A 112169-nucleotide genomic window follows, 5' to 3' on the forward strand; every position below is an offset into this window, starting at 1 on the left:
CGGTAGGCAGCCGTCTTGCGGCCCGAAAATTCCCAGCTGTCCGGAAAGCCCTGAATCCGGGCGACCATCCGCACGGTGAGCCGGGGCATTCCCTCATGGTCCGGCGCAGGACACTCATCGGCAATCGTCCGCCCCTCGACCCCCAGCTCCGCCCAAGCCCGCCGGGCACGTGTCGGGCCAAGATCCGGCCCGCCGTGCTTCTTGGAACCGCCAACCACCGTCGGAGCAATGCGGCAGGCCTGCTCCTTCCAGGCCGCAGCCCCTGCCCAGCCGCCTGCGGCCATCAGGTCATGCAGCGCTTCGCCCACAGTGGCTGCCGGAACCTTTGTTTCGGGCCATGTAAAGTTGTCCGCAAACTCGCGCTGCAACGCCACCATCACCACACGGGGCCGGAGCTGCGGCACGCCGAAATCGGAGGCCTGCAGCAGCTTCCAGAACACCTTGAAGCCAATCTTGCGCAGACGCAGCTCGATGAACTCGCGGTAGGACTGGAACGAAGGGTCCAGCATGCCGCGCACATTCTCGAACATGATGGCACGCGGCTTAACCCGCTCTGCAATCTCCACGCCCCGCGTGAAGAGATTGCGCTCGTCCTTCTCGCCCAGCTGCTTGCCAGCCACTGAGAAGGGCGGACAGGGCAAGCCACCGGCCAGAAGATCCACGCCCTGATACTGTTCGAAATCGAAGTCCTGAAACAGGTCATGCTCATGAACCGTCCACTCCGGCCGGTTCAAACGCAGCGTCTGGCAGGCGTGCGGGTCATTCTCGAACAGAGCAGCATGATCAAAACCCGCCATCTCCAAGCCAAGTGCCTGCCCGCCGCCTCCGGCGCAGAGTTCCAGAGATGTCAGCTGATTCCTCATGCGGTATCCTCAAGACGGCGTGGCGCCGTGCGGGCGCAAGCATACATGGACCGTGAATATCAGAAAAAGAACAAAATACGAACAACTTTCTTTTCCCCAGCTCGGCCGCCAAATTCGGGTCACGCCCGATTACAGTCTGTATTTCCGGTCAGAACAAAGCCGCAACTCCCCCTTTCCCCGGCAGCGGTTTCGGCCCATATTGCACGGCATGAGCAAGAAGCCTGCCTCCCCCTCCACTCCGGCCCCCTCCAGCCAGCCGGAAGGCTTTGGCGAAGCGCTGCAGGCGGCGTTTGAGGGCGCGCCTCTGTCAACCGTCAGCCTGTCGGGATCGATTGCCGACTGGGCGGAAGAGATCGCGGGAGCGGCGGAGAAGCTTCCAGCTGAGCTACCCGCACCAGCGGCAGATGCGGCACCACGCAAGGCCGCACGCCGCGAGGGCAAGGCGGAGACCGGCAGCCGGTCCTCGCGTGGCACCTCCATCGGCAAGGCCGGGAGCGCGAGAGAGAGGGCGGCGGGCGGTCTCAATCCGGTGGCCGGGCTCGATATCTCGCTGGAAGAGGCCGAGAAGCTTGAACTGCATCTCAAGGAGAACAAAAAGAAGAAGGGCCGCAACGCCCTGCCGGAGCTCTCCGGCAATCAGGGCGCCACGGCCACAGTGCAGGCACTGTCGGCGCTGATCGAAAGCGGCAATCCGCTGCACAAGAATGGCGAACTGTGGGTGCCGCACCGGCCCGAAAGGCCGGAGAAATCCGAAGGCGGCGTACCGATCGTGCTGAAATCCGCCTATGAGCCGCGCGGTGACCAGCCCACGGCCATTGCGGAGCTGGTTTCCGGCCTTGAAAGCGGCGAGCAGACGCAGGTTCTGCTGGGCGTCACCGGCTCGGGCAAAACCTACACCATGGCGCAGGTCATCGCCCGCACCCAGCGCCCGGCGCTGATCCTGGCGCCGAACAAGACGCTTGCGGCGCAGCTTTACGGCGAGTTCAAGAGCTTCTTTCCGGACAATGCCGTCGAATATTTCGTCTCCTACTACGACTATTACCAGCCCGAGGCCTATGTGCCGCGGACGGACACCTATATCGAGAAGGAATCCTCGATCAACGAGCAGATCGACCGGATGCGCCACGCGGCCACCCGCGCCCTGATCGAGCGCGATGACGTGATCATCGTCGCCTCCGTCTCCTGCATCTATGGTATCGGTTCGGTCGAGACCTATACGGCCATGACCTTCGCGCTGGAAGTTGGCGAGCGCATCGACCAGCGCCAGCTGCTGGCCGATCTGGTGGCGCTGCAATACAAGCGCAACGACGCGGCCTTCCAGCGCGGCACCTTCCGGGTGCGCGGCGACACGGTGGAACTGTTCCCGGCCCACCTTGAGGACCGGGCATGGCGCATTACGCTGTTTGGCGACGAGGTGGAATCGATCACCGAATTCGACCCGCTCACCGGCAAGAAATCCGGCGAGATGAAGAGCGTCAAGATCTACGCCAATTCGCACTACGTGACGCCCAAGCCCACGCTGCAGCAGGCAATCCGTTCCATCAAGGCTGAGCTGAAGCAGCGGCTGGAAGAGCTGAACGCCCATGGCCGCCTGCTGGAAGCCCAGCGGCTGGAACAGCGCACCATGTATGATCTGGAGATGCTGGAGGCCACCGGCTCCTGCGCCGGCATCGAAAACTATTCGCGCTATCTGACCGGCCGCAAGCCGGGCGAGCCGCCCCCGACCCTGTTCGAATACCTGCCGGACAACGCGCTGGTATTCCTCGACGAAAGCCATGTCACCGTGCCGCAGATCGGCGCCATGTACCGGGGCGACTTCCGGCGCAAGGCGACGCTGGCGGAATACGGCTTCCGCCTGCCCTCCTGCATGGACAACCGGCCGCTGCGCTTCGAGGAATGGAACGCCATGCGGCCCCAGACCATCGCCGTGTCGGCCACGCCCGGCAAGTGGGAGCTGGACGAATCCGGCGGTGTCTTCGCCGAACAGGTGATCCGCCCCACCGGTCTCATCGACCCGCCGGTTCTGGTGCGCCCCGCCTCGTCACAGGTGGACGACCTGCTGGGCGAGGTGCGCGAGACATCTGCCAAGGGTTACCGCACGCTGGTCACCACCCTGACCAAGCGCATGGCCGAGGATCTGACCGAGTACCTGCACGAAAACGGCGTGCGGGTGCGCTATATGCATTCGGACATCGACACGCTGGAGCGCATCGAGATCATCCGTGACCTGCGCCTTGGCGCCTTTGACGTGCTGGTGGGCATCAACCTGCTGCGCGAAGGCCTCGACATTCCCGAATGCGCCCTGGTCGCCATTCTGGACGCGGACAAGGAAGGCTTCCTGCGCTCGGAAACCTCGCTGGTGCAGACCATCGGCCGTGCGGCGCGTAACGTGGATGGCAAGGTCATCCTCTATGCGGACACAATCACCGGCTCCATGGAGCGGGCGATGGCGGAAACCAACCGCCGCCGCGAGAAGCAGATTGCCTACAACACCGAGCATGGCATCACCCCGGAAAGCGTGAAGCGCTCCATCGGCGACATTCTGGAAAGCATCTACGAGCAGGACCACGTCACCGTGGATGCAGGCTTTGCCGAGGACGGCAATCTGGTCGGGCACAATTTCAAGGCCCATCTGGAAAGCCTCGAAAAGCAGATGCGCGAAGCCGCCGCAGATCTCGACTTCGAAACCGCCGCCCGGCTGCGCGATGAAATCCGCCGCCTGCAGGCAACCGAGCTTGCCCTCAGCAGCGATCCCTTGGCCCGCCAGTCCGAGGTGGAAGAGCAAGGCGGCAGTTATCGGGGCGAACGGCTCTATGGCGCAGGCGGCACCAAGGAAGGCGCCAGCGGCAAGAAGAAGGAAACGGCGGCCGACCGCGCCCGGGCGGCCAAGTCCTCAAGCATGCCAGCGCCGAGCTCAAAGGTGCGCAAGAACTCGCTGGACGAAATGACCGTCGGCCGCACCGAGGTGCCCGCCCATGCAGGCCCTCTGCCGAAGAAGCCCGTCATCCAGGCAGAGGACGCCCCGCATCTCACCCGGCGCGGCAAGACCGGCATCGGCTCCTACGAAGATCCGGCAGACGAAAAACGCCGCAAGGGGCGCTCCCGCAAGACAGGAAGGCCGGGAGAGTGAAATCATTCGTCTTCCTCCTCGCTGCGGCCCTCGCCCTGCCCTCTCTCATCCCTGCCCCGGTTCTGGCGGCAGGGGCAGAGCTGCCGGCATGTGCGGTGACGGGGGCACGGTCGGTGTTCATCAATGGGCGCCCGGCGCTGCGGCTTGCGGATGTGGCCGGATGCCCGGCGGGCATGTTCGAGACCGTGCCGGAGCTTTTCATCGAGGGACAGCCCGCTGTGCGGCTGTCGGCGCCAAAGGAAGGCTGTAGCGCCACCGGCTCATCCAACGTGATTGCTGGGGGCGGCATGGCACCAAGAGCGGGTGATGTGGCCTGCCCGCCTGCTCCCCAGCGCTAGTTGACTTAACTCCGTTTTTATTTGAGCCTTGAAGCTGCTGCAGGTGACGCTGATGCGTTCCATCAATCCCTGCATAAATTGTCAGCATCCAGGTATTCCGGTCTGCGCCTCAGCGTTCTGAGCACCTCGTCAAAATTACTGAATACCCTGATTTCATATCTTCGTGAATTCGCAGTCGATGCAGTTACTTGGAAAGACGCCCTGAGCGGAAATTCCGTAGATCCGGAGAAAGTAGATCGTCCGGTTACCGGGCCTTAATCGGAACAAAGCAAGCTGCACGAGCGATCTGGCACTGTGGGAGGGGACATGGTGGGGTGTCTGGCGGGCAAGGGACGGCGGTATTTCAGATACTCCGCCATCTTGACAGTGCTGATTGCACTGCTAGCCAAGGGCCAAGCCTGTGCAGAGGCGCAACCGGCCTTGCGGCTGACTACACTGGAATGGCCGCCTCATGTTTTCGCAGATGGTTCCGGTCCCGTGGCAGATGCGGTCAGGCAGGCCTTCAGCCGGACCGGGCAGGCTGTGATCATAGAGGTTCACCCGTGGCACCGGGCAGTTTCGCTTGTGGCTGAAAACCCGGCCTATGCGGGCGTCTTTCCCGCGTACTATTCCCTCAAGGCGGATGCAGAAGCGGACGGTCACCGTTGTCTTTTCTCGCAGCCTTTTGACAAAAGCCCACTGGGCTTGGCCGAGCACCGCAGCAAGCCCGTGACATGGGACAGAATCGGCGATCTCGCAGATCTGCGGATCGGCACGGTCCGCGGCTACAAAAATGAGGACATGTTTGATCTTCTGGTCGCAACGGGAAGAATTCACGCAGTTGAAGCCACCAGCGACGAGCAGAACCTGCGTAATCTCGTCGAGGGGAAAATTGCCGCTGCGGTGATCGATCTCAAGGTCTACGAACACCTGACCGCCAACACGCAGGACCTCAAGGACGCCGCTGGAAACTTGCAGTTCAACAGCCGGCTCCTGGGCACTCCGGACTTCCATATCTGCTTTCAGAACTCCCCCCAGGGCCGCCGCGCGCGCGAGATCTTCGAGAAGGGCCTCTGATCCCGGCTCCCAAAGAACTTGGCTCACCGGGAGTTGGCCAAGCCCATGCGGCGTCTATGTCTTTTCGAGCCGTCATGCCCCCCGGCAGAGCCGGCATCACGCTCCCGTGAAACTCCGCCTGCCCTCTTGTTCAAACAAGGAACAATCCGGCCCGCGCTGCATTGCGTAAAGGCCTGAAACGGAATGGCAGACAGGAGGATGAATTCATGACCATCACCCCGCCGCAAGATCAGCAGCGCGCCATCCGCGCCGCGCGTGCGCGCAGCATGTCCCACGCCATCGCAGGCGGCTTCACCGGCACCCAGTCGCGCCGTATCGTCATGGCCTTCGCCATGGGGCTGCTGCTGGCGCTGGCCGTCACGGCCATGCCCCGCACGGCAGCAGCCGACGCCGGTCCGGCCACCCGGCTTGTCCCGTCCGCCGAACTCGTCGGCCAGGGCCGCATGACCTATTTCGGCTTCCGCGTCTTTGACGCAGAACTCTACGCCCCCCAGGGCCGCTATTCGCCGTCGAAACCCTTCGCACTGAAACTGACTTACCTGCGCAATTTCAAGGGCGCGGACATTGCCAAGCGCTCCGTCGATGAAATGCGCCGTCAGGGCCTGCGGGACGAGGCCAAGCTGAAGCAATGGGGCGACCAGATGCGCGCCATCTTTCCGGATGTCTCGCAAGGCGCTTCCATTACCGGCGTCCGGGATGCCTCCGGCAAGGCAATCTTCTACAAGGATGGCCAGCAGATCGGCATGATCAATGATACCGAATTCTCCCGCCGCTTCTTTGCCATCTGGCTGGGCGACAACACGTCGAATCCCAGCCTGCAGGCCAGCCTGACCGGATCCGCCCGCTGATGAACAGTCCCTTGCCCGCAACCAATGCCGTTCCGGGCAAAGGGGCCCTTTTCACCTACGGCTTCATGGCGCTGCCGCTCGCCTTTGCCGGTCTGCCGGTCTATCTGCACGCGCCAGACTTCTATGCAGCAACACTTGGTGTCCCGCTCGCCAGCCTCGGCACCGTGCTTCTGTTGCTGCGGCTGGTAGACGCCGTCCAGGATCCACTGATCGGCAGCCTCAGCGACCGCTTTTCCCATCTGCGCTGGGTGGTGCTGATGATGGGCAGCCTGCTGCTGGGCGGCGGTTTCTTCATCGTGTTCACACCGCCTGCAGGAGGGGGAGCACTCGGCTGGTTCGCCCTGTCCATCCTGCTCTGCACCACCGGCTATTCCATTGTCGCCATCAACCTGCAGGCTCTCGGCGGGTTGTGGATCGCCACAGAACACGAGCGCACCCGTATCGCCGGATGGCGCGAGGCGCTGGGGCTGATCGGCCTGCTGCTGGCCTCCATTGCCCCAACGGTGCTGGATCAGGGCGCAGGCAAGGCAGCGGCATTCTCCCGGCTTGCCTGGCTCTATCTGCCGCTCCTGGCGCTTGCGCTGATACTGCTTCTGCGCTGGCTGCGCCATGCGCCGCTGGCCCAGGAGACCGCAGGCACCAGCCCTGCGTTCCGCTGGCAGGATGTGACGGGTGACCGGTGGCGGCGGAGCTTCTTCGCCATCTATCTGGCCAACACCTTCGCCAGCGCCATTCCGGCGGTGCTGGTCATCTTTTTCATCCGCGACCGGCTGGGCGCGGAAGATCTCACAGGCCTGTTCCTGCTGGCCTATTTCCTTTCCGGTGCCGCATCCATGCTGCTGTAGCAGGTTCTGTCCCGGCACATGGGCAAGCTGCAGGCCTGGGCCGCTTCCATGGGTCTGAGCGTGCTCACCTTCGTCTGGGCCATCTTCATCGTCGAGGGTGATATCGCAGCCTACACGGCCATCTGCCTGCTCTCGGGTCTTGCGCTGGGGGCGGATCTGGCTCTGCCGGCCTCGATCCTTGCCGACCACATTGCCCGCAGCCGCAGCGAAGGGGCCGCCAGCCGTCTTTATGCCGTGATGGCGCTGTTCACCAAGGGCGCCTTGGCGCTGGCAACAGGCATCACCCTGCCCGCGCTGGGCCTTGCAGGCTATCAGCCCGGTGAGCCGCTGACGGCGCAGACGGGGCTTGCGCTCAGCATTGCCTATGCCGCGGTTCCCTGCCTGCTGAAACTGGCTACAATGGCATGGCTCTGGCGCAAGTCGGTCCTGCTGGCCCACGGCGGAGCAACGGGCCACGCCCCCGCCCAGGCGCATAGAATGCCCCCACCGGGAGACAGGCCGCGATGAGCGTACGCCCGCCCAGCCAGTACAGGACGGAAGACAAGGACCCGCTCGCCGCCGCCCTTGCGCAAGAGGTGATGGCAGAGAAAGCGGGAACCCTCGCCCGCCTGACCCGCAAGCTGGATGAGGCTCTGGCCCGGCTTGAGGGCGCCGCCCGGCGTCTTGCTGAAGCCCCGGAGGACGCAAGGCTTCGATCACGTCATCAGGACCGGCTGGAGGAGGCTGCCGAAGCACTCTGGCATGTGGTGATCCAGCGCGAGCTCTGCGGCCTGCGTCTGCACCGGGAGTTTCTGGACCTGATGCAGGTACCGGCACCGGTGCGCCTGCGCATGGGACCAAGGCCGGCACGCCGCTGACGGCTGCTCCACCAAAGCCCCCACCTCCCGTCAAGGCCTTGCAGTGCCTCCGTTTTTCCCCTGACTGACGCAACGGCACACAAAGACGTGATATAAAACCGCAACACCTGCCAGAAACCTTGCCGCCAAAGCTCTGGATGATGCGGTATAAACGGCCGCAGACATTGATTCGGGCGCTGGCCTCGCGTATGGGTTCGCACGCCTGAGAGCACTGCATTGTGGACTGGAAACAACACATTTTCCGGTTCCACGGCTGCTCCGGTGAGTTTCCTTGTTTTGGACTTGTATCTTGCGGAGAGCCCCGTCTATTTCTGCCGGCGGGGGCCTGGAGTCAGGCATGAGCATGTTTAACGGATTGCGTCTGGCGGGACGCAGTGTGAAATTTGCCGCGCGTCAGCTTGCAGCGGCAGGACTTTCGGCTTCGGTTCTCCTTGGTGCATTTGCCGAGGCTTCTGCCGCTCCGCGCAGCGTGCCTCCCGGCAACCGCAATGCGGAGCAGCCCGCAATACCTTTCGCCTCGGCCCGCCGCACGGCAGCCATGCGCTCGACCTATGACGCAAAATTTGAGCGCGTTCTGGGCGTGCTGCGCCGTGACACGGCTCTGATCTCGGATATCAAGCGCGTTGCCGCCCGGTATGACATCGACCCGGTCCATATGATCGGTGCTATCGTTGGCGAACACACCTATAATTATGACAGCCTCGACAGCGCCCAGAGCTATTACGTCAAGGCCCTGTCCTATGCCGGAGTCAGCCTGAATTTCGCCCATGGCGGCGTTAATGTGACGGATTTCGTCCAGAAGCCGCAGTTCAGCGCCTGCAACACCGGCGCCATCCAGAACGACAGCAACAAGCTGTGGACCTGTTACGAACGGGTCTGGGACAGCGACTTCCGCGGCAAGAGCGTGGACGGCACGCGCTATCCCCGCACGAATTTCAACGAGACCTTTTTCCAGCCGCTCTTCTCGGGCCAGAGCTTCGGCCTCGGCCAGCTCAGCCCGCTCACAGTGCTGAAAATGACAGACCGGGTCGCCCGCCAGAGCCGGCTGCAGCGCCTGACCGCCGATAATGCCCGCGATGTCTATCAGGCAACGATGGATCCGAACATTTCGCTGCATTACATGGCCGCGATCATCCAGGATGCGATCGAGGCCTACCGGATCGTCGGCGATGTGGACATTTCCAACAATCCCGGGATCACGGCAACTCTTTATAATCTGGGCGACCCCTGGAACCGGGCAGCCCAGTTCCGCCGCAGCGGCAACACCTGGCCCCAGGAAAACTATTACGGCTGGCTCGTGAACGAGAAACTCGAGAAGCTGAGATCGCTTCTGTGAACATGACAAAGGGGCCTCGCGGCCCCTTCTTTCATATCTGGCTCATGTCAGCGCAGGAACGGATTGGTCAGGCGCTCGTGACCGAAGGTGGACGGGTCGCCGTGTCCGGGCAGGAACGTGACGTCATCGCCCAGCGGCAGCAGCTTTTCCCGGATCGAGCGGATCAGCGTGGCATGGTCGCCCCCCGGCAGATCGGTGCGGCCGACAGATCCGGCAAACAGCACATCCCCGGAAATGGCGAACTTCAGCTCCGCATTGAAGAACACCACATGACCGGGCGCATGGCCGGGGCAATGCAGCACCTGAAACACCAGCCCGCCGATATCCACCGTGTCCCCCTCGTCCAGCCAGCGGGCCGGTTCGATCTTCCGGAACGGCGGCATGTTGAACTGCTGCGCCTGACCTTCCGACCGGTCGATCAGCATCTGATCCGCCAGATGCGGCCCCTCGATCGGAACCTTGAGCGCATCGGCAAGATCCGCTGCACCGGCGATGTGATCGATGTGGCCATGCGTGATGAGGATGCGTTCAACCTCGACCTTGTAAGCTGCCACAGTCTCCAGAATGATCTCGACGTCGCCGCCCGGATCCACCACCACACCCTTCATGCTGCGCGGGTCCCAGATGAGGGAGCAATTCTGGCGGAAGGGCGTCACCGGGATCACGGCAATCTGCACGGGCGGCAGGCCATCCTGCATCGCATCACCGTCGGTTGAAGTCATTTCGGGCTCCTGAAAGCTGGCATCTGCAGTTTCAGTAACCTGCAGCCCCTCCCCCCGCAAGCCGCAGATCAGATGGCGAGCTGGACAGCAGATCTCCGGATTGGCGGAACACAGCTTGAAATGCCTGATTGGAAGGCAGAAGGCGGCAGCTCTCCCGTAAATTGGGCAGCAAGAGCGCAGGTGCCCAAATCACGTTGCGGCATTTGCGACCTTTAGACCATTGCCCGGTAAGGATTCGCTTGCCGGAAGCCGTTTTTCACAGCTATGATAATTCTGCGGCGGATTGGATCGGGTTGCGGCAGCGTTGTTTCTTCCCAATACCATGTTGTTGGCAGTGGCAAGTCCGTTGGCCTTGCGGGGTCAGCAGGCTGCATGGAACGTCCGCACTTCGGTGCGGGAGAGATAGGAATGGGTCGGAGCCGTGAAGACGGCACGCAAATAGGGTGTTTCAGCAATGCACGATGGCGATTCGGACCGGCGTTCGCGCGGACGGCGCGGCGGCAAGCGTGAGTTCGGCGGTCCGCAGGACTTCGGCAGCGATTTCGGCGGCGGCAGTGAATTCGGCGGTGGTGACTATAACGCCCCCCGCCGCAGTGGCGGATTTGGTGGCGGTTACGGCGGTGGCGAGGAATACGCTTCTGCCGGCGGCCGTGATGGCGGTGGCGGCTACGGCGGTGGACGCAGCGGCGGCGGTTACGGCGGTGGCCGTGAAGGCGGCGGCGGTTACGGCAGCGGCCGTGAAGGCGGTGGCGGTTACGGCAGCGGCCGTGATGGCGGCGGCGGCTACGGCGGTGGACGCAGCGGCGGCGGCGGTTACGGCGGTGGACGTGAAGGCGGCGGCTACGGCGGTGGACGCGGCGGCTACGGCGGCGGCCGTGATGGCGGCTACGGCGGAGGACGCGGCGGTTATGGCGGCGGCGGTGGCCGTGACGGAGATGGTGGCCCGCGCCGTCCGCGTCCCGAGTTCGACGGTCCGGTCGAGCGCGGCCCGCGCCAGATGGGTACTGTGAAGTTCTTCAAGGCCGACAAGGGCTTTGGCTTCATCACCCCGGACAATGGCGACGCCGATGTCTTCGTCCACATCTCGGCTGTGGAGCGTTCGGGCTTCCAGGCTCTGGACAGCGGTCAGCGCGTATCCTTCGAGACCGAGCCGGATCGCCGCGGCAAGGGCCCGAAGGCTGTGAACCTGCAGGCTCTGGAAGGTGAAGCCACCTCCAGCGAGCAGGACGACGACGCAGGCTACGACGGCTGATCTGGCCTGATGCCGGCCCCATGGTCCGGTGAGATTGCGGTGGCCTTCCCCGGAGGGCCACCGTTTTTCTTTTCAGCGGCAGCCCCCCTTGCTGTGCTGACAGCCGCTCCGGCACGGGCTGTTGAGACGAGCCGGAGACGCAAAGCGACAAGCAGCGCCCGGCCTTGTGCCCCTGTCCGGGGCCTGGGCCGCGAAGCTCCCCTTGCCAGACACGCCTCTTCCCCATAAAGCCCATCTGAGCACCGCATCTTTCGACACGAGGACCACCACATGAATTACCGGCACGCCTATCACGCCGGCAACATCGGCGATGTCCTCAAACATCTCGTTCTCGCCCGCTGCATTTCCTACATGCAGCGCAAGGACGCGGCGTTCCGCATCATCGACACCCATGCGGGCATCGGCGGTTATGATCTGCGCGCCGAAGAGACGCAGAAAACCGGCGAATGGCAGCAGGGCATCGCCAAGGTGCTGGCGGCGGATGTTCCGGCCAAGGCAGCGCCCGTGCTGGCAGACTGGCTCGATGTGGTGAAGGGCCTCAATCCAGGTGCCGAACTCACCCAGTACCCCGGCTCCCCTGCCCTTGCCCGTGCCCTTATGCGCCCGCAGGACCGGCTGACGCTGACAGAGCTTCATCCCGCCGATTTCGAGACGCTCGCCGCCCGGTTTGAAGGCGACTGGCAGGTAAAGACCATCCATCTGGACGGCTGGCTGGCGCTTGGCAGTTTCGTGCCGCCCAAGGAAAAGCGCGGCCTTGTGCTGATTGATCCGGCCTTCGAAGTCACCAACGAGTTCGAACTCATGGCGGACGGGATGATCAAGGCCTGGAAGCGCTGGCGCAGCGGCATGTATCTGGCCTGGTATCCGCTCAAGGACCGCAAGAGCGTGGAGCGCTTCCACCGGACGCTGGAAGAGGCGGAGTTGCGCGATGTGCTGGTCCTGGAGCTCAACGCCGGGTACAGCTCGCCCGACCGTCCGATGAAGGGGTCAGGCATGACCATCATCAATCCGCCCTTTACTCTGGCGGACGACATGCGCAACACCTTGCCCTGGCTGGCAGAGGTTCTGGCCCAAGGGCCGGGAGCATCGGCCCGGATCTTCCAGCTTCTGGACGAATGACAGCAGGACATTTCCAGCCGGCGCAGACTGCCTTGCACTTTCGCCGCACCGGCTTGAGCTGCCCTCGTGCGGCAGGTTCACCAAGAGCGGGGATGAGAAACACTGCTTGACGGGGACGCAGGCTTCCCGCAAGGTTTCGCGGATTTTCCAGGCATGTTTTGCAAGGGAAGGTTCCGCGAAATGCGCGCATTTCTGAAGTCAGGTTTCATCGTACTGGCAGCCGCAGGCTTTGTTGCAGTGCTGGGTGCTGCCCGCCCAGCGGCCGCATCTCCGGCACAGGACCGTCTTCCTGCCTGCGAGTCGCCGGCTGTCCTCCATGCCGCCATGGCCCATATTGCCGCCGCCGATGCTGACTACCGGGGCGGCATCACCATCCAGTCGATCAGCCGCATAGAGCAGACCGGTTATGGCGAACCGCTCGGCAGCCTGCTCGCCCAGCGCTATTGCTCGGGCCAGGCAACCTTGTCTGACGGCCGTTCGCACAACGTCTATTTCCGCATCGCTGAAGGCCGAGGCCTCCTTGGACTAACATGGGGTGTACAGGCCTGCCTGCCCGGTCTCGACAAGTGGTATGTCTATGATGGCCGCTGCGAGGCCATCAGGCCCTGACCCGGTGACCGGCAGCGCCGCCACGCAAGGGCCTGTTGTGCTGGCTCGGCGGGCTATCGCCCGCTTCGCGCTCCTGCCAGTTCTGCTGCTTCTGCCCATCACGGCAGATGCACAGGACAGCAACAGGCCCGGAGCCTTCGATTTCTATGTCCTCGCCCTGTCATGGTCGCCCGCCTATTGCGAACTGAACCGGCGGCGCGCGGACCCGCAGCAATGCGGCGATGGCAAAAATTACCGTTTCATCGTCCATGGCCTTTGGCCGCAGCGCGAGAGGGGATGGCCTGATTACTGTCCGCTGCCGCGTGACCTTCCGCCCTCTGCCGGTGACATCCGGTCCATGCTGGACATCATGCCGAGCCAGGGCCTCATCCAGCATCAGTGGCGCAAGCATGGCACCTGCTCCGGCCTGCCGCCGTCAGACTATTTTTCCAAGACCCGCCAGGCCTTCGAAAAGATCCGCATTCCCGAAACCTTCACCCGTATGACACGCCGCGGCAGGATCAGTCCCGAAGGCGCCGAGGCCGCCTTTGCTGCGGTGAATCCGGGCCTCACCCGGGAAGGTATGGCCGTCTCCTGCAACCGCGGTATCCTGACAGAGTTGCGCATCTGCCTGACGAAAGATCTCGAGTTCCGGGCCTGCCCCTCCGTTGACCGCAGCGGCTGCCGTGCCTCCAGCCTCGACGTTCCGCCCCCCTGACAGGGACGCCCGCTGCGGAGCGTGGCAAGCAGAAGGCATGCACAGTGGCCTTGCGCCTGCGCCAAGGGCATGCACAACTGACGTTCCCACAAAGGAGATTTCAGCCCGATGCTCATTCTGCGCTCCTCGCCTGCCTCCCCCTTTGGCCGCAAGTGCAAGATTGCCGCAAGCGTTCTCGGCATCTTCGACAAGATCGAGATACAAGCTACCGACACAACGAATCCGGCGGACACGATTCGCCTGCAGAACCCGCTCGGCAAGATCCCGGCACTGATCCTGGAAGACGGCACAGTGCTCTATGACAGCCGCGTGATCGTTGAATATCTGGACTTTTTCGCTGGTGGCGGCCGCATCATCCCGGCAGGCGAAGGCCGGTTCGAGGTTCTGCGCCTGCAGGCGCTGGCCGACGGCATGCAGGATGCCAGCATCCTGCAGGTTTATGAAACCCGCTTCCGCGCGGAGGAACAACGTTCGGCCGATTGGCTCAGCTATCAGGCGGAGAAAGTCTCCCGCGCCCTGTCCTCTCTGGAGGCTGCCCCTCCCGCTCCGGTCAAGGTGACCAACGGGGTGGATGCCGGTCAGATCGCCCTTGCCTGCGCGCTTGGCTATCTGGACCTTCGCTTCGAGGGCGCCTGGCGCCAGCAGGCACCGCATCTCGTCACCTGGCTGGATGGCTTCGAGGCGCATGTTCCGATGTTCGCAAAGACCCGGATTCTGCCTGCCTGACCTGTAAACAGCACCAGAAACAAAAGGCCCGGCGGAATGTCCGCCGGGCCTTTGTCTTGATCGTCCGGAATGGCCGGGATCAGAACTTGTAGCTCAGACCAACGCGGGTCACGTTGTCCTGCAGCTTCACGCGCTGGCTCACGCCGCCAACGTCGAAGTTGTCACGGCCGTAGTCGGAGTGCAGATACTCGACGCGGGCAGTGATGTTGTTGGTCAGAGCACCTTCAACACCGGCGCCGAGGACCCAACCGGTCTTCGTTTCATCGCGCTTGGTGCCGGCAACATTGGTTTCCATGTTGGCGATCGCCAGACCACCGGTGCTGTAGACCATCAGACGGTCGAACACGACACCGGCACGGGCGCGCAGCGAGCCGTTCCAGTTGGACGAATTCTTGATCGAAACGCCATTGCCGGAGCTGCGCTTGTCAAGATCACGGTACTGGAAGTCAGCTTCAGCACCCGCCAGGAAGTTCGGCGTGATCTGGTAGTTGTAACCACCATGGATACCGATGGTCGGGCCATTGGTGCTGCTCTTGACGTTGCCCGTCAGAGCGGACGAATTCTTGAACTCGCCCCAAGCCCAGCCTGCGTTCGCACCGAAGTAGAAGCCGGACCAGTCAAAGCGAGCGTCCGAAACCGGAGCCTGATCATACATCACCGGTGCGGCCGGCGCAGGGAGGTCGGCAGCGAATGCCGGAGCCGCTGCGGCGAGCGCAACCAGGGACACACCAGCAACTGCGAGACTCTTCATGTTTTTGCTCCACGCAATACAGGTTCAAAGTCGAGGATCATACCTCATGGGCAAGACAGCCGATTGTCGTGGCGGCTATCCCCATCCTCACCCACATCGAGGTATGCCCCCCGTTTGTGTCGGAAAATTTGGCAGAATATGGAAAAACCGTGGCAAGCCCGGGGTTCTTTCGGGATGGTAAGCATCGGGTAAAATCACCCGGCATAAGCTGCCCGCCGTTGCAAAATGCAAAAAACCGAAGGCAATCAGCGGTTAGGTAAACTTGATCCGCGTTGACCAATGCGCCGTATTCAAAGCACCTGATTGAACAAGAGACAAGCACGAATGACACAGGCGGCCGGAACGGCACTCATTACCGGCGCATCCAGCCGCATTGGCGGAGCGATCGCGCTCGATCTGGCGGCGCATGGCTGGACAGTGCTCCTCCATGCCCACCACGGGCTGGAGCGGGCAGATGCCCTGAAGCAGTCGATCCTGTCAGGCGGCGGCACCGCACATGTCTTCCAGGCGGACCTGACCCGGCCGGATGAACTGGCTGGCCTGATTCCTGCGGCCATAAAGGCTGCCGGTCAGCTGGACCTTCTTGTCAACAATGCCTCCATCTTCCAGCCCGACGAGGCTGGTGCTCTCGACCCGGCCCTTTTCGATGCGCATTTTGCCATTCACGTAAAAGCGCCGCTGTTCCTGACAGATGCCTTCGCCAGCGCCTTGCCTGCGCCGTCCGAGGGGCTGGTGGTCAACATCATCGACCAGCGCGTCTGGAAGACGACGCCGCGCTTTGTCAGCTACTCGCTCTCCAAGGCGGCCCTGTGGGAGCAGACCCGCATGATGGCGCAGGCCCTGGCCCCGCGCATCCGCGTCAATGCCATCGGCCCCGGCCCCAGTTTCCGGAACGAACGGCAGAGCGGCGAGGACTTCGCCCGTCAGCAGCAGGCTGTTCTGTTGCAGCGGGGCCCGGCCCCGGAGGAATTTGGCGCAACCGTCCGCCATTTCTGGGCCATGCGCTCCGTCACCGGCCAGATGCTGGCACTGGATGGCGGCCAGCACCTCGCCTGGGAAACGGCGGATGTGATTGGCGTCGGGGAGTAATTCACCCGCGTTTTCCCGGCGCCGGATGCACCCATATTAGCGTCACGGCACAAGCCATCTAGAATGGCGCCATGTTGGTGAAGATTCGCCGGGCCTTCGTGCCCGGCCGAGGTATAGTGAAGTCATGACATCCCGCCCGTCAGCCATGGACCGCCCGGAAGAGGCCGAGGAAACCGTTGAGGCCCCGGCTGCGCAGGAAGTTACCTTCATCCCTGCGCAGGACGAGAACACGAGCGGCAAGAAGGGCGTCGAAGTGATTGCCGATGTCGTGCGCCGCCTGCCCATGGGGCCCGGCGTCTACCGTATGCTGGATGAGAATGGCGACGTGCTCTATGTGGGCAAGGCCCGCAGCCTGAAGAAGCGCGTCACCAGCTACACCCGCCTGCAAGGGCAGTCGAACCGCATCATGCGGATGATCATGGCCACCGCCGCCATGGAATTCGTGCTCACCCGCACGGAAACCGAAGCCCTGCTGCTGGAAGCGAACCTGATCAAGCGCCTGCGGCCGCGCTTCAACGTGCTGCTGCGCGACGACAAGTCCTTCCCCTATATCCTGCTGACCGGCGACCATGCAGCGCCCGCCATCGTCAAGCACCGCGGTGCGCGGCGGCGCAAGGGCGATTATTTCGGCCCCTTTGCCTCAGCAGGCGCGGTCAACCGCACGATCAATGCGCTGCAGAAGGCCTTCCTCATCCGCAACTGCACGGACAGCTATTTCGAGAACCGCTCCCGGCCCTGCCTTCTGTTCCAGATCAAACGCTGCGCAGGCCCCTGCACGGGCGAGACCTCGAACGAGGATTACGCCCGGCTTGTAGCAGAGGCGCGTGGCTTTCTCTCCGGCCGCAGCCAGGCGGTGAAGAAGGAACTGGCCGCCCAGATGGAGGCCGCCTCACAGCGGCTCGACTTCGAGCATGCCGCCGTCTACCGCGACCGGCTGGCCGCCCTGTCGCATGTGCAGTCGCATCAGGGCATCAACCCGCAGACTGTCGATGAGGCCGATGTGGTCGCCATCCATCAGGAAGGCGGGCAGACCTGCGTGCAGGTGTTCTTCTTCCGCACCGGCCAGAACTGGGGCAACCGCGCCTATTTCCCAAAGGCCGACAAATCTTTTGAGGAGGCGGCCATCCTGGAAAGCTTCCTCGCCCAGTTCTATGACGACAAGCCCGCACCGCGTCTGATCTTGCTGTCGCATGAAATCGAGGAAATGGACCTGCTGTCGCAGGCCCTTTCCGAGAGGGCTGAACGAAAGGTGGCAATCGCCGTTCCCAAGCGTGGCGAGAAGAAGGAACTGGTGGACCACGCGCTCACCAACGCCCGCGAAGCGCTTGCCCGCCGGCTGGCGGAAACATCCAGCCAGGGCCGCCTGCTGCAGGGCGTTGCTGAAGTCTTCGGCCTGCCCGCTGCCCCGCGCCGTATCGAGGTCTACGACAACTCGCATATCATGGGCACCAATGCGGTCGGCGGCATGATCGTCGCCGGACCGGAGGGCTTCGCCAAGGGCCAGTACCGCAAGTTCAATATCAAGTCGCAGCACATCACCCCCGGCGATGACTACGGCATGATGCGCGAAGTGCTGACCCGCCGCTTCTCCCGCCTGTTGAAGGAGCATGCGCGCACGCCGCTGACCGCAGCCGATGATCCGGCACCGGAGAGCGCCGAAGAAACCGGCCTTGAGGATGATGAGGAGGAGGATGGCGTGCAGGCCGGCAACGCCGACATGCCCGCATGGCCGGATCTCGTCTTCATCGACGGCGGTCAGGGCCAGCTCAATGCGGCGCGGGAGATGCTGACGGAACTGGGCGTCACCGGTGTGCCGCTGGTCGGCATCGCCAAGGGACCGGACCGGGATGCGGGGCGCGAGAAGTTCTTCATGGAAGGCCGCCCATCCTTCATGCTGCCGGAGCGCGATCCCGTGCTCTATTTCATCCAGCGCCTGCGCGACGAGGCGCACCGTTTTGCCATCGGCACCCACCGGGCCAGGCGCAAGAAGGACATTGCCCGCAATCCGCTGGATGACATTTCCGGCGTCGGCCCGGCCCGCAAACGCGCCCTGCTGCGCCACTTCGGCACAGCAAAGGCCGTTTCAAAGGCGGGCATTGACGATCTGATGGCGGTGCCCGGTATTTCGGAATCAGTCGCAAAGCTGGTCTACGATCATTTCCACGAATAACCGTCTGTGCTAGGACGGGCCAGCCCACGCTGCAGTGCAACAGGAGACGGCAGGCGCGATGACAGATCAAACCGGCGGCAAGACCTCGATTTTCGTCCGGCTTCTGCGCCTTGCTTCCGTCATGAGCCTGCTGGTGGCCCTGCTGTTCGGCCTTCTATCCTTCGGGCCCTTCGTTGCGCCGGACGTCTGGGTTGCCGACAACATGAGCTTCTTCCTGCCGCAGCTGATCGGCGGCGGCTTTGTGGCCGTGTTTCTTGCGGCCATCTGCCGGCGCCTTGCCGGGCCGCCGCGCGCAGGCAAAGCCCTGCGGCGGCTGTTCCTGCTGACGGGCGTCACCCTGTCGCTGGCGCTGGGTGTCTCGCTCTACCAGACCTACAGGATCGTTGCTCCCGGCTTTGCCGAAGCCCGCATCCCCGGCACGAAAAACCTGCGCATCGTCTCGATCAATCTGGAAGTGCGCTATCTGGGTGATCCGGAATTCATGGCCTATCTGGAGAGTCTCCATCCCGACATTCTCGTGTTTCAGGAGGCCGAGTGGCATCATCAGATGCGCTACCGCAAGCGCCAGGGGGATGACACGCCCCTGATCGGCCTCGGCCCCTATTTCGAGAATTTCCTGATCGGCGATCTTGGCAGCATGATCGCCTTCTCCCGGTACCCGGTCAAATCCAGCAAAATCATACCGGTTGAGGGCGCCTGCAAGTCGCCACGGCGTTACGGCAACAGGGAAATCTTCTCGGCCATCATCGATGTGGACGGGTCCCCGCTCAACTTCATTGCGGTGCATCCGGACAGCCCGCGCTCGCCCTGCCGCTGGCAGTCCCGGCAGGATTATTTTGCAGCGCTTGCCGGTGTGATCGACGCATTGCCCGCCTCCGAACCGGCCATCATGATCGGCGACTGGAACACCTCCCCCCTTTCGAACCACTTCGAGAATCTGCTGGAGCAGGCCGGCATGCGTGTGCGCTTCCCGGCCGTGGTGCCCGTGATCACACGCTATTTCTACCACTACCGCTTCCGCTGGATCCTGGGCTCGGCGGTGGACCATGCCGCCGTCTCGGATGAAATCACGATCAGGAATGTTTCCATCGGCGGGGACGTGGGCTCGGACCATGTGCCGCTGATCGTGGACATCGCCATCCCCTGAGAAAGCCCGTCACTTTCTGCCTTCCACAGTTTATGCCCGCAGCCTGCCGCCTGCCGTTTGTGTCTGACCGGCTGGATGGCAAGAGTGTGACAGACAGCGGGACCGATTCCCGCTGATGCGAACAGACCGGCGCAGGACCGATGGCCAAGCTCTATTTCAACTACTCCTCCATGAATGCCGGCAAATCAACGGTGCTGCTGCAGGCCTCCTACAACTATGTGGAACGGGGCATGCGCACCCTGCTGCTGACGGCTGCGGTGGATGACCGGGCGGGCGTCGGCCGTATTTCCTCCCGCATCGGCCTTGTGGCAGAGGCAGATATTTTCCGCGCCGGCGACAACCTGCTCGACCATATCCGCAAGGCCCATGAAGCCGCCCCCATTGACGCGGTGTTTGTCGATGAGGCGCAGTTCCTCACCGAAGACCAGGTGTGGCAGCTGGCCCATGCCTCCGACCGGCTCGGCATGCCGGTCATGTGCTTCGGCCTGCGCACGGATTTTCAGGGCAAGCTCTTCCCGGGCAGCAAGGCCCTGCTGGCGCTGGCCGACAGCCTGAAGGAAATCAAGACCATCTGCTGGTGCGGCCGCAAGGCAACCATGGTCGCGCGGCTTGACGGCAGCGGACGGATCGTCGAGGAAGGCGAACAGGTGGTGATTGGCGGCGAAGAGTCCTATGTTTCCCTTTGCCGCCGCCACTGGGTCGACCGTGACCTCGGGCCGCGCTGCGACTGAGCAAGTTCAAGGCGTGATGCGTCAGCACCGAAAGCCTTGGTATAACGGGCGCAAATCACTTCAAACCGCAAGGACGGGACAGGCAGATGCTGGGAAAACTGTTCGGATCACTTTTCAAGGGCGGCTCTTCCGCTGAAGCCCCCCCTGCCCCCGTGGCCACCGAGGATTACAAGAACTGCCGCATCATTGCCGAGCCGCGCCAGGCCGGCAGCCAGTGGCAGATCGCCGGCCGTATCCTGAAGGAGATCGACGGCGAACCGCACGAACACACCTTCATCCGCGCCGACCAGTTGCCCACCCGCGATGAAGCCGCCGAATTCACCATCCGTAAGGCCAAGCTCATGATCGACCAGCAGGGTGATCTGATTTTCAAGAGCTGAAGGAGAGGGAAAGCTCGCTCAAGCGCAGCTTGTTTCTCAGCCCCTACCTCTCCATCGTCATCCCGGACGCGCATCGCGCGATCCGGGACCGGTGAGCCGAAGTGCCCATTGCTTCAAGAAGCTAGAGCCGAAAGACCGTGACTCACCGGTCCCGGATCTTCGCTTCGCTGCGTCCGGGATGACGCCCAAGGTTGGCAAGGCCTCAGCAAGAGCGCGCTTCTCGCCTACCCCCTCAGTCTCCCCGGCACTCCGCCAGACTGCGCTTCTGCCGGCCATCGGTGTCGAAATTATCCGGTGAAAGCCAGGCCTCGAAACCAGCCTTCAGCCGTGGCCATTCCTTGTCGAGAATGGAGAACCACGCCGTATCGCGGTTGCGGCCCTTGTAGACGGTCGCCTGCCGGAAAATCCCCTCGAAGGTGAAGCCGAGCCGTGCGGCAGCCGCGCGCGAAGGAGCGTTGAGATCGTCGCATTTCCATTCGTAGCGGCGGAAGCCCAACCCTTCGAAGGCATTGCGCATCATCAGATACATGGCCTCGGTTGCCAGCGGCGTGCGCTGCAGGGCGGGGGCGAAGTTCAGATGCCCCACCTCGATGCAGCCCGTTGCAGGCTCCACACGCAGATAACTGCCAACACCCATGGCCTTGCCGCTGGCCTGATCGATGATGGCGAACATCATCGGATCCGCCTTGCCTTCCATCGTCTTCAGAAAGGCGATGCACTCCGCCTCTTCGGCGAAAGGGCCATAGGCCAGATAGGTCCAGACCCGGTTCTCCCTGTCGGCGGACCATGCGGCATGAAGCTCCGCGCCGTGGCGCTCAGCGATCAGCGGCTCAAGCCGGCACCAGCGCCCCTGCATCACCTGAGCCACCGGCGCTGCCGCGCCCATCCATCCATTCACCGGCTCTCCAATCGGCTGTCCCAATTCGTTCAGGCGCATGCCCTCAGGTCTCCCACCATCAATTTGCTGTGACAGGCTTACCGTTCCATTCTTGCCGGCACCAGTTCAAAGACGTTTGCGCCCTCTCCGGCATTGTCAAAGTCACTCATCCGCCAGATGCGTTGACACCCGCGCGCCCTCATGCTTGTGTCCGGCTGACCCGCCGCCCGAGACGCGAAGCAGATACTTCACATGGCCAGACACGTCGCCCTGACCCTGCCTAACCTCTTGACCTATGCGCGCATCCTGGCGGTGCCTGCTGTGGTGGGATGCTTCTATTTCGATGGCCACACGGCGCGCTGGATTGCGCTGGCCATCTTCATCGCCGCCGCCGTGACCGATTTCTTCGACGGCTATCTGGCCCGCGCCTGGCAGCAGCAGTCCGCGCTCGGCCGGATGCTGGACCCGATTGCCGACAAGCTGCTTGTGTCCGTCTGCCTGCTGCTGCTGGTGGCCAAGGGGGATATTGGCGGCTGGTCGCTGATCGCCGCCATCATCATCCTGTGCCGCGAAATTCTGGTCTCCGGCCTGCGCGAGTTTCTGGCAGAGCTGCGCGTCAGCGTGCCGGTCACGAAACTGGCCAAATGGAAGACCACGGTGCAGCTTGTGGCCCTTGCCCTGCTGCTGGCTGGCCCCGCCGGGGAAGAGGTGCTGCCGGGAACCGAATTATCCGGCCTAGTCGCCCTCTGGATTGCGGCTGTCCTGACGCTCTACACCGGCTACGATTATTTCCGGGCTGGCATTGGCCATCTGATCGAGGAGTAGTCTCTCAAGGACTGCCGAAGAAGGAGAGGCGCATGATCATCCGTTACTTTGCCTGGGTGCGCGAGCGGACCGGCGTGGAACAGGAAGAGATCACACTTCCGGACAGCGTGACCACCGTGGGCGGCCTTATCAACTGGCTGCAGACCATCGACGACGCCCACGGGCATGCTTTTGCCGAGCCGGAACTGATCCGCGCCGCCATCGACCAGACCCATGCCGAACATGACGCTCCGATTGCGGGCGCGCGCGAGATTGCCTTTTTCCCGCCCATGACCGGGGGCTGAAGATGAGCCCGGTCCTGCGCGTCATCGTTCAGCCCGGCCCCTTCGATGCCGCGGCCGAATCCCGGCAGCTGTCCGAAGGCCGCGCCGATGTGGGCGCCATCGTCAGCTTCACGGGCCTGTGCCGTGACGAGGACGGGCGGCTGGAAGCGCTGGTGCTGGAGCACTTCCCCGGCATGGCGGAGAAGGAGCTGGAGCGCATCGCCCGCGAGGCACTGGAGCGCTGGCCCCTGACCGGCCTCACCGTCATTCACCGCTATGGCCGTATTCTGCCGGGCGAGCAGATTGTGCTCGTCACCGCCGCCTCGCGCCACCGCCGGGCAGCGTTCGAAGCCGCTGATTTCCTGATGGATTTCCTTAAATCCAGGGCCCCGTTCTGGAAGAAGGAAATCCTGCGTGAAGGCGGAACAGGCGGCTGGGTTGCAGCCAAGGCCGAGGATGAAACCGCGCTGGACCGCTGGAACGGCATTCAGCCAAAAGCGTGAAATTTCCCGAAGCCCCTGGGTTGACCGACCGGTCAATTTGGACCACTGATAGGCAACACTGATCTTTTTGCACGCCGGAACGCAGGCTGCGGGCCGCGTTTCAGACCGCTGTGCACCATACCTAAGGTTTGTTTATGTCCGATCTTGCCCGGAACACTGGCGCAAGCCAGACGCCCCATCCTGGGCTGCCCTTCGCCGAATTCGTCACCATGGTTGCCGCGCTGATGGCGCTGAATGCGCTGGCGATGGACATCATGCTGCCCGCCCTGCCCGACATCGGCAACGCGCTCGGCATTGCCAACGAGAATGACCGACAGCAGATCCTGATCTTCTATCTGATCGGCTTCGGCGGCGCGCAGCTCATCTTCGGGCCGCTGTCGGACTCCTTCGGCCGCAAGACCATTCTCGTCGGTGGCCTGGCGCTCTATGCCGCGGCCAGCGTCTTTGCCCTGTTCAGTACCAATCTCGACCAGTTGCTGATTGCCCGCGTGCTGCAGGGCATCGGCTGTGCCGGAACCCGCGTCATCGCGGTCTCTATTGTCCGCGACTGCTATTCCGGCCGCCGCATGGGGCAGGTCATGTCGCTGGTGATGATGATCTTCATGGCCGTGCCGATTGTTGCACCCTCCATCGGCCAGCTGATTCTTCTGGTGGCCGAATGGCACTGGATCTTCAGCACCCTCATGGGCGCAGGCGTTCTCATGCTGGTCTGGACCGCATTCCGCCTGCCGGAAACGCTGCCTGAGGACGCCCGTCAGTCCTTCTCGCCCGGCTCCATCTCCCTGGCCTATCTCAAGGTGGCGACGACCCGCATCAGCGTCGGCTACACCATGGCGACGACCTTCATCTTCGGCGGTCTGTTTGCCTTCATCTCCATGGCGCAGCAGATCTATGTCGATATCTTCGATCTCGGCGTGTGGTTCCCGGTCGTGTTCGCCGCTGTCGCCATTACCATGGCCGTGGCTTCGTTCCTGAATTCGCGGCTGGTCACCATCATCGGCATGCGGCGCCTGTCGCATGGTGCGGTGCTGGTCTTCACAGCCATGGGCCTGCTGCAGGTTGCCCTTGCGTTGGCGGGTGTTGAGAACCTTGCCATCTTCACGGTGTGCATGGCCATCAACATGGCCAGCTTCGGCTTCATGGGCGCGAATTTCAACGCAATGTCCATGGAGCCGCTGGGCGCCATCGCCGGAACCGCCTCCTCCGCCATTGGCTTCACCACAACGCTGGGCGGCGCCATTCTGGGCTTCATCATCGGCCAGAAATTCGATGGAACCCTGCTGCCGATGTCCCTGGCCTGCGCCGTCTATGGCCTTATTGCGACCGGCTGGGTGCTCTTGGCCGAGAAGGGCAAACTCTTCCACGCCCAGCATCCGTCAGGTGCAAAACCGCACTGAGGCGGTAAGCACAGGCGGTAGAGTCATAAAGGGCGGCTGCACCAGATGCAGCCGCCCTTTTCACTTACCAAACAGGTTGAGGCGTCACTCCGCCGCCTTGAGCCCTGCCGGGTCTGCGCGCACCAGCGCGTCATAGTCCAGCATCAGCGTCTTGGTGATCTCGCCAACGGTGAAGCTGTGCGGTCCGATCTCCGAGACCGGCGTAACTTCTGCGGCAGTGCCGGTGAGGAAGCACTGCTCGAAGCCGTCCAGTTCCTCCGGCATGATCACCCGCTCGATCACCTCGAAACCGCGCGCCTTGGCAAGGCCGATCACCGTGCGGCGGGTGATGCCATTGAGAAAGCAGTCCGGCTTCGGCGTGTGGATCTTGCCGTCCCTGACAAAGAAGACGTTGGCACCGGTCGCCTCGGCCACCTGACCGCGCCAGTCGAGCATCAGCGCATCGGCATAGCCCTTGCGCTCGGCTTCATGCTTGGACAGGGTGCAGATCATGTAAAGGCCGGCCGCCTTGGACTTGAACGGCGCGGTGGCCGGGTCCGGCCGGCGGTATTTTGCCATGTCGAGGCGGATGCCCTTCAGCCGCTCTTCCGGCTTGAAGTAGCTCGGCCATTCCCAGGCGGCGATGGCCAGGTGAATGGTGTTGTGCTGGGCCGACACGCCCATCATCTCGCTCCCGCGCCAGGCAATCGGGCGCAGATAGGCATCAACGAGGTTCATCCGCTTCAGCAGCTCTTCCTTGGCGGCATTGATGACCTCGGAAGAGAAGGGAATTTCGAAGCCTAGCACCTCAGCGGAGGCATGCAGGCGCTCGGTGTGCTCGGCGCTCTTGAAGATCCGGCCGTTATAGGCCCGCTCCCCTTCGAATACAGCGCTGGCATAGTGCAGGCCATGCGTCAGCACATGCACCTTGGCATCGGCCCAGGGAATGAACTTCCCGTCGAACCAGATTTCACCATCGCGTTGATCAAAGGGAATACCAGCCATTGTTCTTGTCTCCCGCGCCTTGTCGCCCGGCGCAATCTGCTTCTTGTATCCATTTTTCTGGATGCACACCCAGAACAGCCTTTGGCCTGATACTGGGGTTTTGCATGCACCCGTAACAAACAGTATCCTCATTTGAGGAGACTGCCAGCCCGGATTCTCTTAAGGGAATGAGGGCTATGCACGATCCGGACAAACACCCGGCACGGGGGGCGCATGCGACCGAACATTTCGTCAAGGTGCCGCTACAGGTAACAATCGATCAGAAATAAGTCAATATGGCTGACATAAATTTCAAGACAGCACCTGCAGCGCCCCAGATGGCCCAAGACAGCCCCCCCGTTTCAGGCAGCGGAAACGCCGGGTCTACGCCTTATGACCTGATAGAACTGCTGTTCTTCGCCTACCGGGATTTCACTGCAGACCCTGATCAGCTGCTCTCCGGGCTCGAATTTGGCCGTGCCCACCACCGGGTTCTGCACTTTGTCGACAGAAATCCGGGCATCCGCGTGTCGGATCTGCTCGCCATCCTGCGCATCACCAAGCAGAGTCTTGGGCGGGTGCTGAAGCAGCTGGTCGATGAAGGCTTCATCGACCAGCGCCCCGGCGAAACGGACCGCCGTCAGCGGCTGCTGCACACCACGGACAAGGGCCATAAACTGTCACGCAAGCTGGATGCGCTACAGGCGGTACGCATCAACGCAGCGGTGGATGCCCTGCCCGGACAGGATGCCGCCATCGTGCGCCAGTTCCTGTTCCAGATGATTGATCCGGAGCGGCGGCCCGAAGTGGCCCGCATGCTCTCCAACATTCCCCAGACCGGCAGCAGCGGCCCTGCGCCCAAACTTGCCGATACGGAGGCTTGACGCAATGACACGGGTGCCGGACGACAACGCCATCCACATCCTGCTGGTTGACGACGACAGCCGTATCCGCGATCTGCTGGGCCGGGTGCTGCAGGAAAACGGCTACCGGGTGACAACAGCCGCCAACGCCGCCGAGGCCCGGCGCTGCCTGTCTGGCCTTGCCTTTGATCTCCTGATCCTCGACATCATGATGCCGGGCGAGAACGGGCTGGATCTTGCCGCCTCGCTGCGGGCCGACAGCCCTGTGCCCATCCTGATGCTGACGGCCCGCGCCGAGGCGGAAGACCGTATCGCCGGGCTTGAGGCCGGGGTGGATGACTATCTGCCCAAGCCATTCGACCCGCGTGAGCTGATGCTGCGCATCGCTGCCATCCTGCGGCGCGGCGCCACCCGCAGGATGGACCGCCAGCCGGAAATCCGCTTCGGCCCCTTCGTCTTCGTGACGGAGCGCGGCGAACTGCGCCGGGGCGACAGCCAGATCCGCCTGACCGACCGCGAACGCCAGATCCTGACCATTTTCGCCGAACAGCCCGGCGCCACCGTGCCGCGGCACAAGATCGTCGGTGATGACAGCGGCCTTGGCGAGCGCACGGTGGACGTGCAGATCAACCGGCTGCGCCGCAAGATCGAGGATGATCCGGCCAACCCGGTCTATCTGCAGACGGTGCGCGGCATCGGCTACAGGCTGGCCTGTGACTGAAGCGCGCGCCCGCCTCCGCGGCCTTTTCGCAGGCTTTGGCGCATTTCTGGCGCCGGCTGCGAAACTGGCGGGAAAGCTGCTGCACCCCCTGCTGGCTCCTGTCGCCTTCATCTATGACAGGGTGGCCGGACGGATCTACCGCCATATGCCCAAGGGGCTTTTCACCCGCGCGCTGCTCATCATCGTCACGCCCATGGTGCTGCTGCAATCCGTGCTCGCTTTCGTGATCATGGAACAGCACTATCAGCAGGTCACCTTCCGTCTGTCACAGGCGGTGGTGCGCGAGATCGCGGCGCTGGTTTACACGCTGGAGAATTACCCTCAGGACGCGGATTACCGGCTGATCGAGGAAATGGGCAGCCGGACGCTGGACATGTCCGTCTCCATCCTGCCGCCGGAGCCCTTACCCCCTCCCCGGCCCAGGGCTTTCTTCGATCTGGTCGCAGAAAATCTCAGCCGCGAGATTTCCCAGCGCATCGGCAAACCCTTCTGGGTGGACACCATCGGCCGCTCCCGCTTCGTCGAGATCCGCATTCAGCTCAAGGACAAGGTGCTGCGCGTGGTGGCTCGCCACAGCCAGACCTATGCCTCCAACTCGCATATTTTTCTGGTCTGGATGGCCGGCAGCTCGCTGGTGCTGATCTCCATTGCCATGCTGTTCTTGCGCAATCAGATCCGGCCCATCGAGCGGCTGGCCAATGCGGCGGAAGGCTTCGGCAAGGGCCGTCCGGTGGATGATTTCCGCCCCAGCGGCGCACGCGAGGTGCGCAGGGCCGCACAGGCCTTCATCGAAATGCGCCGGCGCATCGAGCGGCAGATCGACCAGCGCACCACCATGCTGGCCGGCGTCAGCCATGACCTGCGCACGATCCTCACCCGCTTCCGCCTGCAGCTTGCCCTCATCCCCGAAACACCGGAGACCGAAGGCCTCAAGCGTGACGTGGACGAGATGAGCAACATGCTGGAGGATTATCTCGCCTTCACACGCGGCGACAACGGCGAGGCGGTGGAGACGGCCGACATCACCCTGATGCTGGAGGAACTGGAGGAAGCCGCCGAGATTTCCGGTGCGAGCGTCTCCTCAAGTTTCACCGGCGAGCCGGAGGTGGAGTTACGGCGCAATGCCGTGAAACGCAGCCTCATGAATCTGGTCATGAATGCCGCAAGGCATGCCAGCCATGTCGATATCCAGGGCCGCCATATGGACGGCTGGCTGACCGTGATCATCGACGACGATGGCCCCGGCATTCCGGAAGAGGAGCGCGAAAACGTCTTCCGCCCCTTCTACCGGCTGGACGAAGCCCGCAATCAGGACGCCTCCGGCAGCGGCCTTGGCCTTGCCATCGCCCGCGACATAGCCCGCAGCCACGGCGGCGACATCCAGCTGGAAGAAAGCCCCATCGGCGGCCTCAGGGCCCGCTTCCGCATTCCGGGGTAAGGCTCAGAACAAACGCCCGCCCAGCGGGGTGTCCTGATCGGGGGTGATGAGGACGACTTCGCCGTCGGCGTCCGGCACGCCGAGCGTCAGGACTTCGGATCGCATCGGGCCAATCTGGCGCGGGGGAAAGTTGACGACCGCCAAGACCCGGCGGCCGACGAGGTTTTCCGGGGTGTAGTGTCTGGTGATCTGGGCGGAGCTTTTCTTGATGCCGATATCCGGGCCAAAGTCGATCACCAGCTTGATCGCCGGCTTGCGCGCCTCGGGAAAGGGCGCAGCCTCGATGACCTGCCCGACGCGGATATCCACCTTCAGGAAATCGTCAAAACTGATCGGCTGCGCAGGAGCGCTCGGGGTCATGGCAGGTCTCCGGAAATTCCATGCGAAAGGATCTTCACAGTGCCGCGCCCGGCGCAACCGCGCAAGCCCTTGCAGACAGGCAGAGGACGTCAGACCGGCTGAGCGGCTGCCTCTCCGGCATCGTCAGGACCAGTTTCACTGCGCCGGGACTTGCGGCGGGACATCGCCTTGCCGGCGAGTTTGATCAGGCCACATGCCACAGGGCGCGTCACCCGTTCCACCGCTCCCAGCCGCCGCAGCCAATCCTCGCCCCGGTCCAGTTCCCTGTCGAGGGCAGCCATGGTGCGCGGCAGGCTTTCGTCTTCCTCCTCAAGGAAGGTTTCGAGCACACGGGCGAAGGAAACCGCCAGCCCCTGCTGCACCAGACGGCCCTTGATGCCGGGAATGGAAACACCGGCAGCCGCCAGCATCCAGCCCTGCGAGCGCACGGCGATACCGTTCAGGCACATGGCCAGCGCCGGATCACGCATGGCATCCTTGCGCAGCTGGGTCAGCGCAGGTTTATGGGGGGCCAGCGCATCCAGGCGCGTCATCAGCACGTCGAACAGCCGGTCACGCGGCGGCTGGTCAAACATGCTGTCATCGCGGCCATCCAGCACGGCGGCATCCACCTGCCCGGCAAAAGCAGCCAGAAGCTCGCTCTTGCCGGAAACAGCCTGCCGGAGAGCCGAGGGCTTCAGCCCGGCGGCTTCGGCGATATCAGTCAGGGAAATATCTGCGTAGGACCGGGTGGCGAGCAGTCCGAGAAGAGCCTCGACGGCCATCGTCCGGTCATCGGGACGTGGCGTGGCTTTGCGGCCGCTCTTCCCGGTCTTGCCTGCGGTGCCTTCTGCTTCCGGTGCCATGTCCGCCTCCTTCTTGGATGCCTTGGCAGGATGTATTCCCCTTATAGGTAGGCACATCCTGTGCGCATGGAAGAGGCAAAGGCAAGCAATGCGGCAGCACCGTCAGGAACCGGCGAGCTCCCGGGCGCGGCGGGCAGCAGCTTCGACAGCTGCATCCATCAGAGGCTGCATGCCGTTTTCAGCCATCAGCACGGCAAGAGCCGCAGCCGTCGTGCCATTGGGCGAAGTGACGTTCTGCCGCAGGATTGCGGGCGAGTCGTCAGACTGATGCATCAGTTCCCCTGCCCCGCTCACCGTTGCTTCGGCAAGCCGTGCAGCCAGATCCGCCGGAAGACCGGCGCGCCGCCCGGCTTCCGCCAGGCACTCGGCCAGCAGAAACACATAGGCAGGACCCGAACCGGAGACGGCGGTGACAAGATCGATCTGCGCTTCCGAGGTCAGCCACTCGACGGCACCAATCGCCGACAGAAGCTGCCCGGCTGTCTCGCGCTGTTCTGCCGTGACACGGGCGTTTGGGTAAAGCGCGGTAATGCCCCTTCCCACCATGGCAGGCGTGTTGGGCATGGCGCGGATGACGGCGATATCGCCGAATGCGGCTTCGAAGGTGCGCACCGGCGTGCCGGCGGCAACCGACAGCACCAGCGTATCGTCAGCCACCGCAGGCTTCAGCCCCGGCAGCACATCGCCCATGATCTGCGGCTTAACGGCCAGCAGCACCATACCCGCCTTGACGCCATCCGGCACCTTCGGCGCATGGGCAATGCCGTGGCTGTCCAACTGGGCCACAAGAGCGGCGGACGGCGCGGGGTCAACGACCAGAAGGCTGGCGGCATCAACGCCGCGGGCCATCCATCCGGCGATCATTGCGCCGCCCATCTTGCCCGCGCCGACAACGGCAAACGGGCGTTCAGCTGAAAAACTCATGCTTCTCCTGCGGTCTCGAACAGGGCGCACTCCAGCGCCTCCTGAGCTGTCTTGCCAGCCCAGACAACAAACTGGAAGGATTGATAATAGCGCTCGCAGGCTTCCAGCGCATTGGCCAGCAGCCCTTCGATCTGCGCACCGGAAGCTTCCGCACCGCCTGCCAGCAGCAGGGACTGGCGGAACATGATGACGTTTTCCTTGCTCCACAGGTCGAAGTGCCCCATCCACATCTGCTCGTTCACGAGCGAGAGGAGGCGCATCACCTCGGTCTTGCGCGGCTCGGTCACCTTCAGATCGAAGGCACAGGCCAGATGCAGGGACTCCAGCTCCTCCATCCAGGAGAAGGAGATATGATAGTCGCACCAGTATCCGCCGATGGAAATGGTGATCTCGTCATCATCCGAACGCTCGAAAGCCCACTCATTGAGCGCAGCCACGTGTTCGATCAGATCGACGGGATTGTCGGGGCGTTCAAAGTCGATTTCGATGAGGCTCATGGCGATCCTCCCCGTTTACGGGAGCCGGATAAGGGGCGGATTTCCGCAAATCCAGCGTCTTCCCCTGAACAGAGGCCGCGCAAACCGCCGGTGGCGGCAGGGTGAAAACAGGACCCATTTCGGGACGCGTGCGAATCCCTGTTTGGAATCAGTATATAAACTTCCTTCGCAAATGCAGCAGGAAACCGCCCTGAGGTTTTGATCAAATCCTGTGGACGATTGTTTCCATGCACCGGTGCAGGCCGCTTCACGGCATTGTGACGGCGGAAACACCTCACGCCGCCGCTGCATTGCAGCCATTCGGACTTGATCAGCCCTCGGACTTGGCCTTGCGGGCAGGCTTTGCCTCGGCTTCAGCCAGCTTTGCTTCCAGCGCCGCGATCCGGGCTTCCAGAACCTCGATCTGGTCCAGCGCGCGCACCGCCATGTCACGGGCGACGTCGAAATCCTCGCGCTTCACCAGATCCATATCGGCCAGAAACCGTTCAGCCTGGGCACGGAAAGCGGTCTCCACCTCACGGCGGGCTCCCTGCGCCACACCGGCGGCGTCAGTCATGAGCTTGGCGAAATCGTCGAAAATCCTGTTCGGGCCCTGGGTCATGACGCACTCCTGAAGATGGTGACGGCCCCCCCTTGCGCTTGCTCTCCGGACCAATCCGGCGAGGCACTGCGGGCCGTGTCACACAGGTATTGACCTTTTGCCCCAAGTTCAAGGCGGCAATGCAGCGCCTTGACGCACCGGGGGGAATGCGCAAGGTCTGGTGCCGCTGGCAAATCGCCCCGGATCAACAGCACTGGACCCTGCATGCCCGTTCTCGCCCTGCCCTTCCCCGCCGTTGACCCGGTCATCTTCGAGGTTGGCCCCTTCGCGCTGCGCTGGTACGCGCTGTCCTACATTGTGGGCATCCTGCTGGCCTGGCGCTACATGCGCCTTGCGGTACAGAAGGACAGGCTGTGGCAGGCCATTCCCCGGCCCGGCCTTGTGGATATTGACGATTTCGTCACCTGGGGCACCGTCGGCATCATCGTGGGCGGGCGGCTGGGCTATGTGCTGGTCTATGACCCGCTGACCTATCTCGCCAATCCGGTGGAGATTTTCGCCGTCTGGAACGGCGGCATGTCCTTCCACGGCGGCTTTGCCGGAACCGTGCTGGCCATGGTGCTGTTCGCCCGTGCCCGCGGCATCCCGCTGCTGACACTGTTTGACCTTGCCGGGATTGCCGCACCCATCGGGCTTTTCTTCGGGCGCCTCGCCAACTTCATCAATGACGAATTGTGGGGCCGCCCCACGGATGTGCCCTGGGCGGTGGAGTTCCCCTCCGGCGGCTACATCCCGCGCCATCCGAGCCAGCTCTATGAGGCAGCGCTGGAAGGCGTGCTGCTGTTCCTCGTCCTGCGCCTCATGTCGCACCGCCTTGGCCTGCTGCAGAAGCCGGGCTTCCTGGCTGGTGCCTTTGCCGCCGGTTATGGCATCACCCGCTCCATCGCCGAAGAGTTCCGCATGCCCGACGCGCAGATCGGCTTCCTGCCCGGCGGCTTCACCATGGGCATGCTGCTGTCCGGCCCGATGATCCTCGCCGGCATCGCGCTGATGGTCTGGAGCTGGCGCAGAGCGAAGCCCGCATGAGGAGAGACGCCCTGCCCGCTTCGCCGCTGAAAGAAAAGCTCATCCGCCAGATCGCGGCGGAAGGCCCGATGACGGTGGCCGCCTATATGGCCGCCTGCCTCGCCGATCCGCAGCACGGCTATTACACCACGGCCGAAGAACCGTTTGGCGCGAGGGGCGACTTCATCACCGCGCCGGAAGTAAGCCAGATGTTCGGCGAGCTCATCGGCGCCTTCGTGATCTCCACCTGGGAGGCAATGGGCGCGCCGCAGACCTTGCGGCTGGTGGAGACCGGCCCCGGGCGCGGCACGCTGATGGCGGATCTGTTGCGCATGGCAAGCCTGCGCCCGGCCTTCCTGCGCGCTGCCAGCCTTCATCTCGTTGAGATCAGCCCCCGGCTGAAGGCCCGGCAAGCCGAAGCCCTTGCCAATGCGCCGCTTGCGCCGCACTGGCATGACAGCCTGCACGAGGTGCCCGAAGGGCCGGTGATCCTGATTGCCAACGAATTCTTCGATGCGCTGCCCATCCATCAATATGTGAGAACGCCGGAAGGCTGGCGCGAGCGGATGGTGGGGCTGAATGAGGCAGGAGACCTCGCCTTCGGCACGGGTCCCGGCCGCCTGCCGCTGGCCGCCATTCCTCAAACCGCTGCAAACGCCCCGCTTGGCGCCATTCTCGAAACTTCGCCGCTCTCCGCCGCCGTTGCGCAGGACGCTGCCGCCAGAATCACGGCGCATGGCGGGGCAGCGCTGTTCATCGACTACGGCTACCTGCGCTCTGCGCCCGGCGACACGCTGCAGGCGCTGCGCCGCCACGCCTATCAGGACGCGCTGGCCGAACCCGGCCTTGCCGATCTGACGGCGCATGTGGATTTCGAGGTTCTGGCCGCTGCCGCCCGGCGCGGCGGAGCAACCGTAGCCTCACCGCTGACACAGGGCGAATTCCTGCTGCGCATGGGGCTGCTTGAGCGGGCCGGGCAACTGGGCGCTTGCAAGGACGCCGCCACGCAGGAACGCATCCGCAGCGAGGTGGAGCGGCTGGCGGCGCCTCAGGAAATGGGCGAACTTTTCAAGGTGCTGTGCATTGCGCAACCGGGCCTTGTTCCGGCCCCGTTTGACAGTGAGGCTCTTCCGCCGCACGCTGACGCAAATTCCGGAGAGGCTTGATGATTACCGCAGACCTTCTGACCCTGCCCGGCGTCATCCGCCACGGCTTCTTCACCCGGCAGGGCGGCGTTTCCACCGGCATCTACAGCAGCCTCAACATTGGCCTCGGGTCCGATGATGACCGGTCGCATGTGCTGGAAAACCGCGCCCGCGTTGCCGCCATGCTGGACGTGGCACCGGAGCAGCTCGTCTCGCCCTATCAGGTGCATTCGCCCGATGTGATCACCGTCACCCGCCCCTTTACCGAAGGCGAGAACCGTACGGCAGACGCGCTGGTCACCGCCACCCCTGGCCTTGCCATCGGCGTGTCCACCGCCGACTGCGGCCCCGTGCTGTTTGCCGATCCTAAGGCCCGCGTCATCGGCGCGGCTCATGCGGGCTGGCGCGGCGCTCTGACCGGCGTTCTCGACAACACACTCGACGCCATGGAGAAGCTCGGCGCAAGGCGGGAGAACATCACCGCCGTGCTTGGTCCCTGCATTTCGGCCGCCGCCTATGAAGTGGGGCCGGAGTTCCGCGAGCGTTTCGAGGCGGAAGCGCCCGGCTGCGGCCGCTTCTTCGGCACTTCGGGGCGCGAAAACCACTTCATGTTCGATCTGCAGGCCTTCATCATCGCCCGTCTGCAGGCAGCAGGCGCGGGCCGGGCCGAAAGCCTTGGTCTGTGCACCTATACCGACGAGGCCCGCTTCTTCTCCTACCGGCGCACCACGCACCGCAAGGAGCCGGACTATGGCCGCCAGATTTCCGCACTCGTGCTGACAGGAGACTGACCCGATGGCGCTGCATTTCACCGACGCGGAATTCGAGAGCCGGTTCGAGCGGCTGAGGATCCGGATGGAAGACGAAAAGCTGGATGCCATGCTGCTGTTCGCACAGGAAAGCTCCTACTGGCTTACGGGTTATGACACCTTCGGCTTCTGCTTCTTCCAGTGCCTGGCCGTTACCGCCGACGGGCGCAAGGTTCTGCTGACACGCTCGGCCGACGAGCGGCAGGCCAGGCACACCTCCAACATCTCCGATATCCGCATCTGGGTGGACCGGGGCGGCGCCAGCCCGGTGGGGCAGCTGAAGGACATGCTCTTCGACATGGACCTGCTCGGAGCCCGGCTCGGCATCGAATATGACACCCATGGGCTGACCGCAAAGCTGGGCCGGGAGCTGGACGAAGCCCTGCGCAGCTTTGCCGAACTGTCGGATGCCTCGCACATCATCCCGCGCCTCAGGGCGATCAAGAGCGCTGAAGAACTGGTCTATGTGCGGCAGGCAGCAAAACTCGCAGATGCCGCCTACCTGGCCGGCCTCGACGAAATCCGCCCCGGCGCGGATGAAGGACGCATTCTTGCAGCGATGCATACGGCCCTCTTCGAGGGCGGCGGCGACTATCCGGGCAATGAATTCATCATCGGTTCGGGCCGAGATGCCCTGCTGTGCCGCTACAAATCCGGCCGCCGGGAATTATCGCCGCAAGACCAGATCACGCTGGAACTGGCAGGCACCTACCGCCACTATCACGTGGCTCTGATGCGCACGGTGGCGGTCGGCGCCGCCACGCCCCGCCACATGGTCATGCACGAAGCCTGCTGCGAGGCGCTCGCCGCCGTTGAGAGCAAGCTTCAGACCGGCTGCACCTTCGGCGAGATCTTCGACGCTCATGCCGGTGCCATGGATGCCCGCAACATGCTGCCCCACCGGCTCAATGCCTGCGGCTATTCGCTCGGAGCCCGCTTCACGCCCAGCTGGATGGACTGGCCCATGGCCTACAGCGGCAATGATGCAGCCGTTGAACCGAACATGGTCATCTTCATGCACATGATTCTGGCCGATTCGGGCACGGAAACGGCCATGTCGCTGGGCCGGACCTATCTGACTGGCGTGGATGGACCTGTTTCTCTTTCGGAACTGCCTCTCGACCTTCCGGTCAAGGCAAGCTAAACCTGTCCACACACAGGATTTCCGGCGCTCAGGCGACTGCGGCCGCCGCCACCAGAAACGGTATTCGGGAACAGATGACGACACTCATGTCCTCCACGGCCAAGAGGCTTTGCGCCGCGACCCTTCTTCTCGCCGTTGCGGCCTGCAACCAGACAGCGCCCACACCAAGGACTGTCGCCCCGTCCGTGCCGGCAAACCAGGCCCTCACACCGGCCCCGAAGGTTCCCGCAAGCCAGGCCACCTTTGCGTTTGAGCCTTTTACCGGCGCTCCGGGCAATACGGCGGACGAACTGGCGCAGGAGATCGGCGCCCGGGCGGGCGCCGAGCAGCTGAAACTGGTGCGCCGCATCGACGCCAGGCCGACCTACCGCGTCAAAGGATATCTGACGGCCACCGGAACGGCGGCTGGCGGCTCGGTCTTTTTCGTTTTCGACGTCTTTGATGCCAATGGCGTGCGCCTGACGCGCATCTCCGGCACCGAGGCCACCTCCGGCGTGAGCGGTGATCCTTGGGCCGCTGTGGATGTGTCCACCCTGAGGCGAATCGCGGCCCGTACGGTGCTTGAGCTGAAGGCATGGGTAAACACGCATTGAGCCTTTGAAGCATCAATTGCACGTCTAAGTATTCACCTTAGGTGCAACGCAGCAGAAAAAAGCAGCCGGATGGCCTTTTGTGGTGTTGTCGGAAGGCAGCGGGGTTGTTACAACGCCGCCGCCTGAGACAAGCAAAACTCAGGGTGCTGCGCACCGCTTTGGTGCGTGACATGGACGCGTAACTGAAGACGTGAGGCAGGGGCCTTCCGGGTCCGGCGTTGCCGCGTCGCACAAAAGGACCAGTCGCCCATGAAAATTGTCGCGGGCAACTCCAATCGCGCGCTTGCCGAAGAAATTTCCAAATATCTGGATGTTCCTCTGGCTGCCTGCCAGGTGCGGCGTTTCGCTGACCAGGAGATTTTCGTCGAGCTTCAGGAAAACGTCCGCGGTGAGGATGTTTTCGTGGTTCAGTCCACAAGCTACCCCGCCAATGACCACCTGATGGAACTGCTGATCATCATTGATGCGCTGCGCCGCTCCTCGGCCCGCCGCATCACTGCAGTGATCCCCTACTTCGGCTATGCCCGTCAGGACCGCCGCGCCTCGGGCCGCACGCCGATCTCCGCCAAGCTGGTGGCCAATCTGATCACCGAAGCCGGCGCCGACCGCATCCTGACCCTTGACCTGCACGCAGGCCAGATCCAGGGCTTCTTCGATATCCCCACCGACAACCTGTTTGCCGCGCCGGTCATGACCCGCGACATCAAGGAGCGTTACGCCACGGACAACGTGATGGTCGTGTCTCCGGACGTCGGCGGCGTGGTGCGCGCCCGTGCACTGGCCAAGCGAATCGATGCGCCGCTTGCCATCGTCGACAAGCGCCGCGACCGTCCGGGCGAATCGGAGGTCATGAACATCATCGGCACCGTCGATGGCATGGACTGCATCCTCGTGGATGACATCGTCGACAGCGGCGGCACCCTGTGCAATGCGGCAGAAGCGCTGCTGAACAAGGGCGCCAAGTCAGTTACGGCCTACATCACCCACGGAGTTCTGTCCGGCGGCGCCGTTGCCCGCGTCTCTGCCTCCAAGCTCAAGGAACTGGTGATCACCAACTCCATCGAGCCGACCGCCGCCATCAAGGCCGCCGCCAACATCCGCGCCATCTCCATCGCCCCGCTGATGGGCGAAGCCATCAACCGCACGGCGCTGGAAGAATCGGTTTCGAGCCTGTTCAACTGAACAGGGCAGAAATCTCATAGGCACATGAGAAGGCATCCGGTGACGGGTGCCTTTTTTGTCTGGACAAATGCCGCAATCCGGAGAACCGTCGGGCCCTCGACGGGCCACACGGGACGAACGGCACATGACCCAGCATCTGGAAGCAACCATCCTTGGCGTCTTCACGGGCAAAGCCAGGGACCGCTGGGAGGGCAAGGCCCCGAGTGCCATAGGCAAGCAGGCGGCGCAGGACAGGCTCTGGCTGTCGAAGACAGGGCTTTGCGGCGATGAGCAGGCAGACACGGCCGTTCATGGCGGGCTGGAAAAGGCACTGCACCACTATGCTGCCGATCACATGCCCCATTGGGCTGCCGCATGGCCGGAGCAGGCAGAATTCTTCAAGCCCGGCTGCTTTGGCGAAAACATCTCCAGCCACGGCCTGACCGAAGAGAGCCTGTGCCTTGGCGACATCCTGAAGATGGACGGCGCGACGGTGCAGATCTGTCAGGGCCGCCAGCCCTGCTGGAAGCTGAACATGCACACCGGTCTGCCGGGCATGGCCCCTGCCTTTCAGAAAACCGGTTTCACCGGCTGGTACTACCGGGTTCTGGAAGAAGGCAGCGTGGCGGCAGGCGGCACGATCCGCCTCATCGAGCGGCAGCATCCGGACTGGCCGCTGAGCCGCGTGATCGCTGCGCGCTTCAATCCGCGCCTTGATGCGGCAGAGGCCGCAGAGCTGGCGGCCATGGAGGTTCTCGCCGAAGGCTGGCGCAACGCCTTTGCCCGCAAGGTTGATCCGGCCTTCGTGGAAAACACAGACCGGCGCCTGAAAGGCTGAAAACGCCAGCAATCCGGGGCGCATTGCTTGCGCTTTCCCGGCCTTTCGGCTATAGACCCGCTCGCGTCCGCACCCCTGGAGGCGGCGCAGGGGCCGATTCCGTCCCTCTGACCAACGGGTCAGGGAGGCGCCGGTCCATTTTTACATCCGAAGGAGTACTGTCATGGCTGCCAGCTACGAGCTGAAGGCATCTGTGCGGAACCGGGTGGGCAAGGGGGCCGCTCGTGCATTGCGTCGCGAAGGTCTCATCCCCGCCGTCATCTATGGTGACAAGAAGGCCGCGCTGCCGATTTCCATTCCGCTCAAGGAAACCACTCTGGCCCTGCACAAGGGCGGCTTCCTGACCCACATCGCCACCATCGTCGTGGACGGCGAAAAGCACCAGGTGATCGCCAAGGACTACCAGCGTCATCCGGTCCGCGACGAGCTGACCCATGTTGACTTCCTGCGCGTGTCTGGCAACTCCACCCTCGTGGTCAACGTTCCGGTTCACTTCCTGAACCAGGAAACCTGCCCGGGCATCAAGCGCGGCGGCGTGCTGAACATCGTCCGTCACACGGTTGAAATGACCGTTCCGGCGAACGCCATTCCGGAGTTCCTGGAGCTGGACCTCGCGAACGCCAAGCTCGGCGAGTCGCTCCACATCTCCGCCGTCAACCTTCCGGCCAACTGCCATCCGACGATCACCGACCGCGATTTCACCATCGCCACGATCGCCGCTCCGGCTGGCCTGAAGGACGAAGAAGAAGGTTCGGCTGAAGCCTGATTTCAGGCTCGCCGGAATTTTCCGCGAAAGGGGGCGCATTGCGTCCCCTTTTTTGCTTCAGGCCTCCGTGAGGCTGACACTGACACCCTCAAGGCTGGAAGCGGCGATGCCCTCGCGCGCTAGGTCCGCCAGCCGCTGAAGATGGGCCTGACGCGGCGAGCCTTCACGCCAGGCCAGCACGATATGCCGCTGCATGGGCCAGTCGCCCGGGCTGCGCAGCACCACCTGCCGCTCCCGCGCAAATTCTGAAGCCACATAGGCGGCCGGAAACAACGAAAGCCCCATGCCGATGGCAACCATCTGGCGCAGGGCGTCGAGACTGGTGCCTTCGTAGTCCTCGCTCATCACCGCGCCGGACGCCGTGCACAGCGCCTGCACCTGATCATAGAGCCGGTGTCCGCGCCCCAGCGTCAGCATCCGCTCGCCCTCAAGGTCTGAAACGGACAGCCCGGGCCGCTCTGCAAGAGGATGGCGCTGCGGCAGACCCAGATAAATCCGCTCACAGCATATCACCTCGCTGGCAAGGCGGGTGTCGCGGACCGGCAGCGGCGTCAGGATGCAATCCACACTCCCCTCCCGCACGGCCGTTTCCAGAAGCGATGGCCGTTCCTCCCGGATGTAGAGCTGCAGGCCCGGCACCTGCTCCTGCAGAAGCTCGATGACACCGGGCAGCAGATATGGCCCCGCCGTGGGCGCAACACCCATGCGGATCAGTCCGCCCAGCCCCTTGTCGGCCGCCTGCGCCTCGCGGACGAATTCATCCAGCGTTTCCAGCACGGTTCTGGCGTAGGGAAGCAGGGCGTGTCCGGCCGGCGTCGGCTGCACGGCACTGCCGCCCCGGTCTATCAGCACCACCCCCAGCCGGTCCTCCAGCAGCTTCAACTGCGCCGACAAGGTGGGCTGGGAGACATGGCAGGCGCGTGCTGCACGGCCGAAGTGGCCATGCTCGGCAACGGCGACGAGATACTCAAGCTGACGGTGTGACGGACGGTAAGGCATGAATAGATAATATCTATCAAGGTCATACAGTCTATGTATTTTTATAATCGGGCGAAGCACCTCATATGAGAGACGCTGGGTAATGAAAGGAGGAAGACATGCACCAGAAACTGGTCGCCTTGCGCGTTCGTCATGCCATTCTCGATGCCAAGATCGAGCGGGAGGCCCGCCGCCCTCACACCGACACGATCCGCCTCACAGCTCTGAAGAAACTGCGCCTCCGCCTCAAGGAGCAGATCACGCAGGTGGAACGGGAATTCTTCCGCAAGGAACCTCGGGGGAACGGGATGGTGCGCGCATGAGCACCGGTTTTCCAGCCTTCTGGTTTGCCATGCATGGCTTCGGCCCCATCCGCCCCGCCGGGCGACGGAGCCAGCGGCTGACCGAACTTGACCAGCGGATGTCCGAATTCCTGACGGAGAAGCAGGGATCGGGCGGCAGCGAACTGCTGCCTCACGTCGCCGGTGAGCAGGCTCGCATTCGAGAGGCCTTGCGGGAAGGGGAGTAAGTTACAACGTTCCGGCAGTGCGCACCCCGGCACTGCAACGCTCCGCAAGGCCATGAGAAAGCAGCCAGAGAGTGGGCCGTCTCGACAGGGGCGGCCCATTGCTGTAAGCGGACGCTGACACCGCGCGGCCCCAAGGCTGGCGCCATTTCCCGTTTGCGCAGCTACGGACATGCCATGCAGATCATCGCAGGCCTCGGCAACCCGGGCGGACAATATGCCCGCAACCGGCACAACATCGGCTTCATGGCCGTGGACGAGATTCACCGGCGCCACTCAAGCTTCTCGCCCTGGCGCGCCCGCTTTCAGGGCGAGGTGAGCGAGGGCACCATCGGCGGCGAGAAGGTCATGCTGCTGAAACCCATGACCTACATGAACGAATCCGGCCGCTCCGTTGGCGAGGCCATGCGCTTCTACAAGCTGGAGCCGGCGGATATTCTCGTCATCTATGACGAGCTGGACCTGCCGCCCGCCAAGTTCCGCATGAAGACCGGCGGCGGCCATGGCGGCCACAACGGCCTGCGCTCCATCACCGCTCATATCGGCGACGCCTACCGCCGCCTCAGGCTCGGCATCGGTCATCCGGGCGACAAGAAGCTTGTCTCCAACTATGTGCTGGGTGATTTCTCCAAGGCGGACAGTGAATGGCTGGAGCTGCTGATTGATGGCATCGCCAGTCATGCGGAGCTGCTGGCCAAACGTCAGGACAGCACCTTTGCCAACAAGCTGACCCTGCAGCTGGAGCCGGAGAAGGCGCAGCGCCCTGAAAAGCGCAAGGCTGCGGAAACCGGCGACGCCACCACTCCGCCCGCGCCGCGCCCGGCAGCCAAGGGGCAGAGCCACATCCGCCAGGCCCGCCAGCCAAAGGCCCCTGCCCTGCCCACGTCCGGCCCCATGGCCGAGATGCTGAAGAAGCTGCTGGGCAAGAGCAGCGGTCAGGACTGACCCGCCTTCCGTCTTCGCAATGCTTGACCTTGCCCGCCCCCTCGGGCAAGAAGCGGCTTAAATCTTCGATCAAACCGAAAGCGATCTCCCATGGGTTTCCAGTGCGGCATCGTCGGCCTGCCCAACGTCGGCAAGTCCACGCTCTTCAACGCGCTCACACGCACGGCGGCGGCTCAGGCTGCCAACTATCCGTTCTGCACCATTGAGCCGAACACCGGCGAAGTGGCCGTTCCGGACCCGCGCATGACGGCGATTGCCAAGATCGCGGGCAGCAAGGAAATCATCCCGGCCCGCATTACCTTCGTGGACATCGCGGGCCTGGTGCGCGGCGCCTCCAAGGGCGAAGGCCTCGGCAACCAGTTCCTCGCCAACATCCGTGAGGTGGATGCCATCGTCCACGTGCTGCGCTGCTTTGTTGACGATGACATCACCCATGTGGAAGGCAAAATCGACCCGATCTCCGACGCGGAAACCGTCGAGACCGAGCTGATGGTCTCCGACATGGAAAGCCTTGAGCGCCGCCTTGCCCCCATGAAGAAGAAGGCGCAGGTTGGCGACAAGGAAGCCAAGGCCATCGTCCCGATCATGGAAGCTGCCCTCGCCCTGCTGCAGGACGGCAAGCCGGTACGCACGCTGAAGCTGGCCGATGCCGAAGAAGAAAAGATCCTGCAGGGCCTCAACCTGCTGACCTCCAAGCCCGTCCTCTACGTCTGCAACGTGGAAGAAGGCTCCGCCGGCACCGGCAATGAGCTGTCCGCCAAGGTTGCCGAAATGGCGAAGGCGCAGGGCGCGGGTTCCGTGGTCATCTCTGCAGCCATCGAGGCGGAAATCTCCCAGCTCGACAATGAAGAGCAGAAGGAATTCCTCGACACACTCGGCCTGGAAGAGCCGGGCCTCGACCGCCTGATCCGCGCCGGTTATGACCTTCTGGGCCTGATCACCTATTTTACCGCAGGCCCGAAGGAAACCCGCGCCTGGACCATCACCCGCGGTACCAAGGCCCCGCAGGCGGCTGGCGTCATCCACTCGGACTTCGAACGCGGCTTCATCCGCGCCCAGACCATCGCCTTCGACGACTACATCAGCCTCGGCGGCGAAGTGGGCGCCAAGGAAGCCGGCAAGGCGCGTGACGAAGGCAAGGACTACATCGTCAAGGACGGCGATGTGATGCTGTTCAAGTTCAACACCTGACGCCAGCACCAGAAAGACCAGCGCATCATGACGAGCTTTGTGATCGACGTTCCGAAGATCCCCGCCCTGCCCGTGGCAGGCACTGATGCGCTGTTTCCGGTGCGCCGGGTCTATTGCATCGGCCGCAACTATGCGGCTCATGCGGTGGAGATGGGGCACGATCCCAGCAAGGAGCCGCCATTCTTCTTCCAGAAGAACCCGGACAATCTCGACGCCTCCGGCACCTTCCCCTATCCGGGCCAGACGGCGGATGTGCATCACGAGGTGGAACTGGCGGTGGTGTTGAAGTCCGGAGGCAGCGGCATTGCGGTGGCCGATGCGCTTTTCCACGTCTATGGCTATGCGGTGGCCCTCGACATGACCCGCCGCGACCTGCAGGCGGTGGCCAAGGACATGGGCCGCCCCTGGGACACGGCCAAGGCCTTCGAGCATTCCGCGCCCATCGGCCCCGTGATCCCGGCAAGCATCTGCGGCCACCCGCAGGCTGGGGCGATCACGCTCACCGTCAACGGCACGCTTCGGCAGAGCGGCGATCTCAACCAGATGATCTGGAAGATCCCGGAGATGATCGCCTATCTGTCGGACTATTTCACGCTGGCCGCCGGCGACGTGATCCTGACCGGCACACCGTCCGGCGTCGGCCCTGTTGTGCGCGGCGACAGGCTGGAGGCCCGCGTCGAGGGCTTTGCACCACTCACTGTCGAAGTCGTGTGATCAGCCTGAAGGCCCGTCACAGCTTCTGGCGGATGACACCGTACCAGCCAAGGCCGGCATAGGTCTCATAGCCCGGCGTCCTGTGGAAGGCGACGGTGGCGCCGTCCCGGTCCACATAGAAGCCATGCTCCTGGCCGCCGGTCTGGAGCTGGAACTGCTCGCTCAGCACGCCTTTACCATCCGATGAGGCCAGCACACGGCCATTGCCGCTGACCAGCATCACGCGCGAGCGCTCCCGCTCCTGCGGTGTCAGGCGCACGCCGTTGACAATCGCCTTCGCCTGCGGCTCCCAATCGAAGTGGACAGCCAGCATCCCAATCGGACGGCCATTGCTGCGCCCGCCCTCGCGCACGCTGGCAAGATAGGTCGCCACCTGCCCATTGCCGAGCAGCGGCTCGCGGGAGATTTCGTCGGCCACATAGTCATCGCCGGAGCGCAGGGACCGGCCACGGCTGAACCAGCTGCGGGAAGACACATCCGCGCCGGCAACCTTGAAGCGGTCCGGGCGGCCATTGGCGATCACCCGGCCGTTGAGATCACACAGCCACAGATCCGTATAGACCGTATAGGCTCCGAGAATGACGCCCAGCCGCTCGCTGCATAGGCAACCGCCTCCGGCGTGGAATTCTCCGCACAGCCAGCCACGGCCGAATCCGTTGCCCACCAGCGCACGTCACAGGTGCGCTCATAGAGGTTGCGGTCGATCAGTTCGATGGCGTTGAGTGCCAGATCCGTCAGGCGCGAGCCCTGCGCCTGCAGCGCCATCTGGCGCGTCAGCGTTTCCAGCGCCTCAATTTCGCCCGCTAGTTCCTTGGCAAGCGCGCTGGAAATGCCCTCGACAGCGGTGGAAATCTCGCGCACTTCCTGCGCCACCACCAGAAAGCCGCGGCCCTGATCGCCTGCGCGGGCGCTCTCGATCATGGCATTGAGCGCCAGCATGCGCAGCCGCCCCGTTACGTCCCGGATCTGGCCAACCTTGGTGGTGGTCAGTTCACGCACCTCGGAGGTTCGTTCCACGATGTCGGACAGCGCCGGGGCACGCTCCGTATCGGCAATCAACTGATCCATCTAAATATCTACCTGCCGCTCAGCTCCGAAGAGCCAGAAACCAGGAAGATATACTGTCAAAAATCACTAACAAACCGGAAATCCGGATCAATTTCAGAATAAATTCATCCATTGTCTCGGACACTTGCAACTCTTTGCCTAACATTAAGCCAAAAGAAAAACAAATAGGCAGTTCCGGATGCAGGTATTTTTTTCATGAAGCCAGAAAGCCAGACCGTATGAATACTTCTGTTCAAAAAACAGGCAGCCAATTGGCCGGTGCGCCTCCTCCCTCCGGGTCGAAATGCCACGCCAGGAGAGACCTATCTTCGCGCTTTCCCCTATGGCCAGGGCGGGCGGAGCGGGGTTAGACTGATGTCTCGGTCCCCGTTCAGGAAAGCAAGCGCAAGATGCTGTTCAGATTGATGAATTCCGGCCGCCGCGACTTTTCATCGCTGAGCGAGGCCGAAATCCTTGCGCTTGCCATTTCGTCCGAAGAGGACGACAGCCGGATCTATAAGGCCTATGCTGACGGGCTGCGGGATGATTTTCCGGCCTCTGCCGCCGTGTTCGATGCCATGGCGGAAGAGGAGAATGGCCACCGGCAGCAATTGATTGCCCTGTTCCAGAAGCGCTTTGGCGACACGATACCGCTGATCCGGCGCGAGCATGTGCGCGGATATTACGCCCGCAAGCCCGACTGGCTGGTGCGCCCGCTCGGCCTTGAAAAAGTGCGGGCGATGGCGGAACAGATGGAGGATCAGGCCGCCCGCTTCTACGAGGAAGCTGCAAAGCTCACCAGCGATGCCGCCACCCGCGAGCTCCTGGGCGATCTCGCCATGGCCGAACGCGGCCACGAGAGCCGTGCAGAGGCCCTGAGCGAGAGCCTGACCCCCATGGATGTGCGGGCCGAGGAAGACAAGACCGCCCACCGCCAGTTCATTCTCACCTATGTGCAGCCGGGCCTTGCCGGGCTGATGGATGGCTCGGTCTCGACGCTGGCCCCGATCTTTGCCGCAGCCTTTGCGACGCAGGACACCTGGCAGACCTTCCTCGTCGGCCTGTCCGCCTCCGTTGGTGCGGGCATTTCCATGGGCTTCACGGAAGCTGCGCATGATGATGGGGTGCTGTCGGGGCGCGGCTCTCCACTGAAGCGCGGCCTCTCGTCCGGTATCATGACGACGGTTGGCGGACTTGGTCACGCCCTGCCCTATCTCATTCCGGATTTCTGGACAGCCACCAGCCTGGCCACAGCCGTGGTCTTCATCGAGCTATGGGCGATTGCCTGGATCCAGAACCACTACATGGACACTCCCTTCTGGCGTGCCACCCTGCAGGTGGTTCTCGGCGGCTCACTTGTCTTCGCGGCAGGCGTACTCATCGGCAACTCCTGATCACTTTTTACTCATATATGCTCCCATTAATTGCATTATATCAATGTATATTGATTATCGACACTAAGCGTCTGCTTTACAGGCTGCCGCAGCGGTGATCTTGCTTTTCATGGAGCCTGCGGGCTGCGGAGAGTCGCAACTTGCTCATGGCTCTGTGGGGAGCATGATGAAAAGCTTCAATTTTCTTGCAGCGGCAATTGCCGCAACCTTGACCGCAACCGCACCGCTTCTGGCGGCTGGAACCGGTCAGGAAGGCTATTTCCAGATCTACAACAATACGGACAGCAACACGGTCGTTGGTTTCTATACCAACGATGGCAACGGCTGGAGCGACAACTGGCTCAGTGAGCGTCTTCGCCCGGGCGAAGACCTGCGCGCCACCTTCCACGCCAATTCCGGCCCCTGCGAACAGACTTTCCAGGTGGGCTGGCTTGGAACGGACGGCAGCGAAGTCCTGGATGATCCTGTCTCCATCGACATCTGCGAAGCCTCGAACGTCTATCTGGACGACAACGAGATGTATTACGATTGAGGCCAATCGCCGGAGCGGGTGGCGGCCGCCCGGATCTGGCGCATGGTCTGACCCACTGGCATTCAAGCTCCACTAAAAGGAGCATTTGCCAGAAGCGGAATGAGCCCCATCAACCACTGGCGCGGGCGGTCATGGCAAGATAAAACAAGTCCCATGACCGTCCACCGCTATTTCGAAGACTTCTCGCCCGGCGAGACCATCCCCCTCGGCACGAAGACCGTCACGAAAGACGAAATCATCGCCTTTGCTGCAGAATTCGACCCTCAGCCCTTCCATCTCGATGAGGGGGCCGGCAAGGCCTCGCTGCTGGGCGGCCTTGCCGCATCGGGCTGGCACACCGCCTCCATGTTCATGCGCATGCTGGTGGACGGGCTTCTGGCGCAGTCCGCCGGTCAGGGCGCGCCGGGCATCGACACGCTCACCTGGAGGCGGCCGGTCTATCCGGGTGACACGCTGAGGGCGGAAGCCAAGGTGCTGAGCTGCCGCTCCTTGCGCTCGCGGCCCGGCCTTGGGCTCGTCACCTTCGCGTTTTCCGTCTTCAATCAGAACGGTGACACCGTGATGGTGCTGGAAAATCCGATCCTCTTCACCTGCCGTGAGGCAGCAGCGGAGGCGGGCGCATGAGAACCTGGTTTGACGAGATGGAGCTGGGCGAGCGCGTCGAGCTTGGCTCCCACCACTTCACGGCCGAAGACATCGTCCGCTTTGCCGCCGCCTTCGACCCTCAGCCCTTCCACCTGACGGAAGAAGGTGCAGCGGCTACACACTTTGGCCGCCTCTGCGCCTCCGGCTGGCACACGGCCTCCGCCTTCATGCGCCGTCTGATCCTGACCATGCAGGAACTGGACGCGGCCACGCTTGCTCGCGGGGAAACGCCGGTGGAGCGCGGCCCCTCGCCCGGCTTTGAAAACCTCAAATGGATCAAGCCCGTATTTGCCGGCGACACGATCACCTACGCCAGCGTCGTGATTGCGAAGGATGATATCCCGCAGCGCCCGGACTGGGGCCTGCTGCGCGGCCGCAATGAGGGCACCAACCAGAACGGCGAACTGGTCTTCAGCTTCGAAAGCAAGGTCTACCTCCGGCGCAGACCGCGGCAGGCCTAAGCTTCGTATTGCCGCAGCCTGGCCCCAACTCTCGATGAGCGTGGCCCATCAAGAGCTGCTCAAGCCCGTACGGCGCCTGAGCCAATTCAAGGCGTGGTGCGTCAGCATCGAAAGCCTTGGTACAATGTCTAAAGGCTGCGGCCGAGCACTACTTCGTCATGCAGCGGGATGCCGTATTCACCCACGAGCGGGATCTCGGGCTTGAGCTGGCGCTCCTCATCAATGACGCCCTGCACGATCCGCTCCAGCCGGAAGCCACGCCGCTGATAGAAGCGGAAGGCATCCAGATTATCATTCGATGTGCGCACCATCAGCCGGGTCATGCCATGACAGCGCGCATCATTGACCACCGCATCCAGCAGCTGCGTACCCGTACCTGCCCAGCGGCTGAGCGAATCGAGGGTCAGGATTTCCCATTCGCTCTCCCGGCGGATGACCGTGACAGCCCCGGCGAGCTGCCCGTCGTCCTCCGCCAGAAAGCCCGGCAGTGCCGAGGCATCGACCATGACGCCATCCAGCAGGATTTCCACACCTGCCCACCGCTCTTCCAGCAGCTGTGCGAGCGACGCCCGGTCCTTGTCTTCAATCGGCCTGATGATAACTGCCAAAGGCTCCTCCTAACGGATGAAAATACGCCCTTCGAGCGGCGTGCGGGCCTGCCAGCCCTCCCGTTCCAGCTCCGGCACCAGATGCTCTTCCTCGGGAAAGCCGAGGCAGAGATAGCCGATCAGCTCCCAGCCGGAAGGCACGTCCAGCGTTGTCTTCACGGCCTGTGGATCGATGATCGACACCCAGCCGAGCCCAACACCATGCATGCGCGCGGCAAGCCACAGGCACTGGACCATGCCAACGGCCGAGAAGGCAAGTGTCTGCGGCATCGTTGCACGGCCAAGCCCATGCCCCTGCTCCGGGTCCGGATCGCAGAAGACCGCCAGCTGAACCGGCGCTTCGCGCAGGCCTGCCAGCTTGAGCCTTGCGTAAAGCTCCGCCTTTTCGCCCTCATAGGCCGCAAGGGCACGGTTGTTTTCCTGCTCGAACAGCCTCGTGACCGCGTCCCGCCGGGCTTGGCTTTCCACCCGGACGATGCGCCAGGGCTGACTGTTGCCAACGGATGGCGCAAGGTCGGCTAGCGCCAGAACCTCATCCAGCAGGCCATCCGGCAGATAGTCCTTGCGGAAGCGGCGCACATCACGCCGCCAGTGCAGCAGGTCGGCAAAGGCAGCCCTGAACGCAGGCGAAAACTCCGGTCCGCACTCCGTCTGCCCTGCCATGGTCAGTGCCCCGGAAAGGCCAGCAGCGTGCGCACCGGCACGCCCATGGCTTCCAGCCGCTGACGCCCGCCCAGGTCCGGCAGGTCAACGATGAAACAGGCGGCGACAATCTCCGCCCCCTGCCCGCGCAGCAGTTTGCAGGCAGCTTCTGCCGTGCCGCCGGTGGCGATCAGGTCATCAACCACGATCACCCTGTCGCCCGGATTGATGGCATCGCTGTGCATCTCGATTTCATCAAGGCCATATTCCAGCGAATAGGCAACACTGACCGTCTGCCAGGGCAGCTTGCCCTTCTTGCGGATCGGCACGAAGCCGGCAGACAGCTGATGCGCCACGGCTCCGCCCAGGATGAAGCCACGCGCCTCGATGCCGGCAATCTGCTCCACCTTGGAACCGGCCCAGGGCTGTACCAAAGCATCCACCGCCCGGCGGAAAGCACGGGCGTTGCCCAGAAGCGTGGTGATGTCGCGGAACAAGATGCCCGGCTTGGGATAGTCAGGGATGGTCCGGATGGCCTGCAAAAGCTCTTCGGAAACGCTGGGAATGTCCATATCGTCCTCTCAGGGCGCGTCGTAACTTGATTGGCCACGGGCCCAGGGCAGAGCCCCGGCAGCAGGGCCTTTGCCAGATCTTATATCAAGACGCGATCGCCGGGGGCAAAGGCATAACCACCTTGCCCACGGCCAATGCGCCGCAGCGGTCATCCCTTGTCGAAAAGCACCCGGCCTGCCACGGCATCAAGCTTCGCCAGCAAGGCCGGGTCGCGCCGCTCTGGCGCCGTCATGATCGCATAGTCAAGCGCCCGGTCGGAACCAACGGGGCACAGCTCATGCTCACGCGGCAGAGCGCGGGCAAGGCGCGCCACCAGTTGTTGGGCGTGGTGAGCATTGTCATGCAGTACCTTGATGATCTGCTGGATATCGACCTCGCCATGGTCCGGGTGCCAACTGTCATAGTCGGTCACCATGGCCACCGTCGCGTAGCAGATCTCCGCCTCGCGGGCGAGCTTGGCCTCCGGCATGTTGGTCATGCCGATCACATCGCAGCCCCAGGAGCGGTAGAGGTGGCTCTCTGCAAGGGAGGAGAACTGCGGCCCCTCCATGGCCAGATAGGTGCCGCCGCGCCGGTATTTGAGGTCTTCCGCCCGCGCAGCCGCTTCCACATGATCGACCAGCCGGGGACTGACCGGATAGGCCATCGACACATGCGCCACGCAGCCCGTCCCGAAGAAGCTCTTCTCCCGCGCAAAAGTCCGGTCGATGAACTGCTCCACCAGCACGAAGGTGCCGGGTGCCAGTTCTTCCTTCAGCGAGCCGCAAGCCGAAACGGAGATGAGGTCCGTAACGCCGCAGCGCTTCATGACATCAATGTTGGCGCGGTAATTGATCTGCGACGGCGGGTGCATGTGTCCACGGCCGTGGCGCGGCAGGAACACCACCTTGAGACCGTCAATGTGCCCGATCCGGACCGCATCGGATGGATCGCCCCAGGGGCTTTCAACCCCGATCCATTCCGCTCCCTCAAGGCCCGGCAGATCATAGATCCCCGACCCGCCAATCACGCCCAGAACCGCCTCAGTCATCGGCACCCCCAAATCAGACCGGCCCGATTAGGTCCGGTTTGCCGGTGCTTGTCAAACCCGGCAAGAGCCCCGGAAAATGCAAAGGGCCGCCCCACCGGGCGGCCCCCTTCTCAGCATTTGCGGTCACCCCGCAGGTGCCGGTATCAGTGCTCGACGTTGCGCCACAGCTTCTTCTTGGTGAAGTAGAGCATCGACGCGAAGACGATCAGGAAGATCATGACCCGGAAGCCCATCTTCTTGCGCTCTTCCAGGTGAGGCTCGGCGGCCCACATCAGGAAGGCGGAGACGTCACGGGCGTACTGATCCACCGTCATCGGCGTGCCATCGGTGTATTCGACCTGCTCATCGGAGATCGGCTTGGCCATGCCGATGAAGGACCCTGCCATGAAGGCCGGGTTGTAGTGCTGCCCAGCGGGAACCGTCACGCCCTCCGGCACTTCCTCGTCGTAGCTGACAAGCAGCGCATGGACATAGTCCGGGCCCTGCTCGTTGTACTGGGTGAAGGCGTCAAAGATGAACCACGGGAAGCCGCGGTGGGCAGCACGGGCCTTGGCGATCAGCGAGAAGTCCGGCGGATATGCGCCGCCATTGGCGGCACGGGCCGCCTGCTCGTTCGGGAACGGAGAGGGGAAGCGGTCGGCCAGAACAGCCGGACGCTCGAACATGTCGCCATCGTCATTCGGGCCATCCTGAACCGTGTATTCCGCCGCAATCGCCTTTGCCTGATCTTCGGTGAAGCCCGGCCCGCCCGGCTGCGCCAGGTTGCGGAATGCCACAAACTTCAGGCCATGGCACGAGGCACAAACCTCACGGTAGACCTTGAAGCCGCGCTGCAGCTGAGCCTTGTCGAAGGTGCCGAAGGGCCCCGCGAAGGACCATTGTTCACGCGGGATGTGCGGCCCCTCACCTGCTGCGAAAGCGGGCGAGGCAACAGCCACAGCGATGGTTGCGGCCAGCGAGACGCCAAGGGCGCGGACGGTCTTGATCATGGTGCTCATTTCAAAAACTCCTGACCCTTTCCGTCACTTCGTCTGCGGTGCTGCAGCAGCAGCGGCAGGCTTGCCGGCCCCACTTGCCAGAACCGCTTCGGAGATCGAGGCCGGCAGCGGCAGCGGCTTCTCAAGGAAGCCCAGCAGCGGCAGGATGATCAGGAAGTGGGCGAAGTAGTAGATCGTGCAGATGCGCGACAGGATCACGTAGATGCCTTCTGCCGGCATCGCACCGAGATAGCCGAGGGCCACCGCGTTGATTGCGAAGATCCAGAAGAACTGCTTGAACAGCGGGCGGTAGACGCCCGAGCGGACCCTGGACGTATCGAGCCAGGGCAGGACAAACAGGATGGCAATGGCGCCAAACATGGCCAGAACGCCGCCGAGCTTGTCCGGCACCGCACGCAGGATCGCGTAGAACGGCAGGAAATACCATTCCGGAACGATGTGCGCGGGCGTCACCAGCGGGTTCGCCTCGATGTAGTTGTCAGGATGACCCATGTAGTTCGGCACGTAGAAGACGAACCACGAGAAGAAGATCATGAACACGACGATCGCGAAGGCGTCCTTGACCGTATAGTACGGATGGAACGGAACCGTGTCCTGACCGGACTTCGGCTGCACGCCCGTCGGGTTGTTGTTGCCCGTAGTGTGGAAGGCCCACACGTGCAGGATGACAACGCCGAAGATCATGAACGGCAGCAGATAGTGCAGCGAGAAGAAGCGGTTCAGCGTCGGGTTGTCGACGGCAAAGCCGCCCCACAGCCAGGTGCGCACGGTTTCACCCACCAGCGGGATCGCCGAGAACAGGTTGGTGATCACGGTGGCGCCCCAGAAGGACATCTGGCCCCAGGGCAGGACGTAGCCCATGAAGGCGGTGCCCATCATGATGAGGAAGATGATCACACCCAGGATCCACGAGATTTCGCGCGGAGCCTTGTAGGAGCCGTAGTAAAGACCGCGGAAGATGTGGATGTAGACGGCGATGAAGAACATCGACGCGCCATTGGAATGCAGGTAGCGGATCAGCCAGCCGAAGTTCACATCACGCATGATGTGCTCGACACTGTAGAAGGCTGCCGTGGTGCTGGGCGTGTAGTGCATCACCAGCACGATGCCGGTGATGATCTGCGAGATCAGCACGAAAAAGAGAATACCGCCGAAGGTCCACCAGTAATTGAGGTTCTTCGGGGTCGGGAAATCGACGAAAGAGCCGCGAACGAGCGAGATGACCGGCAGACGGCTCTCAAGCCATTTCGCCGCCGCGCTCTGCGGAACGTAATTGGAATGTCCAGCCATGGCTGTCTCCTGGGGTCTACCGGTCAACCGATCTTGATCTTGGCGTCTTCAACAAACGCAAACGGCGGTACGAGGAGGTTCTCCGGAGCAGGCCCCCGGCGGATACGCCCTGCGGTGTCATAGTGCGAACCATGACACGGGCAGAACCAGCCATCGAAGTCGCCGGCATTGCCCAGCGGCACGCAGCCCAGATGGGTGCAGATGCCGACCATGACGAGCCAGGCTTCCTTGCCTTCGGCAGCGCGATTCGCGTCGGAGGCATCGGCGGTATCGGACAGGTTGAGATTGCGCGCCAGTTTGTCCGGCAGTTCGGACAGCGGCACAGCCTTGGCCTCTTCGATCTCCTTGTCCGTACGCTGACGGATGAAGACCGGCTTGCCGCGCCACTTCACGGTGATCGACTGCCCCACCTCGACGGCGGAGACGTCCACCTCGATGGAGGCCAGAGCAAGAGCCGAAGCGTCCGGGTTCATCTGGTCGATGAAGGGCCAGGCGACAGCGCCCGCGCCCACAACGCCCATGGCGCCGGTCGCAAGATAGAGGAAATCACGGCGGGTCGGTTCCGCCGAATCCGTATGAGCCAAGGTCGCGTCCTCTCGAAACCTGTTTAACGTATACCGAATGCCCACAGGCAGGCAGCCTCGCCCTCCCCTCCGGAACGGTCGGCTGCCCGGCGCGGGCATTAACGGCAAACGGGTGCGGCAATCGCCCGCACCACACCAAGCGGTGGTCTTTTTGCACCGTTCTGCCGCATTGTCCAGATGACCTTCGGCCAGAACGCTAAATGTCGCACCGCTTGGGATGCCGTCATCACCTTTTTGATGCCCTGAAAAGGCCCCAATTGAAAGCCGGATCGTTTGATCTGGATCAAACTTCTGCAGCTGACTGCAAAAATCCGCCAGACTGATGCGACCACAGCTGTGCATATAGGCCGCCCCGGGTCAGCAGTTCTTCATGACGCCCCTCTTCGATGATTCGGCCCTTGTCCATGACGACGAGGCGGTCCATGGCCGCGATGGTCGACAGGCGGTGCGCGATGGCAATCACCGTCTTTCCTTCCATCAGATCGAAGAGACTGTCCTGAATGGCTGCCTCCACCTCGCTGTCCAGGGCGGATGTCGCCTCGTCCAGCAGCAGGATGGGAGCATTTTTCAGCAGAACCCGGGCAATGGCAATCCGCTGGCGCTGTCCGCCGGACAGCTTCACGCCGCGTTCACCCACCTGGGCCTGAAGGCCGCTGCGCCCGTCCTTGTCCTCAAGTCCCTGAACGAACTCAAGGGCATGGGCCTTGCGCAGAGCCTCGATCACCTCCGCTTCCGACGCCTCCGGCTTGCCGTAGGCGACGTTCTCATAGATGGACCGGTGCAGCAGCGAAGTATCCTGCGTAACAACACCGATATGAGCGCGCAGGTCATCCTGGCGGACACGGGCGATATCCTGCCCGTCGATACGGATTGAACCGCTCTCAAGGTCATAGAACCGCAGCAGCAGGTTGACGAGGGTGGACTTGCCCGCACCGGAACGGCCGATGAGACCGATCTTTTCGCCCGGGCGGATCGTCAGATCCAGCGCATCGATGACACCCTTGACCTTGCCATAGTGGAAGGAGGCCTTGTCGAAGACGATCTCGCCTTTGGTGACCGTAAGGGGCGCTGCATCAGGCACGTCCTGCACCTCCCGCTCACGCGCAATGGTGCCGATGCCGTCCTGCACCGTGCCGACATTTTCGAACAGGCCCGCAACTTCCCACAGGATCCACTGGGACATGCCCTGGATCCGCAGGACGAGGGACACCGCCACCGCCACATCGCCCGTAGTGACCACCTCATGCTGCCACAGGAATATGGACAGTCCGGCTGTGGAGAACAGCAGCAGCGTATTCAGCGTGTTCAGCGAGATGTTCAGCAGCGTCACATAGCGCATCTGGCCGAAGACGGTCTTCATGAAGCCCATCATCGAATTGCGGGCATATTCTTCCTCACGCCGTGCATGAGAGAAGAGCTTGACCGTGGCAATGTTGGTGTAAGCATCCACCACATGGCCGGTCATCACCGAGCGGGCATCCGCCTGCTCCTGCGAGATCGCCTTGAGGCGGGGAATGAAGACACGCAGCACGCCAACATAGGCAAAAGTCCAGACCACCAGCGGAATCGCGAGATAGAGGTTGGCATCACCGATGACGATCAGCGCGCTGGTCAGATAGACCAGCACATAGACCATCATGTCGACGATCCGAGTCACCACCTCGCGCACGGCCAGTGCCGTCTGCATCATCTTGTTGGCGATGCGGCCGGCAAAGTCGTTGTGGTAGAAGGTCATGCTCTGGCGCAGCAGATAGCGGTGCACGCGCCAGCGCACGGACATGGGATAGGTTCCGATCACGCCCTGATGGAACAGCAGTTCCCACATGGCCTGCGTCAACGGCAGGCCCAGCAGGATGACGCCGGCCATGAGCGAGAGCTTCACCCAGTTGTCGGTCCAGAACGTCGCCCGGTTGGCCTCGCCCAGCCAGTTGACCAGATCGCCCAGGAAGGAAAAGATCGCGACCTGAAAGATCGCGATCATCGCCCCTAGCACACCGACACCGGCCAGCAGCGGCCAAAGCGGCTTGGTATAGTACCAGCAGAAGGCCCCAAACCCCTTCGGCGGCACATCCAGCTTAAAGTCCGCGAAGGGATCGATCAGACGTTCAAATCTGGAAAACATTGTTCAACTCCAGAGATTTACGCCCCTCGCCCGCGGACCGGGCAGAACCGCGCAGACGCCTGATTTTCAGGCGCTGCCAATAGGGACGGCGGCCACCGAAGGCCAGCGGAAAGACGAAACTGACCAGCGCACCGGCAAGCACCAGCGTGCCAAGGAACAGCTCTATCAGATGCGTGCGGTACTGCGCTGCGCTCTGCACCGCATTGCCAATGCGCACAGCCTCCAGCGACCACAGGTCAGCGAGGAGAACCGGCAGGAAAATCAGCATGGCGGCACCAGCCGTTGCAGCGGAAAAGACGGCAACAGCCGCCCCGCCAAGGGCCAGGCGCTGGCGCCAGGACAGCGTCACCCGCGGCAAGGACGCAGCAAGGTCATCCGGACGCGGCAGGTCCGGCGGATAAGGCAGATCGAAAGGATCCAAAGGATAACGAACAGACATGGTTCTGCTCCAGACGGAATCGGACTGATGAGGCACAGCTGGCGGGACGCGCAAATGAAAGACGCGCAGCACCGGAATGGTCCGGTTACGCTTGGAGCCAGTCGCTATTCAGCTGAAATGTTTTGAAACGCCGTCTCAGGCTGCCGGGTGGCAGGAGATCGGAAACGGGCCCGCGAGAGCAGGGGCTACGGTCGTATGGACACGTGACGTATTTGTCATGAACACCCCTCCTCTGTTAGCTCGGTTGACGGCAATAGACAGCGCGGCAGAACGCGCCTGACTTTCTTAGACTGTTCGGTTGAAATCGCAAGGCCCCAAGCACAGCTCAAACATGCTTTACCTCCCGCCTGTTGCCATGAGGCAACAACGCAACCAGTACCTGAGAGACCTCGCCCCTTCTCCAGTTCCTATCCGGATCAGAGTGAACCTGACAGACGCCGGATTTATTTGTTTTCATTTGTCTTTTCGGAAAAACCACTGGCCGCTCTCCCCTGACGAACTCCGGGGCCGCCTTCAGGCACGCCCTCCGTCTGCGGGCGGACAAAAAATGCGGCGGAACCCGTCCGCCGCATGTCACCATCCCTTGGATTGCACTCCTCAGGCCGCGCGAATACTGGTCAGGAACTGGCTCACCTGCGTCTGCAGGCTGCTGGAGAGCTTCGTCAGTTCACCCGCAGCAGCGTGCATTTCATCCGTGGCCGAGGTGCTGGCCTGCATCGCTTCCGCAAGGCGGTTCATGTTGCCTCCCACGCGCTCGGTGCTGGCATTGGCCACTTGGACCGAACGGGAAATCTCACCGGTCGCCTGCATCTGGCTCTGAACTGAGCCATGAACGGCTTCGGAAATCTGGCTGATCTGCTCGATGGTCGCGGTGATGGAGCGGATCGCCCCGACCGCCTGCTCTGCGACGAACTGCACGGAGGCCACCTGGGAGGTGATTTCTTCCGTTGCCTTGGTGGTCTGGCCGGCCAGTGCCTTCACCTCATTGGCCACCACAGCAAAGCCACGGCCCGCTTCGCCCGCACGCGCCGCCTCGATGGTGGCATTCAGGGCGAGAAGGTTGGTCTGGTTGGCAATCTGGCTGATGAGTTCGACAACTTCGCCGATCTGACGGCCCGTCTCCGACAGGCGGCCGACGATTTCATCGGCCTGGCGGGCTTCAAGCACGGCAGCGCTGGCGATCTGGGAAGCGTTTTCGACATCACGGCCGATGGTGGAAATGGAAACTGCCAGCTCCTCGGCAGACTGGGACATGACACGCACCGACCGGCCGGCCTCTGCCGTTGCGGTGGAGACCTCATCCACGGCGCGGGAGGAGTTGCCGACCGCCTGACGCAGATCGAGGGCATTGCCGCCAACCGCATGCGCCGTGCTGGTCAGGGCTTCCACGACGCTGATGACCGAGCGTTCGAAATCGCTGGCCACGTCGTGCATCAGTTCCCGGCGCTCCTGTTCCATCTTGGTCTGCTGGGCCGCCTGGAGTTCAACTTCCTCCTTGGCGCGGGCTGCCAGCTTTTCACGGAACTGGACAACGGAGCGCGCAATGGCACCGATTTCATCGCTACGGCTGGCACCGTCAATATTCACATCCAGCTGCCCCTGGGACAGAAGATCAAGACCATCCTGCAGCCGGTTGAGCGGCCGGGCGACGCCCAGAGCCAGCACCACGGCCAGTGCCAGGAAGGCAATACCAATGGGCGAGCAGACAAGAACGATCTGCAGCATCTGATCGATGATCAGGCCATCCAGCAGGGAGGAGGCCTGCGGGCCGAGAAAGGCCTGCGCCTGCGACGGGTCACCCAGAGCAGAGGTAAGCGCTTCACGGAATACGTAGAACGCGTAACCCGTGCCGGCCACCATGATCAGGGCCGACGTCACAACCAGAACAAGAAAGCGGCCAAGGATCGAAAGGCGGATGCCCGTACCTACATTATCGTGCATGTCCATTCCCGATGGTCAGAAGAAACGTTCTTCGGTCCGATACCATGGGAAATAGTACTAGGGAGCGAGCGTAAAGATTTTCTTCACGCAATCAGATAAAACGCTCAGGACAACAGCTTATGCGTGATGGCATACCCGCCCGCCGCAGACACAGCACTGAGGGCGGAACCCCAGGCAATATCTACCAAAACCACCTCCAGCGGCCAGTCTCTCAGGGTCGCGTAGTTGGTCATGTCGTAGGTTGCATACGCAATAAAACCTAGGACCGCTCCACAGATCACGGCAGTCCAGATGCTTTCAGACTTCAATGCAGGGAGTACAGCAAAGAAAACCAGACCGCCGACATAGAAAAGATAGAAAACTGCCGCCGCACCAAGATTGGGCTTGTCCACCATCAGATGCCCGATGCGGTCGAAATAGAAGCGCGTTGCCACTTTTCCAAGCCAGACCGCATCAATCGCAAGAAATACGGCAGCAGTCGCAAGGTAGGCGGTGATAATCTGGCCCATAAGGAGGTCCCCCTTCTGGGAAATTTTACGTGGCTTCACGTCTGCCGGATCACGCAAGGCGGATGTCACCTTTCCTCGACAGACATCATCTCCCCGGCAGGCAGGAACCCGCCGGACTGGCGCTCCCACAGATCCGCATAGAGCCCGCCACGTGCCAGCAGCGCCTCATGGGTACCCTCCTCGACGATCTTTCCCCCGTCCATGACGATCAGCCGGTCCATGGCCGCAATGGTGGAGAGGCGGTGGGCGATGGCCAGCACCGTCTTGCCCTGCATCAGCGGTATCAGATTGTCCTGAATGGCAGCCTCGATCTCTGAATCCAGGGCAGAGGTCGCCTCATCCAGCACCAGAATGGGCGCATTCTTCAAGAGCACGCGCGCAATGGCGATGCGCTGGCGCTGGCCACCCGACAGCTTCACGCCCCGCTCGCCCACCTGCGCCTCGAAGCCGGAGCGGACCTTGCTGTCTTTCAGGTTCAGGATGAACTCCAGCGCATGGGCCTGCCGTGCCGCATCCTCAAGCATCGCCATGGTGGCATCCGGCCGTCCATAGGCGATGTTCTCACGGATGGAGCGGTGCAGCAGCGAGGTGTCCTGTGCCACCATGCCGATCTGCGCCCTGAGCGAGGCCTGCGTCACCTGCCGGACATCCTGACCGTCCACGAGAATGCGCCCGCTCTCCACATCATGAAAGCGCAGCAGCAGACTGGCCAGCGTCGACTTGCCCGCGCCTGAGGGGCCGACGATGCCGATCTTCTCCCCGCCCTTCACCGCAAAGCTCAGATCATCAATGACACCCCCGCGCTTGCCATAGTGGAAGCTGACCTTCTCAAAAACGATCGCGCCCGCGCTGACCATCAGCGCCGGAGCACCCGGCTGGTCCGTGACGGCAATGGGACGTGTCAGCATGTCGACACTGTCCTGCAAGGTGCCGAAGGAGCGGAACAAGGAGTTGAGCTGGCCCAGCATCCGCCCCAGCAGAAGATTGAGCCGCAGCGCCAGCCCCAGCGCCACCGCCACATCGCCGGCCGTCAGGATGCCATCCTGCCACAGCACAAGAGAGAACCAGCCGATGCTCACCATCATGACGCTGCTCAGCAGCGACATCAGCGAGCGCACTTCGGTCAGGTTGCGGGTGAAGCGTTTGAGCACCGCAAGGTAGCTCTCGAAAATCGCCCGCACACTGGCCTGTTCGCTCTCGCGGCTGCTGAACAGCTTCACCGTCTGGATATTGCTGTAGGTGTCGACCAGCCGGCCCGTCGCGCCGGAGGCGGCATGGGCAGCCGCGCGGGAATGGTTGCGGATACGCGGCACGTAATATCGGGCGATCACCGAGAAGACCGCCAGCCAGACGAGAATGGCCGCGCCAAGGCGCCAGTTCAATTCGCCCAGCAGCAGCAGCGTCGCCAGAGCATAGACCGCGATGTACCAGACTACCTGCAGCAGCGTGACCATGAACTCGCCCGCCGCCTGCCCGGCCTGCCAGACCTTGGACGAAATGCGGCCCGCAAACTCGTCGTGAAAGAAGGCGATGCTCTGGTCCATGATCCGCTGATGCGCCTGCCAGCGCACGCGGGCATAAAAGCCGGGCACCACGGTCTGCTCTTCAACGCCTGCGGTGAAGAAGGCCAGCACCGTGCGCAGCACCAGCACAACGGCCGCCATGCCTGCAAAAAGCTGCCAGTTCTGCGTGAAGAGGTCGTCCTTCGGTGTGGTCTGAAGCAGATCGACAATGATGCCGATGAAACTGTAGAGCCCTGCCTCCACCAGAGCAGTCGCCCCGCCCAGAAGCAGCATGGCCACGAAGGGCCAGGGCGACTGGCGCACGAGGAACCAGAGATAGGCGCCTGCGGTGACGGGCAGTTTTCCGGCTGGCGCAGAAACGAAGGGGTCAATCCAGCCTTCAAGGCAGCGCAAAATTCTGTTCAAAGGCTTGGTCCGGTTTCGAGATGTCCCCTTGCAGGGTTTTAGCACCCGCTGCGGGAATGGCCAGCCGCAAGGGGCTTAAATTGCTGTAATGACTTGCCGCAGGCATCAAGGGACATGCCCCAGCCGCTGGACAAACGGCGGAAAACCGGGCACTGCGTGGCCATGCCAGACCTTGCCCTTTACCAGCCGGATATCCCGCAGAACACCGGCACCATGATCCGCATGGCCGCCTGCCTTGATGTGCGCGTGCACCTGATCGAGCCGGCTGGCTTTCCCTTGTCCGACGGCGCGCTCAAGCGGGCCGGAATGGATTATCTGGAGCGGGCCGCCCTCATCCGCCACCTCGACTGGGCCGCCTTCGAGGAAGCACGCAAGGCCGCCGGGCGGCGGCTGGTGCTGCTGACAACCAAAAGCACCCTGTCCTACACGGACTTCGCCTTCCGGCCGGACGACATGCTGCTGCTGGGCCGTGAAAGCGCGGGCGTGCCCGATGCCGTGCATGACCGCGCCGATGCGCGGATCACCATCCCCATGGCTGCGGGCATGCGCTCGCTGAATGTCGCGGTCTCCGCTGCCATGGTGCTGGGCGAGGCCCTGCGCCAGACCGGAACCTTTCCAATCCCCTCCCGTTGACCTCCGGCAGGACAGATCACCGCTTTGCAAATCGCGGCAGGGGCTTGATAAGAAGAGCCAGAATCAGCCGCCCCGGCTCAAGCGCATGGCGGCAACAGAAATGACGAAGGAGCGCCCATGACCAAGGCAGCCGACCCCACACGCGGCGGCCCCGTGCCCGCAGATATCGAGACCAAGAAGACGGTTGCACCAGAATGGTTCGCCAGCCTGCGTGACCGGATCTGTCAGGTCTTCGAGGATCTGGAGGACGAGATCGGCGCCAAGGGAGGCCCGCTGGCGGATCAGCCGGCAGGACGGTTTGTCCGCACTCCCTGGGAGCGTATTGACAGCTCCGGCGCAAAGGGCGGCGGCGGCGTCATGTCGATGATGCATGGCCGGGTGTTCGAGAAGGTGGGTGTGCATGTCTCCACCGTCCATGGTGAATTCTCGCCCGAATTCCGGGGCCAGATCCCCGGCGCTTCGGAAGACCCGCGTTTCTGGGCATCGGGCATCAGCCTGATCGCCCACCCGCAGAACCCGCATGTTCCGGCGGTGCACATGAACACCCGCATGGTGGTGACGACGCGCCAGTGGTTCGGCGGCGGCGCCGACCTGACGCCGGTGCTCGATGCCCGCCGCACCCAGACCGACCCGGATTCCATCGCCTTCCACAAGGCCATGGAAGAGGCCTGCGCCCGGCACAAGAACGCTGACTACCCCCGATACAAGGAGTGGTGCGATGAGTATTTCTTCCTCAAGCACCGCAACGAGCCGCGCGGCATTGGCGGCATTTTCTACGACTATCTGAACTCCGGCGACTGGGACGCGGATTTTGCCTTCACCAAGGACGTCGGCCTTGCCTTCCTCGGCATCTATCCGGAACTGGTGCGGGCGAACTTCGAAAAGCCCTGGTCAGAGGCAGAGCGCGAGGAACAGCTGATCCGGCGCGGGCGCTATGTGGAGTACAATCTTCTCTACGACCGCGGCACGATCTTCGGCCTCAAGACCGGCGGCAACGTCGCCTCGATCCTCTCCTCCATGCCGCCCGTGGTGAAGTGGCCGTAAGCCATCATTTTGCGGCAACCGCGGCAAGAAGCTCATCGCGGGCTGCCCGGTAGTCCGAGGCGGCCCAGAGGCGGCGCAGGTGTTCCATCGCAGCGCCCAGCGCCGGGCCTTTCGGCACGCCTGCGGTGATGAGATCATGGCCCGTCACCGGAAACACCGGAATGTCCCAGCTCCGGGCCAGCTCATGCAGGCCCGCGAAGCCCGCTTCATCGCGAGCGGCCGAACGGGTGCGGGCCTGGGCGAGAACAAGGGCATCGAACGCCGTCTCCCGCCCCCAGGCCAGCATCTGCGCCTTCAGCACGGCCGCAGGATCTGACGCCTTCAGCAGGGAAATGGCCCCTTCGATGGCGCGGAACATCACACTCCGCTCCTGATTAGACAAGCGCCAGCGGCGGGCGATGCGCCCGGCGTCTTCGCCCACGAAACCAGTGAGGCAGGCAAGTGCCAGAATGGACGAGCCGGCTTCCGGCAGTTCATCACTGAGAGACTTCAGCGCGGCAAGGCTGGCAAGACGGGCCACACCACCCGTCAGCAGCGGCAGAATGCCCGTCCCTTCCATGACGGCGATCACCGGCGGGCAGGTTCTGACGGCAAGGATCTTCTTCATCTCCCCGCCGATCCGTTCCGCCGAAAGCTGGCCAAGCCCATCCCGCAGCCGCACGGAAGCGGACAGGCCCTCATCATCCGTCGGTCCGGCGCCATAGGTGGCATGAAAGCGGAAGAAGCGCAGGATGCGCAGATAATCCTCGCGGATACGGTCCTCCGCCCGGCCTATGAAACGCACCCGGCGGGCAAGGCAATCCTCCAGCCCGCCACCAAGCGGATCATGGATCGTGCCGTCAGCGCCGCAATAGAGCGCATTCATGGTGAAATCGCGCCGGGCCGCATCATGCGCCCAGTCCCGGCCGAAGCGCACCACCGCGTGGCGGCCGAAGGTTTCCACATCCTCGCGCAGGGTGGTTACCTCAAAGGGCTCGCCGGAACTGATCACCGTGACCGTGCCGTGATCAATACCGGTGGGCACAGCCTTCAGCCCGGCCGCTTCCGCCCGTTCGATCACCTGCTGCGGCAGGGCAGTGGTGCACATGTCCACGTCACGGACCGGCTCGCCCAGCAGCGCATTACGCACCGCCCCGCCCACGGCCCGCACTTCGTCGCCATCCTTCTGCAGGGCATCGAAGACGCGCTGGATCGCAGCGCCGCGCAGCCATGGCACGGCAGAATCGGGGAGCTTGCGGGGCAAGGTCATGATGTCAGTCGCTTTCGGCGTCCGCGTTTCAGGCCCTATTCATAGCGGCCCGGCACCAGAACGCCATCGCGGAATTCCACCGGGCGGTAGGTCTGGCCCTCATGGCCTTCCTTGAAGCTGGCCATCACCACGAAGCTGGCAATGACCAGCAGCCCGCCCGCAACAGTCAGCCAGAAGATATGCCCCCGGCTCCAGGCCTTGGCCGTCTCCGTTTTCTTCGAGAACCACAGCCAAAGGGCATAGACCGCGAAAGGCAAAAGGAAGAAACCGGCCTGGGTGAGTGTAATGCGGAACATCAGGCATAGACCGTTTCATAAAGCGAGCGAACGATACCGGCCGTGACACCCCAGATGTACCGGGTCTCATAAGGCATGGCATAGAAGTAGCGCGGGCGGCCCTGCCATTCACGGCTTTGGCGCTGGTGGTTTTCAGGCCGCATCAGAAATCCGAGCGGCACATCGAAGATATCCGCCACTTCGCCCGGGTTGGCCGTCAGCGGTGGCAGTTCATGCACGAGGCCCACGACCGGCGTAATCCGGTAACCGGACCCGGTGAGATAGGGCGACAGGCGGGCGAAGGGCTCGACGGCCGACGGATCCAGCCCGATTTCCTCCTGCGCCTCGCGCAGGGCAGCAGCTTCGGGGCTGCCGTCTTCTGGATCGATTTTGCCGCCGGGAAAGGCGATCTGCCCGCCATGGGCATTGAGATGCGGCGTGCGCAGCGTGAAAAGCACCGAGGCCTCACCCGGCTCCCCCCCCTGCAGCAAAGGCTTGGCAAGGACGGGTATCAGCACCGCAGCCTCGCGCGGTTCCCCCGTCCACTTGGCATAAGGCCCAAGGTCCGGATTGAGAATATGATCGCCCGTGTCCCGCTCGGCGGCAAATGGCAAGCGCCGCAGCGCACGGGAGCGGAAACCTTCAAGAGAAAACAGATCGTCTGCCGCGCCTGGCGTCCGTCCGGTCCGGGACCCGATTGCGTCCATCACGCTCATGACTGGTCTGCGCCTCCCCGTTCCGTCCCGCCCAATGCCCCCTCTGGCAGAGGGAAAAAAGCGCCGCCGCTCCACACGCCCGGCACCCCGTCCTTTTCCTCGATCAGCTCCGCCAGATCATAGAGAAGCGGACGTGTCAGCCGTGCTTCCAGCCGCCCTCGCACCAGAACATAGGGCACAAGACCATCATTTTCTTCATCCAGCCGGAAACGCAGCGGATTTTCCGGCCCTGCAGCCACCACATCGCCAACATTTGACCGGAACGTGAGCGTCCGTGAGTCGCCTTGTCCGAGGCTGTGCATCTCGACAGCGAGGAACGGCGCATCTGCGACGCGGATGCGGACCTTTTCCACAGGGGTCACAAGATAGTGACACCCGTCCTCATCCTTCCGCAGCACCGAGGCAAACAGCTTGACCAGCGCCTCGCGGCCAATGGGCGAGCCCATGTAGGACCAGGAGCCATCTTCGTGGATCGCCATGTCGATGTCGCCGCAGAATGGCGGATTCCAGCGATCTACCGGTGGCTTTTTGCCATCACCGCCGCCCGCACGGGCAATAAGCGCCGCCAGCGAGTCAGCCGGCCGCGCCGGGCCTGCAGAAGTGGAAAGCCGGGTTTCGTCTGTCATCAATCGGGCCGCTGCATCCGCCTTGCTGTTTCTGCCATGGTTCCGCCACCGGGGCGCGGTGTGATCTACACTGATCTGGAGCATCGTAGGCCTGTGCACAACCCGGCGCACGGAAAAAAGGCTTATACCGGCCCGGATAAACTGTCAGAGTGAACGGATGCAGCAGCGATCTGCCTGCCGCATCAGGCCACCGCAAGGATGGCCGGTATAAGAAAGACGGAACGCCCTCCCTTTCCCGCCGGGCAAGGACACGGACAACGGCTTGAAGAGGTTTCCATGAGCGCAATCACCACCACGCCCGCCAGCTCCGTCAACATTGTTGAGCAGGCCGAAAAGGCGGTCGCCCGCATTGGTGCGGCGCGCGCCGATATGGCCCGGGTGATCTTCGGCCAGGAAGCCGTGGTGGACCGCGCGCTCGTCACCATTCTGGCCGGCGGCCACGGGCTGCTGGTCGGTGTGCCCGGCCTTGCCAAGACCAAGCTGGTGGAAACGCTGGGCACGGTGCTCGGCCTCAACGCCCGGCGCATCCAGTTCACCCCCGACCTGATGCCCTCCGACATTCTCGGCGCGGAAGTGATGGAGCAGGCCGCCGATGGCACGCGCGGCTTCCGCTTCATCCCCGGCCCGGTCTTCGCCCAGCTGCTGATGGCCGACGAAATCAACCGCGCCAGCCCGCGCACCCAGTCTGCCCTGCTGCAGGCCATGCAGGAATATCACGTGACGGTGGCCGGCCAGCCGCATGATCTGCCGCGCCCCTTCCACGTGCTCGCCACCCAGAACCCGCTGGAGCAGGAAGGCACCTATCCGCTGCCGGAAGCCCAGCTGGACCGCTTCCTGATGCAGATCGACGTGCATTACCCGACGCTGGAAGCCGAGCGCCGCATCCTGCTGGAGACGACCGGCTCCGCCGAGGCCAAGCCCACTGCCGTGCTGAACGGGGAAGAGCTGATCGCCCTGCAGGCGCTGGTGCGCCAGATGCCGGTGGGCGAAAGCGTGGTCGATGCCATCCTGAAGCTGGTCCGTTCCGCCCGCCCGGCAGAACAGGGTGAAGGCGATGATCTGTCCCGGCTTATCGCCTGGGGCCCCGGCCCGCGCGCCAGTCAGGCGCTGATGCTGACCGTACGCGCCCGCGCCCTGATCGAGGGCCGCCTGGCGCCTTCCATCGATGATGTTCTGGCACTGGCCGAACCTGTGCTGCAGCACCGCATGGCGCTGACCTTTGCCGCCCGCGCCGATGGCCACACCGTGCGCGAGGTGATTTCGCGCCTCAAGACCCGTATCGGCTGAGCCGGGAGGACCTGAATGGCAGGCACCAGCACGGCACCGGCAGCAGACACAACACAGACCAGCGGGCTGGGGCCGGGCATGCTCGCCTCCGCCCGCACCGTGGCCGAAGCCTTGCCCGAGCTGCTGGTGGAAGCGCGCCAGGTGGGCAATACGGTTGCCGCCGGCTGGCATGGCCGCCGCCGCGCGGGACCTGGCGAAACCTTCTGGCAGTTCCGCCCCTTTTCCATGGGTGAGCCTGCGCGCCGCATCGACTGGCGCCGGTCTGCCCGTGACGAGCATCTTTATGTGCGCGAGCGTGAATGGGAGGCTGCCCACACGATCTGGCTCTGGGCGGACCTGTCGCCCTCCATGAATTTCGGCTCGAAGCTTGCTCCGGTGGTCAAGCGCGACCGGGCGCTGGTGCTGATGCTGGCTCTCGCCAGCATGCTTTCCGGCAGCGGCGAGCGTGTCGGCCTGCCCGGCCTCACCCGCCCCCTCACCAGCCGCGACGCACCGGAACGCATGGCAGCAGCCCTTGCCCATGCCCCCCGAACCGAGGCACTGCCGGAAACGACCGCCGTGCGCCGCTTCTCCGATGTGGTGCTGATCGCCGATTTCCTTGATCCCATCGCATCAATTGCCGAATGGGTGGGCCGTGTGGCCTCGACCGGCGCACGCGGGCATCTGGTGCAGATCCTCGATCCCATCGAGGAAAGCTTTCCCTTCGACGGGCGTGTGGAATTCCGCGATCCCGAAGGCGGGCTGCGGCTGACCACGGGCCGGGCCGAAGGCTGGCGCGAGGCCTATCAGGCGCGGCTTGCCGCCCGCAAGGCGCAACTGCGCGAAATTGCCGGGCGCGCCGGGTGGAGCCATATCGTGCACCACACCGGCCGGCCTGCCACCGAGCCGCTGCTGGCGCTGCATGGCCGCCTGTCCGGCCAACCCGGCGCCTTGGCCTCCGGCATGGGAGGGCGGTGATCCATGTTCGGCCTTCCCATTGGCTTTGCCTCACCGCTGATCCTCTCCGCCCTCGCTTTGCTGCCGGTGATCTGGTGGCTGCTGCGGCTGACCCCGCCGCGCCCGCGCGAGGTCACCTTCCCGCCCACCCGGCTGCTGCTGGAAATCGAGAAGCACGAGGAAACCCCGCAGAAGAGCCCCTGGTGGCTGACCGCGCTGCGCCTGCTGCTCGCCGCCCTGCTGATTTTCGCCCTCGCCGGCCCGGTCTGGCGTCCGGCTGAACGGCTGGCGCTTGAGGGCGGGCCGCTGCTGCTCGTCATCGACAATGGCTGGACCTCCGCCCGGGACTGGGAGCGGCAGACCGCCACGGCCCAGCAGATCCTTGATACGGCGGCGGAATCCGGCACGCCGGTGATGCTGCTCGCCACCGCCGAAGGCCCCAGCCAGACGCTCACGCCCTCCACCGCGGCTGCCGCAGGTGAGCGGCTGCGGGCGCTGGAGCCCCGCGCCTACGCCCACCAGCGCGCTGAGTTGATCACCGCCCTGCGCAAGGCCCTTCAGGACAATCCGGTTGAGCAGGCAGTGTGGATTTCGGACGGGCTGGAAGATGACGCGCCGGGTGCTTTCCAGCGTGACCTCGGTTCGATGCTGGGAGCCAAACCGCTCACCGTATACACCGGCCTCAGGACCCCCATGGGCCTTGCCGGCCTCAGCAGCGATGCCGATGCGCTGACCGTGACCGTGATCCGCAAGCCTGGCGAAGGCCCGGCAACCGTCCGCGTGCGCGCCGCCGACATGCGCGGCCTGACGATTGGCGAGACGGATGCCGCCTTTGCCGGCGGCGCGACGGAGACAACGGCCTCCTTCTCCCTGCCGGGCGAATTGCGCAATGACATTGCCCGGCTGGAAGTCAGCGGCGAACGCGCTTCGGGCGCAGTCAAGCTGCTGGATGACAGCTGGCGGCGGCGCACGGTTGCGCTGATTTCCGGTGCGGGTGCCGACCAGTCGCAACCGCTGCTCTCGCCGCTCTACTACCTGCAGCGGGCACTTGCCCCCTTTGCCGATCTCAAGACGCCGCGCACGGCAGACCTCAGCGAATCCGTTCCGGACCTGCTCGCCGAAGGCGTCTCGGTGGTGATGCTGGCCGATGTCGGCCGCCTGCCGGACAATGCCGCAGCCGAGCTTGGCCGCTGGGTGGAAGGCGGCGGGCTGCTGGTGCGCTTTGCCGGGCCCAGAACCGCTGGCGGCACGGATGGCCTGCTGCCGGTGCGCTTACGCGCCGGAGACCGCACACTGGGCGGCAGCCTCTCCTGGGAGCAGCCGCAGAAGCTGGCGCCCTTCCCGCAGCAGTCGCCCTTTGCCGGGCTCACGATTCCTGAAGAGGTGGAAGTGACCCGGCAGGTGCTGGCTGAGCCCACAGCCGATCTGCCGGACCACAGCTGGGCCATGCTCAGCGACGGCACGCCGCTGGTCACCGCCCAGTCGCGCGGCACCGGCGCCATCGTGCTGTTCCACGTCACGGCCGACACTGGCTGGTCCAACCTGCCGCTCTCCGGCGTCTATGTGGAGATGCTGCGGCGGATCGTGGCCCTGTCCAATCCGGCAGCCGCGGCGCCCTCTGCAGAGACGGAAGGAACCGGCACCAGCGCCGCGCTTGAAACTGACACAGCCGTGCGCAACGTTCTGCCGCCGCTGCGCCTGCTGGATGGTTACGGCGTTCTCTCCAGCCCGCGTGCCGATGTCTCCCCCATTGCCGTGGCCGACTTTGCCCGCACGAAGGCCAGCCGCACCACGCCGCCGGGCCTTTATGGCGCAGATGACGGCTTCCGGGCGCTTAATCTTCTGGATCAGGGGGCCAAGCTCGTGCCGCTCGACATGTCCCTCTCCCCCAACGCGGACCTTCGCCCCTATGCGGACAGTGAACCGGCAGATCTCAGGGCGCCGCTGTTCCTCTCCGCCTTCGGCCTGATGGTACTGGACGCACTGATCGTGCTGCTGCTGGCCGGCCTCATCAGCCGCCTGCGCCTGCGCCGGACGGTCCGCACGGCAGGCGCGCTGCTGCTGGTGCCCGCCCTCGCCCTTTCGCTTGTGGCACAGCCGTCACCGGCCGGGGCGCAGCAGAGCGCTGACGATGTAAAGGCGCTGGAAGCAACGCTGGAAACACGGCTCGCCTATGTGGTGACCGGCAATGCAGAAATTGACGCGGCATCCGCTGCCGGGCTGGAAGGCCTGTCGCGCTATCTTGCCGGCCGGACCGCACTGGAACCCGGCACGCCGATGGCCGTCGATATTTCGAGGGACGAGCTGGCCTTCTACGCCCTGCTCTACTGGCCGGTCGATCCTTCCGCCGCCAAGCCCGATGAGCGCACGATGGCGCGGATCGACAGTTTCATGCGCAATGGCGGCAGCATCCTGTTCGACACGCGCGACAATCTGGCGAGTTCCGCCAGCGGTTTCGGCACGACGCCAGCGACGGCCAAGCTGCGCGAGATCCTTGATGGCCTCGACGTGCCGCCGCTGGAGCCCGTGCCCTTCGACCACGTGCTGACCAAGACCTTCTTCCTGCTGGAAACCTTCCCCGGCCGCTATGCCACAAGCCCGCTCTGGGTGGAGGCCAGCGAAGACACCCCGGCAGATGACGGGCGGCCGGTGCGTGCGGGCGACGGCGTGTCGCCCATCCTCATCACCGGCAATGACATGGCCGCCGCCTGGGCCGTGGATGCCAATGGCACTTATCTTTACCCCACGGTGCCGGATGATCCGCTGCAGCGCGAATATGCCTTCCGCGCCGGGGTCAACATCGTCATGTACAGCCTGACCGGCAACTACAAGGCCGATCAGGTGCATGTTCCGGCGCTGCTGGAACGGCTGGGACAGTGAGGGGAACGCGGCGATGAACTGGTCCCTTTCCTTTGCTCCCTTCCTGCCTTGGCCGGTGCTGGGCGGCGCTGCCGTGCTGGTGCTGGGCTTCCTGGTGGCAGGCCTTCTGATGCGGGTGCGCGGCACATGGCTGCGGGCGCTGGCGCTGGCGCTGGCTCTTGCCGCCCTCACCAGCCCGGCGCTGGACCGGGAAGACCGGGAGCCGCTTTCAAGCGTCGTTGCGCTGGTGGTGGACAAGAGCCAGAGCCAGGCTTTGGAAAACCGTGCGGAGGTCACCGACAAGGCCGCCCGCGAACTGGAAGAGCGGCTGGCCGCCCTGCCCGGCTTCGAGCTGCGCCGCATCGAAGTGAGCCCCGGCTCGCAGGATGACGGCACGGCGCTGTTCAGCGCCCTTTCCGGCGGCCTTTCGGATGTGCCGCCCGACCGGGTGGCCGGGGTCATCATGATCACCGATGGTCAGGTGCACGACATTCCCGCCACGGCCGATGCGCTCGGCTTCAAGGCGCCGCTTCATGCGCTGGTGACCGGACGGCCTGATGAGGGCGACCGGCGGCTGGCGCTGGTCCGCGCCCCGCGCTTCGGCCTTGTCGGCTCGGAACAGACCGTCCGCGTGGCGGTGCGCGACACGGGCACGCTGGAAGGTGCCGGACAGCCTGCCACCATCCGCGTGCGCCGCGACGGGCAGCCCTTGGCCGAACTGCGGGTGCAGCCCGGCCAGACGGCTGACATTCCCGTGCAGATCACCCACGGCGGGCAGAACATCTTTGAATTCGAAACGGATACGCTTTCCGGCGAACTGACGCCGGTGAACAACCGTCTGGTGATAACGGTGGACGGCATCCGCGAGAATCTGCGCGTGCTGCTGGTCTCCGGCTCCCCCCATGCCGGCGAGCGTACCTGGCGCAACCTGCTGAAATCCGATGCCTCGGTAGATCTCGTCCATTTCACCATCCTGCGACCGCCGGAAAAGCAGGATGGCACACCGGTCAACGAGCTGTCGCTGATCGCCTTCCCGGTGCGCGAGCTGTTTTCGGAAAAGATCGACGAATTCGACCTGATCATCTTCGACCGCTACGTGAACCGTGGCGTGCTGCCGATGCTCTATTTCGACAACATCGCCCGCTATGTGCAGGCAGGCGGCGCGCTGCTGATCGCGGGCGGTCCCGATTATGCGGAAGCGGCTACCATCTACCGCACGCCCATGGCCCCGGTCCTGCCGGCGCGGCCCACCGGCAATGTCATTGAAGGCCCGTTCTATCCGGAGGTTTCCGAGCTTGGCAGCCGTCACCCGGTGACCCGTGGCCTGCCAGGCGCCGGCGCCGAGCCGCCGCAGTGGAGCCGCTGGTTCCGCGCCGTCGAGGCGGAGGTTGATGCGGGCGAACAGCTGATGACCGGCCCCAGCGATCTGCCGCTTCTGGTCCTCAGCCGTCAGGGCGAAGGCCGGGTGGCGACGCTTTTGTCCGACCACGTCTGGCTCTGGGCGCGCGGTTATGAAGGCGGCGGCCCCTATGTGCCGCTGCTGCGCCGCCTCGGTCACTGGCTGATGAAGGAGCCGGATCTGGAGGAAGAGGCGCTGCGCCTCTCCCTGCGCGGCCCGATGCTGCGGATCGAGCGTCAGACACTTGGCGAAAGCGTATCCCCCGTCACGCTGACGGACCCGTCCGGCGCGCAGCAGCAGCTTGAACTGATGCAGGAAGAGCCCGGCCTGTGGACCAGCGGCCAGCGTGTCACCGGCCTTGGGCTCTACACCGTCACGGATGGCGAGCGCACTGCCCTCATCCACGTCGGACCGCAGAACCCGCGCGAATTTGCCGATGTCATCTCCACGACGGCCAAACTCGCCCCCCTTGCTTCCCAGACAGGCGGCGCGGCGGTGCGGCTGGCGGATGCGGGCGGCGAGGTAAACCTGCCGCGCATCGTGCCCATGAACCGGGCCGACGGCTTCTCAGGCAGCGGCTGGATGGGGCTGAAGACATCTGAGGCAAGCGTGCTGAAGGGGATCGACCGCTACCCGGTCTTCAACGGCCTCCTCGGCCTCGCCCTTCTCCTCGGCGCCCTGTCCCTCGCCTGGTACCGCGAGGGAAGGTAAGGGGCTTGAACCAAGGCTTTCGATACTTACGCATCACGCCTTGAAATTGCTCAGGCGCCGAACAGGCTTGTCCAACTCCCGGTGAGTGATGCTCACCGGGAGTTGGCTTACGTCAGGCTGAAGGTCAGCTTCCGGCCGACAGCAGCAGCGGCCTTCAGCAAGGTGTCGAGCTGCACCCTGTCATTCGACGGATCAAGGATGCGCTCCAGCTGCGAGGCACTGGTGCGCATCCGGCGGGCCATCTCGGACTTGGTGATCTTCTGCGTCTTCATGGCGTGCAGAAGCTGGAGCGCCAGCGTGCGCTTGATCGCAACCGCCGTCCCCTCTTCCAGCAGACCGTCTTCTTCGAGCAGACTGTCGAGGCTGTCTCCAAGATGCGGGTTGTCAGCGTTTATGTCCTCAATGCAAGACACGGCTCAGCACCTCTTTCATTCGGCCCACTGCTACCTCCAGTTCATGCTGGGGAAAGGCCTGACTCTATTTCAAAAACCCATGCAACAGGACCATCTGCCCGCCATTCAGCAGGAAAAGTACTCGAGCGGTCCTGCCATCAGATATGTTTGAACGAACCTCATACATGTGCCTGACGCCCTTGATGGCACGGCACCTTGGCATACCAACCGGCCAGCAATACTCCAGCGTCTTGATATCCTCACCAATCGTCGGCCTGTCCTCCCGCGTCATCTCCAGAAGCCATTTCCGGACAGGCTGGCGGCCGGATTTCGACACATAGAAACAAGCTTGAAGCACTTTAACTGGCGGCTGCATCAAACTACCTTACACGGTATACCTTGAGATGGCTTTTCTCAAGGCGGGACCCATACCGTTGTTGAAATTATATAAAACTTCAATCGATAGTTGATTTCCGAAACAGGGCTCGCGCTTACCGGCCGCCGCGCACTGCGCCGGAGGGCATGGGAGCATCTGTCAGGCAAGCCACCAGCAGGCGGGCCGGATCGACCGGTCCCGGCAGGGTGATCTGCCCGAAGGGCACCGGGGCAAAGCCGAGCGGGCCGTAATAGGGAGGATCGCCCACCAGCAGCACAGCCGTCTCACCCAGCCGCCGGGCTTCATCCAGCGCCGTGCGCAGCAGCAGCTTGCCAAGGCCCCGGTTCTTGTACTCGGGCGCAACCGTGAGCGGCCCCAGCAGCATGGCAGGCGTTTCGCCAATGCGGATCGGCGTCAGACGCACAGACCCGGCGATGGACCCGTCAGCAGTGCCGACATAGCTCAGTTCTGCGGAATGGGGCACGCCCTCGCGGATGCGGAAGGCCGTCCGGGCGAAACGCCCCGGACCAAAGGCTTCGGCTTGCAGGGCTTCAATGGCGGCCTCGTCGGAGGGCGTTTCAAGACGGACGAACCAGTTCTCGGTCTTCATGGCAGATGACATCTCAGGTGCATGGTATGGCGTTCTGGCGCCCTGCCCTGAAGATGCCAACGGACGGACCTGTCAGCAGCCAGATACAAGACGCGCGCGTGCGATCGGGAAAAAGTCCCGTGCGCTCCGTCGTCGTCGCTGTTCGTGGCTCGAAATCATTGTGAGTCGTCCCGCTTCCGGCGCAACTGCAACCGGAATGGATCGCGAGTATCATGAAGCTGGCAGGATGGTCCAGCAGTTTTTGCAAGAGCTGCCGGGAGCTGCCGGCTCACCAGTAGGCGCTGGGATGCAGCCGCCCGGAAATCTCGTCCACACGCCGCTGCGTTGCACCGGTTATGTCCACCGGCAGCGCATTCGGCGAAAAGAACCGCGCTTCCTGGATTTCCTTGTTGGGGACGGGTGAGGAGACAGGCGGCTGCCAGACAGGGATCTCGAACAGGGCCACGTGGTCGCGGCTGGAGCCCTCACGGTTGTGATAAATCCCGAGCAGGTGCGGTTCAGCTTGGGCCACGATGCCGGTCTCCTCGAAGACCTCACGCACGGCCGCCTGCTGCAAGGTTTCGCCCACATCCACACTGCCCCCCGGCAGATACCAGCCGGGCAGATAGGTGTGCTTGACCAGCAGCACATAGCCATTGGCATCGCGGATGACCACGCGGACGCCGAGCGTATGAGCACTGCGGAAAAGATTGGCGAAATGGATGACGCGGCGCAGCAGAACTGGCGGCAAAATACGCAGAACCTTGTACATGCGCGGCAGTATGCTGAACATTGTGGTCAGGGCAAGCCCTTCCCGGAAAACGCGGTAAAAACCTGTTCACCTGTCATGCAGGAAATGCAGGGCAGCCCGCCACTTCCATGAGTTGTGCGCCCGCGAAGAGTGACTATATTCAGGTCATTCCGATGAAGAAATAGGCAGTCACTTGCGCAATATCTGTGCGAGGCTCCCATCGGACAACCAGATGAGACCGACATGTTTACCGCCCTGTTCGCGCGCCGTACTCGCAACCGCCGCTTCGCATGGAAGCCCGCAGTTGACATGAGCAACCCGCGCATCCGCGCTGCTCTGACTACCTTCGCTGCCAACTGATACTGGCAATCTGGACGCTGCGCAGCAGGCCCTTTCAGCGGCCCGGACGCGGCACAGACCTGAAGCGAAGCCGCCGAAAGCGCCCCACCGGGGCGCTTTTTGCTTGACGGGTCAAGGCACACGGGGGAAGGAAAGGCATGTTCCGTCTTGCCCATCTTTCCGATCCGCACCTCGGCCCACTCCCCGAGCCAGAGCTGCTGCAGCTCCTGTCCAAGCGTATTCTTGGCTATGTGAACTGGCGGCGGAACCGGAACAAGGCCATGGGCGGCGGCTATCTGGCTGGCCTTGTCGAAGACATGCTGGCCGGGGCGCCCGATCACATTGCCCTGACCGGTGATCTCGTCAACATCGCCCTCCCCCTGGAAATCGAAGCCGCAAAAGTCTGGCTGGATGCGGTGGCGCCGCCGGAGCTGATGTCGCTGGTGCCGGGCAATCACGATGCCTATGTGCCGGGTGCGCTGAAGTCCGCCTTCAAGGCCTGGGGCCCCTATATGGTCGGCGACCATCCGGCAGAGCCGGAAAGCCGCACCAGCATCAAGGCGCATTTTCCCTATTTGCGCCGCCGCGGACAACTGGCGCTCATCGGCGTTTCAACCGCCCGTGCCAGCGCACCGGGCCTTGCCACCGGCCGCATCGGCGTGCCGCAGTCGCGCCGGCTGCAGGAGATGCTGGAGGAAACGGGCAAAGAAGGCCTGTTCCGTGTGGTGATGATTCACCACCCCCCGTTCAAGGGTGCCACACGCTGGCACAAGCGCCTGGAGGATGCCTCGCGCCTGCGCTCCGCCGTCAAGCGCAGCGGGGCAGAACTCGTGCTGCATGGCCACACTCATATTGACAGCCTGACCTCCATTGACGGCCTGAACGGCCCGGTCCCGGTCATCGGCGTGCCTTCCGCCAGCCACGCTCCCGGCGGCCGCCATCCCGGCGCCCGCTACAATCTCTTCAGCATCACCCGGCAAAACGGCAGCTGGCGCTGCCTCATGCAGGAACGCGGCTTTCTGCACGCCGGCGAAGGCATCAGCACGATAGCAGAGCGGGAAATCGCGATTCCGGCGGGGCGGCAAAGCCGCCTTCAGACTGCAGACAACCTTTGATCTCTCCATCGTCATCCTCGGCCTTGCGCCAAGAATCTATACAAGTCAAAGATTTGTAGATGGCTGGGGCAAACCCGGCCATGACGAAAGAGAAGAAAGCCTGCGGTGTCATCACCCTGACAGCAGCAGGCCGCCCGTCACAGCATCGGATAAGCAAACCAGGCGAAGGCGATCAGGCCTGCGGCTCCGGCGAGAGATCCCACGAGAAACGACAGGGCAACAGGCGCCCAGACAGATGCACCGGCAGGACGGGCTGAATTGCCAGCGATCGCGGCCTTCATGCGCTTGTCAAGCCAGTCGCCTTCCAGCGCCCGCTCCCGCTCGATGATGCGTTCCGCGATATATTCCGTCACGCAGTCCGCCATGTCGTCGATATCGGCCGTCTCCAGAATGACGAGACGTCCGAGACGGGTATCCTTCAGGAAGCGGTAAGTCTTCAGGTCGCCGGCGACAACGATATGGCTGGTCACATCGATCCACAGGCGCGGCGTCGAGCCCGGAATGATCTGGAAGGAAAACTGGTCGTCATCCTCCGGAACTTCCTTGAAGACATCCTGCAGTTCCTCGGCCAGCATCTTCAGGCGGACCCGTTCGGTGTCCTGCAGATCGATGACCACATCGGCCCGCTCGGCCTCGCCAAGGCGCACCTTGCGCAGGGTTTCGCGCAGGCTGCGAACCTTGGAATGGGGCACCACGGTCGCGGCCGGTCTTGTGGTCTTCTGATCTGCCATGTGTTGTCCCGAGTCGTTTGCTGCTTTTGCCTTAAGCGGACTTTTACGGATCAGCGCCCTACTGGAAACCGGGGCAACTGGCCGGGAACCGCTCTTCCACTGGCAATGTCGCAGCTGTGGTTAACAAGTATTAATATATTCAGGCCCGCACGGCCAGACGCCGCGCTGCAAAAAACCGGAACAGCAGGATTTCACCCATGAAAGTCAATGGCATCCCCTACCGGACCATCTGGCGGAGCAAATCCGGCAAGAGTGTAACCATTCTAGACCAGACCCTGTTCCCTCATGCGTTCGAAACGCGGGAACTCACCAGCGTGACGGAGGCCGCCGAAGCGATTCGCACCATGCGCGTGCGCGGCGCACCCCTCATCGGCGCAACGGCCGCCTATGGCATGTGGCTGGCGATGCAGGCAGATCCGGGCGATGCGTCGCTCGACGGGGCCGCGTCAATGCTGGTCGATACGCGGCCGACGGCCGTCAACCTCGCCTGGGCGGTTGATATTTCCCGCCGGTCTCTCATCCATCTGGCACCGGAGTTGCGCGCCGAGAAGGCCTTGCAGGTGGCCGAGCGGATCTGCGACGAGGATGTCGCCACCAACATGGCTATCGGCCTGCATGGGCTGGACCTGATCAAGACGGCGCTCGCCCGTAAAAGCTTCGGCGAACCGGTAAACATCCTCACCCATTGCAACGCCGGCTGGCTGGCGGCGGTGGACTGGGGCACGGCAACAGCCCCCATCTACATGGCGCATGATGCGGGCATTCCCGTCCATGTCTGGGTGGACGAAACCCGCCCGCGCAATCAGGGCGCCTTTCTCACCGCCTGGGAGCTGGGCAAGCACGGCGTGCCGCACACCGTCATCTGCGACAATGCAGGCGGACACCTGATGCAGCACGGCGCCGTGGACATGGTGATCGTCGGCAGCGACCGGACCACTGCAAACGGAGATGTCTGCAACAAGATCGGCACCTATCTGAAGGCGCTGGCTGCGAAGGACTGCAATGTGCCCTTTTACGTCGCCCTGCCCTCCTCCACCCTCGATTTCTCCATCAGCAACGGCCTGACGGGCATTCCCATCGAGGAACGGGATGGCAGAGAAGTGTCCACCATCGCAGGGCGCGGCGCGGATGGCACCATCCGCCGCGTCTCCATAGTGGCGGATGGCTCCGAAGTCGCAAATCCCGCCTTTGACGTTACGCCGGCGCGCCTCGTCACGGGGCTCATCACCGAGCGCGGCGTAATCGAAGCCTCGCGCCCGGCACTGGCCGCCGCCTTCGCTGACAAGATCAGGCACTGAAGCCGGTATCAGTCCGGTCCGCCAGGCGCCCCAGCACCGGCACATGCGGAGCGGCGGTTTCGGGCAGGTGACCGGCAAGACGCGGATCATCAATCACCTCAATCGCCCGCTTGTACGGCCGGAAGCCGCTCGCCTGATAGAAGCCCAGCGCCACCGGACTGTCGCCGGTGCAGGTGTGAACGAAGAAGCGCTTCGTCTGCGGCCGCGACCAGGCGCGCCACAGCGCTTCCTGCATCAGCCAGCGGCCAAGCCCTTGCCCCATGACATCCCGCGTCAGCCCGAAGAAGGACAGTTCAACGTCCTGCGGATCGGCAAAGTCCAGTTCCAGCAGCCCGGCATCCACTCCGTCCTTGCGGACAATCCAGACCTCACGCGAGGGTTCGCAGAGAATTGCGGCCAGCTTCTCGCGCGGCATGACGAGCCGGGAGAACCAGAGCCATTCCTCGCCCACCTTGCGGAAGAGCCTGAGGAAACCATCCAGATCGGCTGCCTGAGACCGCTCCAGCGACACACCGGCAGGCGCCTTTGGTGCGGCGAGTCCTGCAGGCGCTCCAGTCATCTCCAGAAAGGTGACCACCAGCGCGATCTTGCTATCGGGCAGGTAGGTGTAGCCGTTCATGTTGAGTGGGGTCATCAGAAGGTCCTTGTCGCGGCGGGCATCATGGTGCCCCCGTGCCAGCTGGTGCAGCGCTGCATCATCCGGCACCGAGAGAAGCGGCATGGTGTCGGGGAAAAACGAGCCGGATGCAAGACCTGCCTGCGCTCTGTTCGCAGCTGTCATAACGGTATTGTGAAAGGACGGAAATCACGCAAGTTGCGGCAGGTTTACCTTTCGTTAACCATATGCGCCAAGACTGTTTCCATGGCAAAGATCGGAAACAATCCCAATCGCAGCGACAAAAAGCCCAGTCTCAAAGACTACAATGACGCATGGGCGACGGTGCGCAGGCGTGCCGTTCAACGGACAATCAATCTCAACTCCCAGCTCAATCAAGCCTTCTTCGAGATAAACACCGGCGTTGTGCAGCAACAGGCATCGAATGCCATTCGAGGAAACAACGTCAGCGCCGCCAATGCCATGTCCCGGCTGAATATTCTGGTGTAGTGACACGCACAAAGCCGGAGACTTTCAACTCTCCGGCTTCGCCTCAGATTGACCCGACCGTCTTCAGTTTTGCCCGGGGATGAACCTCGTTCTGGCTCATCACCGTTGTATGTGCCCGGAAGCGTTCAACGATGGAACGCACAAAGGGCCGTGTCTGCGGTGAGGTCAGCAGAACCGGGACCTCGCCCTGGGTGGCCGCCTGCTCAAAGGCATCACGCACGAGGGTCACGAACTCCTGCAGCTTCGAGGGCTGCATGGCGAGCTGACGGTCTTCACCTTCCCCGACGATCGCTTCCAGGAACGACTGCTCCCAGCGCGGGCTCAGCGCAATCAGCGGCAGATAGCCGCCGGGCGCCATGTTGGCCGCGCAGATCTGGCGCGCCAGCCGGCTGCGCACGTGTTCTGCAATCGTGTTTGTGTTGCGGGTAAAGCCAACCGCCTCGGCAATGCCTTCCAGAATGGTGCCCAGATCGCGCACGGAAACACGCTCGCTCAGCAGGGTCTGCAGCACGCGCTGCACGCCCGACACGTTGATCTGCGACGGGATGAGATCGTCCACCAGCTTGGCCTGATCGCCCTTCATCTCCTTCAGGAGCTTCTGCACATCGGCATAGGTCAGCAGTTCCGCCACATTGCCCTTGATCGTCTCGGTCAGATGGGTCGAGAGCACGGTTGCCGGGTCCACCACCGTATAGCCGCGCAGCGAGGCATCCTCACGGTAGGCAGCCTCCACCCAGGTGGCGGGCAGGCCAAAGGTCGGTTCGATCGTATGCGTGCCCGGCAGCTTCACCTGACCACCGGCCGGATCCATGACCATGTAGCGGTTGGGATAGAGCGAGCCCTTGCCCGCATCCACTTCCTTGACCTTGATGACATAGTCATTCGCGCCAAGCTGAATGTTATCGAGGATGCGCACGGGCGGCATGATGATACCCATGTCCGCCGCAATCTGACGGCGCAGAGCCTTGATCTGCTCGGTCAGCTGATCGCCGCCGCCGCTTTCCTTGCCATTGATCAGGGGCAGCAGGGCGTAGCCCAGCTCGATACGCAGCTCATCCATCTTGAGAGCATCCGTGATCGGCGGCTCCGGAGGCGGCTTCGGCGCTTCCTCGATCACCTTCTTGGCGACTTCCGCCGCCACTTTCTGCTGTTTCACATTTCCGGTCTTGAAGGCCAGCCAGCCAGCCAGCGCCGCCAGCGAGACGAAGGGGATCATCGGCATGCCCGGCAGGAAGGCCAGTGTCAGCATGACGGCAGAGGACATGCCCAGCGCCTTCGGATAGCCGGTAAACTGGGCCACCATGGCCTTGTCGGCCGAACCGGCCACACCCGCCTTGGATACCAGAATACCGGCAGCGGTCGAGACGATCAGCGCCGGGATCTGCGATACCAGCCCGTCACCCACCGTCAGCAGGGTGTAGTTCTGCGCAGCCTCGCCGAAACTCAGCTTCATCTGCGCCACGCCGATGATGATCCCGGCAATCACGTTGATGAAGGTGATCAGCAGACCGGCGATCGCATCACCGCGCACGAATTTGGACGCACCGTCCATGGCACCGAAGAAGGTGGATTCTTCTTCCAGCTGCTTGCGGCGGCGGCGGGCCTCTCCCTCGTCGATCAGGCCGGCAGAAAGGTCAGCGTCGATCGCCATCTGTTTGCCGGGCATGGCATCCAGGGTGAAACGCGCCGCCACTTCCGCGATACGGCCCGAACCCTTGGTGATGACGATGAAATTCACGATCACCAGAATGGCAAAGACGATGATGCCGATGACGAAATTGCCACCCATCACGAAGTTGCCGAAGGACTGAATCACATGTCCGGCCGCAGCTGTGCCCTCATGGCCGTTGGCGAGGATCAGGCGCGTCGAGGCAAGGTTGAGCGCCAGCCGCAGCATGGTGGCGATCAGCAGAACCGTCGGAAAGGACGAGAATTCCAGCGGCTGCTGGATAAACAGGCCGGTCATCAGGATCATCACCGAAAAGATGATCGAGATGGCCAGGAACATGTCCAGCATGACCGAGGGCATCGGCACGATGAGCAGGACGAGAATGACCATCACTCCGATGGCAAGGCCCAGATCGCCCTGCCTCAGCGCACGCCAGATATCGCCCATACTCGGCATTGCGGCGCCAGTCCCCGGTCCGCGCCCTACGGGCGGCGGCGGTGCGCCGGTGCCATTTGCTGATGCTTCACTCATGCAGCGTCCTCAAAATCTGCAAGCGCCTCAAACCCGAGCTTCGCCCGGCCCAGGCACATGGATGCCCTCATCCGTGTACTGGTTCAGCTTGTTGCGCAGGGTCCGGATCGAAATGCCGAGGATCTTGGCCGCATGGGTGCGGTTTCCAAGGCAGTGGTCCAGCGTATCGAGAATGAGATCCCGCTCCACATCGGCGACCGTCCGCCCGACGAGCGAGCGGTTGACGGCCTCGGCCGCCTGCGCTGCCCGCTCCACCGGCCCGCGCGGTGCCGAAGCCAGCGGTGTCCCGTCCGGCATGCGGATCGCATCAACGCCGATCTCCGGCCCGATGGCGAGCAGCACCGCGCGGTGGATGGTGTTCTCCAGCTCGCGCACATTGCCCGGCCAGGGATTGGAGGTCAGAGCCCGGCGCGCATCCGGGCTGATGGGCCGCACCGGGGCACCATTCACCTGCGCATAGTGGCGGGCGAAATAGTCGGCGAGTTCCAGAATGTCGGCCGGGCGCTGGCGCAGGGGCGGCAGCTTCAGGTTCACCACATTCAGGCGGAAGAGCAGATCCTCACGGAAGGTCCCCTTCCGCACGCTTTCCGCCAGATCCCGGTTGGACGTGGCAATGATACGGATATCCACCGGCACAGGCCGTGTGCCGCCCACCCGGTCGATCACCCGCTCCTGAATGGCGCGCAGAAGCTTGGCCTGCAGGCGCACGTCCATCTCGGAAATCTCGTCCAGCAGCAGCGTGCCGCCATCAGCTTCCTCGAACTTGCCGACCCGGCGGGCAACGGCCCCGGTGAAGGCGCCCTTCTCATGGCCGAAGAGTTCGGATTCCAGCAGATGCTCGGGGATTGCTGCGCAATTGATGGAGATGAACGGCTTGCCCGAACGCGAAGAGCTGCGGTGCACGTGGCGGGCAATGACTTCCTTGCCCGTGCCGGATTCGCCGGTAATCAGGATCGAAGCATCGGAAGGAGCCACCTGTTCAGCCAGCTTCACCACGGCAGCCATGGCTTCGTCGCGATAGATCAGGTCGCCGCGCTCTTCCGAAACGGCGGACAGAACCGCCGCGATCATATCCGGATCAGGCGGCAGCGGGATATATTCCTTGGCGCCGGCCCGGATGGCCGCCACAGCCGCGCGGGCATCCGTATCCGTGCCGCAGGCAACGATCGGCACATGAATGCGCTCGTCCGTCAGCCGTGCAATCAGCGAGCCGATATCCAGTTTCACCTCGACCATCAGCAGATCGGCGCCCCGGCCGGAGCGCAGCACCTTCAGCGCCCCCTCGATGTCATCCGCATGGGTGACTTGAGCGCCGCGCTGCATCGCGATTTTCGAGGCTGTCGTAAGCTGGCCGCCAAGCGTCCCAACAATCAGCAAGCGCATCTTCGTCTCCTGCCCGCTCTCAGCGGTCGGTCTTGATAATCTCGGTCATGGTCACGCCCAGCTTGTTCTCGACCACAACAACTTCCCCGCGGGCGACCAGCCGGTCATTCACATAGATATCGATGGCCTCGCCGACCTTGCGGTCCAGCTCCAGCACCGTTCCCGATGCCAGCTTCAACAAGTCCGCAACATGCATCTTGGAATGGCCCAGCACGGCCGAGATGCGCACCGGCACATCGAAAACAGCTTCCAGATCGGCCGCCGATGAAGCGTGGCCGATGTCGCCCCGGTCTTCCCGGCGCCGGCCTGGGCTTTCAAGTTCATCCAGCGGAATTCCGCCATCACCTGTATTGCTCATGCCTCAGTCTCCCCGGTTGCGGATGTCTCACGCGCCTGAGGCCGCACACGGGCAGCAGCCTTGGCCTGGAAATAGCCGCGAATGATCTGGTCAATCTGTTTCTCAATAGCCTTGCGGTCCCGCAGGATGCCGCCATCGGCCCATTCAATCCGGCAATCGCCGCGCTCGACCTCAGGTTCTCCGAGGATGACGAGACGCCCCTCGAAACCCTTTTCCTCAATCAGCGGATCCATACGCTTCTTCAACGCATCGACATCCTTGACCGCCACGCGGATGACCAGATGCGGGGCCTCCCGCAAGGGGCCGAGACATTCGGACACCAGCGCCACGATCTCTCCCAGCGGGCTGCGCGCGATCAGATGCGCACAAAGCCGCCGCGCGACGAGAAAGGCGAGTGAAATCGCGTCCCGCTCGATCTCTTCCCGGAAGCCATCGATTTCGTCGAAAACCTGCTGAGCCACACTCACAAGACGGGCCGCCTCATCCGCAAGACGGCGCTCCTCGCCGGCACGCGCCTCTTCCATGCCTTCAGCCCGGCCCTTGCTGCGTGCATCGGCAATGGCGGCCGCCAGCAGAGCCTCATGCTGGGCAACCGGCATCACCGGCACGACCGGCTCCTGCGGCAATTCGGCAGCCGGAGCCTCCGGAGCCGCAAAATCCGTGCTGAACAGGAATTTCGACGGTGTCGTGAAGCGTGACATGCTTCCGCTCTAGACCTCGCTTGTCATCAATAGATGATCTCGTCGTCGCTCTTCGACTTCGCGATCATGATTTCGCCGCGCGCAGCCAGATCCTTTGCTGTCGCAACCATGGCGGATTGGGCTTCATCCACGTCGCGCAGGCGCACCGGCCCAAGCGCTTCCATGTCATCCCGGAGCATTTTCGCCGCCCGCGAGGACATGTTGGAGAAGAAGAAGTCGCGCACCTGATCAGTAGACCCCTTCAGCGCAATGGTGAGGCGGTCCTTCTCCACGTTGCGCAGCAGGGTCTGACAGCTGGCCGCATCGAGCTTCATCAGATCGTCGAAGGTGAACATCAGGTTCTTGATGCGCTCCGCCGATTCCCGGTTCTCTTCTTCAAGCGCCGCCAGGAAGCGGGCTTCGGTCTGCCGGTCGAAGTTGTTGAAGATATCCGCCATCATCTCATGGCTGTCACGGCGGCTGGTATTGGTCAGGTTCGACATGAACTCCTTGCGAAGCGTCATCTCGACCTTCTCCAGAACCTCCTTCTGGACCGCCTCCATGCGCAGCATGCGGTTGATCACCTCAAGCGCCAGATCTTCCGGCAGGATCGACAGCACCCGCGCGGCATGGTCCGAGTTGATCTTGGACAGCACCACGGCAACGGTCTGCGGGTATTCGTTCTTCAGATAGTTGGCGAGAACGTTCTCCTGCACGTTGGAGAGCTTTTCCCACATGTTGCGGCCGGCAGGACCACGGATTTCCTCCATGATCACCGACACCTTGTCCTGCGGCAGGAAGGCCGCCAGCAGGCGTTCTGTCGCATCCACGTTGCCCATCAGCGAACCGCGCGAGCTCAGGCGCCGCACGAAGTCGGCAAAAAGCTCCTGCAGCATGTTCGGGGTGACAGGCCCCAGCTTGGCCATGGCCGCAGAAATCTGGCGCACCTCGATCTCGTCGAGACGGGCCCAGATCTGCCGTCCATGGACTTCGCCAAGGGCCAGCAAGAGAACCGCAGCACGCTCGGCCCCCTTGAGCTCCCGCTCAATGCCATCGTCACTGACGGTCAGCTGGTTCTGCAATTGGCTTTGCGCCATGGATTACGCCGCCTCCTCCAGCCAGCCGCGCACGATCGTCACGGCTTCAGTCGGATAATCTTCGATCATTGCGCCCACCTTGGCGATGGACGAGGCCTGCATGGCACCTTCACGCTTGGCCTCCTCCAGCCATTCGATGACCACACCATCATCCTCGTCGTCCTGCTGCTGCGGCAGTTCGCTCTCGGCCACCAGCGTGCCATCCGGTGCGATGACCAGTTCCTGGGGCTGCTTTTCATCCGGCGTCACAATGCGGCGCAGAAGCGGGCGCACCACAAAGAGGAGCAGCAGCAGCGCGATCAGCATCAGCACCCCCAACTCGGCAAAGCGCATGATGTCATCGCGGGTGAAGTCGAACATGCTGGTTGTTGCAGGCTCGAAGTCAGCTTCCGGCGCCTGGGCAAAGCGCAGATTGACGACCTCAACCACGTCACCGCGGGCAGCGTCGAAGCCCACTGCCGAGCGGACCAGCACGGCGATCCGGTCGAGCACTTCCTGTGTGCGCGGCTCATACTGAAGCACACCATCCGCATTCGGCGTGTAGACGCCATCCACCAGAACAGCGACCGACAGCCGCTTGATGCTGCCCGCCTCGACCACTTCAGTCCGGGTCGCCTTGGAAATCTCGTAGTTGACGATTTCCTCGTTGATGTTCGACGCTTCGACGTCGCCAGCTCCCGCCCCGCCCTGATCCGCATTCGGGAGCTGGTTCCCGACAGTCACGGCATTCTGGCCAGCTCCCCGCGAGCTCGCTTCTTCCTTGGTCTGGGTCGAGCGCACGACCTGGCCTTCGGGATCAAAGCGCTCCTGCGTTTCCGTGACACGGTTGTGGTCGATCTGAGCGGCGACGCGCACGCGGGCCCGCCCCGGCCCGACGACGCTGTTGAGGATTTCCTCCACCTGATTGCGCAGCCGTTGCTCCACTTCGAAGGTGCGCTCCTGCAGCTGGGTGGAGAGCATCGCCTGCGCATTGTCGTCCGAACTGGAGGCCAGCAGCCGCCCGGCGTCATCGACGATGGAGACGCGTTCCGGCGTCAGTCCGTCAACAGCTGCAGCCACCAGATGCTGGATCGCCCGAATCTCGCCTGCCCCAAGCGAACCGCGGACCTTGACGGCGATTGAGGCCGAAGGCGGACGGGCATCGCGCTGAAACAGCTGGCGTTCGGGGATCACGAGATGAACACGCGCCGAGACGATGCGGTCGATGGATCGGATCGTGCGGGCCAGTTCCCCTTCCATCGCGCGCAGGTGATTGATGTTCTGGATGAAGCTGGTGGCGCCCAGCGTATCCGAACGGTCGAAAATCTCATAACCGATGGACCCGCCGGTCGGCAGGCCGTTCTCGGCAAGCCGCATGCGGACCCGGGCGATCTGCTCCTGCGGGATCAAGATCGTCGACCCTTCGCGCCGCAGCTCGAAGGGAATCGCCTGCTGCTCCAGCGAGTTGATGATTGCCGCCGAATCCTCCAGCGACAGGTCCGAATAGAGCTGTGCCATCTGCGGCGCCGTCACCCGCAGAATGATGAAGGCGAAAACACCAATAAGGATCGCCGCGACCGCCCCCATGGCGGCCACGCGCGCTGCACCCAATGTTCTGATGAATTCGATCAATCCGTTCACGTTTGCCCGCTCGCGTTCGTTGGCCCTACCCGGCAGTTGAGGGAATCACGGCCTACTCTGACCCGGCCCCATTGTCCGATAGGCAAAATTTGCCCGCTAGAAGGTAAACAAGTTATTAACGAGTATTGACGCTAGCCGGAAAACCGGCGGAATTCCGCCGCCAATTATTACCGCCATCTCTTGCAAATAGCGAAATTCTGCCGGTTTCCGTTAATCAGTGGGTAACTTTTGACGAGGCGGGCCATCTGAAGCTCGCCAGCTGAATCCGCTTCTAGCGGCCGGCAGCAGCATCGCGCCACCGGGAATCAGCGTCAGACCGGTTTGACCACAGATGGTTGCAGTCCCGCCTCCGCGGCCGGTCCGGGCAAGGGCAAAACAGAAAGGCCGGCCTCTTTCGAGCCCGGCCAGTTTTTGGAGGTACAGACCGCGCCTGCGGCAAGCCGCAGACCCAACCGTCAGTTTCTATATTGCTGGATACGTGTCGCTCTCAGACCCGCCAGCCCATGGCGCTCAATCGAGCTCTGCCATGACAGGAACTCTTCGACCGTCAGCGTGTAACGCTGGCAAGCCTCTTCCAGGGAAAGGAGGCCGCCGCGGACAGCTGCCACGACTTCCGCCTTACGCCGGATGACCCACCGCTTTGTACTGGGCGGCGGCAGATCAGCGATGGTGAGAGGGCTTCCATCCGGCCCAATCACATATTTCACACGCGAACGAATTTGCTCGGTCATTTTACTCTCACACAAACCATGACCAGGTCTTGAAGAGAGAATAGACAGCGGAGTTTAAAATTTACCTAAGCGAGAAGTTACATTGTATTAACTATGAAATTGCGATTTCTTGAGGCAGCGCTTAAGAAAGCATTTCAAAATAGTTCGCCTTTGTTTAGCCAAATTGAGAGTTTGTTTACCATACGGTAATCTGTAGACCATTCCCGGCCTTCCCCGTCCCCTCCGGCAGCAAACAAAAAAGCGCAGGAGAAAACTCCCACGCTTCAGACCGACGGATTGTGCCTGCCCTTTGGCAGGCCGGTCTTATAGCAAGGCTCTGAGATGCTGACGCATCACGCCTTGAAATTGCTCAAGCTCCGCACGGGCCGGAGCGAATGCCAGTGAGTCATTCTCACCGGCAGCTCGTCTTAACTCGCCCTCGCGACCGACGTGACCGAACTGACCGGGATCGAGATGCCGCCGATCTCAAGATAAGGCGTGCCGCTCGACAGATCGACGCGGTCGACAACGCCGGATATCTGCGTCGTCGGTGTCACCTTGTTCCCGGCTGCATTCGACAGCCTGAAGGAGACCGTATAGGCCCCATCCGGCATGACGGCGCCAGTGGCGGTCTTGCCGTCCCAGATGAAGGTGTTGTTGCCCCTGTTGAACTCAACCGGCCCTTCATAGACCTTGGCGCCAGCGGAATTGCGGATCTCGACAGTGCCCGATGCCGCCTCTGAAACATTGGCCTTCCAGATTGCCTCGCCATTGGTCAGGACGCTGCTGGCGCCGGATGCAGTGACCTGGGAACCAAGATAGTTCACATAGGAGGAAGCCTGCCCCGCCTGCATCATGGCAATCAGGCTTTCAAGGTGCTGATTGCTCTTGATGGCCTGTTCAACGCTGGAATATTGCACCAGCTGCTGGGTGTATTGCGAGGCATCCAGAGGCTCAAGCGGGTCCTGATTCTTGATCTGCGTGGTCAGCAGCGTCAGGAACAGGTCATAGCTGCCAAGCAGTGTCTGCTGGCTGATTGCGCTGGCGCTTGTCTGAGTGCTGTTTGTGCCTGTAACCGTCGCCATTCTCTTCACTCCTGACACCGGCGGCCTGCAGCCAAGCCGGAGTTTGCACGCATACTAGATCCGGATATCGACGCCGCTGCGCCCATTCTGGCGGTAGAGCTGCACCACGCGTTCGCTGATTCCGCGCTCTGCTGCCTGCCCGTCCTGTCCCCGCTGCTGATCCTGACGGCCGGACTGGCCGGAGCCATTGCCCTGCCCGTCACCGGAAAAAGCAAACTGGCGGCCATTGCCTTCATCGCGCAGCGAAAACTGCAGCCCGCCCTGCTCGGCCTTCAGACCGATCTGCTCCAGCGCCCGCTCAAGGCCCTTCTGGTCGCGCATGAACATGTCCAGCGTTTCGGACTTGTCGACGATGAGGTGAGCTTCGACTTCACCGCCGGCCTTGACCCTCATATGCACCTCGATCCGGCCGAGCTCCGGCGGATCGAGCCGCATCTGGAACCGGCTCTGCCCGGCGCGGGACTGCAGCTGGATCTGTCCGGCAATCTGGCTGGCGGCAGCCTGGGCCTGTGCCTGCGTGGGCACCTGCCCGGACACAGATGCCTGCGCCGTGCCCGCGCCCGTGGCCGTTTGCCCGTCAGCCCGGCCAAAACCGGTAAAATCCATCCGTCCGGCACGGGCATCCAGTGCCACGGCCGGGTCCGGTCCCTTGTCCGCCTCTGCGTCATCCGGCGCAGCAGCGTTTGCGGCAGCCTGACCGGCGTTGACGGTAGCCGATGCGCCCGCCAGATCAGCCGCCTGCGTGCCTTTCATGGCCACAGGCTGTGTCACCGGCTTTTCAGACGAAACCTCATCCGCAACGCGATAGCGGCTGCCAGAACCATCCTTGTCCGCAGCCTGCTTCTGAACTGCCAGCTGCACGGCCTCGTCAGCCTGAGCTGTCTGCGCGGCCGTTCCCGCAACTGCCTTGGCCGTCAGGCTGCTGGCAGCCGCATTTGCGACAGCACTGGCCACCGCCTGCTGGGCCAAAATTTCGGGCCGGGCAGCGGGAGCCCCGGCAACATCATCCGCACCGGCAGCAATGGCAAAACGCAGCGTCTCGACCCCGTCCGGCTGGGCATCAACCGCAGGAGCTGCCGTTGCGGCCACCGGCTGGGACGCAGCACCCTCTGCTGCCACAGGCGTGCCTGCCGGAGAAACCGGCTGCGGACGCGCCTGAGCCTGGGTCCCGGCCTGGGGTGCAGCAGCTGCCTGAGGCTGAGGCTGAGACTGGGTCTGAATCTGGGCATCAGCGGAACCGGTTGAGCCTGCCCTGATGGCCACTGCCTCCCCCTGGGCAGAGCGTGCAAGCGCTGCCAGAACATCTGGCTGTAGAGCTTCAGCCTCGCTGGCTGTGAGCCCTGCAGCGGCAAGCGCAACCTCAAGACCGGCACCCGCCTGCGGCCAGGCAGTTGTCAGCTGCTGAACCGCCTGCGGCACGGCGCCCGGAGCGGGGGCGGATCCGGTATCAGCACCAGCAGGAGCCATCGCTTGCGTGGCCGCGGGAGCCTTGCCAGCCTCAGCGGACGGCATATCCCCGCCAGCAGGTGCAGGGGGCGCGGAAAGAGACGCATCAACCTGCGGCCGGGCCATGCCGGGCTGCACCTGCGGCTGCCCGCCCGGCTGCGGCAGATCCGGCAAGGCCGGAGTGATGCTGCCGCGCAGGCCATCCGCGCCATTCAGCGCACCATCCTGAAGGCCATTCTGCACGGGAGCAGAGACAACCGGCTGCGGCGCTGGAAGAGGGGCAGGCATGACGAATGCCACCACCATCGCCGCCGCATCCGCGGCCTCAGCACCGTCTTCGCCATCCGGCACCGGCGCATCCACAAACGGCAAACCATCAGGCGCAGCCTCACCAGCCGACTTGCCGGGAACCTGGGACGGCAGCTCACCGGGAGCTGCAACCGGCACCTGAGGCAGGGGCACAGGCAGCGCTGCATCCGCATCAATGGCCGCCGGCTCCGCCACGGCGCCGGGCTGCAGCACCTGCAGACCCTGCGCATCAATGGCCTTCTGCGCCGGAAGGCTGCCGGAAGCAGACGCATTCACCGGCACAGGCTGCACACCCGCAAGCGGCGCCCCAGCGCCTTCAACGCCAGCGCTTGCCAGAACACCGGCGAAGACACCCTCCGCCGCCTGACCGCCAGCCGAAGCCCCGGCGCCTGCCCCAGCAGGTGCGCCCATGCCACCAAGATCGATCCGAAGCTGAAATGCCTGCACGGCAACCCTCGACGCTTGCCCACAAGGGGCGAATTTGTCCTTGTCAGCCAAAAGCAAGGACGGGGCCAATTTCAGCACCCGCAAATTGTTGTTTTGAATCAGGAAAATGACCGGTGGACGTCACTTCCCTCACGCCCTCAGCCCGGCAAATCCTGCCCGGCACGGCAAGGCTTGCCCGGTAACCTGCACCTTTTGCCGGGCCGATTGGCAGCAGCGTGCCTTGCCTGTATACTGCCCCCATCTCCCGGACGGCCTGACCGCAGTTCCGCCGGGCTGCCTGCGGCACATGCGGGACAGCTTGACCTTCGGCATTGCTGCAGTCATGCCCTTCCGGCCAACGCCCATCCCGCCCCCGGCCCTTGACCCCGGCGGAACGAGAGGACGCAAAATGCTGAATACCCTTCATCTGCCGAAGCCCCCGGCAGAGACCCGTGTCGTTGTCGCCATGTCCGGCGGCGTCGACTCTTCCGTTGTCGCCGGCCTGATGAAGCGCGAGGGCTATGATGTCATCGGCATCACCCTGCAGCTTTATGACCATGGCGCCGCCGTCCACCGGGCAGGCTCCTGCTGCGCCGGGCAGGACATTCACGATGCACGCCGCGTGGCCGAGCGCCTCGGCATCCCCCATTACGTGCTGGACTACGAGCGCCGCTTCAAGGAGCAGGTGATCGACCGTTTCGCCGACAGCTATCTCAACGGCGAAACGCCGGTGCCTTGCGTGGCCTGCAACCAGACGGTCAAATTCTCCGACCTGCTGGCCACCGCCCGCACGCTGGGTGCCGATGTGCTGGCCACCGGCCATTATGTGCGCACGGCGCCGGGCACTGACGGCCACCACCAGATGTTCCGCCCGGCGGACCTTGACCGCGACCAGAGCTACTTCCTCTTTGCCACCACGCAGGAGCAGCTGGATTTCCTGCGCTTCCCGCTCGGCGGCATGCCGAAGGCGGTCGTGCGCGAATTGGCCCGCGAATTCGGACTGTCCGTTGCCGACAAGCAGGACAGCCAGGACATCTGTTTCGTGCCCAAGGGCAAGTATTCCGACGTGATCCAGAAGCTGCGCCCCGATGCGCTGGAGCCGGGCGACATCGTGCATCTGGACGGGCGTGTGCTGGGCCGGCACGAGGGCATCATCCACTACACCATCGGCCAGCGGCGTGGCATTGGCGTGGCCACCGGCGAACCGCTTTACGTGGTGCATCTGGACGCTGCGCAGAAGCGGGTGCTCGTCGGCCCCAAGGAGGCGCTCGCCACCCGCACGCTGGAACTGCGCGACCTCAACTGGCTGGGCGCAACGCCTGCCACGGAAGGCATGCGCGCCGAAGTCTTCGCCAAGGTCCGCTCCACCCGCCCGCCGACCCCGGCGGTGCTGACCATCACGGATGGCGTGACAAAGGTGGAGCTGACAGACGGGGAAACCGGTGTCGCGCCGGGGCAGGCCTGCGTCTTCTATGACAGCGACGGCAGCAGCGCGCAGGTTCTGGGCGGCGGCTGGATCGCCCGCGCCAGACCCCTCGGCCTCACCAGCCCCGCCTTCACCCGCGAGGAAAACCGGACGCTGCCGGCAGCGTGAGGCTATTTTCCTCTCCGTCCGCTGCGGACGGAGAGGAAAACCCCGGAAGCATCAGGCGGGTTCGCGCACCTGCATCTCGATGCGCAAGCCCGCTGCTGTTGCCATATTCACCAGCGCATCAAGACCGAACAGATTGATCTTGCCGCGCATCAGGTCAGACACACGCGGCTGCGTCACGCCAAACATCTGCGCGGCCTGCGCCTGATTCAGTCCGGCACGCTCGATATGGCTCTTCAACGCCATCATCAGCATGGAGCGAAGCTTCATGTTCTCCACTTCTTCCGGCGTGTCTTCGATGGCGTCCCAGACACTGGCAAACCGCTCATTGGCAAACTGCGGCTCATTCATCGGCCCTGTTCCTTCAGCAAGTCGCGGTAACGCTTCGCAGCGAGATCAAGATCGGACTTTGCCGTTTTTTCCGTCTTCTTCTGAAAGCAATGAAGCACGTAAACAGCATCAGCAAACCTGGCGGCATAGATGACGCGGAACGCACCGGACGCATCGCGGATCCGGATTTCCTTCACCCCTTGCCCCACCGTTGTTCATCGGCTTCCAGTCATCCGGCTCAAGACCGCTTTGCACCCGGTCAAGCTGATACCCGGCGTCCCGCCGCACCTGTGGCGGAAAGGCGCGCATGTCATCAGGAGAGCTGCCACAGAAAGCGACTGGTTATGGATCCCGCCATAATCCGAGTATACAAAATTTTGTATAAAAGACAAGCTGCCGCAAGGTCCCTGTCAGTTCATCCGCAAACCGCCCCCGCTGCGCCGTCCCGGCCTCCGTGCCGGGACCTGTCATGGACGCAAGGCCCTGGCCCGCCGCACCATCCGCTCCATCCGCGCCGGAGGATCATCCATACAATAAGCTGAATTATTCATGCATACGGCGCCACATCGCGCCTGCCGCATCAAAAGCCAGGCAACGCCATGGGGCAACCGCCCCAAGGCACCAGAAATCCGCCATTTTCCCCGCATTTGCCGGACAGCTTCACCGCCGTCATCCACAGGCAGAACAGCCACTTCTGCCGCCTGTCAAAATCCCGTCAAACCCCGCTTGACAGGAGCCCCCGCCCCTTCCTATAAGCTCCCCACACCGGCGCCACCGCGCCGCGCTCAAGCCTCTGCCCGCCGGACAGCACCAACCTCTCCGGCACTCCAAAACGGCAGACGGATGGATGGCGGAGTAGCTCAGTTGGTTAGAGCAGCGGAATCATAATCCGCGTGTCGGGGGTTCGAGTCCCTCCTCCGCTACCACTTTTCCAGTTATTTTATTGTTTTAGCTACACAAATGGCTGAACTCCCAGAGTCTGCCTCAAAAGAGGTGAGTGATTTCAACAGGCTATGATTCCTCCGGATTTGCGAGATTCGATGGAGTTCAAAATGGCCTGGAGCGAAATCACCCGCCGGCACTATGACCGGCGGACGGCACGCTATGCAAGCGGCATCATAGATCGGGAATGGGCTTTGGTTGAACCTTTTTTTGCCCATGGCCCGCATAGAGTCTCATCCGCCGTTCGGCGAAGTCAGAGTTGCCATCGTCGAAAACATCGAGCACAACAACATCGAGCCCCATATGCTCCGCAGCTCGGGCGACGCGCGGCAGTGCATCGGCCAGAAGGTCGCCGCCGTAGCCCTGACCAGCATTGCGCTGGTCCACGCCGGTCATGGACAGAAATGCCGCCGGAATGGATCCATGCGCGGGCCGGGTGCGGGCGTATTTCGCCGGCAGGTCCTGATAGTCGATCGCATGGACATTGAGCGCATAGAAGCCGATCACCGCGCCATCCGGGGCAGTCATCACATGGACGCGCAGATTACCGGCATCAGCCAGCTTCTTCGCGGTCTTCTTGAAGGAGTTGTCAACCTGCTCAACACCGCAGGAGAAGGCCGTCCGGTCGTGCTTGTCCGGATCGAACGGCTCTATGAGGCTTTTCGGCGATTCACCGCCAGTCACTTCGACAGTACAAGCGACTTATGGCGGGCAAATGCGTCCTTCAGCTTCGCGGACGGCTGCGGCGGTGGTTCGAGCGCGTCGAAGAAAGCGGCGTGATCGACAGGTTCAAGCAACGTGCGCTCATGCGCGGCGATTGTCGCAAGCGCGGACTGGTAGGCGGCGCTCATGGTGAACACGCTGCCGTTCACGCCGCTCAGTGCCGCAGCGCGCTGGATGGCCTGCTTGACATGCGGCTTGGCACGAAAGCTCATTCGCTCGCTTGCACGGCCGTCAATGTCCTTCGTTGTGTCATCAAATGCAGGCATGGCTGCTTTCCAGAGACCTGAAGCAGCGCGAGATATACGCCTCGACGGCGTACATGACAACGAAACGGTCTGGCTCGAATACTGCCGCGGGGCTTCGCCCTGCAAAGCCTCGTAAATCGGGCGCCTCGGCCCCTCACGTCGCCTTTTTGACGAACTCGGACTTCAGGCCGATCGGGCCGATGCCGGGGATCTTGCAGTCGATGTTGTGGCCGCTGTCGGCGAGACGGATGCCGCGGACCTTGGTGCCGATCTTGAGGACACAGGAGGAGCCCTTGAGCTTCAGGTCCTTGATCAGGGTCACCGTGTCGCCATCGGCGAGCAGGTTCCAACGCTATCACGCACTTCAAGGCCCGCCTCGGGTGCGGCGGCCAGCGGCCATTCATGCCCGCACTCGGGGCATGTCAGGGTGCCTTCCACTTCATAGGTGAAGGTGGAGCGGCATTCGGGGCAAGGGGGCAAAGTGTCCATGGCCGGGGTATAGGCCCCGCCCCGGCTGATGGCAACATCAGGGTTTTCCCTTAGGCCGCTGCCATCAGCGCAGGCAGCACAGGGCCCTAGTCCCCGCTCATCGCCCGGATCAGCACATCGCGCAGGCCGTCCATGCCCGGCTCCCGGCCTGCCTGCGGCGTGGCGGCCGGCATCATGCCGGGGGTGAAGCCATGCTCGAGAAAGCGGGAGACAAGCGCCCGGTCGCGGCTGACCACATGGACGGGCACGGCACGCGAGGCCCCTTGCCCGGTGATGATCGCCGCCGGCTGGTGGTCGCCCAGAAACACATAGAGCGCCTCGCCGTCCGAGCGGGCGATATAGCTGCCGAGGGTTTCCAGCGCATAATCGATGGTGCGGATATAGTGATCGCGCACCCGCTCCGGGTCGGCCCAGACCACGGCGGGACTGTCGCCGCTTTCCGCCTGAGCGTTGAAATTGCTGCCCTCTGCGGCCTTGTCCCAGTCAATGAGGCTTGGCACCGGTGTCCACGGCGCGTGGCTGGAGATAAGGGCGATTTCCGCCATCACCGGCTTGCCCTCTGCCGCTGCGGGCAGGCGCGCCAGCCTGTCAAAGGCGGAGAGCGTATACTGGTCCGGCATCGTCACCCAGTTAAAGGGCTTGCCGGTGTAGCCAAGGTCCTCGGCCGCCAGCACCGTGTCATAGCCATAATAGGCAGACTCCGGCCAGTCCATGGTGATGGCGGGCATCACCGCCACGCTCTGCCACCCGGCATCGCGGAACAGGCGGTTGAGGCTCGGCCTGCCGCTGCGCATCAGCAGGTCATAGCGCGCCTGACTGTCCACCCACAGGCCCGACAGCAGCGTGCCATGGGCGAGCCAGCTGAGGCCGCCCACGGTCGGCGCGCGGGTCCAGCCGCTGGCCATGGCATAGCCCGCCTCCTCCAGCTCTGCCTGCACGGCGGCAAGGCGCGGGCCGGTGAGCGGGGCATAGCGCGGGTCCTCGATGGCGCTGCGGCCATAGGATTCGATGAAGGCCAGCACCACATCCTGCCCCCGGACGCGGGCGAAAAGCTGCCCGGGCGGCGGCAGGTCCGCAGGCTGCATCAGTTCGGCCTCAAAGGCGCTGAGGTCAGCGATGGAACGGGCCACCACCTTCAGCCGTTCTCCGAGGCTGGCGCTCTGGAACCCGGCATTGCCGCCGGCGGCGAGCATCGCAAGCCCCCCTGCCAGCAGGATGGCAAAGCCAGCCAGCGCAGGCAGGCGCAAGGGGGCCCGCATGCGGATGAGGCAGACTGCCGACCAGAAGAACGCCGCCATCGCTCCTGCAAGCACGGCAAAGGCCAGAGCCACAGCCAGCCCAGCGGTGAAGCTGCCGATGGTGCCGGACAGAAGGTTCCAGCCATCGCCCAGCATCCTGATATCGAGGTAGGGGTTGAACGGCCGCTGAAACGCCATCTGCACGCCGGTGTCGGCAAGTTTCAGGACCAGCAGAACGAAGACCAGCACAGTGGTCAAGACAGCGGCGCCATAGGCAGACCGCTTCGGCAGCAGCAGCAAGGCAAGCCCCGCCAGCGGCAGCTCGAAGGGCAGGTGCGCGAAAGCACCCAGCGTGTAGCCGCCCGGCCGGTCCGGCAGGTTGCAGGCCGTCATGATGACCAACAGGAACACGGCCAGCGCCACAACGGGCCTCAGTGAGCCGCTGCGGGCCAGATCATCTTCCCCTGCCCTCGCCTTCGGGGTCTTGCCGCTCCATCTATGGCCTGTCATTCACTTTGCCTTCTCTTGTTCCGGAGCCGCCTTTGCCCCCCGCCCCATCCGACCGCCAGCCTGAGACTTCCCCTTGCGCAAGGTGAGGCTGCTTGCGCCGCTTGCGGGTCTGGCGCTTCTGGCTGGCCTCATTGCCCTCCTGGATCCGGCCGGCATCGCGGCCGCCCTCGCCAAAGCGCCAGCCGGCCATCTGCTGGCCGGGTTGCTGCTCGTCCAGCTTCAGACAGTGTTGTCGGCGGTGCGCTGGCGTTTCACCGCTGCCCGCCTTGGCCATTCCATTCCGCTTGGCGCGGCCATCCGGGAATATTACCTCGGCGGCACGCTCAACCTGCTGCTGCCCGGCGGCATGGCGGGGGATGCGGCGCGGATCTACCGGGTGAAGGAGAGCGCAGAGGGCGGCTGGAAACAGGCGGCCACGGCCGTGGCGCTGGAGCGGATGTCCGGCCAGCTTGCCTTCGCGCTTCTCATGGGCGGCGGGCTCCTCGCCTGGGCCGTCATTCTGCCAGCGGAGAGCATCCCCGCCTTGCCGCAGGTTTCCGCGCCCTCCGCACCGCCCCTCGTCTGGCTGGCCGCCGCAGGTCTTGTGCTGGCTGCGCTCGCCCTGCCACTGCTCTGCCCGGCCTTGCGCGCCCGCCTGCGCCGTTTTGGGCCGGTGGCTCATCAGGCGCTGCGTGCCGCCTTCTGGAGCAGAGGCGCACTGGCCGTGCAGGTGGGCCTCAGCCTGCTGATCACCGGAAGCTACCTGCTGACTTTCACGGTCGCGTCCGATGCTGTCGGAGCCAGCCTGCCAGTGTTTGCAGTGGTCACCATCATTCCCCTGTGCCTGCTCAGCATGCTGATCCCGGTGGGCGTCGGCGGCTGGGGCACACGGGAGGCTGCGGCAGCAGCCCTTTGGCCGCTGTTCGGCTTCACCGCAGCGCAAGGGCTGGCGGCGAGCCTGCTGTATGGAATGATATCGCTGGCCGGAGCGGCCTTGCCGGGGCTCGCTCTCCTGGCGCTGGAGCTTCTGCGCCAGAAACGCTGATCCCGCCAGCCGCATCAGGCCGCCAGCCTTGCATAGATATCGCCCGAGGGGCTTTCCGGCGTCAGCCCTGCAATCTCCGCCAGCACGTCATCCCCTGTCACCCAGTGGCCGCTGACAAAGCGGTGCTGCTCGCCTACCACCCGGTTGAAGCGGTAGGGGCCGAGCTTCTCCAGCAAGGCCACCGCCTCGCGTGCCACCTCCGGCAGGGCCGGGATATATTCAAGGGCCACGAGAGGGATAGGCTGCGACAGGCCGCGCAGGATATCGCTTTCCGCACCTTCCACGTCGATCTTGCAGAAGGCCGGGCGGCCATAGCGCTCGATCAGCCGGTCCAGCGTCGTCACAGGCAAGCGGATCTCGCTATCCCACACCACGTCGCGGAAACCTTCCGTTCCGCGCACACCATCGATGAACCGGTCCGAAATGGTCGTCACCGTCGGGTAGCGGCTGGAAATGTGCAGCACAGCCTCCCCCTCCTCAGCCCCCACAGCCACCGTTTCGAAGCCGCGCAGGCGGTGAGCGAGATGGCGCTCGATCATCCGCGCAAAGACGGGCTGCGGCTCCACCGCCACCACTTCGGCGCCAAGACCCAGCAGCGTGGCGCTGCGGCTGCCGACATGGGCGCCGATATCAAAGACGAGATCACCGGGGGCAACAAGCCGCCGGTAGAACCGTTTCAGCTGCCAGCGCCGCCAGGGCTGGCCGTAATAGATGACAAGCGAACGGGCAAGGCCCAGTGCGGCACGGACTGAGATCCTTCCGGTCAAAGGCCAGCCTCCGGCTTGCGCAGCAGATAGGCCGTGTCCACCGCAAAGGACCAGGCGAGCGCCGTTAGCGCCACCGCTGCGATCCAGACAGAAAGCGGCGCCGTGACGAACGGCAGCAGCAGCACGCAGAGCGCCGCCACCTGCACCACGCAGACCAGCTTGCGCCGGAAAGACGGCGGCAGCGGCGCGGCAAGGCGACGCTGCACATATTGCGCCAGCACGAAGCCGTAGCGCATCAGCCCGATGAGCAGCACCCAGGGCCCCGCCTTGTCCAGCTGCCAAACGGCAGCCGAAAGACACAGGATCAGGAAGGCATCCACTTCCATGTCGAAGCGGGCCCCAAGGTCCGATTCCTGATGGAGACGCCGCGCCAGATAGCCATCCAGCCCGTCCAGAGCCAGCGCCAGGCCCGCGAGCCCGGCCAGCGTCCAGTGAACCTCAACGCCGGCCCGGTGCATCTCCGCAAACAGCACCACCGCCGCAACAAGGCTGACCATCGCCGCGCGGATGGCCGTCACCGTGTTGGCCGCACCGAATTTGTGGAACTGGTGATGAACCAGCCCGCGCAGCACCAGACCAAACACCGCCAGCAGCACAGCGGATGCGGCCAGCGGCACATCGAGCCCCAGAGACAGGGAGACAGATACCGCCGCATAGACCGCAACAGACAAGGCAAGGACGGCCGCCAGAACGCGAAGAGTATCCAGTCTCAAGGCGGACTGCTGAGCGGGTGCGCCCCTTGCTCCACCCGCGAACGGTATCGAGGTACCATGCCCTGTTGAGGTTTCATTCGACAGCATCAGCGGCCACTCCGGCGAAAGGCTTTGCAGCGGGGCCCCACAGAGTTACGGGCTCTCACCTGCAATCCTTACGCAGGAACCTTGCTGTCAGATTGCTCAGCCGGGCAAGCTCTATCGCTCTGCCCGCCTTCACCCCACAGCCATGATCTGCTGCCAGGCGTCATAGGCGGACAGGACGGTTTCCATCTGGGCGGTGTGGCCGGTGATGAACTCCGGACCGTAGATGGTTTCGTCCGGGTATTCGGTGATCAGCGTCACCGGCACCGTATGGCGCGCGTCCACCGAGCACAGGCACGGGAAGCCGTTGACCATGCGGAACCCTGTGCCGCCAGCGTGGGCTTCGTAGAGCGCGATCTGCCGGGCGTTTTCCTCCAGCAGGCCCGGGATGGCCGCGAGATGGCGCGTCACCCGGTCCATCAGGTCCTCGGCCTGCCGCTCCCAGCCCTCCAGGTAACGCAGGATCAGGAAGAAGCCTTTCGGCAGCGTCCACATGGCAAAATGCCGGGGCACATAGCCGGAAAGCGGCCGCGTCCACTCATGTGAGGGATAGCCATGCAGGTTGACGTGCAGTTGCGCACCCGTGCGTGCTTCTGCCTCAATGCGGATGGCCTTCTCAAGGAGAAGATCCCCGGCGGTTCCGGGCCTGCGGTATTCAAGGTCATCCCCCAGCGCCGTGTAGCGGGCGGCATGATGCATGTGGAAGGGATTGTCCGCAATCAGCCGCTGGTGCAGGGCATAGCCATCCGGATTTTCCTGCGGCGACAGGGTGAAATGCGCGCCGTCGCGGGCGGCCAGAACCTGCCCGGCACGCAATGCGCCCACAACCCCGGTCGTCTCGTTGGCATGCTGGCCGGCGCTGATCATCACCGGCACATCTGTGCCCTTCCGGTAACGGGCCTCAACCTTCCGGCCCGCGCGTGAAGACGCTGAAAAAGCCTCGCCGCCCACCCGCGCCAGTTCTGCGGAAATCTGCGCAGGGGACAGGGGCGCAGCCGCCTGCGCCAGATCCTGCTCTGCCGGGCTGTGCACCGTCGCAGGCCGGGTTTCGCTGGAGAGCGGACGCAACTCGATGCGCAGGTGATAGCTCTCCTGCCCGCCAAGCACTTCCGGCACGATCTGCCCCGGCTTCAGCCCCCGGTCGCCCTGCGGGCGGCCGGATTTCATCTGGAAGAATTCCAGCAGCGAGAAATAGAGATCCTCGTGCATCGCCTCGGCAAGGCTCATCACCTCATGCGCATGGGCAAGCGGCAGATCAGCTGCAGGCAGGCGGACGGCAAGGTTCAGCTCCTCGAACCAGGGCTCTGCCACGCCCCAGTCATGGCTGCTGACGGCATCCAGCGCTTGCGCAAACAGCGCCTCGTAGGGCGTCTCAAAGGGCATGCCCACCGTATCGCCATTCAGCTTCACCCAGCCGCAGGGGGAGAGGTTCATCTGTCCGGCAAGATCCTGATGCTCCCGGTTGGGGGCAAGGATGGTGACGGTCTGTGTGCTGCCATCGTGATGGGTCAGCACCAGCTCATACTGCAGGCTGCCATCCGTCCGCGCCGAGAAGGTGAGCGGGCGCGGCGCAATCAGGGCAGCGAGCGGATAGGCCTCCAGCCGGAAGCGGTTTTCCGGCGCCAGCGGATGCACCGGATAGCGCAGCTCTGCGGCGGCAACGCCGTCCAGATCCACCTCTTCCTGCACCGCATGAACCAGCGGCTTGTAGGCACTGCGGATGATTGCCGTGATGCCCTTTTCCGCCAGCGCCGCTTCGATGGCGCGGCGGGTCTTCAGATCATCGAAGGTCCAGGCCTCCAGCGCCGTGATGCCGGGGCGCAGCAGCGCCGAGAGGCGGTCCAGCGTGGAGGAAAAGCCGGCGTCTTTCAGGCAGATGGCCGTGCTGGTCATCGGCTTACCTCGTGCTGCGTCCGGTGGGGTCGAGGCTGTCGCGCAGCCAGTCGCCGAGAAGATTGAGGCCCAGCACCGTCAGCAGGATGGCAAGGCCGGGGAATACGCTGATCCACCAGGCCGTCTGCAGATAGGTGCGGCCATCGGCCAGCATGCCGCCCCAACTCGGCACCGTACGGTCAACGCCAAGGCCGAGGAAGGTGAGGCTGCTCTCCAGCAGGATGTTGTTGGCCACGTTCAGCGTCATCAGCACGATCACCGGTCCCAGCAGGTTGGGCAGGAGATGCTGCAGGATGATACGCCAGTCGCGCACGCCGATGGCCTTGGCGGACTGGATGAACTCCCGCTCGCGCAGGGTCAGCACCGAACCGCGCACAAGGCGGGCATATTGCACCCATTGCGAGACGATCAGCAGGATGATGGTGTTGGTCAGGCTGCCGCCAACGATGGCGATGAAGGTGATCGCCAGCAGGATGAAGGGCATGGCGAGCTGCAGATCGGCAAAGCGCATCACCACCATGTCCCAGAAGCCACGGTAGTAACCGGCGATCAGCCCCATGATGACGCCGAAGACAACGGCACCGGCCACCGACACGAAGCCGACCAGCAGCGAGATCTTGCCGCCGGCCACCACCCGCGCCAGGACGTCGCGGCCCAGCGCATCGGTGCCGAAGGGATGCGCCCAGGAGGTGAAGGGCGCCAGATTGCGGGCCATGAAGTCGATCTTGTCCACGCCGCCGGGAAACAGCAGGCCGGAGAAGATGACGGCAAGGCAGATCACCGTGGTCAGGCTGGCGCCCAGCACGAACTCAAGGTTGGAGAAGCGCCACAGGCGCGAGGTTGCGGAAGCCATGGCGCTTACTCCGTCCGGATGCGGGGATCGACCAGCCCGTAGGCGATGTCGACCAGAAGGTTGATGCCGACGATCATCAGCGAAAGAACCGTGATGACGCCCTGCAGCAGCGGATAGTCTCGGGCCCCCACCGCATCAAAGGCGAGCGTGCCGAGGCCTGGCCAGTTGAACACCCGCTCGATGACGACGATGCCGCCGAGCAACCCGCCGAACTGCAGGCCGAAATAGGTGATCAGCGGAATGGCGCAGTTCCTGAGCGCGTGCTTGTAAAGCACCTTGCTTTCGCTCAGGCCTTTGGCACGGGCCACCATCACATATTGCGACTGCAGCGTTTCCAGCATGGCGGTGCGTACCAGCCGCACGTTGGTGGCGGTCAGGATGACGCCCATGGTCAGCGCCGGCATGATGTAGCTCTCGATGCCGCTCATGCCGCTGGGCGGCAGGATGCGCAGGGTGATGGCGAAGAGCAGCACCAGCATGGTGGCCAGCCAGAAATTCGGAAAGGACAGGCCGATCAGCGAGAAGATGCGGATCACCTGGTCCACGCCCTTGCCCCGCGAGGTGGCGGCCTTGATGCCGAGCGGGATCGAGATGGCGATGGACACGGCCATGGAGATGAAGGCAAGCAGCAGGGTTGCCGGCAGTGCCGCGCCAATCAGCTGTGACACGGGCGTGCCGCCCACGAAGCTGCGCCCGAAATCAAGGGTAAGCAGCCCTTTCAGGAAACTGAAATACTGCACGAAGAACGGCTGGTCCGTGCCCAGTGCGGCGCGGATGCGCGCAAGGTCTTCCTCGGTCATGCTGCCGCCACCCTGGAACATCATCACGGCAGGGTCGCCGGTGAGGCGGATGGCAAACGAGACGACAAGCGTCAGCGCTATGACGACGAAAATGGCCTGCAGCAGGCGCTTGATGAGGAAACTGGCCACGTTCTTCTCCTTCAGGGCAGGAAAGCTGCCGCCCGCACGGGCAGGCGGCAGCCGCTGTCATGAGGTCACTCGACGGTGACTTCGTTGAGCTTCAGGCGCGTGTCCGGCGCCGGCACGAAGCCCTTCACCCGCTTGTTGATCGCGTAGATGGCGTTGGTGTTGTAGAGCGGCAGCTCCAGCGCCTTGCCGGCCACATAGGCACCGATTTCCTTCAGCACCTTCTCGCGCTCTGCGCGGCCGGTCATCGGGCGCTGGGATTCCAGCAGCTTGTCCAGCGTCTCGTCCTTGTCATACGGGTTCCACTTTTCGCCCGTGTGGTACATGGCGTAAGCGGTGTTGTCGTAATCGAAGGTCCAGCCGCCCCACTTCTGCTGGAACATCGCGCCGGTCTTGCCCTGCGGGATGATGTCGTTGATCAGCGTGCTGGTCTCATGCGGAGTAACGGAGACGTTGAGGCCGATGGACTGCAGGTAGAAGGAAATGGCCTGCGCCACTTCGTTCATGGTCGCGTCATTACCGCGCACGTCTATCTGCAGCGTGGCACCTTCCGGGACACCGGCCTCCTGCAGCAGCTTGCGGGCGCCTTCCGGATCAAACGGCAGAGGCTTCAGCTCCGGGTCGTAACCGAAGGACAGGGCGCTCTGGAAGCTGGCGATCTCTGCGCCCTGACCGGCGAGGATCGACTGAACGATCGCAGCGCGGTCCACGGCCATGATGATGGCCTTGCGCACGCGCGGATCGGCGGTGATGCCGTCACGGGTGTTGAAGCGCAGGGCATCCACCGTCGGTCCGGGAACGCTGACGATCTCCAGGTTGTTGTCGCTCTCAATGGTGGGGATCATGCCGATCGGAATGGTGGGCGGGATCACCAGATCGACGCGGCCGAACTGCAGTTCGGCAACGGCCGTCGCAGGCTCGGAGATGAAGCGGTATTCCAGCTCGGACAGCTTCGGCGCACCGCCCCAGTAATCCGGGTTTGCCGCCAGCGAGATGGAGGCCTTGGGCGCGTAGGAGACGAACTTGAACGGACCGGTGCCGACCGGATTGGTGTTGAAGAACTCCTCGCCCTTCTCGGCGATATACTGCGGCGGCACGATCATGGCGCCATAGCCGGCCAGCTTGGTCAGCAGCACCGGATCCGGGTTCTTCAGCTTCAGGTCCACCGTGTAGTCGTCGATGACTTCGACGCTGTCGATGACGACGTAGTTGGAGCGCTGCGGGCCCTTGGCACCTTCTTCGCCCAGCAGGCGGTCGAAGGTGAACTTCACGGCAGCGGCGTTGAAGGGTTCGCCGTTGTGGAACTTCACGTCCTTGCGCAGGGTGAAGCGGATACGCTTGCCCTCGTCCAGCTCTTCCCAGCTCTCGGCAAGGCCCGGCACCAGCTTCAGGTCCGGCCCGCGGTAGGTCAGGCCCTCAAAGATGTTGGTCGAAACGGCGGCCCAGGCGACGAGGAAGGTGTCGATCGGGTCCCAGCTGCCCGGATCCTGCGGGGAGGAAACCGTCAGCTTGCCAGCCGCAAATGCAGGCTGTGCCGTGAAGGATGCGCCGGAGATGGCCAGCGCAAGGGCGGCAACGCCCATGCCCCATGTCTTCAGTTTCATTTCCAAGTCCTCTGCTGATTGGCTTTGGGTCTGCGGGTCACGGTCAGGCGCCGCGGGCGGCAAAGTGGCCGGGACTGATTTCCTCGTGGGTGAGGATGGCAGGCTCATCCCCTACCCGGCGGACCGGGCTCGGGATTTCGCCCTCGATCAGCACACCGCCACGCGGACGCGACGGATCGGCGACCGGGACGGCGGCGAGCAATTTGCGGGTATAGGGATGCGCCGGCGTCTCGAAGACCTGGCGGCGGCTGCCCATTTCCATGATCTGGCCAAGGAAGAGCACCGCGACCCGGTGGCTCATCTTCTCCACCACCGCCATGTCGTGGCTGATGAAGAGATAGGCGAGGCCGCGCTCGGCCTGCAGATCCATGAAGAGATTGATGATCTGCGCCTGGATCGACACATCCAGCGCCGACAGGGCCTCATCGGCGATGATCAGTTCCGGGTTGGAGGCAAGGGCGCGGGCGATGCACACGCGCTGGCGCTGGCCGCCGGAAAACTCGTGCGGATAGCGCGCCGCATGCTCGGACCCGAGCCCCACGCGCTCCAGCAGCTCATCCACCCGGCGGCGCACGGCCTTGGGATCGGCGATCAGGCCGTGGGTGTGGATCGGCTCGGCAATGGAGAAGCCCACCGTCTTGCGCGGATCGAGCGAGGCGAAGGGGTCCTGGAAGATATACTGCACCTTCTGGCGCATGGCATGGCGCTCGGCCCGGCTCATCTGCGCGAAGCTGCGCCCGCCGAACAGGATATCGCCCGAATGGGCTTCCTGAAGCTGCTGGATGGTGCGGCCGATGGTAGACTTGCCGGACCCGGACTCGCCCACCAGTGCCAGCGTCTCGCCCGGATAGATTTCGAGTGACACGTTGGAGACCGCGCTCAGCCGGTGCGTCGTGCGGCCCAGAACGTTGCGCCGCACATCGAAGCGCACGAACAGGTCCTTGACCGACAGGAGCGGCGCGCTGTCATAGCGGGCGGTGTCCTGCACCCGCTCCTCCTGCTTGCCCTCCATGCTGCCGTCAGCACCGGCAAGATCGGCGAGGCGCTTGGGGAAGTCCTGCCCCGTCATGCTGCCAAGGCGCGGCACGGCGGCCAGAAGCGCCTGGGTGTAGGGATGCTGCGGGCTGTTGAAGATCTGCCCCACCGGGCCCTCTTCCACCTTGCGACCCTTCCACATCACCACCACGTCATCGGCCATTTCCGCGACGACGCCCATGTCATGGGTAATGAAGATCATCCCCATGCCGAGTTCCTTCTGCAGGTCCCGCAGGATGTTGAGGATCTGCGCCTGAATGGTCACGTCCAGCGCCGTGGTCGGCTCGTCGGCAATCAGCAGCTTGGGACGGCAGGCCAGCGCCATGGCGATCATCACCCGCTGGCGCATGCCGCCGGAGAGCTGGTGCGGATAGCGCTTCAACTGCCCGGCAGCATCGGGCAGACGCACCATTTCCAGCAGGCGCTGCGCCTCGGCAAGAGCTGCCGCCTTGCTGCTCTTTTCATGCAGCATCAGCACTTCGCTGATCTGGTCACCGATGGTGAAGACCGGATTGAGCGAGGTCATCGGCTCCTGGAAGATCATGGCGATCTCCTTGCCGCGAATGCTGCGCATGTCCTTCTGGGAGGTTTCCAGCAGATCGCGGCCGCCGAAGAGAATACGCCCCGCATCAAAGTGCGCACCCATCATGTCCGCAAGGCGCATTACGGAGAGGGACGTGACCGACTTGCCGGAGCCGGATTCGCCCACCACCGCAACCGTGCGGCCCGGCTGGACCGAGAAAGACAGATCCTCGATGACCTTTGTGCTGCCGAAGCGGACGGTCAGGCCATCGATGATCAGGAGCGGCGCTGCGGCCTGCGGGGTTTCCGGGCTCGTTGAAAGCGTCATGCCTTGGCCTCCGGCTGTGCCACTGCGGGCGTGATACGGGCAAGGATTGCATTGGCAGCCTGCGTGGAGCCTGCAGCTGCAAGTCCGGTGATACGCCCGGAACAGGGCGCGGTGACGGCGGTTTCCATCTTCATGGCGTCCATCATGGCAAGGACGGCCCCCTCCTCGACGGCGGCCCCTTCCTCAACGGCCCAATGGGCGAGCGTTCCGGCGACAGGCGCCCGCACCGCGCCTGCGTCTTCAGTCTCCCCAGTTGTTTCACCGGCAACAGGCGCCACTGCCCCAAGCAGGCGCAGGAAACCATCGGGGATCCCCACCTCGACCAGCCGCCCATCGATCTCTATCCGGCCCCGCAGCAGCGGGCGGCTGGCGGGCGCATCAGGGCGGGCCGCTTCCTCCAGTGTTCCGGCGAAATCTGTCTCGATCCAGCGGGTGTGGACCTCGAAGCCGGCACCGGTAAAATCCGGATGCTCCAGAACCGCCCGGTGGAACGGCAGCACCGAGGGCACGCCCTCGATGACGAATTCAGCCAAGGCGCGGCGGGCGCGGGCGATGGCCTTGTCGCGGGTCGGACCATGGACGATGAGCTTGGCGCAAAGGGAATCGAACACTGGCGGAATGAGCGAACCGGTCTCTACGCCACTATCCACCCGCACGCCGGGGCCCGACGGCTCCCGCCAGCGGCTGATTTCACCGGCGGACGGCAGGAAGCCGCGGCCCGGATCTTCGATATTGATGCGGAACTCGAACGCATGGCCGCGCGGCTCCGGCGTCGAGGTGAAGGAGAGCCGCTGCCCCTCGGCGATGCGGAACTGCTCGATCACAAGATCAAGCCCCGTGGTCTCCTCCGTCACCGGATGCTCGACCTGAAGGCGGGTGTTCACTTCCAGGAAGGAAATCAGCCCGTCGGCACTCAGCAGGAACTCCACCGTGCCGGCGCCGGAATAGCCGGCCTCAGCGCAGATATCGCGTGCGGCCCGGTGGATCGTCTCGCGCTGCGCAGCGCTGAGGAAGGGCGCGGGCGCCTCCTCCACCAGTTTCTGGTTCCGGCGCTGCAGGGAGCAGTCGCGCGTGCCCACCACCACCACATTACCATGCTTGTCGGCCAGAACCTGCGCCTCGATGTGGCGCGGGCGGTCGAGGAACTGCTCCACATAGCATTCGCCCCGGCCAAAGGCGGCGACAGCCTCGCGGGTGGCGGATTCGAACAGCTCTTCCACCTCGTCCAGATGCCGGGCAATCTTCATTCCGCGCCCGCCGCCGCCATGGGCAGCCTTGATGGCCAGCGGCAGACCGAACTGGCGGGCAAAGGCCAGCGCTTCGGCAGCACTCGACAGCGCGCCCTCGCTGCCCGCCACCAGCGGTGCGCCCACCTTCTGGGCGATGCGCCGGGCCTGCAGCTTGTCGCCCAGCACCTCGATCACCTGCGGGTCCGGCCCGATCCAGGTGAGGCCTGCGTCCATCACGGCACGGGCAAATTCGGCGCGCTCGGACAGGAACCCGTAGCCCGGATGCACCGCATCTGCGCCGGACTGGCGGGCGATGGCGATCAGCTTGGCGATGTCGAGATAAGTGTCCTTCGGCGAAGCGCCGTTGAGGGCATAGGCCTCGTCCGCAAATTCCGTGAACAGCGCCCCGGCGTCGGCATCTGCGTAGACGGCCACGGAAGCGAGGCCATAGTCCCGGCAGGCCCGGATGATGCGCACGGCAATCTCGCCGCGATTGGCAATCAGCACTTTTTTCATGGAGTGTCACCTGCGCAAAGGGAATAGGCCGTGAAGGGACGGACGGCCCGGAAACGGATGAAGGCACCGGGCGGAATCTGCCCGGCCAGATCAAGATGATGCGCTGCCACCGTGGCCATGACCGGATAGCCGCCGGTCAGCGGATGATCGGCAAGGAACAGCACCGGCTGGCCGTTGGCGGGTACCTGAATGGCCCCGCGCAGCGTACCTTCGCTCGGCAACTCGCCCGTGACAGCCCGCTCCAGCACCGGCCCTGACAGACGCAGGCCTGTGCGGCTTGCCTGCGAGGTCGCGGCCCATGAAACGGTCAGGAACTGTTCGGCAGAGACAGGCGTGAACCAGTCCGTGCGCGGCCCCGGCACCACGTCCAGCACAATGGTTTCCCCGGCGCGCGGCATGGCGAAGGCAGAAAGCGCCTCTGGCTCGACGGCGGAGAGCTTCATCCCGGATGCCGCTCGCAGCCGCGCCCCGGACGTCACCGCAGCAGGACCGATCTGCGCCAGCGTATCTGCCGAAGCACTGCCGAGTACCGGTTCAACCGCAAAACCGCCGCGCAAGGCGAGATAGCTGCGCAGGCCCGCCTTAGGCGCTTCCAGTGTCACACGGTCGCCCGGCTCCAGCGCCAGAGGCCGGTTCATGGCCCCGGAAATGCGCGGGCCCCGCTCCGGCTGAATGGTGATGGCCCGCTCCGCGCCCGTCACCGCGATCACGGCACGGCCGCTCACACGGAAGGTGAAGACGGCTGGCGCGAGTTCGAGAGCTGCCGCGTCTGCCGGATTACCCGTAATGCGGTTGGCCAGTGACAGGCTGGCCCGGTCCGCCGCGCCTGAACGGCTGATGCCCTGCGCTGCCAGTCCGGGACGGCCATGGTCCTGAAACAGCGCCGGAAGCCCGGCACTCAACACGTCCAGATACAGGCCTTCAATCCTGTCCTCAAGCGCGGCGGCAGCAGGTTTCGCAACTTCTGCGGGGATCTTCGCCCCCGGATGAACCGTGGCTCCCGCCATATCACGGAACCGCACATGCTGGCCCGGCTGGAGCAGCGCGGCAGGCTTGCGGCCAAGATCGAACATGGCAAGCGGTGTCGTGCCGATCAGCTGCCAGCCGCCGGGGCTGACCTTCGGATAGATGCCGCTGAATTCGCCCGCCAGCCCCACGGCGCCCGCAGGCACATGGGTGCGCGGCGAAGCGCGGCGCGGCACATGCAAACCGGCGTCAGGCGCACTGAGATAGGCAAAGCCCGGCGCAAAGCCGGGGAAGGCAACGAGATAGTCAGCCTCCACATGGCGGCGGATCACCTCATGCGTGGAAATGCCCAGCAGTTCCGCCACATCGGCCAGATCCTCCCCGTCATAGCGGACGGGAATCTCCACCACCTTGGCCATTCCCGCCTTGCGGGGCATGCCGAGCCGCACAACGGCCTCGGCGGCCACCTGTTCGGCAGAAATGGTCAGCGGATCATGGGTGATCAGCAGCGTGCGGGCCGCCGGAACGATCTCCAGCACCCCGGCCACGGGATCGGCTTCCAGAGCATCAAACAGGGCAAGCGTCACATCGAGACTGGCGAGTTCGAGCAGCACTGCGCCCTCGCGCAGCATCAGCACCCGCATGGACCAGCGCGCCGGCATCTCAGGCCTTGCCTGCCGCTGCAAAGGGGGCAATGCGGTGACCGGCTGCCTCCAGCACCTCGCGCACCCGGCGGGCCATGGCGACCGCATCAGGGCTGTCTCCGTGCACACAGATGGACCGTGCATCGACCGGGGCAAGGCTGCCATCGATGGCTTCCACGGCCCCTTCGGTGACGAATTGCAGCATCCGCCGGGCGACAAGCTCCGGATCATGCAGCACGGCACCAGCCTCGCGGCGCGGCACCAGCTTTCCTTCCGGCGTATAGGCCCGGTCGGCAAATGCCTCGCCAACCACATCAAGACCGGCCGCACGGGCCTGCACGATCAGAGGCGAACCTGCCAGCGCCACCAGCACGAGCGAGGGATCCACCGCCTTGATGGCATGGATGACATCAGCGGCCTGCCGGGCATCAAAGGCGATGGTGTTGTAGAGTGCGCCATGCGGCTTCACATAGGTAACCTGCGTCCCGGCAGCCGCCGCCAGACCCTTGAGGGCGCCGATCTGATAAATCACGTCGCCAATCAGCTCTTCGCTGGACGGATCCATATTACGGCGGCCGAAACCGGCAAGATCGCGGTAGCCCACATGAGCACCGACCGTGACGCCGCGCGCGGCAGCAGCCTTCAGGGTGCGCAGGATACCGGCTGGATCGCCCGCATGGAAACCGCAGGCCACATTGGCACTGCTGACGATGTCCAGCATGGCGCTGTCATCGCCCATGGTCCATGCACCGAAGCTCTCGCCCAGATCACTGTTGAGGTCGATCACCCGCATCTGCCCTGCCTTGCCTCACAACCCTGACAGGAGGACAGCACGCCCCCTTGCTTCAAGGCGTAGCAAAGGCGAACAGGCTTGTCCATATTGTTGAACAATTTTATTGTATTGCACTGCAATGCGGCATGTTGACGCCTACAATTTTAGCAAATACTGCAGGTTTGCACATGCATGCAGCAGGGCAGCCGGCAGTCGCACGCATGCCGCTTGAAGCGGTGCGCAGTGCCTCATAACTTGCGCGGATATCCGATTCTCCGGCCCCGGAACGGGCGCCAGTAGGCCGGATGGGAGAGGGTGGCGGGGCAGCCATTCCGGAGGGAGCACACATGAAGAAACCCGCTCCGGCAGGCCTTGCGGCCCCGGCAGACGAACAGGCGCAACCTCTGGCGGACGTGATTGCCGGGCGCATGCGGCAGAAGATCATCGACGGCGTGCTGACACCGGGCAGCCATCTGTCGGAAGTGCAGCTGTGCGAAGCCATGCAGGTTTCCCGCAACACCCTGCGCGAAGTGTTCCGCCTGCTCACCAAGGAAGGCCTGTTGCGGCACGAGGCAAACCGGGGTGTTTTTGTCGTCACGCCGGACATGTCGACGATTGTGGATATCTACCGCATCCGCCGCCTGATCGAATGCCCTGCCCTTGCCAGCGCCCATCCGCTGCACCCGGCCGTGGCAAAGATGCAGGCGGCCATTGACGCCGCCCGCGCCCACCGTGAAGCCGGCGAATGGCTCAGCGTCGGCAGCGCCGACATCGCTTTCCATTCGGCCATCGTGGAGCTCGCCGACAGCCCGCGCCTATCGGCTTTCTATGCGCAGGTTTCCGCCGAATTACGGCTTGTCTTCGGCCTTCTGCACGATCCGGAATATCTGCATGGGCCTTATGTAGACCAGAACCAGATCATCCTCAGCTTGCTGACCGCAGGCGACGCCAAGGGCGCCGCGGCAAAGCTGGAAGCCTATCTGCAACAGGCCGAACGCTTCATCCTGGGCGCCTACGAAAGACTGGAACGCAAACCGGCGGACAAGCGCTCGCGGTAAAGGAGATGCCATCAATCAGGGACTTCACCCTTACCTGAACACCCCGCCGCTTTCGGCAGCATCCCCCCTCTGGCTGGTTGAACTTGTGGCGCTGGTCATGCAAGTTGCGCCGGCATGCGGAGAGAGAGAACAGAGGGGCGCAATGACCACTCCCGTTTCATATGAAGTTCAGGACGGCATTGCCGTGATCACCATCGCCAACCCGCCGGTCAACGCGCTGTCGCAGGCAGTGCGGGCCGGGCTGCTGGAGGCGGTGGCGCGGCTGGCGGCGGATAGTGACGCCATTGCCGGCGTCATCACCGGCGCTGGACGTATCTTCGTCGGCGGTGCCGACATCACCGAATTCGGCAAGACGCCGCAGCCCCCCTATCTGCCGGATGTGATCAATGCCATTGAGGACAGCACCAAACCCATTGCAGCCGCCCTCAACGGCGCGGCCATCGGCGGCGGCTGCGAAGTGGGCCTCGGCTCGCATCTGCGCATTGCTTCTGAGACGGCCAGGATCAGCCTGCCGGAAGTGACGCTGGGCCTGATGCCCGGCGCAGGCGGCACCCAGCGCCTGCCGCGCCTTGCGGGCGTGGAAGCGGCCCTCGACATCATCACCACCGCCCGTCAGGTGAGTGCTGCCGAAGCCCTGTCCCTCGGCATTGTGGATGCCGTGGTGCCCGCCGCAGACCTGCTGTCAGCGGCGAAGGACAAGGTCCGCGCCGTGGCAGAAGGCTCCGTCAGCCGCCCCGTGGCGTCTGGCCTGCGCCCCCGCCCGGTCGCCGAGACTTCCGTTTTTGAAGCCGCACGCAAGAAGGTGCGCGCCCGCAATCGCGGTGAGGTCTCGCATCTGGCCGCCATCGACGCGGTGGAAGATGCCACCCGCATGGACCGGACGGAGGGCCTCGCCGCCGAGCGCAAGCGCTTCCTTGACTTGATGCAGACACCCCAGCGCGCAGCCCTCATCCACGCCTTCTTTGCCGAGCGCAAGGCTGCACAGGTGAAGGAGATCGCCGGATTGACGCCTCCGCCCTATGCCTCCACAGGCGTCATCGGCGGCGGCACCATGGGCGCAGGCATTGCCACGGCCGCGCTTCTGGCTGGTCTGCCCGTCACCCTGATCGAGCGCGAGGAAG

At 63.6% G+C, this 112169-nt stretch carries 108 protein-coding genes, 1 tRNA gene and 6 pseudogenes (2 of these 115 cut by a window edge); 57 read left to right on the top strand and 58 right to left on the bottom strand.

Annotation, left to right across the window (positions count from 1 at the left end):
- Positions 1-863, bottom strand: the 5' portion of a protein-coding gene (locus tag ASC48_RS01510; RefSeq protein ID WP_055454054.1) for a DNA cytosine methyltransferase. 106 nt of this gene lie to the left of the window's left edge; 863 of the gene's 969 nt are visible here — the first part of the coding sequence; the start codon lies at positions 861-863; its stop codon lies off the left edge, out of view.
- A gap of 331 nt (positions 864-1194) precedes the next feature.
- On the opposite strand from ASC48_RS01510, the pseudogene uvrB reads away from it, so the two are divergent.
- The 8 genes and pseudogenes from uvrB to ASC48_RS01545 all read left to right on the top strand — a co-directional run.
- Positions 1195-3637 (top strand): annotated as a pseudogene (gene uvrB, locus ASC48_RS01515) (excinuclease ABC subunit UvrB); the annotation flags it as partial.
- 140 nt (positions 3638-3777) lie between these two features.
- Positions 3778-3993 (top strand): annotated as a pseudogene (locus tag ASC48_RS20235) (hypothetical protein); the annotation flags it as partial.
- Positions 3990-4331 (top strand): PAAR domain-containing protein, encoded by a 342-nt coding sequence (locus ASC48_RS01520; protein WP_055454056.1) that lies wholly within the window; start codon positions 3990-3992, stop codon positions 4329-4331. The pseudogene ASC48_RS20235 and the gene ASC48_RS01520, both read left to right, overlap by 4 nt.
- Before the next feature lie 306 nt (positions 4332-4637).
- Complete coding sequence (locus ASC48_RS01525; RefSeq protein WP_208975491.1) at positions 4638-5387, top strand: substrate-binding periplasmic protein; 750 nt, start codon at positions 4638-4640, stop codon at positions 5385-5387.
- A 206-nt stretch (positions 5388-5593) separates the two neighbouring features.
- Complete coding sequence (locus ASC48_RS01530; protein ID WP_055454057.1) at positions 5594-6235, top strand: chalcone isomerase family protein; 642 nt, start codon at positions 5594-5596, stop codon at positions 6233-6235.
- Positions 6235-7587, top strand: a pseudogene (locus ASC48_RS19880) (MFS transporter). Before ASC48_RS01530 ends, ASC48_RS19880 begins: the two are co-directional and overlap by 1 nt.
- Positions 7584-7937 carry a DUF6665 family protein gene (locus ASC48_RS01540; protein WP_055454058.1) on the top strand — a complete coding sequence of 118 codons (354 nt, stop codon included), beginning with the start codon at positions 7584-7586 and terminating at the stop codon, positions 7935-7937. The pseudogene ASC48_RS19880 and the gene ASC48_RS01540 overlap by 4 nt, the downstream one beginning before the upstream one ends.
- A gap of 337 nt (positions 7938-8274) precedes the next feature.
- The gene (locus tag ASC48_RS01545; protein WP_244269975.1) at positions 8275-9273 is read left to right on the top strand and encodes a DUF1402 family protein; all 999 of its coding nucleotides are present in this window, start codon (positions 8275-8277) and stop codon (positions 9271-9273) included.
- Positions 9274-9320: 47 nt separating this feature from the next.
- Here ASC48_RS01545 and ASC48_RS01550 read toward each other — a convergent pair whose 3' ends face one another.
- Entirely contained in the window at positions 9321-9995 is a 675-nt protein-coding gene (locus ASC48_RS01550) for an MBL fold metallo-hydrolase (RefSeq protein WP_279626026.1), read from the bottom strand.
- 454 nt (positions 9996-10449) lie between these two features.
- Here ASC48_RS01550 and ASC48_RS20075 point away from each other — a divergent pair, with 454 nt between their 5' ends.
- From ASC48_RS20075 to ASC48_RS01575, 5 genes are all read left to right on the top strand, one after another.
- A complete protein-coding gene (locus ASC48_RS20075) occupies positions 10450-11247 on the top strand; it encodes a cold-shock protein (protein ID WP_055454059.1) in 798 nt (265 codons plus the stop codon).
- A gap of 270 nt (positions 11248-11517) precedes the next feature.
- On the top strand, positions 11518-12366 hold the full coding sequence (locus ASC48_RS01560; RefSeq protein ID WP_055454060.1) for a 23S rRNA (adenine(2030)-N(6))-methyltransferase RlmJ: 849 nt from the start codon (positions 11518-11520) through the stop codon (positions 12364-12366).
- Positions 12367-12546: 180 nt separating this feature from the next.
- On the top strand, positions 12547-12975 hold the full coding sequence (locus ASC48_RS01565) for a hypothetical protein (protein ID WP_208975492.1): 429 nt from the start codon (positions 12547-12549) through the stop codon (positions 12973-12975).
- A gap of 4 nt (positions 12976-12979) precedes the next feature.
- Positions 12980-13672 (top strand): ribonuclease T2 family protein, encoded by a 693-nt coding sequence (locus tag ASC48_RS01570; protein WP_244269976.1) that lies wholly within the window; start codon positions 12980-12982, stop codon positions 13670-13672.
- Positions 13673-13780: 108 nt separating this feature from the next.
- Positions 13781-14398 carry a glutathione S-transferase family protein gene (locus tag ASC48_RS01575; protein WP_055454061.1) on the top strand — a complete coding sequence of 206 codons (618 nt, stop codon included), beginning with the start codon at positions 13781-13783 and terminating at the stop codon, positions 14396-14398.
- 79 nt (positions 14399-14477) lie between these two features.
- Here ASC48_RS01575 and ASC48_RS01580 read toward each other — a convergent pair whose 3' ends face one another.
- Positions 14478-15149, bottom strand: coding sequence for an outer membrane protein (locus tag ASC48_RS01580; RefSeq protein WP_055454062.1), 672 nt, complete (start codon positions 15147-15149; stop codon positions 14478-14480).
- 324 nt (positions 15150-15473) lie between these two features.
- On the opposite strand from ASC48_RS01580, the gene ASC48_RS01585 reads away from it, so the two are divergent.
- The 5 genes from ASC48_RS01585 to ASC48_RS01605 all read left to right on the top strand — a co-directional run bounded on the left by ASC48_RS01585 (position 15474) and on the right by ASC48_RS01605 (position 20666).
- Positions 15474-16238, top strand: a complete 765-nt coding sequence (locus tag ASC48_RS01585; RefSeq protein WP_055454063.1) for an SDR family oxidoreductase — start codon at positions 15474-15476, stop codon at positions 16236-16238.
- A 124-nt stretch (positions 16239-16362) separates the two neighbouring features.
- Positions 16363-18408 (top strand): excinuclease ABC subunit UvrC, encoded by a 2046-nt coding sequence (gene uvrC, locus ASC48_RS01590; protein WP_082439938.1) that lies wholly within the window; start codon positions 16363-16365, stop codon positions 18406-18408.
- A 58-nt stretch (positions 18409-18466) separates the two neighbouring features.
- Positions 18467-19555 carry an endonuclease/exonuclease/phosphatase family protein gene (locus ASC48_RS01595; RefSeq protein ID WP_082439939.1) on the top strand — a complete coding sequence of 363 codons (1089 nt, stop codon included), beginning with the start codon at positions 18467-18469 and terminating at the stop codon, positions 19553-19555.
- Positions 19556-19695: 140 nt separating this feature from the next.
- Positions 19696-20286 carry a thymidine kinase gene (locus ASC48_RS01600; RefSeq protein ID WP_050475016.1) on the top strand — a complete coding sequence of 197 codons (591 nt, stop codon included), beginning with the start codon at positions 19696-19698 and terminating at the stop codon, positions 20284-20286.
- Positions 20287-20372: 86 nt separating this feature from the next.
- A complete protein-coding gene (locus ASC48_RS01605) occupies positions 20373-20666 on the top strand; it encodes an HlyU family transcriptional regulator (protein WP_050475015.1) in 294 nt (97 codons plus the stop codon).
- 232 nt (positions 20667-20898) lie between these two features.
- On the opposite strand, the gene ASC48_RS01610 is transcribed toward ASC48_RS01605, so the two are convergent.
- Positions 20899-21603, bottom strand: coding sequence for a GNAT family N-acetyltransferase (locus ASC48_RS01610; protein ID WP_055454065.1), 705 nt, complete (start codon positions 21601-21603; stop codon positions 20899-20901).
- A 192-nt stretch (positions 21604-21795) separates the two neighbouring features.
- On the opposite strand from ASC48_RS01610, the gene pgsA reads away from it, so the two are divergent.
- From pgsA to ASC48_RS01630, 4 genes are all read left to right on the top strand, one after another.
- Complete coding sequence (gene pgsA, locus ASC48_RS01615) at positions 21796-22368, top strand: CDP-diacylglycerol--glycerol-3-phosphate 3-phosphatidyltransferase (protein ID WP_050475012.1); 573 nt, start codon at positions 21796-21798, stop codon at positions 22366-22368.
- Between the two features lie 32 nt (positions 22369-22400).
- Positions 22401-22652 carry a molybdopterin converting factor subunit 1 gene (gene moaD, locus ASC48_RS01620; protein ID WP_019963964.1) on the top strand — a complete coding sequence of 84 codons (252 nt, stop codon included), beginning with the start codon at positions 22401-22403 and terminating at the stop codon, positions 22650-22652.
- 2 nt (positions 22653-22654) lie between these two features.
- A complete protein-coding gene (locus tag ASC48_RS01625) occupies positions 22655-23134 on the top strand; it encodes a molybdenum cofactor biosynthesis protein MoaE (protein WP_055454066.1) in 480 nt (159 codons plus the stop codon).
- Positions 23135-23268: 134 nt separating this feature from the next.
- The gene (locus ASC48_RS01630) at positions 23269-24531 is read left to right on the top strand and encodes a multidrug effflux MFS transporter (RefSeq protein ID WP_055454067.1); all 1263 of its coding nucleotides are present in this window, start codon (positions 23269-23271) and stop codon (positions 24529-24531) included.
- An 84-nt stretch (positions 24532-24615) separates the two neighbouring features.
- On the opposite strand, the gene ASC48_RS01635 is transcribed toward ASC48_RS01630, so the two are convergent.
- The gene (locus ASC48_RS01635; protein ID WP_055454309.1) at positions 24616-25515 is read right to left on the bottom strand and encodes a branched-chain amino acid aminotransferase; all 900 of its coding nucleotides are present in this window, start codon (positions 25513-25515) and stop codon (positions 24616-24618) included.
- A 317-nt stretch (positions 25516-25832) separates the two neighbouring features.
- Here ASC48_RS01635 and ASC48_RS01640 point away from each other — a divergent pair, with 317 nt between their 5' ends.
- The 3 genes from ASC48_RS01640 to ASC48_RS01650 all read left to right on the top strand — a co-directional run bounded on the left by ASC48_RS01640 (position 25833) and on the right by ASC48_RS01650 (position 28516).
- Positions 25833-26378 (top strand): MarR family winged helix-turn-helix transcriptional regulator, encoded by a 546-nt coding sequence (locus tag ASC48_RS01640; RefSeq protein ID WP_055454068.1) that lies wholly within the window; start codon positions 25833-25835, stop codon positions 26376-26378.
- 4 nt (positions 26379-26382) lie between these two features.
- On the top strand, positions 26383-27078 hold the full coding sequence (locus ASC48_RS01645; RefSeq protein WP_055454069.1) for a response regulator: 696 nt from the start codon (positions 26383-26385) through the stop codon (positions 27076-27078).
- A 145-nt stretch (positions 27079-27223) separates the two neighbouring features.
- The gene (locus tag ASC48_RS01650) at positions 27224-28516 is read left to right on the top strand and encodes an ATP-binding protein (protein WP_208975510.1); all 1293 of its coding nucleotides are present in this window, start codon (positions 27224-27226) and stop codon (positions 28514-28516) included.
- Between the two features lie 3 nt (positions 28517-28519).
- Here ASC48_RS01650 and ASC48_RS01655 read toward each other — a convergent pair whose 3' ends face one another.
- From ASC48_RS01655 to ASC48_RS01675, 5 genes are all read right to left on the bottom strand, one after another.
- Complete coding sequence (locus ASC48_RS01655) at positions 28520-28876, bottom strand: tRNA-binding protein (protein WP_055454070.1); 357 nt, start codon at positions 28874-28876, stop codon at positions 28520-28522.
- A gap of 89 nt (positions 28877-28965) precedes the next feature.
- Positions 28966-29721 (bottom strand): TetR family transcriptional regulator, encoded by a 756-nt coding sequence (locus tag ASC48_RS01660; RefSeq protein WP_055454071.1) that lies wholly within the window; start codon positions 29719-29721, stop codon positions 28966-28968.
- 102 nt (positions 29722-29823) lie between these two features.
- Positions 29824-30645 (bottom strand): pyrroline-5-carboxylate reductase, encoded by an 822-nt coding sequence (gene proC / locus ASC48_RS01665; protein WP_055454072.1) that lies wholly within the window; start codon positions 30643-30645, stop codon positions 29824-29826.
- Positions 30642-31142, bottom strand: a complete 501-nt coding sequence (locus ASC48_RS01670) for a type III secretion system chaperone family protein (RefSeq protein WP_055454073.1) — start codon at positions 31140-31142, stop codon at positions 30642-30644. The genes proC and ASC48_RS01670 overlap by 4 nt, the downstream gene beginning before the upstream one ends.
- 310 nt (positions 31143-31452) lie before the next feature.
- Positions 31453-31743 (bottom strand): accessory factor UbiK family protein, encoded by a 291-nt coding sequence (locus ASC48_RS01675; RefSeq protein WP_055454074.1) that lies wholly within the window; start codon positions 31741-31743, stop codon positions 31453-31455.
- Between the two features lie 204 nt (positions 31744-31947).
- Here ASC48_RS01675 and lgt point away from each other — a divergent pair, with 204 nt between their 5' ends.
- The 8 genes from lgt to ASC48_RS01715 all read left to right on the top strand — a co-directional run bounded on the left by lgt (position 31948) and on the right by ASC48_RS01715 (position 39204).
- Complete coding sequence (lgt, locus tag ASC48_RS01680) at positions 31948-32769, top strand: prolipoprotein diacylglyceryl transferase (protein ID WP_055454075.1); 822 nt, start codon at positions 31948-31950, stop codon at positions 32767-32769.
- Positions 32766-33914: a class I SAM-dependent methyltransferase gene (locus tag ASC48_RS01685; protein WP_055454076.1), complete on the top strand. Its 1149-nt coding sequence runs from the start codon at positions 32766-32768 to the stop codon at positions 33912-33914. The genes lgt and ASC48_RS01685 overlap by 4 nt, the downstream gene beginning before the upstream one ends.
- Positions 33914-34684 carry a peptidoglycan editing factor PgeF gene (gene pgeF, locus ASC48_RS01690; protein ID WP_055454077.1) on the top strand — a complete coding sequence of 257 codons (771 nt, stop codon included), beginning with the start codon at positions 33914-33916 and terminating at the stop codon, positions 34682-34684. Before ASC48_RS01685 ends, pgeF begins: the two co-directional genes overlap by 1 nt.
- 4 nt (positions 34685-34688) lie before the next feature.
- On the top strand, positions 34689-35846 hold the full coding sequence (locus ASC48_RS01695; protein WP_055454078.1) for a M24 family metallopeptidase: 1158 nt from the start codon (positions 34689-34691) through the stop codon (positions 35844-35846).
- 74 nt (positions 35847-35920) lie between these two features.
- Positions 35921-36439 carry a hypothetical protein gene (locus ASC48_RS01700; RefSeq protein ID WP_072242489.1) on the top strand — a complete coding sequence of 173 codons (519 nt, stop codon included), beginning with the start codon at positions 35921-35923 and terminating at the stop codon, positions 36437-36439.
- A gap of 249 nt (positions 36440-36688) precedes the next feature.
- A complete protein-coding gene (locus ASC48_RS01705; protein WP_055454080.1) occupies positions 36689-37621 on the top strand; it encodes a ribose-phosphate pyrophosphokinase in 933 nt (310 codons plus the stop codon).
- Positions 37622-37745: 124 nt separating this feature from the next.
- The gene (locus ASC48_RS01710) at positions 37746-38438 is read left to right on the top strand and encodes an MOSC domain-containing protein (protein ID WP_055454081.1); all 693 of its coding nucleotides are present in this window, start codon (positions 37746-37748) and stop codon (positions 38436-38438) included.
- A 163-nt stretch (positions 38439-38601) separates the two neighbouring features.
- On the top strand, positions 38602-39204 hold the full coding sequence (locus ASC48_RS01715) for a 50S ribosomal protein L25/general stress protein Ctc (RefSeq protein ID WP_055454082.1): 603 nt from the start codon (positions 38602-38604) through the stop codon (positions 39202-39204).
- A gap of 57 nt (positions 39205-39261) precedes the next feature.
- Here ASC48_RS01715 and ASC48_RS01720 read toward each other — a convergent pair whose 3' ends face one another.
- Positions 39262-40203, bottom strand: coding sequence for a LysR substrate-binding domain-containing protein (locus ASC48_RS01720; RefSeq protein WP_055454083.1), 942 nt, complete (start codon positions 40201-40203; stop codon positions 39262-39264).
- 98 nt (positions 40204-40301) lie between these two features.
- Between ASC48_RS01720 and ASC48_RS01725 the strand changes: the two genes are divergently transcribed.
- The 5 genes from ASC48_RS01725 (at position 40302) to ASC48_RS01745 (ending at position 43558) form a co-directional block, all read left to right on the top strand.
- Complete coding sequence (locus ASC48_RS01725) at positions 40302-40505, top strand: YdcH family protein (RefSeq protein WP_055454084.1); 204 nt, start codon at positions 40302-40304, stop codon at positions 40503-40505.
- Positions 40502-40711 carry a hypothetical protein gene (locus ASC48_RS01730; protein WP_055454085.1) on the top strand — a complete coding sequence of 70 codons (210 nt, stop codon included), beginning with the start codon at positions 40502-40504 and terminating at the stop codon, positions 40709-40711. The genes ASC48_RS01725 and ASC48_RS01730 overlap by 4 nt, the downstream gene beginning before the upstream one ends.
- 174 nt (positions 40712-40885) lie before the next feature.
- Positions 40886-41653 carry an aminoacyl-tRNA hydrolase gene (gene pth, locus ASC48_RS01735; RefSeq protein ID WP_055454086.1) on the top strand — a complete coding sequence of 256 codons (768 nt, stop codon included), beginning with the start codon at positions 40886-40888 and terminating at the stop codon, positions 41651-41653.
- A gap of 90 nt (positions 41654-41743) precedes the next feature.
- Positions 41744-42844 (top strand): redox-regulated ATPase YchF, encoded by a 1101-nt coding sequence (gene ychF, locus ASC48_RS01740; RefSeq protein ID WP_055454087.1) that lies wholly within the window; start codon positions 41744-41746, stop codon positions 42842-42844.
- A 27-nt stretch (positions 42845-42871) separates the two neighbouring features.
- Entirely contained in the window at positions 42872-43558 is a 687-nt protein-coding gene (locus tag ASC48_RS01745) for a fumarylacetoacetate hydrolase family protein (protein WP_055454088.1), read from the top strand.
- Between the two features lie 519 nt (positions 43559-44077).
- On the opposite strand, the gene ASC48_RS20080 is transcribed toward ASC48_RS01745, so the two are convergent.
- The gene (locus tag ASC48_RS20080; RefSeq protein ID WP_279626027.1) at positions 44078-44626 is read right to left on the bottom strand and encodes a methyl-accepting chemotaxis protein; all 549 of its coding nucleotides are present in this window, start codon (positions 44624-44626) and stop codon (positions 44078-44080) included.
- Between the two features lie 389 nt (positions 44627-45015).
- Here ASC48_RS20080 and mbfA point away from each other — a divergent pair, with 389 nt between their 5' ends.
- From mbfA to ASC48_RS01770, 4 genes are all read left to right on the top strand, one after another.
- The gene (gene mbfA / locus ASC48_RS01755; RefSeq protein WP_055454089.1) at positions 45016-45999 is read left to right on the top strand and encodes an iron exporter MbfA; all 984 of its coding nucleotides are present in this window, start codon (positions 45016-45018) and stop codon (positions 45997-45999) included.
- Between the two features lie 166 nt (positions 46000-46165).
- Positions 46166-46531, top strand: coding sequence for a hypothetical protein (locus ASC48_RS01760; protein WP_208975493.1), 366 nt, complete (start codon positions 46166-46168; stop codon positions 46529-46531).
- A 153-nt stretch (positions 46532-46684) separates the two neighbouring features.
- Positions 46685-47155, top strand: coding sequence for a MaoC family dehydratase (locus ASC48_RS01765; protein ID WP_055454091.1), 471 nt, complete (start codon positions 46685-46687; stop codon positions 47153-47155).
- Positions 47152-47637 carry a MaoC family dehydratase gene (locus tag ASC48_RS01770; protein WP_055454092.1) on the top strand — a complete coding sequence of 162 codons (486 nt, stop codon included), beginning with the start codon at positions 47152-47154 and terminating at the stop codon, positions 47635-47637. The genes ASC48_RS01765 and ASC48_RS01770 overlap by 4 nt, the downstream gene beginning before the upstream one ends.
- Before the next feature lie 128 nt (positions 47638-47765).
- Here the strand turns inward: ASC48_RS01770 and ASC48_RS01775 are convergent, their stop codons facing one another.
- The 12 genes from ASC48_RS01775 to ASC48_RS01830 form a co-directional block, all read right to left on the bottom strand.
- Positions 47766-48245, bottom strand: a complete 480-nt coding sequence (locus tag ASC48_RS01775; RefSeq protein WP_055454093.1) for a GNAT family N-acetyltransferase — start codon at positions 48243-48245, stop codon at positions 47766-47768.
- Between the two features lie 9 nt (positions 48246-48254).
- Complete coding sequence (bluB, locus tag ASC48_RS01780; RefSeq protein WP_055454094.1) at positions 48255-48908, bottom strand: 5,6-dimethylbenzimidazole synthase; 654 nt, start codon at positions 48906-48908, stop codon at positions 48255-48257.
- 2 nt (positions 48909-48910) lie between these two features.
- The gene (locus tag ASC48_RS01785) at positions 48911-49459 is read right to left on the bottom strand and encodes an adenine phosphoribosyltransferase (protein ID WP_055454095.1); all 549 of its coding nucleotides are present in this window, start codon (positions 49457-49459) and stop codon (positions 48911-48913) included.
- Positions 49460-49608: 149 nt separating this feature from the next.
- Positions 49609-50490: an S-methyl-5'-thioadenosine phosphorylase gene (locus ASC48_RS01790; protein WP_055454096.1), complete on the bottom strand. Its 882-nt coding sequence runs from the start codon at positions 50488-50490 to the stop codon at positions 49609-49611.
- 143 nt (positions 50491-50633) lie between these two features.
- Positions 50634-51488, bottom strand: a complete 855-nt coding sequence (locus tag ASC48_RS01795; protein ID WP_055454097.1) for a cytochrome c1 — start codon at positions 51486-51488, stop codon at positions 50634-50636.
- Positions 51489-51512: 24 nt separating this feature from the next.
- Positions 51513-52778, bottom strand: coding sequence for a cytochrome b (locus ASC48_RS01800; protein WP_055454098.1), 1266 nt, complete (start codon positions 52776-52778; stop codon positions 51513-51515).
- A 23-nt stretch (positions 52779-52801) separates the two neighbouring features.
- Positions 52802-53362, bottom strand: a complete 561-nt coding sequence (petA, locus tag ASC48_RS01805) for a ubiquinol-cytochrome c reductase iron-sulfur subunit (RefSeq protein WP_019963925.1) — start codon at positions 53360-53362, stop codon at positions 52802-52804.
- 283 nt (positions 53363-53645) lie between these two features.
- Positions 53646-55484 carry an ABC transporter ATP-binding protein gene (locus tag ASC48_RS01810; protein ID WP_055454099.1) on the bottom strand — a complete coding sequence of 613 codons (1839 nt, stop codon included), beginning with the start codon at positions 55482-55484 and terminating at the stop codon, positions 53646-53648.
- A complete protein-coding gene (locus tag ASC48_RS01815) occupies positions 55468-55923 on the bottom strand; it encodes a hypothetical protein (RefSeq protein WP_141658845.1) in 456 nt (151 codons plus the stop codon). The genes ASC48_RS01810 and ASC48_RS01815 overlap by 17 nt, the downstream gene beginning before the upstream one ends.
- A gap of 597 nt (positions 55924-56520) precedes the next feature.
- The gene (locus ASC48_RS01820; protein WP_055454311.1) at positions 56521-57864 is read right to left on the bottom strand and encodes a methyl-accepting chemotaxis protein; all 1344 of its coding nucleotides are present in this window, start codon (positions 57862-57864) and stop codon (positions 56521-56523) included.
- 104 nt (positions 57865-57968) lie between these two features.
- Positions 57969-58373, bottom strand: coding sequence for a DUF2177 family protein (locus ASC48_RS01825; RefSeq protein ID WP_055454101.1), 405 nt, complete (start codon positions 58371-58373; stop codon positions 57969-57971).
- 65 nt (positions 58374-58438) lie between these two features.
- Complete coding sequence (locus tag ASC48_RS01830; protein ID WP_055454102.1) at positions 58439-60301, bottom strand: ABC transporter ATP-binding protein; 1863 nt, start codon at positions 60299-60301, stop codon at positions 58439-58441.
- 162 nt (positions 60302-60463) lie between these two features.
- Here ASC48_RS01830 and ASC48_RS01835 point away from each other — a divergent pair, with 162 nt between their 5' ends.
- Positions 60464-60934, top strand: a complete 471-nt coding sequence (locus tag ASC48_RS01835; protein ID WP_055454312.1) for a tRNA (cytidine(34)-2'-O)-methyltransferase — start codon at positions 60464-60466, stop codon at positions 60932-60934.
- A 117-nt stretch (positions 60935-61051) separates the two neighbouring features.
- A complete protein-coding gene (hemF, locus tag ASC48_RS01840; RefSeq protein WP_055454103.1) occupies positions 61052-61978 on the top strand; it encodes an oxygen-dependent coproporphyrinogen oxidase in 927 nt (308 codons plus the stop codon).
- A 4-nt stretch (positions 61979-61982) separates the two neighbouring features.
- Here the strand turns inward: hemF and ASC48_RS01845 are convergent, their stop codons facing one another.
- The 4 genes from ASC48_RS01845 to ASC48_RS01860 are packed head-to-tail and all read right to left on the bottom strand — an operon-like array spanning position 61983 to position 64844.
- Positions 61983-63227: a CCA tRNA nucleotidyltransferase gene (locus tag ASC48_RS01845; protein WP_055454104.1), complete on the bottom strand. Its 1245-nt coding sequence runs from the start codon at positions 63225-63227 to the stop codon at positions 61983-61985.
- 35 nt (positions 63228-63262) lie between these two features.
- Positions 63263-63523, bottom strand: a complete 261-nt coding sequence (locus tag ASC48_RS01850; protein WP_055454105.1) for a DUF6111 family protein — start codon at positions 63521-63523, stop codon at positions 63263-63265.
- Positions 63523-64209, bottom strand: a complete 687-nt coding sequence (locus ASC48_RS01855; RefSeq protein WP_055454313.1) for a CoA pyrophosphatase — start codon at positions 64207-64209, stop codon at positions 63523-63525. The genes ASC48_RS01850 and ASC48_RS01855 overlap by 1 nt, the downstream gene beginning before the upstream one ends.
- Before the next feature lie 5 nt (positions 64210-64214).
- Positions 64215-64844 (bottom strand): DUF1285 domain-containing protein, encoded by a 630-nt coding sequence (locus ASC48_RS01860; protein ID WP_055454106.1) that lies wholly within the window; start codon positions 64842-64844, stop codon positions 64215-64217.
- 276 nt (positions 64845-65120) lie between these two features.
- On the opposite strand from ASC48_RS01860, the gene ASC48_RS01865 reads away from it, so the two are divergent.
- Genes ASC48_RS01865 through ASC48_RS01880 form a run of 4 tightly spaced genes read left to right on the top strand, consistent with a single transcriptional unit; the run spans position 65121 to position 72036 of the window.
- The gene (locus ASC48_RS01865; RefSeq protein WP_055454107.1) at positions 65121-66131 is read left to right on the top strand and encodes an AAA family ATPase; all 1011 of its coding nucleotides are present in this window, start codon (positions 65121-65123) and stop codon (positions 66129-66131) included.
- Positions 66132-66146: 15 nt separating this feature from the next.
- Positions 66147-67088: a DUF58 domain-containing protein gene (locus ASC48_RS01870; RefSeq protein WP_055454108.1), complete on the top strand. Its 942-nt coding sequence runs from the start codon at positions 66147-66149 to the stop codon at positions 67086-67088.
- 3 nt (positions 67089-67091) lie between these two features.
- On the top strand, positions 67092-69947 hold the full coding sequence (locus ASC48_RS01875) for a DUF4159 domain-containing protein (protein WP_055454109.1): 2856 nt from the start codon (positions 67092-67094) through the stop codon (positions 69945-69947).
- Positions 69948-69960: 13 nt separating this feature from the next.
- Positions 69961-72036, top strand: coding sequence for a hypothetical protein (locus ASC48_RS01880; protein WP_055454314.1), 2076 nt, complete (start codon positions 69961-69963; stop codon positions 72034-72036).
- A gap of 107 nt (positions 72037-72143) precedes the next feature.
- Here the strand turns inward: ASC48_RS01880 and ASC48_RS01885 are convergent, their stop codons facing one another.
- From ASC48_RS01885 to ASC48_RS01900, 4 genes are all read right to left on the bottom strand, one after another.
- A complete protein-coding gene (locus tag ASC48_RS01885; RefSeq protein WP_082439941.1) occupies positions 72144-72449 on the bottom strand; it encodes a helix-turn-helix domain-containing protein in 306 nt (101 codons plus the stop codon).
- Between the two features lie 64 nt (positions 72450-72513).
- Positions 72514-72804, bottom strand: a complete 291-nt coding sequence (locus ASC48_RS20240; RefSeq protein ID WP_082439942.1) for a type II toxin-antitoxin system RelE/ParE family toxin — start codon at positions 72802-72804, stop codon at positions 72514-72516.
- Positions 72805-72919: 115 nt separating this feature from the next.
- On the bottom strand, positions 72920-73414 hold the full coding sequence (locus tag ASC48_RS01895; protein ID WP_055454110.1) for a GNAT family N-acetyltransferase: 495 nt from the start codon (positions 73412-73414) through the stop codon (positions 72920-72922).
- Positions 73415-73682: 268 nt separating this feature from the next.
- Positions 73683-74165: an NUDIX domain-containing protein gene (locus ASC48_RS01900; RefSeq protein ID WP_072242507.1), complete on the bottom strand. Its 483-nt coding sequence runs from the start codon at positions 74163-74165 to the stop codon at positions 73683-73685.
- Between the two features lie 476 nt (positions 74166-74641).
- Here ASC48_RS01900 and ASC48_RS01905 point away from each other — a divergent pair, with 476 nt between their 5' ends.
- A complete protein-coding gene (locus ASC48_RS01905; protein ID WP_055454112.1) occupies positions 74642-75598 on the top strand; it encodes a metallophosphoesterase family protein in 957 nt (318 codons plus the stop codon).
- Positions 75599-75735: 137 nt separating this feature from the next.
- Here ASC48_RS01905 and ASC48_RS01910 read toward each other — a convergent pair whose 3' ends face one another.
- The gene (locus ASC48_RS01910) at positions 75736-76329 is read right to left on the bottom strand and encodes a hypothetical protein (protein WP_050474957.1); all 594 of its coding nucleotides are present in this window, start codon (positions 76327-76329) and stop codon (positions 75736-75738) included.
- A gap of 197 nt (positions 76330-76526) precedes the next feature.
- On the opposite strand from ASC48_RS01910, the gene mtnA reads away from it, so the two are divergent.
- The gene (mtnA, locus tag ASC48_RS01915) at positions 76527-77627 is read left to right on the top strand and encodes an S-methyl-5-thioribose-1-phosphate isomerase (protein WP_055454113.1); all 1101 of its coding nucleotides are present in this window, start codon (positions 76527-76529) and stop codon (positions 77625-77627) included.
- Here mtnA and ASC48_RS01920 read toward each other — a convergent pair.
- Entirely contained in the window at positions 77617-78408 is a 792-nt protein-coding gene (locus tag ASC48_RS01920) for a GNAT family N-acetyltransferase (RefSeq protein WP_341860371.1), read from the bottom strand. The two genes, mtnA and ASC48_RS01920, sit on opposite strands and share 11 nt — an antisense overlap.
- 81 nt (positions 78409-78489) lie before the next feature.
- Between ASC48_RS01920 and ASC48_RS01925 the strand changes: the two genes are divergently transcribed.
- Positions 78490-78732: a hypothetical protein gene (locus ASC48_RS01925; protein WP_055454114.1), complete on the top strand. Its 243-nt coding sequence runs from the start codon at positions 78490-78492 to the stop codon at positions 78730-78732.
- Between the two features lie 43 nt (positions 78733-78775).
- Here the strand turns inward: ASC48_RS01925 and flhA are convergent, their stop codons facing one another.
- The 9 genes from flhA to ASC48_RS01970 all read right to left on the bottom strand — a co-directional run bounded on the left by flhA (position 78776) and on the right by ASC48_RS01970 (position 90067).
- The gene (gene flhA / locus ASC48_RS01930) at positions 78776-80932 is read right to left on the bottom strand and encodes a flagellar biosynthesis protein FlhA (protein WP_055454115.1); all 2157 of its coding nucleotides are present in this window, start codon (positions 80930-80932) and stop codon (positions 78776-78778) included.
- 27 nt (positions 80933-80959) lie between these two features.
- Positions 80960-82315, bottom strand: a complete 1356-nt coding sequence (flbD, locus tag ASC48_RS01935) for a sigma-54-dependent transcriptional regulator FlbD (RefSeq protein WP_055454116.1) — start codon at positions 82313-82315, stop codon at positions 80960-80962.
- Between the two features lie 19 nt (positions 82316-82334).
- A complete protein-coding gene (gene fliN / locus ASC48_RS01940; RefSeq protein WP_050474949.1) occupies positions 82335-82673 on the bottom strand; it encodes a flagellar motor switch protein FliN in 339 nt (112 codons plus the stop codon).
- Positions 82670-83374 (bottom strand): FliH/SctL family protein, encoded by a 705-nt coding sequence (locus tag ASC48_RS01945; protein WP_055454117.1) that lies wholly within the window; start codon positions 83372-83374, stop codon positions 82670-82672. Before ASC48_RS01945 ends, fliN begins: the two co-directional genes overlap by 4 nt.
- A 26-nt stretch (positions 83375-83400) precedes the next feature.
- Positions 83401-84450: a flagellar motor switch protein FliG gene (gene fliG, locus ASC48_RS01950; protein WP_055454118.1), complete on the bottom strand. Its 1050-nt coding sequence runs from the start codon at positions 84448-84450 to the stop codon at positions 83401-83403.
- Positions 84451-84453: 3 nt separating this feature from the next.
- Positions 84454-86070, bottom strand: coding sequence for a flagellar basal-body MS-ring/collar protein FliF (gene fliF, locus ASC48_RS01955; protein WP_072242491.1), 1617 nt, complete (start codon positions 86068-86070; stop codon positions 84454-84456).
- A 455-nt stretch (positions 86071-86525) separates the two neighbouring features.
- Positions 86526-86801, bottom strand: coding sequence for a CtrA inhibitor SciP (gene sciP / locus ASC48_RS01960; RefSeq protein ID WP_019963894.1), 276 nt, complete (start codon positions 86799-86801; stop codon positions 86526-86528).
- A 407-nt stretch (positions 86802-87208) separates the two neighbouring features.
- A complete protein-coding gene (locus tag ASC48_RS01965; protein ID WP_055454119.1) occupies positions 87209-87865 on the bottom strand; it encodes a flagellar hook assembly protein FlgD in 657 nt (218 codons plus the stop codon).
- Positions 87866-87919: 54 nt separating this feature from the next.
- Positions 87920-90067, bottom strand: coding sequence for a flagellar hook-length control protein FliK (locus ASC48_RS01970; RefSeq protein WP_141658846.1), 2148 nt, complete (start codon positions 90065-90067; stop codon positions 87920-87922).
- A gap of 388 nt (positions 90068-90455) precedes the next feature.
- On the opposite strand from ASC48_RS01970, the gene mnmA reads away from it, so the two are divergent.
- Positions 90456-91640 carry a tRNA 2-thiouridine(34) synthase MnmA gene (gene mnmA, locus ASC48_RS01975; RefSeq protein ID WP_055454121.1) on the top strand — a complete coding sequence of 395 codons (1185 nt, stop codon included), beginning with the start codon at positions 90456-90458 and terminating at the stop codon, positions 91638-91640.
- Between the two features lie 51 nt (positions 91641-91691).
- Here the strand turns inward: mnmA and ASC48_RS01980 are convergent, their stop codons facing one another.
- On the bottom strand, positions 91692-91988 hold the full coding sequence (locus tag ASC48_RS01980) for a helix-turn-helix domain-containing protein (RefSeq protein ID WP_055454122.1): 297 nt from the start codon (positions 91986-91988) through the stop codon (positions 91692-91694).
- Positions 91985-92276: pseudogene (locus ASC48_RS01985) on the bottom strand (type II toxin-antitoxin system RelE/ParE family toxin). Before ASC48_RS01985 ends, ASC48_RS01980 begins: the two are co-directional and overlap by 4 nt.
- Before the next feature lie 540 nt (positions 92277-92816).
- Between ASC48_RS01985 and ASC48_RS01990 the strand changes: the two are divergent.
- Positions 92817-92893, top strand: a tRNA-Met gene (locus tag ASC48_RS01990).
- 87 nt (positions 92894-92980) lie between these two features.
- A pseudogene (locus ASC48_RS19450) lies at positions 92981-93176 on the top strand (IS5/IS1182 family transposase); the annotation flags it as partial.
- A gap of 413 nt (positions 93177-93589) precedes the next feature.
- Here ASC48_RS19450 and ASC48_RS02000 read toward each other — a convergent pair.
- From ASC48_RS02000 to ASC48_RS02010, 3 genes and pseudogenes are all read right to left on the bottom strand, one after another.
- A complete protein-coding gene (locus ASC48_RS02000; RefSeq protein WP_055454124.1) occupies positions 93590-93898 on the bottom strand; it encodes a type II toxin-antitoxin system TacA family antitoxin in 309 nt (102 codons plus the stop codon).
- A gap of 133 nt (positions 93899-94031) precedes the next feature.
- Positions 94032-94366 (bottom strand): annotated as a pseudogene (locus tag ASC48_RS02005) (zinc ribbon domain-containing protein YjdM).
- An 86-nt stretch (positions 94367-94452) separates the two neighbouring features.
- A complete protein-coding gene (locus ASC48_RS02010; RefSeq protein ID WP_055454125.1) occupies positions 94453-96114 on the bottom strand; it encodes an alkaline phosphatase family protein in 1662 nt (553 codons plus the stop codon).
- Positions 96115-96196: 82 nt separating this feature from the next.
- Here ASC48_RS02010 and ASC48_RS02015 point away from each other — a divergent pair, with 82 nt between their 5' ends.
- Positions 96197-97138 carry a lysylphosphatidylglycerol synthase transmembrane domain-containing protein gene (locus ASC48_RS02015; protein ID WP_244269985.1) on the top strand — a complete coding sequence of 314 codons (942 nt, stop codon included), beginning with the start codon at positions 96197-96199 and terminating at the stop codon, positions 97136-97138.
- 14 nt (positions 97139-97152) lie between these two features.
- Here the strand turns inward: ASC48_RS02015 and ASC48_RS02020 are convergent, their stop codons facing one another.
- The 10 genes from ASC48_RS02020 to ASC48_RS02065 form a co-directional block, all read right to left on the bottom strand.
- Positions 97153-97905 carry an FkbM family methyltransferase gene (locus ASC48_RS02020; RefSeq protein ID WP_072242492.1) on the bottom strand — a complete coding sequence of 251 codons (753 nt, stop codon included), beginning with the start codon at positions 97903-97905 and terminating at the stop codon, positions 97153-97155.
- Positions 97902-98618, bottom strand: a complete 717-nt coding sequence (locus tag ASC48_RS02025; protein WP_244269978.1) for a CDP-alcohol phosphatidyltransferase family protein — start codon at positions 98616-98618, stop codon at positions 97902-97904. Before ASC48_RS02025 ends, ASC48_RS02020 begins: the two co-directional genes overlap by 4 nt.
- Before the next feature lie 216 nt (positions 98619-98834).
- Positions 98835-100595 carry a M14 family metallopeptidase gene (locus ASC48_RS02030; RefSeq protein WP_055454128.1) on the bottom strand — a complete coding sequence of 587 codons (1761 nt, stop codon included), beginning with the start codon at positions 100593-100595 and terminating at the stop codon, positions 98835-98837.
- Positions 100596-100599: 4 nt separating this feature from the next.
- Entirely contained in the window at positions 100600-101448 is an 849-nt protein-coding gene (locus ASC48_RS02035; RefSeq protein WP_019963881.1) for an ABC transporter permease, read from the bottom strand.
- Between the two features lie 5 nt (positions 101449-101453).
- A complete protein-coding gene (locus ASC48_RS02040; protein ID WP_055454129.1) occupies positions 101454-102377 on the bottom strand; it encodes an ABC transporter permease in 924 nt (307 codons plus the stop codon).
- 65 nt (positions 102378-102442) lie between these two features.
- Entirely contained in the window at positions 102443-103978 is a 1536-nt protein-coding gene (locus tag ASC48_RS02045; RefSeq protein ID WP_055454130.1) for an ABC transporter substrate-binding protein, read from the bottom strand.
- 43 nt (positions 103979-104021) lie between these two features.
- Positions 104022-105863, bottom strand: coding sequence for an ABC transporter ATP-binding protein (locus ASC48_RS02050; RefSeq protein WP_055454131.1), 1842 nt, complete (start codon positions 105861-105863; stop codon positions 104022-104024).
- Positions 105860-107608, bottom strand: a complete 1749-nt coding sequence (locus ASC48_RS02055; protein ID WP_055454132.1) for an acetyl/propionyl/methylcrotonyl-CoA carboxylase subunit alpha — start codon at positions 107606-107608, stop codon at positions 105860-105862. The genes ASC48_RS02050 and ASC48_RS02055 overlap by 4 nt, the downstream gene beginning before the upstream one ends.
- Positions 107605-109236, bottom strand: coding sequence for a 5-oxoprolinase subunit B/C family protein (locus ASC48_RS02060; RefSeq protein WP_141658847.1), 1632 nt, complete (start codon positions 109234-109236; stop codon positions 107605-107607). Before ASC48_RS02060 ends, ASC48_RS02055 begins: the two co-directional genes overlap by 4 nt.
- Before the next feature lies 1 nt (position 109237).
- Positions 109238-110011: a LamB/YcsF family protein gene (locus ASC48_RS02065; RefSeq protein WP_055454133.1), complete on the bottom strand. Its 774-nt coding sequence runs from the start codon at positions 110009-110011 to the stop codon at positions 109238-109240.
- 326 nt (positions 110012-110337) lie between these two features.
- On the opposite strand from ASC48_RS02065, the gene ASC48_RS02070 reads away from it, so the two are divergent.
- Complete coding sequence (locus tag ASC48_RS02070) at positions 110338-111048, top strand: GntR family transcriptional regulator (protein WP_055454134.1); 711 nt, start codon at positions 110338-110340, stop codon at positions 111046-111048.
- Between the two features lie 142 nt (positions 111049-111190).
- On the top strand, positions 111191-112169 hold the beginning of the coding sequence (locus ASC48_RS02075) for a 3-hydroxyacyl-CoA dehydrogenase NAD-binding domain-containing protein (RefSeq protein WP_055454135.1). The gene runs 1130 nt beyond the window's last position; the window shows 979 of its 2109 coding nt (coding positions 1-979); the start codon lies at positions 111191-111193; its stop codon lies off the right edge, out of view.

Origin of the sequence: Pannonibacter indicus, assembly GCF_001418225.1 — a bacterium.
GTDB classification, from domain to species: domain Bacteria; phylum Pseudomonadota; class Alphaproteobacteria; order Rhizobiales; family Stappiaceae; genus Pannonibacter; species Pannonibacter indicus.

Excerpts from the sequence above, each read along its gene's own strand:
- ASC48_RS01525 (WP_208975491.1), top strand. The coding sequence starts at position 4,638 with ATGGTGGGGTGTCTGGCGGGCAAGGGACGGCGGTATTTCAGATACTCC.
- ASC48_RS01530 (WP_055454057.1), top strand. The coding sequence starts at position 5,594 with ATGACCATCACCCCGCCGCAAGATCAGCAGCGCGCCATCCGCGCCGCG.
- ASC48_RS01540 (WP_055454058.1), top strand. The coding sequence starts at position 7,584 with ATGAGCGTACGCCCGCCCAGCCAGTACAGGACGGAAGACAAGGACCCG.
- ASC48_RS01545 (WP_244269975.1), top strand. The coding sequence starts at position 8,275 with ATGAGCATGTTTAACGGATTGCGTCTGGCGGGACGCAGTGTGAAATTT.
- ASC48_RS01550 (WP_279626026.1), bottom strand. The coding sequence starts at position 9,995 with ATGACTTCAACCGACGGTGATGCGATGCAGGATGGCCTGCCGCCCGTG.
- ASC48_RS20075 (WP_055454059.1), top strand. The coding sequence starts at position 10,450 with ATGCACGATGGCGATTCGGACCGGCGTTCGCGCGGACGGCGCGGCGGC.
- ASC48_RS01560 (WP_055454060.1), top strand. The coding sequence starts at position 11,518 with ATGAATTACCGGCACGCCTATCACGCCGGCAACATCGGCGATGTCCTC.
- ASC48_RS01565 (WP_208975492.1), top strand. The coding sequence starts at position 12,547 with ATGCGCGCATTTCTGAAGTCAGGTTTCATCGTACTGGCAGCCGCAGGC.
- ASC48_RS01575 (WP_055454061.1), top strand. The coding sequence starts at position 13,781 with ATGCTCATTCTGCGCTCCTCGCCTGCCTCCCCCTTTGGCCGCAAGTGC.
- ASC48_RS01580 (WP_055454062.1), bottom strand. The coding sequence starts at position 15,149 with ATGAAGAGTCTCGCAGTTGCTGGTGTGTCCCTGGTTGCGCTCGCCGCA.
- ASC48_RS01585 (WP_055454063.1), top strand. The coding sequence starts at position 15,474 with ATGACACAGGCGGCCGGAACGGCACTCATTACCGGCGCATCCAGCCGC.
- uvrC (WP_082439938.1), top strand. The coding sequence starts at position 16,363 with ATGACATCCCGCCCGTCAGCCATGGACCGCCCGGAAGAGGCCGAGGAA.
- ASC48_RS01595 (WP_082439939.1), top strand. The coding sequence starts at position 18,467 with ATGACAGATCAAACCGGCGGCAAGACCTCGATTTTCGTCCGGCTTCTG.
- ASC48_RS01600 (WP_050475016.1), top strand. The coding sequence starts at position 19,696 with ATGGCCAAGCTCTATTTCAACTACTCCTCCATGAATGCCGGCAAATCA.
- ASC48_RS01605 (WP_050475015.1), top strand. The coding sequence starts at position 20,373 with ATGCTGGGAAAACTGTTCGGATCACTTTTCAAGGGCGGCTCTTCCGCT.
- ASC48_RS01610 (WP_055454065.1), bottom strand. The coding sequence starts at position 21,603 with ATGCGCCTGAACGAATTGGGACAGCCGATTGGAGAGCCGGTGAATGGA.
- pgsA (WP_050475012.1), top strand. The coding sequence starts at position 21,796 with ATGGCCAGACACGTCGCCCTGACCCTGCCTAACCTCTTGACCTATGCG.
- moaD (WP_019963964.1), top strand. The coding sequence starts at position 22,401 with ATGATCATCCGTTACTTTGCCTGGGTGCGCGAGCGGACCGGCGTGGAA.
- ASC48_RS01625 (WP_055454066.1), top strand. The coding sequence starts at position 22,655 with ATGAGCCCGGTCCTGCGCGTCATCGTTCAGCCCGGCCCCTTCGATGCC.
- ASC48_RS01630 (WP_055454067.1), top strand. The coding sequence starts at position 23,269 with ATGTCCGATCTTGCCCGGAACACTGGCGCAAGCCAGACGCCCCATCCT.
- ASC48_RS01635 (WP_055454309.1), bottom strand. The coding sequence starts at position 25,515 with ATGGCTGGTATTCCCTTTGATCAACGCGATGGTGAAATCTGGTTCGAC.
- ASC48_RS01640 (WP_055454068.1), top strand. The coding sequence starts at position 25,833 with ATGGCCCAAGACAGCCCCCCCGTTTCAGGCAGCGGAAACGCCGGGTCT.
- ASC48_RS01645 (WP_055454069.1), top strand. The coding sequence starts at position 26,383 with ATGACACGGGTGCCGGACGACAACGCCATCCACATCCTGCTGGTTGAC.
- ASC48_RS01650 (WP_208975510.1), top strand. The coding sequence starts at position 27,224 with ATGCCCAAGGGGCTTTTCACCCGCGCGCTGCTCATCATCGTCACGCCC.
- ASC48_RS01655 (WP_055454070.1), bottom strand. The coding sequence starts at position 28,876 with ATGACCCCGAGCGCTCCTGCGCAGCCGATCAGTTTTGACGATTTCCTG.
- ASC48_RS01660 (WP_055454071.1), bottom strand. The coding sequence starts at position 29,721 with ATGGCACCGGAAGCAGAAGGCACCGCAGGCAAGACCGGGAAGAGCGGC.
- proC (WP_055454072.1), bottom strand. The coding sequence starts at position 30,645 with ATGAGTTTTTCAGCTGAACGCCCGTTTGCCGTTGTCGGCGCGGGCAAG.
- ASC48_RS01670 (WP_055454073.1), bottom strand. The coding sequence starts at position 31,142 with ATGAGCCTCATCGAAATCGACTTTGAACGCCCCGACAATCCCGTCGAT.
- ASC48_RS01675 (WP_055454074.1), bottom strand. The coding sequence starts at position 31,743 with ATGACCCAGGGCCCGAACAGGATTTTCGACGATTTCGCCAAGCTCATG.
- lgt (WP_055454075.1), top strand. The coding sequence starts at position 31,948 with ATGCCCGTTCTCGCCCTGCCCTTCCCCGCCGTTGACCCGGTCATCTTC.
- ASC48_RS01685 (WP_055454076.1), top strand. The coding sequence starts at position 32,766 with ATGAGGAGAGACGCCCTGCCCGCTTCGCCGCTGAAAGAAAAGCTCATC.
- pgeF (WP_055454077.1), top strand. The coding sequence starts at position 33,914 with ATGATTACCGCAGACCTTCTGACCCTGCCCGGCGTCATCCGCCACGGC.
- ASC48_RS01695 (WP_055454078.1), top strand. The coding sequence starts at position 34,689 with ATGGCGCTGCATTTCACCGACGCGGAATTCGAGAGCCGGTTCGAGCGG.
- ASC48_RS01700 (WP_072242489.1), top strand. The coding sequence starts at position 35,921 with ATGACGACACTCATGTCCTCCACGGCCAAGAGGCTTTGCGCCGCGACC.
- ASC48_RS01705 (WP_055454080.1), top strand. The coding sequence starts at position 36,689 with ATGAAAATTGTCGCGGGCAACTCCAATCGCGCGCTTGCCGAAGAAATT.
- ASC48_RS01710 (WP_055454081.1), top strand. The coding sequence starts at position 37,746 with ATGACCCAGCATCTGGAAGCAACCATCCTTGGCGTCTTCACGGGCAAA.
- ASC48_RS01715 (WP_055454082.1), top strand. The coding sequence starts at position 38,602 with ATGGCTGCCAGCTACGAGCTGAAGGCATCTGTGCGGAACCGGGTGGGC.
- ASC48_RS01720 (WP_055454083.1), bottom strand. The coding sequence starts at position 40,203 with ATGCCTTACCGTCCGTCACACCGTCAGCTTGAGTATCTCGTCGCCGTT.
- ASC48_RS01725 (WP_055454084.1), top strand. The coding sequence starts at position 40,302 with ATGCACCAGAAACTGGTCGCCTTGCGCGTTCGTCATGCCATTCTCGAT.
- ASC48_RS01730 (WP_055454085.1), top strand. The coding sequence starts at position 40,502 with ATGAGCACCGGTTTTCCAGCCTTCTGGTTTGCCATGCATGGCTTCGGC.
- pth (WP_055454086.1), top strand. The coding sequence starts at position 40,886 with ATGCAGATCATCGCAGGCCTCGGCAACCCGGGCGGACAATATGCCCGC.
- ychF (WP_055454087.1), top strand. The coding sequence starts at position 41,744 with ATGGGTTTCCAGTGCGGCATCGTCGGCCTGCCCAACGTCGGCAAGTCC.
- ASC48_RS01745 (WP_055454088.1), top strand. The coding sequence starts at position 42,872 with ATGACGAGCTTTGTGATCGACGTTCCGAAGATCCCCGCCCTGCCCGTG.
- ASC48_RS20080 (WP_279626027.1), bottom strand. The coding sequence starts at position 44,626 with ATGGATCAGTTGATTGCCGATACGGAGCGTGCCCCGGCGCTGTCCGAC.
- mbfA (WP_055454089.1), top strand. The coding sequence starts at position 45,016 with ATGCTGTTCAGATTGATGAATTCCGGCCGCCGCGACTTTTCATCGCTG.
- ASC48_RS01760 (WP_208975493.1), top strand. The coding sequence starts at position 46,166 with ATGAAAAGCTTCAATTTTCTTGCAGCGGCAATTGCCGCAACCTTGACC.
- ASC48_RS01765 (WP_055454091.1), top strand. The coding sequence starts at position 46,685 with ATGACCGTCCACCGCTATTTCGAAGACTTCTCGCCCGGCGAGACCATC.
- ASC48_RS01770 (WP_055454092.1), top strand. The coding sequence starts at position 47,152 with ATGAGAACCTGGTTTGACGAGATGGAGCTGGGCGAGCGCGTCGAGCTT.
- bluB (WP_055454094.1), bottom strand. The coding sequence starts at position 48,908 with ATGGCAGGGCAGACGGAGTGCGGACCGGAGTTTTCGCCTGCGTTCAGG.
- ASC48_RS01785 (WP_055454095.1), bottom strand. The coding sequence starts at position 49,459 with ATGGACATTCCCAGCGTTTCCGAAGAGCTTTTGCAGGCCATCCGGACC.
- ASC48_RS01790 (WP_055454096.1), bottom strand. The coding sequence starts at position 50,490 with ATGACTGAGGCGGTTCTGGGCGTGATTGGCGGGTCGGGGATCTATGAT.
- ASC48_RS01795 (WP_055454097.1), bottom strand. The coding sequence starts at position 51,488 with ATGAGCACCATGATCAAGACCGTCCGCGCCCTTGGCGTCTCGCTGGCC.
- ASC48_RS01800 (WP_055454098.1), bottom strand. The coding sequence starts at position 52,778 with ATGGCTGGACATTCCAATTACGTTCCGCAGAGCGCGGCGGCGAAATGG.
- ASC48_RS01810 (WP_055454099.1), bottom strand. The coding sequence starts at position 55,484 with ATGTTTTCCAGATTTGAACGTCTGATCGATCCCTTCGCGGACTTTAAG.
- ASC48_RS01815 (WP_141658845.1), bottom strand. The coding sequence starts at position 55,923 with ATGTCTGTTCGTTATCCTTTGGATCCTTTCGATCTGCCTTATCCGCCG.
- ASC48_RS01820 (WP_055454311.1), bottom strand. The coding sequence starts at position 57,864 with ATGCACGATAATGTAGGTACGGGCATCCGCCTTTCGATCCTTGGCCGC.
- ASC48_RS01825 (WP_055454101.1), bottom strand. The coding sequence starts at position 58,373 with ATGGGCCAGATTATCACCGCCTACCTTGCGACTGCTGCCGTATTTCTT.
- ASC48_RS01835 (WP_055454312.1), top strand. The coding sequence starts at position 60,464 with ATGCCAGACCTTGCCCTTTACCAGCCGGATATCCCGCAGAACACCGGC.
- hemF (WP_055454103.1), top strand. The coding sequence starts at position 61,052 with ATGACCAAGGCAGCCGACCCCACACGCGGCGGCCCCGTGCCCGCAGAT.
- ASC48_RS01845 (WP_055454104.1), bottom strand. The coding sequence starts at position 63,227 with ATGACCTTGCCCCGCAAGCTCCCCGATTCTGCCGTGCCATGGCTGCGC.
- ASC48_RS01850 (WP_055454105.1), bottom strand. The coding sequence starts at position 63,523 with ATGTTCCGCATTACACTCACCCAGGCCGGTTTCTTCCTTTTGCCTTTC.
- ASC48_RS01855 (WP_055454313.1), bottom strand. The coding sequence starts at position 64,209 with ATGGACGCAATCGGGTCCCGGACCGGACGGACGCCAGGCGCGGCAGAC.
- ASC48_RS01860 (WP_055454106.1), bottom strand. The coding sequence starts at position 64,844 with ATGACAGACGAAACCCGGCTTTCCACTTCTGCAGGCCCGGCGCGGCCG.
- ASC48_RS01865 (WP_055454107.1), top strand. The coding sequence starts at position 65,121 with ATGAGCGCAATCACCACCACGCCCGCCAGCTCCGTCAACATTGTTGAG.
- ASC48_RS01870 (WP_055454108.1), top strand. The coding sequence starts at position 66,147 with ATGGCAGGCACCAGCACGGCACCGGCAGCAGACACAACACAGACCAGC.
- ASC48_RS01875 (WP_055454109.1), top strand. The coding sequence starts at position 67,092 with ATGTTCGGCCTTCCCATTGGCTTTGCCTCACCGCTGATCCTCTCCGCC.
- ASC48_RS01880 (WP_055454314.1), top strand. The coding sequence starts at position 69,961 with ATGAACTGGTCCCTTTCCTTTGCTCCCTTCCTGCCTTGGCCGGTGCTG.
- ASC48_RS20240 (WP_082439942.1), bottom strand. The coding sequence starts at position 72,804 with ATGCAGCCGCCAGTTAAAGTGCTTCAAGCTTGTTTCTATGTGTCGAAA.
- ASC48_RS01895 (WP_055454110.1), bottom strand. The coding sequence starts at position 73,414 with ATGAAGACCGAGAACTGGTTCGTCCGTCTTGAAACGCCCTCCGACGAG.
- ASC48_RS01900 (WP_072242507.1), bottom strand. The coding sequence starts at position 74,165 with ATGTACAAGGTTCTGCGTATTTTGCCGCCAGTTCTGCTGCGCCGCGTC.
- ASC48_RS01905 (WP_055454112.1), top strand. The coding sequence starts at position 74,642 with ATGTTCCGTCTTGCCCATCTTTCCGATCCGCACCTCGGCCCACTCCCC.
- ASC48_RS01910 (WP_050474957.1), bottom strand. The coding sequence starts at position 76,329 with ATGGCAGATCAGAAGACCACAAGACCGGCCGCGACCGTGGTGCCCCAT.
- mtnA (WP_055454113.1), top strand. The coding sequence starts at position 76,527 with ATGAAAGTCAATGGCATCCCCTACCGGACCATCTGGCGGAGCAAATCC.
- ASC48_RS01920 (WP_341860371.1), bottom strand. The coding sequence starts at position 78,408 with ATGACAGCTGCGAACAGAGCGCAGGCAGGTCTTGCATCCGGCTCGTTT.
- ASC48_RS01925 (WP_055454114.1), top strand. The coding sequence starts at position 78,490 with ATGGCAAAGATCGGAAACAATCCCAATCGCAGCGACAAAAAGCCCAGT.
- flhA (WP_055454115.1), bottom strand. The coding sequence starts at position 80,932 with ATGAGTGAAGCATCAGCAAATGGCACCGGCGCACCGCCGCCGCCCGTA.
- flbD (WP_055454116.1), bottom strand. The coding sequence starts at position 82,315 with ATGCGCTTGCTGATTGTTGGGACGCTTGGCGGCCAGCTTACGACAGCC.
- fliN (WP_050474949.1), bottom strand. The coding sequence starts at position 82,673 with ATGAGCAATACAGGTGATGGCGGAATTCCGCTGGATGAACTTGAAAGC.
- ASC48_RS01945 (WP_055454117.1), bottom strand. The coding sequence starts at position 83,374 with ATGTCACGCTTCACGACACCGTCGAAATTCCTGTTCAGCACGGATTTT.
- fliG (WP_055454118.1), bottom strand. The coding sequence starts at position 84,450 with ATGGCGCAAAGCCAATTGCAGAACCAGCTGACCGTCAGTGACGATGGC.
- sciP (WP_019963894.1), bottom strand. The coding sequence starts at position 86,801 with ATGACCGAGCAAATTCGTTCGCGTGTGAAATATGTGATTGGGCCGGAT.
- ASC48_RS01965 (WP_055454119.1), bottom strand. The coding sequence starts at position 87,865 with ATGGCGACGGTTACAGGCACAAACAGCACTCAGACAAGCGCCAGCGCA.
- mnmA (WP_055454121.1), top strand. The coding sequence starts at position 90,456 with ATGCTGAATACCCTTCATCTGCCGAAGCCCCCGGCAGAGACCCGTGTC.
- ASC48_RS01980 (WP_055454122.1), bottom strand. The coding sequence starts at position 91,988 with ATGAATGAGCCGCAGTTTGCCAATGAGCGGTTTGCCAGTGTCTGGGAC.
- ASC48_RS02000 (WP_055454124.1), bottom strand. The coding sequence starts at position 93,898 with ATGCCTGCATTTGATGACACAACGAAGGACATTGACGGCCGTGCAAGC.
- ASC48_RS02010 (WP_055454125.1), bottom strand. The coding sequence starts at position 96,114 with ATGACAGGCCATAGATGGAGCGGCAAGACCCCGAAGGCGAGGGCAGGG.
- ASC48_RS02030 (WP_055454128.1), bottom strand. The coding sequence starts at position 100,595 with ATGACCAGCACGGCCATCTGCCTGAAAGACGCCGGCTTTTCCTCCACG.
- ASC48_RS02035 (WP_019963881.1), bottom strand. The coding sequence starts at position 101,448 with ATGGCTTCCGCAACCTCGCGCCTGTGGCGCTTCTCCAACCTTGAGTTC.
- ASC48_RS02045 (WP_055454130.1), bottom strand. The coding sequence starts at position 103,978 with ATGAAACTGAAGACATGGGGCATGGGCGTTGCCGCCCTTGCGCTGGCC.
- ASC48_RS02050 (WP_055454131.1), bottom strand. The coding sequence starts at position 105,863 with ATGACGCTTTCAACGAGCCCGGAAACCCCGCAGGCCGCAGCGCCGCTC.
- ASC48_RS02055 (WP_055454132.1), bottom strand. The coding sequence starts at position 107,608 with ATGAAAAAAGTGCTGATTGCCAATCGCGGCGAGATTGCCGTGCGCATC.
- ASC48_RS02060 (WP_141658847.1), bottom strand. The coding sequence starts at position 109,236 with ATGCCGGCGCGCTGGTCCATGCGGGTGCTGATGCTGCGCGAGGGCGCA.
- ASC48_RS02065 (WP_055454133.1), bottom strand. The coding sequence starts at position 110,011 with ATGCGGGTGATCGACCTCAACAGTGATCTGGGCGAGAGCTTCGGTGCA.
- ASC48_RS02070 (WP_055454134.1), top strand. The coding sequence starts at position 110,338 with ATGAAGAAACCCGCTCCGGCAGGCCTTGCGGCCCCGGCAGACGAACAG.